Annotated in this window: 111 protein-coding genes and 3 pseudogenes (2 of these 114 running past the window's edge); 48 read left to right on the top strand and 66 right to left on the bottom strand. The window is 53.9% G+C overall.

The genetic code is table 11. The features are described from left to right. Nucleotides 1–932, bottom strand: the 5' portion of a protein-coding gene (gene amrB / locus AC0VXT_RS12875; protein WP_475545763.1) for an AmmeMemoRadiSam system protein B. The gene continues 550 nt to the left of window position 1, outside the view; the window shows 932 of its 1,482 coding nt (coding positions 1–932); its start codon is at nt 930–932; its stop codon lies beyond the left edge, outside the window. A gap of 171 nt (nt 933–1,103) precedes the next feature. On the opposite strand from amrB, the gene AC0VXT_RS12870 reads away from it, so the two are divergent. The 3 genes from AC0VXT_RS12870 (at nt 1,104) to AC0VXT_RS12860 (ending at nt 3,408) form a co-directional block, all read left to right on the top strand. Further along, nucleotides 1,104–1,745, top strand: a complete 642-nt coding sequence (locus AC0VXT_RS12870) for a hypothetical protein (RefSeq protein WP_475545762.1) — start codon at nt 1,104–1,106, stop codon at nt 1,743–1,745. A gap of 33 nt (nt 1,746–1,778) precedes the next feature. Next, entirely contained in the window at nt 1,779–2,864 is a 1,086-nt protein-coding gene (amrS, locus tag AC0VXT_RS12865; protein ID WP_475545761.1) for an AmmeMemoRadiSam system radical SAM enzyme, read from the top strand. Between the two features lie 70 nt (nt 2,865–2,934). Beyond that, complete coding sequence (locus AC0VXT_RS12860; RefSeq protein ID WP_475545760.1) at nt 2,935–3,408, top strand: GNAT family N-acetyltransferase; 474 nt, start codon at nt 2,935–2,937, stop codon at nt 3,406–3,408. 5 nt (nt 3,409–3,413) lie between these two features. Here AC0VXT_RS12860 and AC0VXT_RS12855 read toward each other — a convergent pair whose 3' ends face one another. After that, a complete protein-coding gene (locus tag AC0VXT_RS12855) occupies nt 3,414–4,646 on the bottom strand; it encodes an NnrS family protein (RefSeq protein WP_475545759.1) in 1,233 nt (410 codons plus the stop codon). A 251-nt stretch (nt 4,647–4,897) separates the two neighbouring features. Between AC0VXT_RS12855 and AC0VXT_RS12850 the strand changes: the two genes are divergently transcribed. The 5 genes and pseudogenes from AC0VXT_RS12850 to AC0VXT_RS12830 all read left to right on the top strand — a co-directional run bounded on the left by AC0VXT_RS12850 (nt 4,898) and on the right by AC0VXT_RS12830 (nt 9,568). After that, the gene (locus AC0VXT_RS12850; protein ID WP_412775863.1) at nt 4,898–6,367 is read left to right on the top strand and encodes a leucyl aminopeptidase; all 1,470 of its coding nucleotides are present in this window, start codon (nt 4,898–4,900) and stop codon (nt 6,365–6,367) included. Nucleotides 6,368–6,465: 98 nt separating this feature from the next. Next, nucleotides 6,466–6,921: a DNA polymerase III subunit chi gene (locus tag AC0VXT_RS12845; protein ID WP_475545758.1), complete on the top strand. Its 456-nt coding sequence runs from the start codon at nt 6,466–6,468 to the stop codon at nt 6,919–6,921. A gap of 276 nt (nt 6,922–7,197) precedes the next feature. After that, nucleotides 7,198–7,926, top strand: a pseudogene (locus tag AC0VXT_RS12840) (methionine ABC transporter ATP-binding protein); the annotation flags it as partial. A gap of 93 nt (nt 7,927–8,019) precedes the next feature. Then, nucleotides 8,020–8,679, top strand: coding sequence for a methionine ABC transporter permease (locus tag AC0VXT_RS12835; RefSeq protein ID WP_475545757.1), 660 nt, complete (start codon nt 8,020–8,022; stop codon nt 8,677–8,679). Between the two features lie 88 nt (nt 8,680–8,767). Beyond that, nucleotides 8,768–9,568, top strand: a complete 801-nt coding sequence (locus tag AC0VXT_RS12830; RefSeq protein ID WP_475545756.1) for a MetQ/NlpA family ABC transporter substrate-binding protein — start codon at nt 8,768–8,770, stop codon at nt 9,566–9,568. Between the two features lie 75 nt (nt 9,569–9,643). Here the strand turns inward: AC0VXT_RS12830 and AC0VXT_RS12825 are convergent, their stop codons facing one another. The 7 genes from AC0VXT_RS12825 to AC0VXT_RS12795 all read right to left on the bottom strand — a co-directional run bounded on the left by AC0VXT_RS12825 (nt 9,644) and on the right by AC0VXT_RS12795 (nt 14,360). Beyond that, entirely contained in the window at nt 9,644–10,372 is a 729-nt protein-coding gene (locus AC0VXT_RS12825) for a DUF899 domain-containing protein (protein ID WP_475545755.1), read from the bottom strand. Between the two features lie 200 nt (nt 10,373–10,572). Further along, nucleotides 10,573–12,234, bottom strand: coding sequence for an MFS transporter (locus AC0VXT_RS12820; protein ID WP_475545754.1), 1,662 nt, complete (start codon nt 12,232–12,234; stop codon nt 10,573–10,575). Between the two features lie 155 nt (nt 12,235–12,389). Then, entirely contained in the window at nt 12,390–12,842 is a 453-nt protein-coding gene (locus AC0VXT_RS12815) for an SRPBCC family protein (RefSeq protein WP_475545753.1), read from the bottom strand. Continuing rightward, a complete protein-coding gene (locus tag AC0VXT_RS12810) occupies nt 12,842–13,261 on the bottom strand; it encodes an ArsR/SmtB family transcription factor (RefSeq protein WP_475545752.1) in 420 nt (139 codons plus the stop codon). The genes AC0VXT_RS12815 and AC0VXT_RS12810 overlap by 1 nt, the downstream gene beginning before the upstream one ends. Before the next feature lie 204 nt (nt 13,262–13,465). Next, nucleotides 13,466–13,714, bottom strand: a complete 249-nt coding sequence (locus AC0VXT_RS12805; protein WP_475545751.1) for a HigA family addiction module antitoxin — start codon at nt 13,712–13,714, stop codon at nt 13,466–13,468. A 6-nt stretch (nt 13,715–13,720) separates the two neighbouring features. Beyond that, on the bottom strand, nt 13,721–13,810 hold the full coding sequence (locus tag AC0VXT_RS12800; protein ID WP_475548583.1) for a hypothetical protein: 90 nt from the start codon (nt 13,808–13,810) through the stop codon (nt 13,721–13,723). 136 nt (nt 13,811–13,946) lie between these two features. Next, entirely contained in the window at nt 13,947–14,360 is a 414-nt protein-coding gene (locus AC0VXT_RS12795) for a DUF1801 domain-containing protein (RefSeq protein WP_475545750.1), read from the bottom strand. Nucleotides 14,361–14,753: 393 nt separating this feature from the next. Between AC0VXT_RS12795 and AC0VXT_RS12790 the strand changes: the two genes are divergently transcribed. Then, nucleotides 14,754–16,688 (top strand): diguanylate cyclase domain-containing protein, encoded by a 1,935-nt coding sequence (locus AC0VXT_RS12790; RefSeq protein ID WP_475545749.1) that lies wholly within the window; start codon nt 14,754–14,756, stop codon nt 16,686–16,688. Nucleotides 16,689–16,816: 128 nt separating this feature from the next. Here the strand turns inward: AC0VXT_RS12790 and AC0VXT_RS12785 are convergent, their stop codons facing one another. Further along, complete coding sequence (locus tag AC0VXT_RS12785; RefSeq protein ID WP_475545748.1) at nt 16,817–18,733, bottom strand: ABC-F family ATP-binding cassette domain-containing protein; 1,917 nt, start codon at nt 18,731–18,733, stop codon at nt 16,817–16,819. 410 nt (nt 18,734–19,143) lie between these two features. Here AC0VXT_RS12785 and ndk point away from each other — a divergent pair, with 410 nt between their 5' ends. Further along, the gene (gene ndk / locus AC0VXT_RS12780; RefSeq protein ID WP_022734236.1) at nt 19,144–19,566 is read left to right on the top strand and encodes a nucleoside-diphosphate kinase; all 423 of its coding nucleotides are present in this window, start codon (nt 19,144–19,146) and stop codon (nt 19,564–19,566) included. An 89-nt stretch (nt 19,567–19,655) separates the two neighbouring features. On the opposite strand, the gene AC0VXT_RS12775 is transcribed toward ndk, so the two are convergent. Beyond that, nucleotides 19,656–19,793 (bottom strand): hypothetical protein, encoded by a 138-nt coding sequence (locus AC0VXT_RS12775; protein WP_475545747.1) that lies wholly within the window; start codon nt 19,791–19,793, stop codon nt 19,656–19,658. Nucleotides 19,794–20,208: 415 nt separating this feature from the next. On the opposite strand from AC0VXT_RS12775, the gene AC0VXT_RS12770 reads away from it, so the two are divergent. Continuing rightward, nucleotides 20,209–20,772, top strand: coding sequence for a P-loop nucleotide/nucleoside kinase family protein (locus AC0VXT_RS12770; protein WP_475545746.1), 564 nt, complete (start codon nt 20,209–20,211; stop codon nt 20,770–20,772). 66 nt (nt 20,773–20,838) lie between these two features. Here the strand turns inward: AC0VXT_RS12770 and AC0VXT_RS12765 are convergent, their stop codons facing one another. The 4 genes from AC0VXT_RS12765 to purM form a co-directional block, all read right to left on the bottom strand. Further along, on the bottom strand, nt 20,839–20,997 hold the full coding sequence (locus tag AC0VXT_RS12765) for an aa3-type cytochrome c oxidase subunit IV (RefSeq protein ID WP_022734239.1): 159 nt from the start codon (nt 20,995–20,997) through the stop codon (nt 20,839–20,841). 51 nt (nt 20,998–21,048) lie between these two features. Further along, on the bottom strand, nt 21,049–21,435 hold the full coding sequence (locus AC0VXT_RS12760; RefSeq protein ID WP_475545745.1) for a hypothetical protein: 387 nt from the start codon (nt 21,433–21,435) through the stop codon (nt 21,049–21,051). A 163-nt stretch (nt 21,436–21,598) separates the two neighbouring features. Then, the gene (purN, locus tag AC0VXT_RS12755; protein ID WP_475545744.1) at nt 21,599–22,282 is read right to left on the bottom strand and encodes a phosphoribosylglycinamide formyltransferase; all 684 of its coding nucleotides are present in this window, start codon (nt 22,280–22,282) and stop codon (nt 21,599–21,601) included. Continuing rightward, entirely contained in the window at nt 22,270–23,343 is a 1,074-nt protein-coding gene (gene purM, locus AC0VXT_RS12750; RefSeq protein WP_475545743.1) for a phosphoribosylformylglycinamidine cyclo-ligase, read from the bottom strand. The genes purN and purM overlap by 13 nt, the downstream gene beginning before the upstream one ends. A gap of 354 nt (nt 23,344–23,697) precedes the next feature. Here purM and AC0VXT_RS12745 point away from each other — a divergent pair, with 354 nt between their 5' ends. From AC0VXT_RS12745 to rnd, 7 genes are all read left to right on the top strand, one after another. Beyond that, on the top strand, nt 23,698–24,822 hold the full coding sequence (locus tag AC0VXT_RS12745) for a DUF2066 domain-containing protein (RefSeq protein WP_475545742.1): 1,125 nt from the start codon (nt 23,698–23,700) through the stop codon (nt 24,820–24,822). 92 nt (nt 24,823–24,914) lie between these two features. Next, the gene (locus tag AC0VXT_RS12740; RefSeq protein WP_475545741.1) at nt 24,915–26,012 is read left to right on the top strand and encodes an AI-2E family transporter; all 1,098 of its coding nucleotides are present in this window, start codon (nt 24,915–24,917) and stop codon (nt 26,010–26,012) included. 7 nt (nt 26,013–26,019) lie between these two features. Further along, entirely contained in the window at nt 26,020–26,772 is a 753-nt protein-coding gene (locus tag AC0VXT_RS12735) for an HdaA/DnaA family protein (protein ID WP_475545740.1), read from the top strand. A 148-nt stretch (nt 26,773–26,920) separates the two neighbouring features. After that, nucleotides 26,921–27,421, top strand: coding sequence for an ATP-dependent zinc protease family protein (locus AC0VXT_RS12730; protein WP_475545739.1), 501 nt, complete (start codon nt 26,921–26,923; stop codon nt 27,419–27,421). A gap of 135 nt (nt 27,422–27,556) precedes the next feature. Then, nucleotides 27,557–28,462: a 30S ribosomal protein S6--L-glutamate ligase gene (gene rimK / locus AC0VXT_RS12725; RefSeq protein ID WP_475545738.1), complete on the top strand. Its 906-nt coding sequence runs from the start codon at nt 27,557–27,559 to the stop codon at nt 28,460–28,462. 4 nt (nt 28,463–28,466) lie between these two features. Next, entirely contained in the window at nt 28,467–29,546 is a 1,080-nt protein-coding gene (locus tag AC0VXT_RS12720; RefSeq protein ID WP_475545737.1) for a succinylglutamate desuccinylase/aspartoacylase family protein, read from the top strand. Nucleotides 29,547–29,687: 141 nt separating this feature from the next. After that, nucleotides 29,688–30,854, top strand: a complete 1,167-nt coding sequence (gene rnd, locus AC0VXT_RS12715; protein WP_475545736.1) for a ribonuclease D — start codon at nt 29,688–29,690, stop codon at nt 30,852–30,854. 86 nt (nt 30,855–30,940) lie between these two features. Here rnd and AC0VXT_RS12710 read toward each other — a convergent pair whose 3' ends face one another. After that, nucleotides 30,941–31,519, bottom strand: coding sequence for a TetR/AcrR family transcriptional regulator (locus tag AC0VXT_RS12710; RefSeq protein ID WP_475545735.1), 579 nt, complete (start codon nt 31,517–31,519; stop codon nt 30,941–30,943). Nucleotides 31,520–31,697: 178 nt separating this feature from the next. Here AC0VXT_RS12710 and AC0VXT_RS12705 point away from each other — a divergent pair, with 178 nt between their 5' ends. Together AC0VXT_RS12705 and AC0VXT_RS12700 are read left to right on the top strand one after the other, a co-directional pair. Next, nucleotides 31,698–32,246: a carboxymuconolactone decarboxylase family protein gene (locus AC0VXT_RS12705; protein ID WP_475545734.1), complete on the top strand. Its 549-nt coding sequence runs from the start codon at nt 31,698–31,700 to the stop codon at nt 32,244–32,246. 108 nt (nt 32,247–32,354) lie between these two features. Beyond that, nucleotides 32,355–32,819 (top strand): nuclear transport factor 2 family protein, encoded by a 465-nt coding sequence (locus AC0VXT_RS12700; protein WP_475545733.1) that lies wholly within the window; start codon nt 32,355–32,357, stop codon nt 32,817–32,819. A gap of 174 nt (nt 32,820–32,993) precedes the next feature. Here AC0VXT_RS12700 and AC0VXT_RS12695 read toward each other — a convergent pair whose 3' ends face one another. Next, on the bottom strand, nt 32,994–33,449 hold the full coding sequence (locus AC0VXT_RS12695) for a nuclear transport factor 2 family protein (protein WP_475545732.1): 456 nt from the start codon (nt 33,447–33,449) through the stop codon (nt 32,994–32,996). 84 nt (nt 33,450–33,533) lie between these two features. Then, complete coding sequence (locus AC0VXT_RS12690; RefSeq protein WP_475545731.1) at nt 33,534–34,310, bottom strand: NAD(P)H-binding protein; 777 nt, start codon at nt 34,308–34,310, stop codon at nt 33,534–33,536. Between the two features lie 105 nt (nt 34,311–34,415). Between AC0VXT_RS12690 and AC0VXT_RS12685 the strand changes: the two genes are divergently transcribed. Further along, entirely contained in the window at nt 34,416–35,330 is a 915-nt protein-coding gene (locus AC0VXT_RS12685; protein ID WP_475545730.1) for a LysR family transcriptional regulator, read from the top strand. Between the two features lie 668 nt (nt 35,331–35,998). Here AC0VXT_RS12685 and AC0VXT_RS12680 read toward each other — a convergent pair. From AC0VXT_RS12680 to AC0VXT_RS12670, 3 genes and pseudogenes are all read right to left on the bottom strand, one after another. Beyond that, nucleotides 35,999–36,346: pseudogene (locus tag AC0VXT_RS12680) on the bottom strand (DUF1835 domain-containing protein); the annotation flags it as partial. Between the two features lie 429 nt (nt 36,347–36,775). After that, nucleotides 36,776–38,254 (bottom strand): Ppx/GppA phosphatase family protein, encoded by a 1,479-nt coding sequence (locus tag AC0VXT_RS12675; protein WP_475545729.1) that lies wholly within the window; start codon nt 38,252–38,254, stop codon nt 36,776–36,778. A gap of 45 nt (nt 38,255–38,299) precedes the next feature. Next, nucleotides 38,300–40,448 (bottom strand): annotated as a pseudogene (locus tag AC0VXT_RS12670) (RNA degradosome polyphosphate kinase). A 189-nt stretch (nt 40,449–40,637) separates the two neighbouring features. Between AC0VXT_RS12670 and AC0VXT_RS12665 the strand changes: the two are divergent. The 4 genes from AC0VXT_RS12665 (at nt 40,638) to AC0VXT_RS12650 (ending at nt 45,175) form a co-directional block, all read left to right on the top strand. After that, complete coding sequence (locus tag AC0VXT_RS12665) at nt 40,638–41,174, top strand: SixA phosphatase family protein (protein WP_417823537.1); 537 nt, start codon at nt 40,638–40,640, stop codon at nt 41,172–41,174. Between the two features lie 226 nt (nt 41,175–41,400). Then, the gene (gene aspS / locus AC0VXT_RS12660) at nt 41,401–43,188 is read left to right on the top strand and encodes an aspartate--tRNA ligase (RefSeq protein ID WP_101303983.1); all 1,788 of its coding nucleotides are present in this window, start codon (nt 41,401–41,403) and stop codon (nt 43,186–43,188) included. A 173-nt stretch (nt 43,189–43,361) separates the two neighbouring features. Continuing rightward, entirely contained in the window at nt 43,362–44,324 is a 963-nt protein-coding gene (locus AC0VXT_RS12655) for an SPOR domain-containing protein (RefSeq protein ID WP_475545728.1), read from the top strand. Nucleotides 44,325–44,326: 2 nt separating this feature from the next. After that, complete coding sequence (locus AC0VXT_RS12650) at nt 44,327–45,175, top strand: EipB family protein (protein WP_475545727.1); 849 nt, start codon at nt 44,327–44,329, stop codon at nt 45,173–45,175. Nucleotides 45,176–45,286: 111 nt separating this feature from the next. Here the strand turns inward: AC0VXT_RS12650 and AC0VXT_RS12645 are convergent, their stop codons facing one another. Continuing rightward, nucleotides 45,287–45,601, bottom strand: coding sequence for an ArsR/SmtB family transcription factor (locus AC0VXT_RS12645; RefSeq protein ID WP_022733399.1), 315 nt, complete (start codon nt 45,599–45,601; stop codon nt 45,287–45,289). Nucleotides 45,602–46,367: 766 nt separating this feature from the next. Between AC0VXT_RS12645 and AC0VXT_RS12640 the strand changes: the two genes are divergently transcribed. The 5 genes from AC0VXT_RS12640 (at nt 46,368) to dxs (ending at nt 51,597) form a co-directional block, all read left to right on the top strand. Then, a complete protein-coding gene (locus AC0VXT_RS12640) occupies nt 46,368–47,297 on the top strand; it encodes a histone deacetylase family protein (protein ID WP_475545726.1) in 930 nt (309 codons plus the stop codon). Nucleotides 47,298–47,424: 127 nt separating this feature from the next. After that, on the top strand, nt 47,425–47,688 hold the full coding sequence (locus AC0VXT_RS12635; RefSeq protein ID WP_475545725.1) for an exodeoxyribonuclease VII small subunit: 264 nt from the start codon (nt 47,425–47,427) through the stop codon (nt 47,686–47,688). Nucleotides 47,689–47,699: 11 nt separating this feature from the next. After that, nucleotides 47,700–48,596 carry a polyprenyl synthetase family protein gene (locus AC0VXT_RS12630; protein WP_475545724.1) on the top strand — a complete coding sequence of 299 codons (897 nt, stop codon included), beginning with the start codon at nt 47,700–47,702 and terminating at the stop codon, nt 48,594–48,596. An 11-nt stretch (nt 48,597–48,607) separates the two neighbouring features. Beyond that, the gene (locus AC0VXT_RS12625; protein ID WP_475545723.1) at nt 48,608–49,576 is read left to right on the top strand and encodes an alpha/beta hydrolase family protein; all 969 of its coding nucleotides are present in this window, start codon (nt 48,608–48,610) and stop codon (nt 49,574–49,576) included. Nucleotides 49,577–49,677: 101 nt separating this feature from the next. Continuing rightward, nucleotides 49,678–51,597 carry a 1-deoxy-D-xylulose-5-phosphate synthase gene (gene dxs, locus AC0VXT_RS12620; RefSeq protein WP_475545722.1) on the top strand — a complete coding sequence of 640 codons (1,920 nt, stop codon included), beginning with the start codon at nt 49,678–49,680 and terminating at the stop codon, nt 51,595–51,597. Nucleotides 51,598–51,680: 83 nt separating this feature from the next. On the opposite strand, the gene AC0VXT_RS12615 is transcribed toward dxs, so the two are convergent. The 8 genes from AC0VXT_RS12615 to dctP form a co-directional block, all read right to left on the bottom strand. Beyond that, nucleotides 51,681–52,049: a TonB-dependent receptor domain-containing protein gene (locus tag AC0VXT_RS12615; protein WP_475545721.1), complete on the bottom strand. Its 369-nt coding sequence runs from the start codon at nt 52,047–52,049 to the stop codon at nt 51,681–51,683. Continuing rightward, nucleotides 51,952–53,919: a TonB-dependent receptor gene (locus tag AC0VXT_RS12610; RefSeq protein ID WP_475545720.1), complete on the bottom strand. Its 1,968-nt coding sequence runs from the start codon at nt 53,917–53,919 to the stop codon at nt 51,952–51,954. Before AC0VXT_RS12610 ends, AC0VXT_RS12615 begins: the two co-directional genes overlap by 98 nt. 170 nt (nt 53,920–54,089) lie before the next feature. Further along, nucleotides 54,090–54,872 carry a glucose 1-dehydrogenase gene (locus tag AC0VXT_RS12605; protein ID WP_475545719.1) on the bottom strand — a complete coding sequence of 261 codons (783 nt, stop codon included), beginning with the start codon at nt 54,870–54,872 and terminating at the stop codon, nt 54,090–54,092. A gap of 158 nt (nt 54,873–55,030) precedes the next feature. After that, the gene (locus AC0VXT_RS12600; RefSeq protein WP_475545718.1) at nt 55,031–56,557 is read right to left on the bottom strand and encodes a malonate--CoA ligase; all 1,527 of its coding nucleotides are present in this window, start codon (nt 56,555–56,557) and stop codon (nt 55,031–55,033) included. Nucleotides 56,558–56,568: 11 nt separating this feature from the next. Continuing rightward, nucleotides 56,569–57,885, bottom strand: coding sequence for a malonyl-CoA decarboxylase (locus tag AC0VXT_RS12595; protein ID WP_475545717.1), 1,317 nt, complete (start codon nt 57,883–57,885; stop codon nt 56,569–56,571). Next, entirely contained in the window at nt 57,885–59,201 is a 1,317-nt protein-coding gene (locus AC0VXT_RS12590; RefSeq protein WP_475545716.1) for a TRAP transporter large permease, read from the bottom strand. The genes AC0VXT_RS12595 and AC0VXT_RS12590 overlap by 1 nt, the downstream gene beginning before the upstream one ends. Before the next feature lie 12 nt (nt 59,202–59,213). Next, nucleotides 59,214–59,903, bottom strand: coding sequence for a TRAP transporter small permease (locus AC0VXT_RS12585; RefSeq protein WP_276653960.1), 690 nt, complete (start codon nt 59,901–59,903; stop codon nt 59,214–59,216). 111 nt (nt 59,904–60,014) lie between these two features. Next, the gene (dctP, locus tag AC0VXT_RS12580) at nt 60,015–61,022 is read right to left on the bottom strand and encodes a TRAP transporter substrate-binding protein DctP (RefSeq protein ID WP_101303564.1); all 1,008 of its coding nucleotides are present in this window, start codon (nt 61,020–61,022) and stop codon (nt 60,015–60,017) included. 318 nt (nt 61,023–61,340) lie between these two features. Between dctP and AC0VXT_RS12575 the strand changes: the two genes are divergently transcribed. Continuing rightward, nucleotides 61,341–62,018 (top strand): GntR family transcriptional regulator, encoded by a 678-nt coding sequence (locus AC0VXT_RS12575; protein ID WP_022733412.1) that lies wholly within the window; start codon nt 61,341–61,343, stop codon nt 62,016–62,018. Nucleotides 62,019–62,025: 7 nt separating this feature from the next. Here the strand turns inward: AC0VXT_RS12575 and AC0VXT_RS12570 are convergent, their stop codons facing one another. Genes AC0VXT_RS12570 through AC0VXT_RS12555 form a run of 4 tightly spaced genes read right to left on the bottom strand, consistent with a single transcriptional unit; the run spans nt 62,026 to nt 65,598 of the window. After that, on the bottom strand, nt 62,026–63,321 hold the full coding sequence (locus tag AC0VXT_RS12570; RefSeq protein ID WP_475545715.1) for a lipopolysaccharide biosynthesis protein: 1,296 nt from the start codon (nt 63,319–63,321) through the stop codon (nt 62,026–62,028). Next, nucleotides 63,302–64,558, bottom strand: coding sequence for a hypothetical protein (locus AC0VXT_RS12565; RefSeq protein ID WP_475545714.1), 1,257 nt, complete (start codon nt 64,556–64,558; stop codon nt 63,302–63,304). Before AC0VXT_RS12565 ends, AC0VXT_RS12570 begins: the two co-directional genes overlap by 20 nt. Then, the gene (locus AC0VXT_RS12560; RefSeq protein WP_475548582.1) at nt 64,558–64,959 is read right to left on the bottom strand and encodes a glycosyltransferase; all 402 of its coding nucleotides are present in this window, start codon (nt 64,957–64,959) and stop codon (nt 64,558–64,560) included. The genes AC0VXT_RS12565 and AC0VXT_RS12560 overlap by 1 nt, the downstream gene beginning before the upstream one ends. 21 nt (nt 64,960–64,980) lie before the next feature. Beyond that, entirely contained in the window at nt 64,981–65,598 is a 618-nt protein-coding gene (locus AC0VXT_RS12555) for a glycosyltransferase (RefSeq protein WP_475545713.1), read from the bottom strand. Nucleotides 65,599–65,793: 195 nt separating this feature from the next. Between AC0VXT_RS12555 and AC0VXT_RS12550 the strand changes: the two genes are divergently transcribed. Next, nucleotides 65,794–66,534 (top strand): TlyA family RNA methyltransferase, encoded by a 741-nt coding sequence (locus AC0VXT_RS12550; RefSeq protein ID WP_475545712.1) that lies wholly within the window; start codon nt 65,794–65,796, stop codon nt 66,532–66,534. Nucleotides 66,535–66,567: 33 nt separating this feature from the next. On the opposite strand, the gene AC0VXT_RS12545 is transcribed toward AC0VXT_RS12550, so the two are convergent. The 6 genes from AC0VXT_RS12545 to fabI all read right to left on the bottom strand — a co-directional run bounded on the left by AC0VXT_RS12545 (nt 66,568) and on the right by fabI (nt 71,716). Next, nucleotides 66,568–66,996 carry a GlcG/HbpS family heme-binding protein gene (locus tag AC0VXT_RS12545; RefSeq protein WP_475545711.1) on the bottom strand — a complete coding sequence of 143 codons (429 nt, stop codon included), beginning with the start codon at nt 66,994–66,996 and terminating at the stop codon, nt 66,568–66,570. A gap of 150 nt (nt 66,997–67,146) precedes the next feature. Then, nucleotides 67,147–67,614 carry a DUF2269 family protein gene (locus AC0VXT_RS12540; RefSeq protein WP_475545710.1) on the bottom strand — a complete coding sequence of 156 codons (468 nt, stop codon included), beginning with the start codon at nt 67,612–67,614 and terminating at the stop codon, nt 67,147–67,149. Nucleotides 67,615–67,686: 72 nt separating this feature from the next. Next, the gene (locus AC0VXT_RS12535; protein WP_475545709.1) at nt 67,687–68,292 is read right to left on the bottom strand and encodes a TetR/AcrR family transcriptional regulator; all 606 of its coding nucleotides are present in this window, start codon (nt 68,290–68,292) and stop codon (nt 67,687–67,689) included. A gap of 184 nt (nt 68,293–68,476) precedes the next feature. Beyond that, a complete protein-coding gene (locus tag AC0VXT_RS12530) occupies nt 68,477–69,616 on the bottom strand; it encodes a hypothetical protein (protein ID WP_475545708.1) in 1,140 nt (379 codons plus the stop codon). A 68-nt stretch (nt 69,617–69,684) separates the two neighbouring features. Then, a complete protein-coding gene (gene aroC / locus AC0VXT_RS12525) occupies nt 69,685–70,788 on the bottom strand; it encodes a chorismate synthase (RefSeq protein ID WP_475545707.1) in 1,104 nt (367 codons plus the stop codon). Nucleotides 70,789–70,885: 97 nt separating this feature from the next. Next, the gene (fabI, locus tag AC0VXT_RS12520; protein WP_022733419.1) at nt 70,886–71,716 is read right to left on the bottom strand and encodes an enoyl-ACP reductase FabI; all 831 of its coding nucleotides are present in this window, start codon (nt 71,714–71,716) and stop codon (nt 70,886–70,888) included. A 221-nt stretch (nt 71,717–71,937) separates the two neighbouring features. Here fabI and AC0VXT_RS12515 point away from each other — a divergent pair, with 221 nt between their 5' ends. Next, a complete protein-coding gene (locus AC0VXT_RS12515) occupies nt 71,938–73,278 on the top strand; it encodes a YihY family inner membrane protein (RefSeq protein WP_475545706.1) in 1,341 nt (446 codons plus the stop codon). A gap of 51 nt (nt 73,279–73,329) precedes the next feature. Here the strand turns inward: AC0VXT_RS12515 and AC0VXT_RS12510 are convergent, their stop codons facing one another. From AC0VXT_RS12510 to AC0VXT_RS12500, 3 genes are all read right to left on the bottom strand, one after another. Beyond that, nucleotides 73,330–74,676, bottom strand: coding sequence for a mechanosensitive ion channel family protein (locus AC0VXT_RS12510; protein WP_475545705.1), 1,347 nt, complete (start codon nt 74,674–74,676; stop codon nt 73,330–73,332). 204 nt (nt 74,677–74,880) lie between these two features. Beyond that, nucleotides 74,881–75,822, bottom strand: a complete 942-nt coding sequence (locus AC0VXT_RS12505; RefSeq protein ID WP_475545704.1) for a DnaJ C-terminal domain-containing protein — start codon at nt 75,820–75,822, stop codon at nt 74,881–74,883. A gap of 361 nt (nt 75,823–76,183) precedes the next feature. Beyond that, nucleotides 76,184–76,675 carry an RT0821/Lpp0805 family surface protein gene (locus AC0VXT_RS12500; protein ID WP_475545703.1) on the bottom strand — a complete coding sequence of 164 codons (492 nt, stop codon included), beginning with the start codon at nt 76,673–76,675 and terminating at the stop codon, nt 76,184–76,186. Nucleotides 76,676–76,804: 129 nt separating this feature from the next. Between AC0VXT_RS12500 and pdxH the strand changes: the two genes are divergently transcribed. After that, complete coding sequence (pdxH, locus tag AC0VXT_RS12495) at nt 76,805–77,425, top strand: pyridoxamine 5'-phosphate oxidase (RefSeq protein ID WP_475545702.1); 621 nt, start codon at nt 76,805–76,807, stop codon at nt 77,423–77,425. A gap of 99 nt (nt 77,426–77,524) precedes the next feature. Here pdxH and AC0VXT_RS12490 read toward each other — a convergent pair whose 3' ends face one another. Further along, complete coding sequence (locus AC0VXT_RS12490) at nt 77,525–77,833, bottom strand: ArsR/SmtB family transcription factor (protein ID WP_101303594.1); 309 nt, start codon at nt 77,831–77,833, stop codon at nt 77,525–77,527. A 343-nt stretch (nt 77,834–78,176) separates the two neighbouring features. Here AC0VXT_RS12490 and AC0VXT_RS12485 point away from each other — a divergent pair, with 343 nt between their 5' ends. Together AC0VXT_RS12485 and AC0VXT_RS12480 are read left to right on the top strand one after the other, a co-directional pair. Continuing rightward, nucleotides 78,177–79,034: a universal stress protein gene (locus AC0VXT_RS12485; RefSeq protein WP_475545701.1), complete on the top strand. Its 858-nt coding sequence runs from the start codon at nt 78,177–78,179 to the stop codon at nt 79,032–79,034. 214 nt (nt 79,035–79,248) lie between these two features. Beyond that, nucleotides 79,249–79,461, top strand: coding sequence for a hypothetical protein (locus tag AC0VXT_RS12480; protein WP_475545700.1), 213 nt, complete (start codon nt 79,249–79,251; stop codon nt 79,459–79,461). A gap of 74 nt (nt 79,462–79,535) precedes the next feature. On the opposite strand, the gene AC0VXT_RS12475 is transcribed toward AC0VXT_RS12480, so the two are convergent. After that, nucleotides 79,536–80,231, bottom strand: a complete 696-nt coding sequence (locus AC0VXT_RS12475) for an SOS response-associated peptidase (RefSeq protein WP_475545699.1) — start codon at nt 80,229–80,231, stop codon at nt 79,536–79,538. A 214-nt stretch (nt 80,232–80,445) separates the two neighbouring features. Here AC0VXT_RS12475 and AC0VXT_RS12470 point away from each other — a divergent pair, with 214 nt between their 5' ends. Then, the gene (locus AC0VXT_RS12470) at nt 80,446–81,189 is read left to right on the top strand and encodes an SDR family NAD(P)-dependent oxidoreductase (protein ID WP_101303600.1); all 744 of its coding nucleotides are present in this window, start codon (nt 80,446–80,448) and stop codon (nt 81,187–81,189) included. Nucleotides 81,190–81,297: 108 nt separating this feature from the next. Here the strand turns inward: AC0VXT_RS12470 and AC0VXT_RS12465 are convergent, their stop codons facing one another. The 7 genes from AC0VXT_RS12465 to AC0VXT_RS12435 form a co-directional block, all read right to left on the bottom strand. Then, nucleotides 81,298–81,807, bottom strand: coding sequence for a GNAT family N-acetyltransferase (locus tag AC0VXT_RS12465; RefSeq protein ID WP_475545698.1), 510 nt, complete (start codon nt 81,805–81,807; stop codon nt 81,298–81,300). An 87-nt stretch (nt 81,808–81,894) separates the two neighbouring features. After that, entirely contained in the window at nt 81,895–82,434 is a 540-nt protein-coding gene (locus AC0VXT_RS12460) for a hypothetical protein (protein WP_101303603.1), read from the bottom strand. A gap of 241 nt (nt 82,435–82,675) precedes the next feature. Next, nucleotides 82,676–83,893: a 5-aminolevulinate synthase gene (gene hemA / locus AC0VXT_RS12455; protein ID WP_475545697.1), complete on the bottom strand. Its 1,218-nt coding sequence runs from the start codon at nt 83,891–83,893 to the stop codon at nt 82,676–82,678. 529 nt (nt 83,894–84,422) lie between these two features. Next, nucleotides 84,423–85,826 (bottom strand): aspartate aminotransferase family protein, encoded by a 1,404-nt coding sequence (locus tag AC0VXT_RS12450; RefSeq protein WP_417823515.1) that lies wholly within the window; start codon nt 85,824–85,826, stop codon nt 84,423–84,425. A gap of 199 nt (nt 85,827–86,025) precedes the next feature. Continuing rightward, nucleotides 86,026–86,868: a universal stress protein gene (locus AC0VXT_RS12445; RefSeq protein ID WP_475545696.1), complete on the bottom strand. Its 843-nt coding sequence runs from the start codon at nt 86,866–86,868 to the stop codon at nt 86,026–86,028. Nucleotides 86,869–87,028: 160 nt separating this feature from the next. Beyond that, a complete protein-coding gene (locus AC0VXT_RS12440; RefSeq protein WP_475545695.1) occupies nt 87,029–87,640 on the bottom strand; it encodes a hypothetical protein in 612 nt (203 codons plus the stop codon). 178 nt (nt 87,641–87,818) lie between these two features. Beyond that, on the bottom strand, nt 87,819–88,685 hold the full coding sequence (locus AC0VXT_RS12435; RefSeq protein WP_475545694.1) for a LysR family transcriptional regulator: 867 nt from the start codon (nt 88,683–88,685) through the stop codon (nt 87,819–87,821). 132 nt (nt 88,686–88,817) lie between these two features. On the opposite strand from AC0VXT_RS12435, the gene AC0VXT_RS12430 reads away from it, so the two are divergent. Together AC0VXT_RS12430 and AC0VXT_RS12425 are read left to right on the top strand one after the other, a co-directional pair. Next, nucleotides 88,818–89,189, top strand: coding sequence for a VOC family protein (locus AC0VXT_RS12430; RefSeq protein ID WP_101303613.1), 372 nt, complete (start codon nt 88,818–88,820; stop codon nt 89,187–89,189). 72 nt (nt 89,190–89,261) lie between these two features. Then, nucleotides 89,262–89,972 carry a glutathione S-transferase family protein gene (locus AC0VXT_RS12425; RefSeq protein WP_475545693.1) on the top strand — a complete coding sequence of 237 codons (711 nt, stop codon included), beginning with the start codon at nt 89,262–89,264 and terminating at the stop codon, nt 89,970–89,972. A 19-nt stretch (nt 89,973–89,991) separates the two neighbouring features. On the opposite strand, the gene AC0VXT_RS12420 is transcribed toward AC0VXT_RS12425, so the two are convergent. Further along, on the bottom strand, nt 89,992–90,615 hold the full coding sequence (locus AC0VXT_RS12420) for a TetR/AcrR family transcriptional regulator (RefSeq protein WP_475545692.1): 624 nt from the start codon (nt 90,613–90,615) through the stop codon (nt 89,992–89,994). A 93-nt stretch (nt 90,616–90,708) separates the two neighbouring features. On the opposite strand from AC0VXT_RS12420, the gene AC0VXT_RS12415 reads away from it, so the two are divergent. Further along, entirely contained in the window at nt 90,709–91,329 is a 621-nt protein-coding gene (locus AC0VXT_RS12415) for an NAD(P)H-dependent oxidoreductase (protein ID WP_475545691.1), read from the top strand. A gap of 93 nt (nt 91,330–91,422) precedes the next feature. Here the strand turns inward: AC0VXT_RS12415 and AC0VXT_RS12410 are convergent, their stop codons facing one another. Next, a complete protein-coding gene (locus AC0VXT_RS12410; RefSeq protein WP_475545690.1) occupies nt 91,423–92,112 on the bottom strand; it encodes an orotate phosphoribosyltransferase in 690 nt (229 codons plus the stop codon). Nucleotides 92,113–92,370: 258 nt separating this feature from the next. On the opposite strand from AC0VXT_RS12410, the gene AC0VXT_RS12405 reads away from it, so the two are divergent. The 3 genes from AC0VXT_RS12405 to AC0VXT_RS12395 all read left to right on the top strand — a co-directional run bounded on the left by AC0VXT_RS12405 (nt 92,371) and on the right by AC0VXT_RS12395 (nt 95,394). Next, nucleotides 92,371–92,661: a helix-turn-helix domain-containing protein gene (locus tag AC0VXT_RS12405; protein WP_101303621.1), complete on the top strand. Its 291-nt coding sequence runs from the start codon at nt 92,371–92,373 to the stop codon at nt 92,659–92,661. 78 nt (nt 92,662–92,739) lie between these two features. Continuing rightward, a complete protein-coding gene (locus AC0VXT_RS12400) occupies nt 92,740–94,446 on the top strand; it encodes a SulP family inorganic anion transporter (protein WP_475545689.1) in 1,707 nt (568 codons plus the stop codon). Nucleotides 94,447–94,608: 162 nt separating this feature from the next. Continuing rightward, entirely contained in the window at nt 94,609–95,394 is a 786-nt protein-coding gene (locus AC0VXT_RS12395) for an enoyl-CoA hydratase/isomerase family protein (protein WP_475545688.1), read from the top strand. Nucleotides 95,395–95,403: 9 nt separating this feature from the next. On the opposite strand, the gene AC0VXT_RS12390 is transcribed toward AC0VXT_RS12395, so the two are convergent. From AC0VXT_RS12390 to AC0VXT_RS12360, 7 genes are all read right to left on the bottom strand, one after another. After that, on the bottom strand, nt 95,404–95,913 hold the full coding sequence (locus tag AC0VXT_RS12390) for a DinB family protein (protein WP_475545687.1): 510 nt from the start codon (nt 95,911–95,913) through the stop codon (nt 95,404–95,406). 25 nt (nt 95,914–95,938) lie between these two features. Next, nucleotides 95,939–97,225, bottom strand: coding sequence for a multidrug effflux MFS transporter (locus AC0VXT_RS12385; protein WP_475545686.1), 1,287 nt, complete (start codon nt 97,223–97,225; stop codon nt 95,939–95,941). A gap of 350 nt (nt 97,226–97,575) precedes the next feature. Further along, nucleotides 97,576–98,985, bottom strand: coding sequence for a TRAP transporter large permease (locus AC0VXT_RS12380; RefSeq protein ID WP_102782520.1), 1,410 nt, complete (start codon nt 98,983–98,985; stop codon nt 97,576–97,578). 21 nt (nt 98,986–99,006) lie between these two features. Then, nucleotides 99,007–99,537: a TRAP transporter small permease gene (locus tag AC0VXT_RS12375; RefSeq protein ID WP_475545685.1), complete on the bottom strand. Its 531-nt coding sequence runs from the start codon at nt 99,535–99,537 to the stop codon at nt 99,007–99,009. A gap of 77 nt (nt 99,538–99,614) precedes the next feature. Then, the gene (locus AC0VXT_RS12370) at nt 99,615–100,607 is read right to left on the bottom strand and encodes a TRAP transporter substrate-binding protein (RefSeq protein WP_475545684.1); all 993 of its coding nucleotides are present in this window, start codon (nt 100,605–100,607) and stop codon (nt 99,615–99,617) included. 316 nt (nt 100,608–100,923) lie between these two features. Continuing rightward, entirely contained in the window at nt 100,924–102,300 is a 1,377-nt protein-coding gene (locus AC0VXT_RS12365; RefSeq protein WP_475548581.1) for a sigma-54-dependent transcriptional regulator, read from the bottom strand. Nucleotides 102,301–102,361: 61 nt separating this feature from the next. Further along, nucleotides 102,362–104,356, bottom strand: a complete 1,995-nt coding sequence (locus tag AC0VXT_RS12360; protein WP_475545683.1) for a sensor histidine kinase — start codon at nt 104,354–104,356, stop codon at nt 102,362–102,364. 241 nt (nt 104,357–104,597) lie between these two features. On the opposite strand from AC0VXT_RS12360, the gene AC0VXT_RS12355 reads away from it, so the two are divergent. After that, complete coding sequence (locus AC0VXT_RS12355) at nt 104,598–105,593, top strand: mitochondrial fission ELM1 family protein (RefSeq protein WP_475545682.1); 996 nt, start codon at nt 104,598–104,600, stop codon at nt 105,591–105,593. Between the two features lie 4 nt (nt 105,594–105,597). On the opposite strand, the gene AC0VXT_RS12350 is transcribed toward AC0VXT_RS12355, so the two are convergent. After that, nucleotides 105,598–106,524 carry a LysR substrate-binding domain-containing protein gene (locus AC0VXT_RS12350; protein WP_475545681.1) on the bottom strand — a complete coding sequence of 309 codons (927 nt, stop codon included), beginning with the start codon at nt 106,522–106,524 and terminating at the stop codon, nt 105,598–105,600. 159 nt (nt 106,525–106,683) lie between these two features. Here AC0VXT_RS12350 and AC0VXT_RS12345 point away from each other — a divergent pair, with 159 nt between their 5' ends. Continuing rightward, nucleotides 106,684–107,865 (top strand): MFS transporter, encoded by a 1,182-nt coding sequence (locus AC0VXT_RS12345; RefSeq protein ID WP_475545680.1) that lies wholly within the window; start codon nt 106,684–106,686, stop codon nt 107,863–107,865. 117 nt (nt 107,866–107,982) lie between these two features. Further along, nucleotides 107,983–108,915 carry an EamA family transporter gene (locus AC0VXT_RS12340; protein ID WP_101303999.1) on the top strand — a complete coding sequence of 311 codons (933 nt, stop codon included), beginning with the start codon at nt 107,983–107,985 and terminating at the stop codon, nt 108,913–108,915. 71 nt (nt 108,916–108,986) lie between these two features. Here AC0VXT_RS12340 and hemN read toward each other — a convergent pair whose 3' ends face one another. The 4 genes from hemN to AC0VXT_RS12320 form a co-directional block, all read right to left on the bottom strand. Continuing rightward, nucleotides 108,987–110,342 carry an oxygen-independent coproporphyrinogen III oxidase gene (hemN, locus tag AC0VXT_RS12335; RefSeq protein ID WP_475545679.1) on the bottom strand — a complete coding sequence of 452 codons (1,356 nt, stop codon included), beginning with the start codon at nt 110,340–110,342 and terminating at the stop codon, nt 108,987–108,989. 70 nt (nt 110,343–110,412) lie between these two features. Continuing rightward, complete coding sequence (locus AC0VXT_RS12330) at nt 110,413–110,769, bottom strand: DUF3088 domain-containing protein (RefSeq protein ID WP_475545678.1); 357 nt, start codon at nt 110,767–110,769, stop codon at nt 110,413–110,415. 61 nt (nt 110,770–110,830) lie between these two features. Next, nucleotides 110,831–111,259: an HIT domain-containing protein gene (locus AC0VXT_RS12325; RefSeq protein ID WP_475545677.1), complete on the bottom strand. Its 429-nt coding sequence runs from the start codon at nt 111,257–111,259 to the stop codon at nt 110,831–110,833. 109 nt (nt 111,260–111,368) lie between these two features. Continuing rightward, entirely contained in the window at nt 111,369–112,412 is a 1,044-nt protein-coding gene (locus AC0VXT_RS12320; RefSeq protein WP_475545676.1) for an NAD-dependent epimerase/dehydratase family protein, read from the bottom strand. 95 nt (nt 112,413–112,507) lie between these two features. Between AC0VXT_RS12320 and AC0VXT_RS12315 the strand changes: the two genes are divergently transcribed. Then, nucleotides 112,508–113,458 carry a LysR family transcriptional regulator gene (locus AC0VXT_RS12315; RefSeq protein ID WP_475545675.1) on the top strand — a complete coding sequence of 317 codons (951 nt, stop codon included), beginning with the start codon at nt 112,508–112,510 and terminating at the stop codon, nt 113,456–113,458. Nucleotides 113,459–113,621: 163 nt separating this feature from the next. Next, nucleotides 113,622–114,031, top strand: partial view of an NAD(P)/FAD-dependent oxidoreductase gene (locus AC0VXT_RS12310; RefSeq protein WP_475545674.1) — the beginning only. The gene runs 868 nt beyond the window's last position; only the first 410 of its 1,278 coding nucleotides appear in the window; the start codon lies at nt 113,622–113,624; its stop codon lies beyond the right edge, outside the window.

Below are 114,031 nucleotides of genomic sequence, written 5' to 3'. Positions count from 1 at the left end.
GATTGCCGTGCTAGATCAATCATCTCTGGCCCATGTTGGGCCAAAAGTTGTTCGGTCGTACCGGTAAATCCGTCCGATGGTTCGGTGCTCGTATCGCGCTCACGCATCTTTTCCGATCCGGTGTAAATCGCCCATGCGCCATAGCCGACAACGCGCGATTTATCGCCGGTCACATCGCCGGAATTGCGCATGCCAAGGGTCTTGATCCGCATGCCGCGCTTGCGGGCCGACATCAACATCCCCGCGACCGGCAACGCCCCGCAGGCATCATTGCTATCAATCCCCTCGGCATCAAACCGCTCAATCATGTCACGCGTGCGGTTGTCCATGTGGCGCGCGGTTTCATAATCATGGAAATGCGACAGATCCGATGAAATCACAATCAAGGTTTCCGGCCCGCCCCAAAGCGCTTCAATCAACTCATGCACCTGTCGCGCGCCACAGCGACTGACCAGCAATGGCACAATCCCGATATCGCTGTCCTCGCCAAACAGCCGCTGTATAAACGGCAACTCAATCTCAAGCCCGTGTTCTTGGCGGTGCGCATCATCCAAAATCTGAACCTGCGGCCACGAAAGGGCGGTCTGAAGCCCCGCCAGATCACACTTAACCGTGCCAAGCGGTGTGGCAAACCCATCGGCCTTGGCAAGGGCCACCCCCTGAAACGCCATGCGGTGTGCGGGGCCCACAATCACAATGCGTTTGATCTGGCCTTTAAGGGCGCGCACCGTTGCAAAGCCAAGCGCCGCCAGACTGCCCGAAAACATCAAACCCGCATGCGGCACAATGATCGCCTTGGGCGTCGCCGTCTGTTGCTGCGCAGCGTCCGATTTAACGGCCGCATCTAGCAACCCGTCAATCTCGCTTCGCAAGATATCGGCATCATTCGGATAAAACGTCCCGGCAACAGCAGGTGGGCGGATAATGGTCATAGTCTGCTCGATCAAGAGAGGTTCTCACGTGTTGAGCTCTGATAAGTTGTCATTTATCTGTTGTTTAATATAAATGAGTTCAATTAATGTTTACATATATTCTTGCTCGGATTTGATTTTGCGATCTGAGAATTGGGGTTGTGCAATTTTTGAATTTAGAAGAAGTAAATTATGGAAAAGCCAAAAAGAGTCCTTCCATCTATAAAGAAAATATTTATGGAAGAATGGAAATCTCAACCATTTTCATCTATTGCGTCCTTGATTACCATATTAGTGGCTTTGTGGAATTTTTACATATCTCTGCCAACTTTGTTTGAAGTTCGTGAAGCCCCTCCTGAAATGGATTTTAGTTTTGTTTTAAGGTTGATATTCTTCGTTTTGCTTGAGGGTAGCCTTGCTTATGCGTTTGGTGCGATCTTGGTTAGATTGACTGAGGCTGGCAGAGGAATGCCCTTTATGCTGATGATTATTACATCAATCATTTCAGCGTGGGTGTCTGGGTACAACGCTTTTTGGATGTTTGTAACCGCTACCACGTCCTTTAATGGTGGGGTGGGAGCGTTTATAGTTGGAGAATTGGCCGCTTTCCTTATTGCGTGCTATTTTATTTATCATCATTACGACGCAAAAAAGAAACTGGTGCTGAGAATTAATAAGGAGGAAGTGCATGGAACAAGCGAATACCGGATCGAAAAAGTATACTCAGTCGGGTTTTGGATAGCGTTTGGAACGCAATTAGCAGCATTTTTTGTAATTGCGATAAACTTTGGCCTCAAAATTAACCCTTACATCCGCTCGCTTGGCGCAGGCTGATGTGCTGGTTCTGGGATGAGTTTGGAGTGGGGTATGGCACAGCTCGATGTCCCCGGACGCTACTGGCACCATCTTGAGGATGGCCGGATTCAGTGCGATGTCTGCCCGCGCTTTTGCAAGCTGAATGACGGGCAGCGGGGCCTTTGCTTTGTCCGTGCGCGCCAAGGCGATCAGATGGTTTTGACCACCTGGGGCCGATCCTCGGGCTTTTGCATTGATCCGATTGAAAAGAAACCGCTCAACCATTTTTTGCCCGGCACCCCGATCCTGTCGTTTGGCACGGCGGGTTGTAACCTGACCTGTAAGTTCTGCCAGAATCACGAGATTTCCAAGGCGCGTCAGATGGATAAGCTATCCTCGCTGGCGACACCGGAAATGATCGCGCAAACCGCCAAGGATCATGGCTGTTCGGCGGTGGCCTTTACCTATAACGACCCGGTGATTTTCCTTGAATATGCGATTGATGTCGCCCAAGCCTGCCGCGACCTAGGCGTGCGCACCGTGGCGGTCACTGCGGGTTATATCGGCGATAAGGCGCGCGAGGAATTCTTTCGCCATATGGACGCGGCCAATGTCGATCTTAAGGGCTTTACCGAAGATTTCTATCACAAACTCTGCTCGGCCCACCTGAGTGATGTTCTTGAAACGCTGAAATACCTCAAACAGGAAACCGGGGTGTGGTTTGAACTGACCAACCTTGTCATCCCCGGCGAGAATGACGGGGACGGCGAGTTTGATGCCATGACCAACTGGGTGCGGGATGAACTTGGCCCCGATGTGCCAATGCATTTCACCGCCTTTCACCCCGACTGGAAAATGATGGATCATCCGCGCACCCCGGCCCAAACCCTGATCCGGGCGCGCGACATCGCGATCAAAAACGGCATCCGTTATGCGTATGTTGGCAATGTGCATGACAAGTCGGCATCAAGCACCTATTGCCATGGCTGTGGCGATCTTCTGATTGGCCGGGACTGGTATCAATTATCGGACTGGAACCTTGATCCGAACGGCGCATGTCAAAGCTGCGGGACCCACTGCGGGGGCGTGTTTGCACCCAAACCGGGTACATGGGGGCCAAAACGATTGCCGGTACGGCTTAAATCGCCCGCGCAATGACGTTTTTTCTGGTGCATTGCGCCTGCTTGGCTAAAGTGCCGCCGGTTAAGGACGTATTGGGATAAAACACATGGCCGGACTGAAAATTCGCAAAGCACGGACCGGCGATGTCGGGGCAATTTTCGCCATCCGAAGCCGCGTGCACGAAAACCACCTGTCGGCCAGCCAGCTTGCCGAACGCGGCATCACCAAAACGGCCTTTGGCAAATGGTTGACGGACGGCTACGGCATTTGGATTGCTGATCTTGATGGCTCGGCGGCGGGTTTTGCCATCGCCATCCCGGCTGAGTTGACATTATGGGCACTGTTTGTTGATCCCGATTTTGAAGGGCGCGGGGTGGGGGCTGCATTGTTGCGCATGGCCGAGGACTGGCTGTTTGAACAGGGCTGCGACGACATATCGCTGACTACCGGGGCCGACCCCAAAAACCGTGCACATGGTTTTTACGAAATGCACGGCTGGATCAGCACCGGGGATGAAGATGGTGGCGAAGTTGAATACATCAAATCCAACCCGTCGATGTCGCTGTTTGATTTCACCTAACGCGTTTAGCGTACCGGAATGCCGCGTGTTTTCTTCTGCGATGGCCCGATCAGAACCGGCCCATAGCCAATCAAAAACGCCAGCCAGCCGCCAATCCACATCAAGGTGGCAATCGCCAGCAGGGTGATGTAATGGCCATCACTTTGACCCGCGACAACCCGAAACACGGTTGAAACCCAGATCAGGGCAAAGGCAGCATTCAGCAAAACACCTGCGCGCACCTCCCGTCCGGTATGGCCAAGGGCCGCACGGCCAGCAATGGCAATGATCATGCAGGCAATCGCCCCGCCGGTCAGCCCGTGCAGGGCATCGCGGCTTGTGATGGCATCAGGCCAGAGGATGGACGCGCCCAGAAGGGCAAGCCCTACCGGGACCCAGAAATAGCCCAGATGCAGCATGGCGACAATTGGCTCACGCCAGCTATGAATGCCGCGCCAGCGGATCAATCGCACGCCATGAAGGACTGCCGCAAGCAGCAGGGCAGAACCAAATGCCATGCCCGCCGGATCAATAATCCCGGCGATGATGCTGATGGCGACACTGGCAAGGCAGAGCATATCAAACCGGTTAAACATTTTGGGCATCAGTGCGTCGATATTATCGCGGGCCATCCAGTTGCGGGTAAAGGCCGGGATCACCCGCCCGCCAATCAGCGATATCAACAAAATGATCGTCAGAATGGCGGTTTGATAGAGCATCACCGCATCAAGGGCGAGGACATCAAGGCAGGCCGCGGTGAACAATCCATCAAACAGCGCAATCACACCAATGACGGCCAAAACCCGCAGGTTTTTGAAATTACGCGCGGCCATAAGTTCCCGTAGGCCAAGGGCGATCAGAAAGACAAAATAGGCAATGGCGCCAAGGATCACCAACGCAGCAGGCAGGCTTTCGCCAAAGCCAATCACGACCCGCCCCAAAACCCACGAAAATGTAAGGCCCATTAACATCGGTCCGGAAATTGCCGGGCGACCGGTCCAGTTGGCAATCGCGGTTAACAGGAACCCGCCAATTGCCGCCCCGCCAAAGCCAAAAATCATCTCATGGGCGTGCCAGAAGGATGCGGTGCCAAGGATCGGTGTCGGGACGCCATGGACAAACCCGGCAACCCACCAGACAACGGCAACAATGGCAAGAACGCCCGCGCACAGGAAAAGCGGGCGAAACGCACCGCTCCAGAATGGATGGGGTTGCGCGGCGGGTTCACGGATTGAAACGGGGGCAGTTTTGGCATTCATGATGCAGGCTCCAAAAAGCTGGAATGCGTCATAATAGCGCCTTTGTAAGGGGCGTCCTTGATGTTGCGCAATCGGCATCGGTAATGTTTTTATCGATCAAACCATTGCTATTGCGTGAAATCACGCAGCTTTTTCAACGATAAACCTTTTCATCGCCGTTTAACGCGCTAGATTAAGGGCAGTATTTCAACAACACAGCTGCTTTTGAAAAGGGCTGTGTGCCCCGAAACATGACAGGAGTCCTGTTCACCATGAAGATCACGTTTTCCGATCTTGCCCTTCCGACCAGCGGTGCGGTCATCGCTTTTGCCACCGAAGGTGCCGACTTGATGCCAAGTGCGGTTGCCCTTGATGAAGCCATGGGCGGTACAATCACCAAGGCGATCAAATCTTCGACCTTTAAGGGCAAGTCCGGCCAAAGCCTGCAGATTCTGGCCCCGGCCAATGTTGATCTGTCGCGCGTGATTGTTTTCGGGATTGGCAAGGAAGCCGAGTTTGACGTGATCGCCGCCCAGAAACTTGGTGGCACGGTGACCACCCGTGCGATTTCGACCGGGGAGAAAGACCTGTCGGTTCTGTTTGATATGGATGGTCTGGCCTGTGATTTCGCAACCGGTGCCATGCTGCGCGACTATCGGTTTGATAAATACCGCACCACCGAAACCAAGGACGACAAGCCGGTTCTTAAGAGCCTGTCGATTGCGGCGCGCGATCACAAGGACGCCAAAAAACAGTTCGATAGCGCCAAAAAGGTTGTCGAAGGCGTGTTCTTCACCCGCGATCTGGTGTCCGAACCGGCCAATGTGCTGTATCCGGAAAGCTTCATGAAAGAAGTCAGCGCGCTGGAAAAGCTCGGTGTCGAGATTGACGTGCTCGACGAAAAGGAAATGAAGAAGCTTGGCATGGGCGCGCTTTTGGGCGTTGCCATGGGCTCGGCCCAAAAGCCTTATATGGTTGTCATGCGCTGGAACGGTGGCAAGAAAAAAGACGCCCCCGTCGCCTTTGTTGGCAAGGGTGTGACCTTTGATACCGGCGGGATTTCGATCAAACCGGCGGCTGGCATGGAGGACATGAAGTTTGACATGGGCGGGGCCGGTGTTGTGTCCGGCCTGATGAAGGCACTGGCCGGGCGTAAGGCGAAATGCAACGTGGTCGGGGTTATCGGCCTTGTTGAAAATATGCCATCCTCAACCGCACAGCGTCCGGGCGATGTTGTGACTTCAATGTCGGGTCAGACCATTGAAGTCATCAATACCGACGCCGAAGGCCGCTTGGTTCTGTGTGATGCCCTGACATACGTTCAGGAAAAACACGATCCGCGTTTGATCGTCGATCTGGCGACCCTGACGGGGGCTGTGATCATTGCCCTTGGTCATGAAAATGCCGGTCTGTTTTCCAACAATGATGACCTGTCGCAGCAAATCACCACGGCGGGGCTGTCGGTTGATGAAACCGTTTGGCGTTTGCCACTGGGGGCTGGCTATGACAAGCAGATTAAATCTGACATTGCCGATATGAAAAACGTTGGCGGCCGTGCGGCGGGTTCGATCACCGCGGCCCAGTTCCTCAAACGCTTTATCACCAAGGATCGCCCGTGGGCGCATCTTGATATTGCCGCAACCGCGTGGTCGACATCCGACAAGGAAGTCACACCAAAAGGGGCGACTGGCTTTGGCGTGCGTCTGCTTGATCGCTTTGTTGCTGATAACTACGAAGCTTAAACGGCGCGCCTGATGGTTCAGGCTAAAGCACAGAATAATCGACGGGGCAGGGTGATGATCACCTTGCCCCGTTTTCGTCTTCGGGATAGAAACGCCTTATGGCTGATATCTGGTTCTATCATCTCACCAGCATGCCGCTGGAACGCGCACTCCCGACCCTGCTGTCCAAAACGCTGGAGCGGGAAAAACGTGCTGTGGTGATGACCGGGATTGAGCAACGGGTTGATGCCATCAACACCCTGCTTTGGACCTATGATGCGGCAAGCTGGTTGCCCCATGGGGCGAAATCGGATGGCGATCCGGAAATGCAACCCGTCTGGCTAACGTCTGAGGATGAAAACCCCAATGGTGCCCAGTTCCTGTTTCTGACCGACCGGGCGGTCAGTGAAAAAATCGCTGATTATGAACGGGTCATCATGCTGTTTGATGACCGCGATCATGACGCAGTGGCAGAAGCCCGCACGCGCTGGAAAGACTGGAAAGACGCAGGCCACAAGCTGTCTTATTGGCAGCAAACCCCGCAAGGTGCGTGGGAAAAAAAGGCCGAAAGCTAAAATCAGCTATCCTCTGTTTTGGTCGGGAATTCAACACGTAAATTTGTGTTGTATATTTCGATATCATAAAAGACATGCGTGAAATGCATGCTGATAACTGTTGATGAACCCGGTTTAGTCAATTATACCAGTCGTATCGAACGCGCCGATTTGCTCCTCAGCTTGCGGGCGCGATAAAAATGCGGCTAAAGCGAGAGGGCGTATATGCTCCGTATGTACGACCGCCTCGGTTTCGCCGCGGCGGTTTTTTTGTATGTACGGAAAAGGTTGAGACCGATGATCAGGCTCTCGAACGTTCAGAAAACATATCCTGCCCGACGCGGCAACGATGCGCATGCGGCATTGCGCGGCATTGATCTTGATATTGCGGCGGGCGAGATTGTCGGCGTGATTGGCAGATCAGGTGCCGGGAAATCAACTCTGATCCGCTGCATCAACCTTCTCGAACGGCCGACTTCTGGCTCCGTGATTGTCGATGGTGCAGAAGTCACCACACTTTCCAAGCGTGACTTGCCGTTGTTCCGCCGCCAGCTTGGCATGGTGTTTCAGCACTTTAACCTTCTGTCGTCGCGCACGGTCTATGGCAACATCGCATTGCCGCTTGAACTGGCCAGTGCCAGCAAGGCTGAAATTGCCGCCGCCGTTGATCCACTGTTGCCCCTTGTTGGGCTTGATGACAAACGTGATCGCTATCCCGCCGAATTATCCGGTGGGCAGAAACAGCGTGTCGGTATTGCACGCGCTTTGTCATCCAACCCCAAGGTTTTGCTGTGTGACGAAGTCACATCCGCGCTTGATCCGGAAACCACCCGTCAAATCCTGACGCTGCTGAAAGACATCAACAAACGCCTTGGCCTGACCATGGTGGTGATCACCCATGAAATGGCGGTGGTTAAGGCGCTGTGTGACCGGGTGGCGGTGATGGATCGCGGCGTGATTGTCGAAGAAGGCACTGTGAGTAGCATCTTTGCCAATCCGGTGCATGCGACAACCCAGTCGCTTTTGGCCGATGAGTTTATGGAATTTCGGGCCGGTACCGATGCTGCTACGGATGCAGACGCATCCGCCACGATATCTGACGGGCAGGAGGGCTAAGCCATGCTAACAACACTCGCACCAATCCTGCTTCAGGCGACTTGGGAAACCCTTTATATGGTCGGCGTGTCGCTGTTTCTGGCGACCGCCCTTGGCTTGCCGCTTGGCGTATTGCTGGCGACCTCTGGGCGCGGTGAGCTGCTTGAAGCACCGCTGTTTCAAAAGCTTATCGGCCCGATTGTCAATGCGACCCGCTCGGTTCCATTCATCATTCTGGCGGTTGCGATCATTCCGTTTACCCGGCTGATTGTCGGCACATCGATCGGAACGTCTGCGGCCATCGTACCCCTGACCGTGGCGGCAATTCCGTTTATTGCCCGCATCATCGAAGGGGCCATCCGCGAAGTGGATGGCGGACTGACGGAGGCGGCCCAAGCCATGGGCGCACGCCCGTTACAGGTGGTGGCCAAGGTGCTGCTGCCCGAAGCATTGCCGGGGATTATTCATGGTCTGACCCTGACGGCGGTGACCCTGATTGGCTATTCGGCCATGGTCGGTGCGGTGGGTGCTGGCGGGCTTGGTGATCTTGGCATTCGCTATGGTTATCAACGGTTCCGTCCCGATGTGATGGCGCTGGTGGTGGTGACCCTGATTGTCGTGGTTCAGGCGGTGCAGATGTTTGGCGACCGTTTGGCGCGCAAGGCCGATAAACGCAACATCTGATCGCAAAATACAGAATTGATGCCCCACATTCGATTTTTCGAATTCCCGCAAAACACCAAAGAAAACAAAGCAACCAAGGAGCTTTATCATGCGGTTTCTACTTAAACTGACGGCTGCCGCCGTTCTGACTGCCGCCCTGACCGGGCAGGCAATCGCCAATGAAAAAATCAAGGTCGCAGTGACCCCGGGTGCCCATGAAGAAGTCATGGAACAAGTCGCCAAAGTCGCAGCCACCAAGGGTTTGGACATCGAAATCATCAGCTTCTCGGATTATGTTATTCCGAACCAGGCACTTGATGATGGCGATCTGGATGCCAACAGTTTCCAGCACAAACCGTATCTGGATAACCAGATCAAGGACCGTGGCTATGACCTTGCGGTGGTCGGCTATAACATCCTGACCCCGATGGGCATTTATTCAGACAAAATCAAAAGCCTTGATGAGCTTAAAGACGGTGCGGAAATCGGTATTCCGAACGATCCGACCAATGGTGGCCGTGCGCTTCTGGTGCTGCAGTCCCAAGGCCTGATCAAGGTTGATCCGGATGCAGGCTTGGTTGTCAGCCCGCTTGATGTCATTGAAAACCCCAAGAATATCAAGTTCATAGAGCTGGACGCTGCGCAGCTTCCGCGGTCGTTGACCGATCTGGATGCCTCGGCGATCAACACCAACTATGCGCTGGAAGCCGGTTTGAATCCGGTCAAGGATTCGATCGTGATCGAAGGCAATGACAGCCCGTATGCCAACGTGATTGTCACCCGCACGCAGGATAAAGACAAACCTTGGGTCAAGACCCTGGTTGAGTTGTATCACGATGACAGCATCCGCGAATTCATCGAAACCAAATACGAAGGTTCGGTGCTTCCGGTATTCAAAATTTCTGAATAATCCAAGCTATTATTCAAAAAAAGTGAATCGCCCGCCGCCTAAATCAGGCGCGCGGGCGATTTGCATTTGTCGGGTTTAGTGACAGCAGGAATCAGCTGATTTGTAATCCTCATACAAATCATGCAGCTTCACCCAACTCATCACCCCGTCCTCGTTGCGACCAAACGGGGTCATGTCGAGGAATGTGTGCGCACCGATCAGGGCATCCCCGGCACGGGCGTAGCTGGAATAGGTGTGGAAAATCTCGCCGGTGTCGGGATCGCGGACAAAGACGCTTTCGCCGTGCAGGTCTTCCATCTTGCCGGTATAGGGCCGGAAGTTATAGGTCGCCGTACCCGCCTTGACGTCATCGGGGCGGAAGGATGCATCGAAATCGTAATTGAAGTCCGATCCGGCCGATGAAACCCACGGGAAACCCCAGTTCATGCGTTTTTGGAACGGCTGAAATTCGGCGAGCGGGGCGCGCGAGACAACAACCAGCGACACATCATGATGTTTGAGATGCAGGTTGGCGCCGTCAAAATGATCGGCAAGGAAGGAACAACCAACGCAGCCTTCTTTCCAGCCCGGCCCGAACATGAAGTGATAGACAATGAGCTGGCGGCGCCCGTCAAACAGATCGGCCAGCGATTTTTGGCCATCGGGCGTGTCAAAAACATAGTCCTTGTTGACCTTGACCCACGGCAAAGCCCGGCGTTCTTCGCACAGGCGGTCGTAGGCGCGCATGTGTTCCTTTTCGCGGGCGAGTAACGTTTTGCGGGCGTTAAGCCATTGCGCGCGGGAGACGATTTCTGGACGTTTCATTGTATCCTCCAAATTGGTCTGGAAAACTGGTCTGGTCGGGCGGCGGCGTTGATCCAAGGGGCGGTAAAGCCATGTCGTTTGGGCTGTTCCAAGTGTTCGTTTTGGCCGTCGGGGCGGCGGGTGCCGCGCCCCGGTTGAGGCGCGAACGGCAGGGAAGAAACGCCTTTCATCCGCTTGGATGTCGGGCGCGCTTATCGGGGTTACTTCACGGATCCCGTGGCCGAGACAGCCTGTTTTAAGGCCGGATCGATCACGGCATCGCCGTTTGTGCCGTCATCGTCATTGCGGTCACCGGTGTCATTGGCATCATTGGTCTCACAGCGGGCATCGCGCAGGGCAATCAGGGTGCCAATGGCCGATAAAACCATCAGAATGGTGCAGATGATTGAAATCACCTGAAGCCCGTCGGTAAAGGCGGCACGGGCGATGGGCAAGATATCGGATGACAGGGCCAGTGGTAGATTGGTCAGCGCATTGACCGCCCCGCCCAGTGTGCTGCGAATGGCCTCCGCCGCCGTGGGATCAATGCCCGATGGCACGGCGTTGACCATGACATCGCGATAGATCGCGGTGCCGACACTGCCCAGAACGGCAATGCCAAGCGCGCCGCCAAGCTCGGCACTGGTTTCAGACATGGCCGCCGCCGATCCGGCCCGGTCCGCCGGGGCAGAGGCCACCACCATATCGGTACAGATCATCGCAACCGGGGTAATGCCGAGCGAAAAGATCGTCGCACCGGCAATCAGGACGTAAAGACTGACGACACTGCCGGGCCACGACAACATGCCAAAGCCAATCCCGGTCAGGATCAGGGCGGCGGTCATCACCTGTCCGGGTTTATAGCGGCCCATCAGAACCGGGGCCCCCATCGAGCCGACAATCCCTGCGAGGGTGGCGGGCAACATTGAAAGCCCGGCCTGAATGGGTGTCAGGCCGATGACAAGTTGCAGAGCCTGGGACAGGAACATGAAATAGGCCATCCCGGCAAAGATCACCGCAGTCTGAATGACAATCGGCAACGCGATGGTTTTTTGTTTGAGCAGATCAAGATCAAGCAACGGATCGGCAAGTTTGCGTTGACGGCGAAAGAACACCCACGCGCCAAACAGACCGAGCAAAAGGGCGGCAAGCGCATCAATGCCAAAGCCATAAGCGGCAAAAACCTTAACCCCGTAAATGATCGCAAGAACCGAGCACAGCGACAGGGCGGCACTGAACAGGTCAAGCCGGCCAAAGCGTTCGGCTTTATGTTCGGGCAGCAGGATCGGGGCGACCAGCAACAACAGCGCCATCACCGGCACGTTGAGCAAAAACACCGCCCCCCACCAGAAGTAGCTCAGCACCACACCGCCCAGAAGCGGCCCGGCCGCCGTGCCGACCATGAATGTGGTCATCCATGCGGCAATGGCAAAGGAGCGTTCCTTGTCATTGTGAAACATGTTGCGGATCAGCGACAGGGTAGAAGGCATCAGCGTCGCCCCGGCAACGCCAAGCACACCCCGGGCGAAAATCAGCATTTCCGGCGTATCGGAAAAGGCGGCAAGTACGGAGGCCGCGCCAAAGCAGCCACCGCCAATCATCAGGAGTTTGCGCCGTCCGATCCGGTCGCCAAGGGTGCCCATGGTGATCAGCGATCCGGCGATGAAAAAGCCATAGATATCGACAATCCACAGCAACTGGTCGCTGGTCGGGTTGAGGCTTGCGGTCAGATGGGGCACGGCAAGATGCAGAACCGTCATGTCCATGGCAATCAGAAGGCAGGGCAGGGTCAGCACCAGAAGGCCGATCCATTCCTTGCTGGTGGCCTTGGCTCCGGGTTGGCCGGGGGTGGTTTGGTTGGTGTTGGTTTGGGGGGCGCTCATGTCTTGTGGTTCCTAAAGTTTCTTGTGGTGGCGTTGTGGCGCGATGGATTGGGGCCAATCGCGCAAGTTCATGGGGCGGCATCGGTGTCCAGTACGCTATGCGGTCTTAATTCGCGGTGATGCTCAGGCCTTAACCGTGGTTGAGGTCAAGGGGGTTATTGCTCCTTGGCGCAAAAGGTTTCGAGTTTGTCCAATGTGCTGTTCCAGCCGTTTTGGTGGCCGTCGCGGGCGGCCTGATCGGCGAACTGTTCATGATGCAGGACAAGGATGGTTGCGGTGCCGTTTGCATCGGGTGACAGGGTCAGTGTGACGTACGATGTGCGTTCGGGCGTGGTGATCCAGTGCCAGCTAAAGGATAGTTTTTGATCGGTTTCGACGATGTCATAGGTGCCGCTGACATCGTGAATTTCGCCGTCCTGTCCGGGTTCCTTGAACCGGATGCGAAAACCGCCGCCGACCCGGACATCAAGATGGGCATCCATCATTTCGCAGTCATGGGGCGACCACCATTGCGCAAGTTTTTGCCCATCGGTCCATGCGGCAAAAACTGTTGCGGGTGGGGCGGCAATGCGACGCCGGATCGTCAGGCTTGGTTTTTGTCGTTCCATTACGGGGCCTTTGATGCGTTTGGATGGGGCGACTTGGCCGACTTGGCCGAAGGCGCCGATTTAGCCGGTTCAGACGTGGTCTCGGCATCCGAGGCGGCTTCGACAAAGGCGGCAAGCCGGTCGAGGCGTTCTGTCCAGAAATGTTCATAGCGCGACAGCCATTGCATGGCGTGGGCCATCGGTTCGGCCTGAAGGCGGATGCTGACCGTGCGCCCGGTTTTTTCACGCGTGATCAACCCGGCATCGGACAGAACATTCAAATGTTTCATCACCGCAGGCAGCGACACCTCAAACGGCTGGGCCAGCGCGCTGATGGACAGGGCGTCTTCGCCTTCGAGCCGGGCCAGAAGTGCCCGGCGCGTCGGATCGGCGAGGGCTGAGAATATGTCGTTTAATTCGGCGTCTTGATACTTAACCATTGGGTTAAGTATTGAATGAAAAAATCCTGTGAGTTAATCATGGGTTGTTGGTTTGTGATGGATAAACCAACGCTCCTGACAGGATTGTGTCAGGAGCAGTACTTAAATCCCGGATTTTCAGGCAGGCAGGAAGGGGGTGTTATGCGGCGACCGGAGAGATGACCGGGCGGGCGCGCTCAATCCGTTCGCGGCGATCAGGGATGTTCAGGCGTCCCGCAGTTCATTGCGGGTTTGGAGGTTGATCCAGAACTCAGCGCTGTTGCCAAAGATGCGGGCGAGAATCAGGGCGGTATCGGCGGTAATCCGGCGACGGTTGTTGCACAGTTCATTCACATGTTTGCGCGGGACGCCCATGGTGTTGGCCAATGCGGTCTGGGTCAGTGCCATCGGTTCCATGAACTCGGCGGTAAGCATTTCACCGACGCTGACGGGTTTTCTTGCTGTCATGGTCATGGGGGCTCACCGGTCGCTGTGATTGTCGAGGTAAAGGTTGGTGGCTTCGCCTTTGGCACCATTCCAGCAAAAGATCAGCCGCCATTGGCGATTTATTCGGATGGAATGATCGCCAACTTTTTGTCCCGAAAACTTTCGATCATCCAGCTTTCTCTATCAGGTGCGGGTTTTTGTATGCTCTGCGGTCCAGTTATCAATGATGATGACGTCGTATCCGCGCGGTTTTTCCGACTTACAGCTTTACACCGGGCAGCCCGATGGCCTGTTTGATCCAGTCGGTGAGTTGGGATTCGTCAAGGGCATCATCCTCGTGGATGTTGAGATAGCGGGTGCCTTGGGTTTTTGAACTTACCGGGGGAACAGGGGTCAGGGATGTGCCCTGCATGAAGGTGATCTGGACGTATTTCTTGTAGCAATACATTGCCAGAAACCAGCCGTCATCCTTGCCATAAAGTGGCGTGTTCCATTTGACGGCCTTGCGTACATCGGGAAATACCTGTTCGACGATATCGTCGATGCGGCGTCCGATGTCTGCTTTCCATTCCGGCATGGCGCTAATATAGGCTTGGACAGGTTCGTTGCCGTCGCCCTTGGGGATTTGCGGATTTCCACTTGAAAGCAGCTTGGGTTTATCTGGTGTGCTCATGCCCGGAGACTATCAAACTTCATTTCGAATAAAAACCACAAGTTGCATTGGTGAAGTATTGTACCCCGGCACTTATTTTAAGGAGAAAAGCGGTTTGCAGGAGGCGGGCGGTATCTGAATGGCATTATGCCGTCAGCAGATGTCGTAATCTGCATGGAAATTACCTATATCTAGGTCCTTACCTTCAAATCATTCCAGAAACATAAGGATACGCCTAGCTGTTGAAATTGAAGTGTTTTTAAGTTCTTTTTTGTTTGGCGGGTCGTGTTGTGTGTTGTGTCTTTGGGATTTTGGGTATGATATAGCCAAACTATTCTTGCGCATTAGGGGCTTGCCCGACTGTGCAGGATGTCTGTTTGGCAGACTGTCCCATAACCATCGACAGGATGAGCGATGATCAATCTTGGACATATCAAGTCGTTTCTGGTGTGTTTTGCGCCGTTAAGCGCGGTGTTTCTTCTTCTTGTCGGCTTGTTGGCGTGGGATGGCACGTCTGTGCGTGAAAAGTCGATTGCCGATGACCAGCGGTTCGCGCTCGATAAGTCGATATCAAGCTTGCAGGAACGGATTGATATCGTTGTTTCCGATCTGTTGATCCTGTCGGAAAGCACGCATCTTGCGGCGGTTCTTGAAGGGCGGGCGAGTTTTGAGCAGCTTGCCGACGAGTATAAGCTGTTTACGCTGCGCCGGGGCATCTATGACCAGATCCGTTATCTGGACAATGATGGCGATGAAACGGTGCGGGTCAATTACGGCAGTGGCATTCCCTATGCCGTTCCCGGCCGGGATCTTCAGAACAAGGCAAGCCGTCCGTATTTCAATCTTGCGCAGAACGCACCGCGCGGCACGGTTTATATTTCCGGCATTGACCTGAACGAGGAATTTGGCGAGATCGAAAAGCCGATCAAGCCGGTGATCCGGTTGTCGGCCCCGGTGTTTGATCATTTTGGTGACCGTCAGGGGGTGGTTGTCCTGAATTTGCGTGCCGCCCCGATCCTGGATGAGGTGATCGCGCCGCTGGCACTTGAGGGGGCGAAACCGTTTGTTCTGGATCGCGACGGAAACTGGATCCTTGGCGGGCAGAATGGTGAAAACTGGGCTAAGGACCTGACGGGGACGGCGCGGGTTTTTGCCGACCGGTTCCCCAATGCATGGGAAAACATGCGTGTTGGCCTGCAAAGTTTTGAAACCGACACCGGATTTTATTCGGTGCAGCTTCTTGATGCGTCTGATCTGTTTCTGGCGCGCAATGCATCCCGCGCGTTGTCGATCATCTTTGGCGGGGAGGGCGAAACCGACAGTCGGTTGAACCTGTATGTCGGCACCTATTTGCCAAGTGATACGCTCAGTGCACTGTTGTGGCCCGAACGCGGGACGCTGATCATTGTGACCGTGGCCTTTATGTTGTTGATTGCGCTTGGCAGTGCGGCATATGCCTGGACGCGGCAGCGTCAACTGGTCGCGAGCTTTGATGCGCGCCTGTCCGAACAGGTGTTGCGCGCATCGAAAAACAGCGTGGTGGTTGCCGATCAGGACGGGATCATTGCCAAGGTCAATCCGGGCTTTACCGCGATGACCGGATATCTGCCCAATGAGGCGATTGGCAAACCGTTGTCGTTCCTACGGGCCGAGCGCGAAGACACCGAGCAGCTTGACGAAATCCTGATGGCGGCACGGGCCAACGGCATTTGGGAAGGGGAAGTGCGCAACCGCCGCAAAAGCGGTGATTTCTTCTATTCCAATGTCGTGATCAGCGCGATCACCGATCCGGGCGACAGCGAAGTCAATTTCGTTGAGATGGGGCTTGATATTTCACGCCATATGGAAAACGCGCAGGAGCTTTGGCGTCAGGCCAACCATGATGCGCTGACTGGCTTGCCGAACCGGTTGCTGTTTGAAGATCGGCTTGAAGTTGCCTGTGGCCATTCCGAAACCGAAGGTCATTCGATTGCGCTTTTGTATATTGATCTGGACGGGTTCAAACCGATCAACGACCGATATGGTCATGAGGTCGGCGATCAGGTGCTGCGCAAGGTTGGCGAGCGGATTAAAAATACCGTGCGCCACGGGGATACCATCGCCCGACTTGGCGGGGATGAATTTGCCGTCATTGCCGATGACGTCAAAAACAAGGAAGAGGCCGAGTGGGTCGCGCAGAAAATCTCGGCATCAGTACAGCGCCCGATGGAGATGGGGGCGTTGAGCATTTCGGTCGGGGCGAGTATCGGTGTTGCGATGTTCCCGGAAGATTCAACCGAAACCGTTGCGTTGCTTGGGCTGGCCGATGACAAAATGTACAAGCAAAAGCGCATCCGTAAATCGGGCTAGGGTCTGAACCCATGCGACTTGCCGGGTAGGGGGCTTTGCCTGACCGGGGAACAGAATAAAAAACACAGGCTGGAAATCTCCAGCCTGTGTTTTTTATGTGGGGTCAATGCAGGGATGAAGATGCCGGGTCAGGCGACCATGGCGTCATATTCTTCCTGCTTGGCCATCCATTTGGTTTCGATTTGAGCCAGATCGCTTTCGAGCTTGGCCAGTTCCTGACGGATTTTGGCAAGCTTGTCGGCATTGGCGTCTTCGTAAAGCGTCTGATCGGCCATATCGAGTTCGATCTTTGCCTTGCGTGCGGTCAGCTTTTCCATATCGGATTCGAGCTTTTGCACTTCGCGTTTGACCGGGGCAGCGATTTTGCGTTTTTCCGCCGCCTTTTGGCGTTCGGCCTTACGGTCGCGTTTGGCGTCCTTGCCGCCATTCCCATTGCCGTTGGCATCATCGCCGCCGTTTTTATTGGCACGGCGTTCCATGCGGGCACGGTCCAGCAGATACTGACGATATTCGGCAACGTCGCCGTCAAAGCTCGTGACCGTGCCATCGGCGACCAGAACAAGACGATCAGCACAGGCTTCGATCAAATAGGGATCGTGGCTGATGATGATGACCGCACCTTCGTAGGCGTTGAGCGCGTGGTTCAGCGCATCGCGGCTGTCGATATCAAGGTGGTTGGTCGGCTCATCGAGGATCAGCATATGCGGGGCATCAAGGGTCATCAGCGCAAACAGCAAACGTGCCTTTTCGCCACCCGAAAGGTCCTTGACCTTGGTGTCGCCTTTCTGGCCTTCAAATGCAAAGCGGCCGAGCTGGGCGCGGACTTTGTGTTCGATCACGTCAGGCATCAGGGATGCCATGTGCTGATACGGGGTTTCATCGCCGCGCAGCTCATCGGTTTGGTGCTGTGCAAAATACCCGATGCGCAGTTTGTTCGATGAAGCCTTTTCACCCGACATCAGTTCAAGACGGTCAGCCAGAAGCTTTGCCAGTGTCGATTTACCATTCCCGTTCGCACCCAGAAGCGCGATGCGGTCATCCATATCGATGCGCAGGCTGATGTTGCGCAAGACCGGTTTGCCTTCGGAGTAGCCAACATCGCCCTCGTGAATGTTGATCAGGGGTGGTGGCAGTTCCTTGGGGCTTGGGAAGTCAAACGAAATGCCGCGGTCTTCGACCACCGGGATCGCCGGGCCCATTTTTTCAAGCATTTTCACGCGGCTTTGTGCCTGTTTGGCTTTACTGGCCTTGGCACGGAAGCGGTCGATGAACGATTGCAGGTGCTTTTGCTGGGCGATTTGTTTGTCGTAATGCTTGGATGCGAGTTCAAGCTGTTCACGCCGGGTCTTGGCAAACTTGTCGTAGTTGCCGCCATAAAGGGTCACGGTGCCGTCATGCAGATGGGCGATGGTTTTGACCACCCGGTTCAGAAGGTCGCGGTCGTGACTGATCAGGATGATGGTGCCGGGATAATTGATCAGATAGTTTTCAAGCCAGATGGTGGCTTCAAGATCAAGGTGGTTGGTCGGCTCATCAAGCAGCAAAAGGTCAGGGCCAAGGAACAGGGTCGCGGCCAGAGCCACACGCATCCGCCAGCCGCCCGAGAAATCATCGCAGGCGCGTTTCTGGGCATCGCCATCAAAACCAAGACCCGAAAGGATCGATGCGGCGCGTGCTTCGGCGGTGTGCGCATCAATATCGGCAAGGCGGGTGTGAACCTCGGCAATGCGGTTGGGATCGGTGGTGGTTTCGGCTTCTTCGAGAAGGGATGCCCGTTCGGTGTCCGCAGCCAGAACAGTTTCAAGCAGGGAACGGCTGCCGGCGGGGGCTTCTTGCGAGACAACACCCATGCGGGCCCGCTTGGACAGGCGGACATCGCCGCCATCGGTCGCCAGCTCGCCGGAAATCAGTTTCAGCAGGGTGGATTTGCCCGCACCGTTGCGTCCAATCAGGCCGACCTTATGTCCGTCAGCAATGGTCATGGAAACCTGGTCAAGAATGACACGGCCGCCGATGCGATAGGTCAGGTCGGTAATTTGGAGCATTTTATCGGTCGTTCTCTTGAGTATTTTGAGTTGGGTTTGGTGCGGTTTTCATGCGATTTCGGAGAATCGCAAGGAATTCTGTGCCCTCAATAGGGCAGGAAGCGCTTGGACGCAAGGATTCTTGAAAATGTAACCCTATGCGTTCCAGGGGGAATGGGCGCAGCATAACCCGATGGAAAATCGCAGTTTTACGGGTTTTTGGGCGTTTTTGCGCCGCCACATGGGTGAATGCACCAACCGCAGGTCTGGATTGCGTGGGTAGAACTATGTGTTGCGTTGCGATCCAACCCCGTTTATATAGCGCCAACCTTTGGGTCTGCAGATGATAAGGGAATTCTTATGTATGGTTCCTTTATCTTCTGCAGGCCTGATTTGGGTCCCATTTTTTATTAAGTAGCTAGGTGAAACCAATGGCTGTCGAACGCACTCTGTCGATCATCAAGCCGGACGCAACGCGCCGCAATCTGACTGGCAAAATCAATGCCGTCATCGAAGAAGCTGGCCTGCGCATTGTTGCGCAGAAGCGTGTCGCTTTGACCCGCGCTCAGGCTGAAGGTTTCTACGCAGTTCACAAAGAACGTTCGTTCTTTGGCGAGCTGGTAGACTTCATGATCTCTGGCCCGGTTGTGGTTCAGGCGCTTGAAGGCGAAAACGCTGTTGCCACGTATCGTGAAGTAATGGGCGCAACCAACCCGGCAAATGCCGAGGAAGGCACCATTCGCAAACAGTTTGCAGAATCCATCGAAGCGAACTCGGTCCACGGTTCAGATTCGCTTGAAAATGCTGCAATCGAAATTGCCTATTTCTTCGCGCAGACCGAAATCGTCGGCTAAGCGTCGAAAGACGAAATTCCGGTTACCCGGAACGAAAAACGCCCCGCAGATTTGCGGGGCGTTTTTTTATGCCGGTTTGGCTGGTTCGATCAATCGATCAGAAATGCGGCCATCAAAAGCAGCAGAACTGCGATGGAGAGCACGCTCCAGAGCATGAATTTGGTCCAGTTTTCCCAGCCGTGCTGATGGCCTTCGACCAGTTTGGTGTCGTAGTCGCTTCCTTGCATTGGTTCCTCCCAGTCGTTGTTTGGGGCCGCCAGTTGGTTGTGCCCAATTGTTTGATGCTTTGTGCGGCGGACTTTATGCCCGTGCGCCACGGTGATCGCGCACGGCACCTGTGAAACTCTAGCGTGATTTAACTCTGGGGTGAATATCTTTTGTTTGAGTGTTCTTTTTGTGCGCTGCACTGTTATCTTTCACCCGTCACCATTTACCCATCACCTTGGGCCCCGCTGGACATGACAGAAGGGGTGTGCCATGATTTTGCGATGGAAAACGTTGTGACCCCTACCGATGCACGAATTTTTACCGCCAACCATAGGATGGCGGGGTAGAGACGTTTTGACCAAATGAGATCCACCCGCCGGAGAGGCGGGTTTTTTTATGGCTGTCTCCCGGCCTGTCCAACATGGGAGATGACCAATGCGACATTCCGTTTCAGAACCACACCGACGAACCGTAAACGGGCGGCGCCCCTTAAACGGGGCTGATCAAGCGCCCGCTGTTTTGCATATGCTGTGCGGGAAAATTGCGGCGGGGAAATCAACACTGGCGGCTGAACTGGCGCGAAAGCCGGGCACCATCCTGATCGCGGAAGACGAATGGCTTTCGACACTTTTTGGCGATCAGATGCACTCGGTTGCCGATTATGTCGCGGTATCGGAAAAACTGCGCCGCGTAATGGGGCCGCACATCAGTATGCTGTTGATGTCAGGGCTTTCGGTGGTGCTGGATTTTCCGGCCAATACCGTCAAGCTCCGCTGCTGGATGCGCGATGTTTTTGATGATGTTGGAGCCGATCACAGGCTGCATTATCTTAATCTGCCAGAAGACATTTGCATGCAGCGCCTGCGGGCGCGCAATCAGGCAGGCGCGCATCAGTTTGCCGCCAGTGATGCGCAGTTTCATCAGATTTCAGCATGGTTTGAACCGCCATCTGATGCGGAAGGGTTTAATATCGTCCCCTATCAGAACGACATCATGTGAGACACAAAAAAAGCTGCCGGAAAACGGCAGCTTTTGAACATCTGGATTTCTGCCGGTGGTGGCAGATTACAGCAGGAAGATGGCCATCAGGATCAGAACGCCGATCACTGAAAGGGTGCCCCACTTCATAAAGACGGTGAAACCGTTATAGATATCAACGTGGGTTTCGGTCAGTTCGTAATCTTTACCCTGCAAACTTGCCTCCTGCGTTTTGGGATTTTTCAAATGTATATCCATCAAGTTGATGCAGTGCAAGATGTCAATTAACTCAAGATATCATTGCGTTGGTTGATCGGTTTGCAGGCCGCCTTCGCAGACAAACGGCAGGAACGATCCGGTCGCGCCAGCATTCATCATTTTGATCGACATCAGGTTGGCGTACGCAAGTTCAGCCTTGCTGTGCGGGCAGACGTAAATGCGTTCTGTGCAGCCCGATGCGATGAAGGCGTCTTCCTGCTGGTTGAACGCATTACTGGTTGCGTTTGCGGGCATGTGCGCACGGGTTTCATCGCGGTTGTCTTGATACAGCGCGCACTTGGTTTCGCGCCAAGTGGCACTGTGGGCATCCGTGGTGGTCAAGAGGGTGGTTAACAGGGCTGTTGCGGTCAAGATGAGTGACACGAGCATAATGCCAAGGGAGGCGGGTTGAGCGGATTTCATCATGGCTGGGGCCTTTGATATTGCGGCACCTCGGAAGGTGCGGGGGCATGGCGATGGCCTGCATAATCTGGCCAGAAATCGTTTTGGCGCAAGAGAGTGCCATAAAAAAGGGGCAGACTTTCGTCCGCCCCTAAAACCATTTGCGGATCGCCCGCCACAGGTTCTGTCATCCGGGCTCAAGCACCGGATTGATATCGGCCATTTCAAGTGTTTTGGCGTTGGCAACGGTTACAATGCCCTTGGCATCGACAGAAACGCGCCCGTCAGCGATCCAGCGGATGACCTGTGGGTAAATCTTGTGTTCCTGTTTGAGGATACGCTGGGCCAGTTTACCGGCATCATCGGTGGGCAGAACCGGCACAACGGCCTGTGCAATGATCGGGCCGCTATCGACTTCGGGCACGACATAATGCACGGTGCATCCGGCAAATTTCACCCCGGCATCAAGGGCGGCCTGATGAACGCCAAGGCCCTTAAAGCTTGGCAGAAGGGATGGATGGATATTGATCAGGCGGTCTTTCCAGCGGGTAACGAAGCTGTCACTGACCAAGCGCAGGTAGCCCGCCAAGACAACAAGGTCGGCACCGGATTCTTCGATCAGGTCAGTGACCGCCGCATCATATGCTTCGCGGCCGCCTGCGTATCCCTTGTGCGAGATGGCCTCGGCCCGGATGCCCGCACGGCGGCCCCGGTCAAGCCCACCGGCATCAAGCTGGTTTGAAAACACCAGAACGACTTCGGCGGGGTAATCGGGCGCATTGCAGGCATCAAGGATGGCTTGCAGGTTCGACCCGCCGCCTGAAATCAGGACAGCGAGTTTCAGCTTTTTGCCGTTGGTTACTTGTCCCATGACCGGGCCATGTTTTTGATCACGACTTGCGGACCGTCCCCGGCGCGCGGGCCAATGAAACCGATCTGGCTGACGGTTTCGCCGTGTTCACGCAGCAATGCTTCGGCTTTGTCGGCTTTGTCGGCAGGGACCACAACGCACATGCCAATGCCGCAGTTAAAGGTACGCGCCATTTCCATGGCGGGAATGCCGCCCTGTTCGCCGAGCCATTTAAAGATCGGCAGGTATTCCCACGTGCTGGCGTCAAAGACAGCCGTCAGATTTTCGGGCAGAACACGCGGCACGTTTTCGGTCAGGCCGCCGCCGGTGATGTGGGCAAGGGCCTTGATCAGACCGGCCTTATGCGCGGCAAGGCAGCTTTTGACATAGATTTTGGTCGGTTCCAGAAGGGCCTCGCCAACGGTTTTGCCCGGTGCGAAGGGGGCATCGTCGGCGTAACCAAGACCAGCCTTCTCAACAACCTTGCGCACCAGTGAATAGCCGTTGGAATGAACGCCACTTGAGGCCAGACCAAGGATGACGTCGCCTTCGGCAACGGTGCTGCCATCGAGAAGTTCACCACGTTCAGCCGCCCCGACAGCAAACCCGGCAAGATCATATTCGCCGTCAGCATACATGCCCGGCATTTCAGCGGTTTCACCACCGATCAATGCGCAGCCCGCCTGTTTGCAGCCCTCGGCAATGCCCGCAACCACATCAGCAGCATTATCGACCGACAGTTTGCCGGTGGCGAAGTAATCAAGGAACAAAAGCGGTTCGGCACCCTGAACGACAAGGTCATTCACACTCATGGCGACAAGGTCGATGCCCACCGTGTCGTGTTTGTCGGCCAGAAAGGCGACTTTGAGTTTGGTGCCAACACCATCGGTGCAAGATACCAGGACCGGATCGTTATAGCCCGCAGCCTTAAGGTCAAACAGTGCGCCAAATCCACCAAGGCCACCGGACACACCCGCACGCGAGGTTGCCTTTGCCAGCGGTTTGATACGATCGACAAGGGCATTCCCGGCATCAATATCGACACCGGAGTCCTTATAGGTAAGGCCATTGGAGGAGGTCATTTCAGGGGTCCTTGGCAGCAAACATGCATGATAAATGGGCGGGAAAACCCCGCGTTTTTCATCAGTACGTCCTGATATCCAAGTGTCACTTGCGGTCCGGGTCGCAGTTTGCAAGGCTGCTGTTTGACCAATCCGCCATACTGACGCCTTTAATCAGATGCAAGAAACAAGCTGTGTCCTACTGATAAAAAACGCGGGCTTGATAATTTCCGCTGGGCCGAAAATACTCAAACGCGGACAATATGCAATGATCACCTGCGCATGACAGAGTTTTCTTTGCAGAATGCGTTCAACATGCCACAAAGAGCAGCAATAAAGAATCACATACGACGAGATTAGGGCAAAGAGGCATAAGTGCTTACTTCATTGAAAAACATCAAGATGTTGGCTGGCGCTGCGACGGTTTCCGTGATCCTGGCGTTTCCGGCAATGGCACAGGACATATTCACCGTCAGCGGCGTTCATGTCGATGAAAGTGCAGATACAGCCGCCGCCGCCCGTGAACAGGCGCTTGAAATCGGTCAGCGTCGTGCGTTCGAAGAAGTTGTGGCGCGCCTGACACTGCCCGAAGATCGTCAGGCCCTTTCGACACCCAATACGTCGGAGATCACCAATATGGTGCGTGATTTTGGCGTGTCGAACGAGAAAACATCCTCTGTGCGCTACATCGCCGACATGACGGTACGGTTCAAGGACAATGAACTGCGCAATTATTTGCGTTTTCGCGATATTTCCTTTGCTGAACTGCAATCCAAACCCGTGATCATGGTGCCGGTCTATCGCACGCAAGGGGCTGTTACCCTGTGGGATGATCCGAACCCGTGGCGCGATGTCTGGTCGCGCAATGTTGCCGCGTCCGGTTTGGTGCCGATCAAGGCACCGATTGGTGATTTGAGCGACATCGGAACTATTTCGGCCGAACAGGCGGAAAGTGGTGCTATGGAGCGTCTTTCGGAACTTGCCAAACGGTATGGGGCCAATGTTGCCGTTGTTGCCAGTGCCGATGTCAGTGGCCCAAGCGGCGGGGAAACGGTTGATGTGACCGTGACGCGCTATGACCCGAACGGCGCGCCGCAGGTTTTTGGGGTGCGTGAAGCCACCCAGAGCGGTGAGACGCTGGATCAAACTTTGGTACGTGCGGCCAAGTCGGTTGCCGATCAGCTTTCAGACAGCTGGAAACGCGCCAATCTGATTAATTTCAGTACCGGTGGCAGCCTGATGGTGTTTATCCCGATTACCGGTCTTCAGGACTGGGCGAAGATTGAAGATAAGATGGTTGGCCTGCCGGTCGTGCGCAGTGCGCGGGTTGTGGCAATGTCGCGCCGTGAAGTTCAGCTTTCGCTTGAGTTCGTCGGATCGACCGATCAGTTGCAAACCGCCCTTAATCAGCAAAATCTTAGCCTGACCCGTATGGGCGAATTGTGGTTCATTCAGCCGGTTGGGACAGACCGGCTGGAAGGCCTGTCACTTGGCGGCTAATATCGGGGGAGTGGCAAGCCGTGGTTTGCCAGCGACCCGATACATCGCGGTATCTTGGTGATTACCGGTTTTGGGCGTAGGGGAAACCAGACATGACATTTCGGCAGCAAGCACGTTTCTGGCTGGTTTTCACCATCGGGTTCTTTTTCCTGGTGTGGTTGTTTTCAAGCATCCTGTTGCCGTTTGTTGCCGGGATGGCGATTGCCTATTTCCTTGATCCGCTGGCCGATAAGCTTGAGGCGCGCGGCATTAGCCGCACCGTGGCAACCAGCATTATTACGGCCCTTTTCTTCCTGGTTTTCCTGTTTGTCTTACTGTTGATTGTGCCGATGATCGGCAGCCAGTTGGCCGGGTTCCTTGAACGGCTGCCGGGCTATGTCGACACGTTGCAGACCAATGTCGGACCTTATCTTCAGCATATTCTCGACCGGGTGGCACCCGAAACGCTGCAAAGTGTTTCCGATGCGATCAAGGGGCAAACGGCCAACGCGCTTAAATGGGTTGGCAATGTTCTGACCAATGTTTTGTCGGGCGGGTTGGCGTTTTTGAACTTCCTCAGCCTGTTGTTCATTACCCCGGTTGTGTCGTTCTATCTTTTGCGCGACTGGGACAAGATCGTTGCCAAGATCGACAGTTATCTGCCGCGCCGTTCGGCCAGTGATATTCGCCAGTGCGCACGCGAAATTGACGATACCCTTGCCGGGTTTGTCCGCGGGCAGTCAACGGTGTGCATGTTGCTGGGGCTGTTTTACGGGCTTGGCCTGACACTGGCGGGTTTGGAATTTGGCTTTGTCATCGGGCTTATGACCGGGCTTGTCTCGTTCGTGCCGTATTTCGGGATGATTGTCGGATTTGCCGTTGGTTTCGGGGTGGCCTTGGCACAATTCGGGGTCGGGCTTGACCTTGGGATTGTGGTCATTGTCTTTTTGGTCGGGCAGTTGCTTGAGGGTAATTTCCTGACGCCGAAACTGGTGGGGGACAAGGTCGGGCTGCATGCGGTCTGGGTGATGTTTGCCCTGCTTGCCGGTGGGGCTGTGTTTGGATTGCTTGGCGTGATGCTGGCCGTGCCGGTGGCCGCCGTGATCGGGGTGCTTGTGCGCTACGGGTTAAGACAGTATCTCGACAGTCGTTTATATGATCATGGTTCCCATCCCCAAGAGGGTGATGGGGTCGAGAGTACCGAGAATTGAGATCACAGTGACGCGGGTCAACACGCCACCAGAAAAGGATATCAAGAACCAGAAGGCCAATCTGCCGGGCCAAACCGATGCCATTTCGGCCGAGGTTGCCCCGCAGCAATTGCCCTTGGCCCTTGAAATGCGTCCGGCGTTGGGGCGCGATGACTTCATGGTGGCCCAAAGCAACAGCGAAGCGGTGGCCTGGATTGACCAGTGGCCAAACTGGCCTGTACCGGCGTTGTGCCTTTATGGGCCAAAGGGATGTGGCAAAAGCCATCTTGCCGAAGTGTGGCGGGCGAGGTCGGCTGCTTTGCGTGTCATGGCGCGTGATCTGGACGGGGTTCATCCCGATGATCTTTTGGGCGATGCCAAGGGATTGGTGATTGAGGATGCCGATAGCGGCCTTGACGAGACCGTCTGCTTTCACATTTACAATATGCTTAAAGAGCGCGGTGGGCATTTGCTGTTGACCGCGACCCAGCCACCGGCCCGCTGGAAAGTGGCGTTGCCGGATTTGAAATCGCGGTTGGGGGCGGCACTTGTGTGTGAAATTTCCCCGCCCGATGATGATTTGATGGTGGGGTTGTTGTTAAAGCTGTTTGCTGATCGGCAAATTCAGGCAGGCCCACAGACCATCAGTTATATCCTGCCCCGGATCGAGCGATCCTTTGTGGCGTTAAGCGAATTGGTGGCTGCAGTCGATCGGCGGGCACTGGCGGAAAAGCGTGCGGTGACCTTGCCGCTTGTGCGTAGTGTTATGGAAGAGCTTTAGATTACAACGGCTGTTAGTGGCGGGGGCGATCCCCATATCAATCCAGATTGATGATGCCAGACGGGCTTGTAAATTTACGCGAAATTCATAGGTATCTTTTACGGTTGCAGGCTATATTCGCAGCAATATCAATTACCGGATAGCACGTGTGAGCCCACAGCAGACCAAAGCCAAACCGTCGTTGAAAATTCAAACCAATGCGCTGATTGACGGCGGTCACGTATTGGGGTGGCGCGAATGGATCGGACTTCCTGATCTGGGGGTGCCGTGGATCAAGGCCAAGGTCGATACCGGGGCAAGGACATCGTCGCTCCATGCGCTGTATCCGAAACTTATCACGCAAGACGGCAAGGATTTTGTCCGTTTTGTCCTGCCGCACTATCGTGGTGACGGGCATGGACGGATTGAATGTACCGCACCACTGGTTGAGCTTCGCGAGATTCGCAGTTCGAACGGAAATGCCGAAGAACGGTTTATTATTGCAAGCCATATTGTGGTCGGGCACCATCGGCTTAAGGTTGAGGTTTCTTTGGCAAACCGCTCAATCATGGGCTTTCCCATGCTTTTGGGCCGCACAGCCATGAAGGCAGGAAGATTTTTGATTCTACCATCAAAATCTTATCTTGCAGGGAAGCCAGATCAGAGTTAGACGCGGAGCAGAACGATCATGCGCCGGAACAATAAACGGGCAGGATCGTTTTTTCTTTCAGACAGTTTTATCGTTCCCGTAAACGAGATTTGATCGTTTGCGAGCCTTTTCATTCCGACCCCGGGAGCTCATTGCATGAAAATCGCGATGCTTGCGCGTAATCCAAATCTTTACTCCCACAAACGGTTGGTTGAGGCCGCCGAATCGCGGGGACATGAGATTGATATCATCAGCACGCTGCGTGTCACGATGAACATCACGTCGATGAAACCGGAAATCTATTACGGTGGTCTCAAGCTGGTCGGCTATGACGCGGTTATTCCGCGTATTGGTGTGTCGGTTACGTCATTTGGTCTGGCGGTGTTGCGCCAGTTCGAAATGATGGGGGTTTATCCGCTTAATGAATCGGTGGCGATTGGCCGTTCGCGCGACAAGCTGCGGTGTTTGCAGATTTTGGCGCGGCGCGGTATCGGCCTGCCGGTGACGGCCTTTGCCCATGATCCAAAGAAAACCGATGAGGTTCTTTCGATTGTTGGCGGTGCACCGGTGGTGATCAAGTTGCTTGAGGGTACGCAGGGCATTGGTGTGGTTCTGGGCGAAACCGAAAAATCGGCGAAATCCGTGATCGAGGCCTTCCGCGGGGCCAGTGTCGATATCATGGTGCAGGAATTCATCAAGGAAGCCGGCAACAGCGATATCCGCTGTTTCGTCGTCGGTGGAAAGGTTGTTGCCAGCATGGAACGTACCGGGGCGGCAGGTGATTTCCGGTCCAACATGCATCGCGGCGGTTCGGCCCGTTCGATCCGCATTACCCCGCAGGAACGCTCAACAGCAGTTGAAGCGGCCAAGGCAATGGGGCTAAATGTTTGTGGTGTCGATATTCTTCGGTCCAACCACGGACCTGTGGTGATGGAAGTCAACTCGTCACCGGGGCTTGAGGGCATCGAAGGGGCAACGGGCAAAGACATTGCCGGTATGATCATCGATTTTATGGAAAAAGATTTCCGTCCGGGCAAGGTGCGGACCAAAGGCAAAGGATAAAAGCATGCATGAAACCGAAACAGCCGAGGGAAAACGCAAGTCTTCCAAAACCCCTGATTTTGAAATTGGCGGGAAAAAGGTTGCTCCGGGGACACGCAAGATCGTTGATATTCCGATCTCGCTTTTATCCAATCACACGCCGGTTAATCTGACGGTCAATGTTGTCCATGGCAATCGACCGGGGCCGGTGCTGTTTGTCAGCGGGGCGGTGCATGGCGATGAGATTGTCGGGGTGGAGGTCATCCGGCGGGTTTTAAAATCGCCTGCGTTGCGCGGCATGCGTGGCACGCTTTTGGCCGTGCCCGTGGTCAATGCGTTCGGGTTTTTAAACCATACACGTTATTTGCCTGACCGGCGCGACCTTAACCGCTGTTTTCCGGGGCATGCGCGGGGATCGCTTGCGGCCCAGCTCGCGCATCTTTTCCTCAGTGAAATTGTTGAACGATCCGATTTTGGCATTGATCTTCATTCGGCGGCGGTTAACCGCGTTAACTTGCCGCAAATCCGGGTCAATGAAGACGACCCCGCCATCATGGAATATGCCGAGGCGTTTGGCGCGCCGATTATTCTGACCAGTCCGCTGCGTGAAGGGTCGCTGCGTCAGGCCGGGCGCGAATCGAATGTGCCGATCCTTCTTTTTGAGGCGGGCGAGGGGCTTCGGTTTGATGAAATGTCGATCCGGGCCGGTGTATCGGGTGTTTTGCGTGTGATGCGCAAACTTGGCATGACGTCACAACGTGCGGTGCGTGAACCACGTGCGCCAGCGTTTAAATCATCGAACAGCCATTGGCTGCGCGCCCCCGTTGGCGGGCTTTTGCGTACATTCAAACTGGCCGGTGAGTTTGTTCATGCGGGCGATGTGGTCGCCGCCGTTGCCGACCCATTTGGCCAGACCGATGAAGAAGTCACATCGCGCGAAGACGGGCTTATTATCGGACGGACCAACTTGCCGATTGTTAATCAGGGCGATGCGCTTTTCCATATTGCATCGATCAAGCGCCCGTCAGAATTGCAGGAACGCATGGACGCCATTGAAACCCACCTGCAGTCCGATCCGCTTTTGGATGAGGACGAGATTATCTAATCACTTATTCTGATCACTTATTCTGATCTCTGGCGGTGTTTTTCGCCATTTTGCTGGTTGTGCGTGCCGTAGATCAGACCTGCGTTGCGGCACCGCATTGTCCACTGGCGATTTGTGGCGTGCAATGCTATAGAAAATCTTATGGAACCAATTACAACTACAGAAGAACTTCGCGTACTTTGCGAAAAGCTGCGGACGTTCGAATATGTCACGGTCGATACCGAATTTATGCGCGATTCGACCTATTGGCCGCAACTGTGTCTTGTGCAGCTTGCCAGTCCCGAACCGGGCGATAACGGTGCGGCGGTTGATCCGCTGGCCGAGGGTATTGACCTTACCCCGATGTTTGAGCTGATGCAGGATGAAAGCGTGATCAAGGTGTTTCACGCCGCCCGCCAAGACATCGAAATTTTTGTCCATCTGTCGGGTAAAGTCCCCCATCCGGTATTTGATACCCAGGTGGCAGCGATGGTGCTGGGCTATGGCGATCAGGTTGGCTATGAAACGCTGGTCAATAAGGTCACGCGCAAAAGTGTCGATAAATCCATGCGGTTTACCGACTGGTCGCGTCGGCCGTTGTCGACAAAACAAATCAGCTACGCGCTTTCGGATGTCACCCATTTGCGGGTGATTTTCGAAGAATTCCATGAACGGCTTGAGGCCAATGGCCGGGCGATCTGGCTGCGTGAGGAAATGGACCGTCTGACCGATCCATCGATCTATTCGATTGATCCGGCGGATGCGTGGAAGCGGCTTAAAACCCGATCCAACAGCCCCAAATTCCTTGCCGTCGCCCGCGCGCTTGGCGAATGGCGCGAAACCGAAGCCCAGCGCAAAAATCAGCCACGTAATCGCATTTTGCGTGATGATACGTTGCTTGATATTGCGGCACGTCAACCCATGACCGAAGCCGATCTTGATAAGACGCGCGGTGTCGGGCGCAACTTTGGCAGTTCCAAACCCGGTCAGGCGATTATTGATGCCATCAAGGCCGCCCTTGATAGCCCGCAAGATCAGTGGCCCACCCCAAAGCAGCGGACCGAACTGCCTGCCGGTATTGGCCCGACGGTTGAGCTTTTGAAAGTCTTGCTGAAACTCTGTGCCGAGGAAAAGGGCGTTGCCCAGCGCCTTGTCGCATCAAGTGATGATTTGCAAAATATTGCCGCCGATGATGAGGCCGATGTTCCGGCCATGCGGGGTTGGCGTCGTGACTTGTATGGTCAATATGCCCTGCGGCTTAAACACGGGCAACTTGGCCTTAAGCTTGAAAACGGTGAAGTGACGCTGGTTGAGCTTGGCGATAGCTAAGGCCAAGAACCGACATTCTGACGGAACGCAAAAACGGGGCCCCTTTGACCCCGTTTTGTGATTCTGGTTGTCGTTCTGTTGTTACTTTAAGCGGGGAGGGCGGCGTCAAGCAGTCCGGTGGCGATTGTTTTCGCCACTCTGGCCGCTTCGGGCATCCCGCGGACATGTGCCGTGACGATGGCACCTTCCTTAAGCAGGGCGAGTTGTTCGGCCAAGGTTTCAGGATCAGTAGCCCCCGCCTTGGTGCAAAGCTTGGCAAGATGGTCGACGATCTCTTGCTTGTGCTGTTTGGCGATACGATGGGCGGGGTGGTCGGGATCGGTAAACTCACCAGAAGCATTGATAAATGCGCAGCCAGCAAATCCCAAATCCTTGAATGCCTGCCCCCGAAACCATTTTTCCAGAGCGTCAAACAGCGACAGGAGCTGTGCGCGGGGATCGGGTGATGCTGTTTCCATTGCATTTGTCAGCCAGTCGCGAAATTGTTCATCACGCCGGGTAAGGGCGGCCAAAATCAATTCGTCTTTCGAGCCGAAATGCTTATAGAGCGTCATTTTGGCGACGCCGGATTCGGACAGGATTTTGTCGATTCCAGTCGCGTTAAAGCCCTGTTTGTAGAACAAACGCAGGGCTGTATCGACAAGTTCGTCGCGGCGCGATTTCAATTTTATATCTCCAGTAGTCAGACCGTTCTGTATATATATGTGCTATAGAGCTTAGAAAATCAACGATTTTCCAGTGGTGGAATGAACGTTCAAAAATTAATTTGACAAATAGACAGATCGGTCTGTATATGTACTTCCATAGTCGAGAGCTTCTCTCCACACACAAAGGAAAATGACCATGACCCGTATTTCACTTCCTGCTTCTATCGATGCCGCACCGACAGGTGCCCAACCGCTTCTTGAAGCTGTAAAAAAGCAGCTTGGATCGGTTCCGAACCTGTTTCGTCTGACCGCAAACAGCCCGGCCGCCCTTGAAGGCTATCTTGGTTTGAGTGGTGCGCTGGCAAAGGGGGCGCTTGATGCCCAGACGCGTGAGCGTATTGCCCTTGCGGTTGCCCAGATCAATGGCTGTGACTATTGCCTGTCGGCGCATACCTATATTGGTAAAAACCTTGCCAAGCTTGATGATGCCGAGATCGCGGCAAACCGGAATGGTCGTTCGACCGACGAGAAGGCCGATGCAGCGGTGCGTTTTGCCGTTGCGCTTGTACAGAACCGCGGACAGGTCAGCGAAGACGATGTTGAGGCGGTTAAGGCGGCGGGCTACGGCGATGCTGAGCTTGTCGAGATTGTTGCCCATGTCGCCTTGAGCACCCTGACCAACTACCTCAACGAAGCCTTTGATACGCCGATTGACTTCCCGGCGGTGCATGCCGCTGCTGCGTAGGGGGGCCCTGCGTTCGGGAATGCCCCGGTCGATGGTTCCCCCAACCGCATTATTGCCCACAATCGACCGGGGTATCTTTTTTCGCTTCAGCATCAAGGAAACCAGACAATGTCACGACCACCGTTGCCTCCATTCACCGAAGAAACGGCCATGCAGAAGGTTCGCATGGCCGAAGATGGCTGGAACAGCCGCGATCCTGAAAAGGTTTCTTTGGCCTATACGCCCGACAGCAAGTGGCGCAACCGCGCAGAGATTTTTGAAGGGCGTGAGAATATTGTCTCCTTCCTGACCCGCAAGTGGCAGAAAGAAATCGAGTATCGCCTGATCAAGGAGCTTTGGGCATTTCATGAAAACCGCATCGCGGTGCGATTTGCCTATGAATACAGCGACGATAGCGGCAACTGGTTCCGGGCCTATGGCAATGAGAACTGGGAATTTGATGAGGACGGTCTGATGCGCCATCGCATCGCATCGATCAATGACAAGCCGATCACCAACGCGGAACGCTTGTTCCATTGGCCGCTTGGCCGTCGCCCCGATGATCATTCGGGATTGTCGGACCTCGGTCTTTAGGCGGTGTCATAATCACTTTTCGGAGGCTGATTGTTCGGGGATGTCAGAACATCAGATGGTTGTTCCTTGAGATAAGAATGGCATTCTAAACAGCCAGTTCGACTTGTACCAAAACAGCCGCCCTTTTTAAGGGGCGGCTGTTTTGGTGTGGGATGTTCGCTATGGGTACTGGTCCTAAAACATAGTGTTGTCGTGGGCCTGCTGGTCTGGCACAGGCTGGGAAACATCCCAGTGTTCGACAATCTTGCCGTTATCATCGAGACGGAAGATATCCATCACGGCACTTTCACCCTCTGACGATGTCGATTTGACATGCACGACGACCAGATCGTTTTCAGCCACGGTGCGGACGACTTCGGCTTGGATTGAGGGATCCGAACTTAACCACCCTGTGATGGCTGTACGGAAACCGTCGATACCGTCAGGGGCAAAGGGATTATGCTGGATATACTCATCACCGATATATTTTGTGATCGCGCCTTCGACGTCATGTTGATTAAAGACCGCGTCATAAAATGCAACGACATTGGCGGTGTTGCGATCCTCGACCTCGCCAGCATGAAGCGGCTGGCTTACGGCAAGGCTTGCGGCGACGAGCAGCGATGCAAGAATGGCTTTTGACTTGATCATTTCAGCGCCCCTGTCAGGAAATCTTCGGTGCTTTGTGGTGGGCGGCCCACCAGATTGGCGAAATCGTTGCTAACAGTTTCGTAGTCACCCTTTTTCGCGCCGACATAGAGACCGGCCAGGGCTTCGACCAGATGACCGGGCAGGCCGAGGCTTGTGAGAATTCCACTGTGGATTTCTGCGGGCAGGTTGAACATGACTGACCGGTTTGCCGGTTGCCGCGGCGATGTAGCTTGCGATTTCGGCGTGGGTGACGGCCTTGCCACCGGTCAGGTCATAGGTCGCATTGATGTGATTTTCCGGGGTGGCAAGCACGACTGCGGCGGCTTCTGCCAGATCATTGCGCGGGATGTAGGTGATTTTTGCATCGCCCGCCGGGGCGCCAAAATCACCGGTTTCAAGCGCATGCGGCACACCGGCCATCAACAGATCGGCATAGAAGCTGTTGCGTAAGATGGTGTAACGCAGCCCGCTTTGCTTGATGTAATTTTCGGTATCAAGGTGAATGGCCGAATAGGTGAAATCGGCATCGGCTTTGGGGTCGATGATGCTGGTATAGACCAGATGTTTGACTCCGGCGGCCTTGGCGGCATCAACCGCTGTGCGGTGTTGGGCAATGCGCGTGGCATTGTCGGCTTCACCCGAAATGATCAGGGCGGTGTCGATATCCTTGAAGGCCGCGGTCATCAAAGCAAGGTCATCAAAGTCGCCATGGCGGACGTCAATGCCCTTGGCCGCCAGATCATCGGCCTTGGATGGTGTGCGGACACTGACCGCGATGTTGCTTGCGGGGATGCGGTTGAGCAGGTGCGCGACAACGAGGCTGCCGAGCTGGCCGGTGGCGCCGGTAATCAATGTTTTCATTTTGTATTCTCCGATGTGTGGTGGTCAGGCTATCGCCTGTTCATGGGAGAAATCTGGACCGAATAACGCATATGATCAATTCGATGGGTATGATAATATATATGCATGAACATCGATGAATTGGACCTTGATTACCGGTTGCTGCGTTTGTTTCTGACGATCTATGACGAAGGATCGGTGACAGGGGCGGCAAACCGTCTTGGTGTTGGGCAACCCACGGTCAGCCACGGGCTCGACCGGCTGCGCCAGATTATTGGTGATCCGTTGTTTGTGCGGTCGGGGCGGAGCATTTCACCAACCGCCCATGCCGATGAAATGGCGGTGCGGGTCCGCGCCTTATTGCAAGACATGCGTAATCTGACGCGAGTGGGGGCGTTTGATCCACAAAACCCGGATCATGGCGCACGGTTTGTTTTGGGCACCAATGATTACGAGGTGGCGGTTATCTTACCGCCCTTAATAAAGCGCATTCGATCCTGTGCGGCGGACATAAGGCTTAAGGTCGTGCCGGTGACAGGGGGCGAGCAGGTTGTTGAGCTGTTGCGCGAGGGCAAGCTTGATCATGCGATTTGCCTTCAGCTTACGGGCAAGTTTGGTGATATCGCCCAGCAAGTCCTGCTGGGTGAGCATATGAGCTGTTTTTATGATGCCGCGTTTCATCCAGTACCACCTGATACGGCCGACCGGTTTTGTGCCGCGGCCCATGCGCGCGTGATGCTGGGAAACAATGATACATCGGCGGTCGATGACCTGTTGCACGCCCAAGGTCGGTCACGCCGCACGGTGTTGCAGGTGTCAAACTTTGCCAGTGTCGCCAGTCTGATGCGCGGCACGGATGTGATTGCGACCTTGCCGTCGCGTCTGGCGGGGGGCGTTATGCAGGGATTTGGCCAGTGCGATTTTCCGTTTGATTTCGCGGCCTATAAATTCAGCCAGATATGGCATGTGCGCAATGCCGAAAATGCCGCGCATAAATGGTTGCGCGGCGAGATTTTCAGGATTGCAAAACGGTTGTCTTAATCCGGTTTTCTGCCCGTGATCACCACCCCGCCGACCCAGCGTGTGCCGGTGAAGTTATCGAGGTGGTTGCGCTGTCCGGCCAATGTTTGGTGCCCGGTGTCGGTCAGGGTGACGGTGCGTTCGGCCCAGTTCGCATCCCTGTCATCGGATGTGATGGTGAAAAGAGGATCGACACACGCCATCATCCGTTGCACATCGGCCCAGAACATCAAATCACCGAGATAGGGCAAAGGGTCATATGTGCGCATCAGGTGGCCGAAGGTCTTGCCTATGGTCAGCGGGCCATGGTCTGCAATGATTTGCAGGGTCAGTTTCTGTGTCAGGCCAAGTCCGGTTTTGGGATCGGGTAGTTCGGCATGGTGGCGTTGGAGTGCCGTGATCATATGGGGCAGGGGGCCGGTACCCGATGTTATGAAGTCGGTCAAAAGATCGGGGCTTGGGGATCGCACCGCCTGCCAGGCTTTGCTGCCGCAGGTCAGCATGGCATCGGTCACGGGGGCCCGATGATTTTCCCAGCACCAGATCAGAAGTTCGGGGGAGAGTTGCCCTAAACCGATGAAGCGTTCAACGCCGGGGACAGCACCGACGGATATCACCTCAAGCTGTGTCTCCTGCCGGGTGGTTTTGATGAAATCCATCAGGAAGGCCAAGATTAACTGGTCGTAACTGTCATGTTCGAACCATAGGACCACATGGTCATACTCGCCGAGCGTTGCCAGTGCGCCATATTCGCGTTTGGCCCGTGCCAGCGCATCTTTGGGGACGATATCGTAAGCCGTGGCGATAAAATCCGCGCGGGTTTGAACGAACTGGTCAAGGGGAAGGTCCGGGACCGGTCCCTGACAGAACGGATCGGCAAATTCGAGGAAGGCCCCTTTGAACCCTGCAATCTGAAGACCGTGGCGGATGTCTGATCCGCAGCGCAAATGCAGGGTTTTATCTGTATCAAGTGATGCCAAGGTGCCATTTTTGATCTGGCGGTTGCGTTCGGCAATCTGATCGATATGGGCCTTCATCTTTGGCCAGCTGGCAAAGCCGTTTTCGCGCGCGATGACCCATTGGGCATCGGCCAGTTTGATGTCAGTAATTGTCTGGGGCGTCGGGGTGAAACCGGCCTTTTCAAACCGTGCGACGGCATCGCCGGTTTTGGTGCCAAGCGCGCGCAAAAGGTCCTTGGCGCGTTTGCGTTGCTGTTCAAGATTAAGGCGGCCATCAAAGACCGGGCTTTTGGCAGGTTTGGTATTTTTGGATTTCGATGTGCGTGACGCAGACATACGATTCCCCTGATCATAACGCCTGTGTCCGCCAGACAGGCAAGGAAACCGTGTGTTTCGTAATGTCGAACCGGGCGCAGCCCTTTCCGCGGACGAGGTGCTTGGAAAGCCCGGTTAATTTATCTGTTTTACAAACGATTGCAAGCATCAAGCGGTGCGTTTACGCCGAAATCAGGACAGCCGTACTTCACTATCAAGGTTCATCAGTTTGGCCAGTTTTGACAGGCGTTGTTCAACCACTTCGCCGTACAGGGTCGAAATAGACTTGTCGAATTCAAGGATCATTTTGCCGTCTTCGACTTTAAGCGCGGTTTTCGACAGGATGCCTTCAGCACCACCCGAAAGCGTGTGGCCCAGACGAATGACATGACCAAAAATGCGGCCTGTGACGCGGGTTTCTTCGTCAAGAATGCGGTCGCTTGACGCATCGCCCTTGAAATTGCCGGTATAGCGCGACCCGATGGCATAGGCGAGAAACACCCGATCATGATGGTTCAGATCAAGATAGGGGTGACGCAAGATGCGGTTATAGCTTTGGATGGCGCGGTAATCAGGGTGTTCGTTCCAGCCGATGTCGCCGATGATGCAGGCCGCAAGACGCAGACGTTCAAGGTTTTGCGGCAGGTCGGAGAAGATCGGCGCGCACCAGCGAAACAGTTCTTCGCCATGTTGATGGAACCGTTCGCCGTCCTCGGCAAAGCTCAGGCAGGCATCGAGCAGCGGGTCGCGTTGACGCAAGTCTTCGGGCAGGACCTCATACATCCAGCCTTCGCGTAGCCCATGACCGGAAAAGACCACTTCGCGCGGCTTCATGCGCGCCAACAGCATATTCATGACAAGCGATGCATGGGGCAGGCTGTCGATGCGGCGTTTGGAAACACCGCCGACTTTTTCCAGCGAGATGCGGCTTTGCTGGGAAATGATGTGGGTGAGTTCTTCGGTTTCGCCGCGCGGCATTGCCAGATTATGGACGACAGAAATCGGGTAGTCTTCCTGTGCGATGAACAGCTTGGCAATCGACCGCCATGCCCCGCCAACAGCAAAAAGCTGCTCGCCGGCGGCTTCTTTCAGCCAGTCGATGGTATCAAGGTGGCGATTGATTTCAGCGGTCAGGCGCGCACGGTCGGATGCAAAGACGGCATGAAGCCGCATGGCCCCCAAGGGGACGCTAACGCGTTTTTTGATTTCCCCCTGATCAAGCAAGACAAGTTCGAGCGACCCGCCACCAATATCACCCATAATCCCGCTGGCGCGCGGATCACCGGAAATAATCCCAAGGGCGGACAGGCGGGCTTCTTCAAGCCCGTCGATCACCTTGACCGTAAGGCCGGTTTCGCGATGGATACGGTCACAGAATTCCTGACCATCGGAAGCGGCACGGACCGCAGCGGTGGCCAGTACGTCGATGTGCGACACCTTCATGGCCTGAAGCAGGGTGGCAAAGCGCTGCATGGCGACAACGGCAAGTTCAACCCCCTCGGGGTTGAGTTTGCCGGTATCTTCGGGGTCGCGCCCCAGCCCGCACATGACTTTTTCGTTGAAAATCGGGGCGGGGGCACGGGTCATGCCATCGAAAATGACAAGGCGTACCGAGTTGGAGCCAACATCAATGATCGCGATGCGGTTGGATGCTCTTTGGTCAGTCAGCATGTCTTTGAGGGCACCTGTTGGTCGTCGGTCTTCAATTTGGCCACATTAGTCATCGAGCTGCAGCACGGGGACATTCGGATCCGCCTCGTTAAGCGCGCTTCCGCGGCCTGACAGGGACGGGTTGGTCATGAAGTATTTGTGTGACGAAAACGCTTTTTCACCGCCTTCGCAGCGTTCATATGAACCATCGGGCTGCAAATACCAAGCCTGCGCTGTATCTTTGAGGTTTGCAATCATGATCTGTTCGATGATCTGGCGCTGACAGGTCGGGTTCTCAACCGGGACCAGCGTTTCAACCCGGCGGTTCAAATTGCGTGGCATCCAGTCGGCCGACGAGATGAACGCCTTGGCCTTGCGCGAGGGCAGCTTTGCCCCATTGGCAAAGACAACAATGCGCGAATGTTCAAGGAACCGTCCGACAATCGATTTGACCCGGATGTTTTCCGAAAGCCCCGGTACACCCGGACGCAGACAGCAAATGCCGCGAATAATCAGTTCAATGTGAACCCCGGCTTCGCTGGCGCGATAAAGCGCATCAATCACCACAGGATCGACCAGGCTGTTCATCTTGGCCCAGATGCCAGATGGCTTGCCAGCCTTGCTGTTTTCGATTTCCTGATCGATGTGGGCCAGAAGGGTCGGGCGCATGGTGTGGGGCGCAATGGCGATTTTTTCAAGCGAGCGTGGTGTTGCGTAGCCGGTCATGAAATTAAAGATGCTGGCGGCATCACGCCCAAGGGCCGGATCACACGAGAAGAACGAAATATCGGTATAGAATTTCGCGGTGATCGGATGGTAGTTGCCCGTCCCAAAGTGAACGAACGTGCGAAGCCCATGGGTTTCACGGCGGACAACAAGCGATACCTTGGCATGGGTTTTCCAATCCAGGAAGCCATAGACCACCTGACAACCGGCACGTTCAAGATCAGCCGCCCAGCGCAGGTTGGCTTCTTCGTCAAAGCGGGCTTTAAGTTCAACCATGGCGGTGACGGATTTTCCGGCCTCGGCCGCCGCAATCAGGGCTTTGACGATCGGGCTGTTTTCCGATGTGCGATAAAGTGTTTGTTTGATGGTGACCACATCCGGGTCACGTGCGGCTTGCAGCAGGAACTGCACGACAACGTCGAAATCCTCGAACGGGTGATGAACCACCAGATCTTTTTTACTGATCGCGGCAAAACAATCGCCGCCAAAGTCACGCACGCGTTCAGGGTAACGCGGCGAGTAGGGGGCGAACAGCAGATCATGATGCAGATCAGAATCGATCAGTTGTTTGACGTCAACAACGCCAAGAAGGCCATCGACCTTCACAACTTCTTCGAGTGCGACATCCAATTCGTCGATGACAAAATCAAGCAGGTCTTCGGGGATATGGGCGTTGACCTTAAGGCGGATGATGCTGCCGCGACGGCGGCGCTTAAGGGCGGTTTTAAAGACGCGGACCAGATCTTCGGCTTCTTCTTCGATCTCGACATCCGAAATCGCGGATGACGCGGAAGAACCCGTGTTCGATCATGTCAAAACCCGGGAACAGTTTGTTGAGATACAGCAAGATGGCCTGTTCGACCGGCAGATAGCGTTCATTACGGCCCGGAAGGCGCAAGAAACGGCCAATTTTTTGCGGAACCGGGATCAGACCACGCATGTTGTGCCCATCCGCCGGGTCAAACAGCTGCATGACGATGGTAAAGCCAAGGTTCGGGATGAACGGGAACGGGTGGGATGGATCAATCGCAAGCGGGGTTAAGGTCGGGAAGATTTCGCGCATGAAATAGCCATCAAGCCATTTGCGGTCGGTCTGGGTCAGATCGGATTGATCAATCACCGAAATGCCCTGCTGTTCCATTTCCCGGCTAAGCTGACGCCAGATGCGTTGCTGATCCTGCATCAACTGGTTGGCATCAAAGGTGATGGCGCGCAGCTGTTCAGACGGGCTCATGCCATCCTGACTGACCTTGGTCATGCCAGCACGCAACTGTCCGACGAGCCCGGCGACGCGGACCATATAGAATTCATCCAGATTGCTGGCTGAAATCGACAGGAAACGCAGCCTTTCAAGCAGCGGATGACCACTGTTCTGGGCTTCTTCAAGCACGCGATTGTTAAAAGCCAGCCAAGAAAGTTCGCGGTTGATGAAGCGGCTTTCCGAATCAATGGTGATCGCGCTTGATTGAACTGCAGCGGCGTGTGACACGCTATGCCTCCTGCGGATTGAGGGAATGTCTTTGAATTTATGCGACATGACCCGGTTGTAAATGGAGTATAGGATAACTGCTTACGCCCGTGCAATTTTCTTAAAGTTATGTGTCAGTTTTTCTGATGGCATCCAAGGCTGCGATATGGCATGGAAGAACACCGTCTTAAACCCTAGCGAAACGAAGATATGAAGACGTTATTGCTTCTAAGGCATGCCAAATCGAGCTGGTCTGATCCGAGCCGGGTTGATCATGACCGCGAACTGAACCGTCGCGGGGAAAAGGCAGCCCCCTTTATGGGGCGCTTTTTGCGTGAGCATGATCTGGTTCCAGACCTTATCTGGTGTTCGACAGCGGCACGTGCGGTGCAGACACTGGGCCTGCTGGGGCGTGATTTTGCCGGGCATGCGGATGTGATCTATAGCGAAGATCTTTATATGGCCAGCGAACGCACGTTGCTTGAATGTCTTCATCACACCCATGACGAAGCAAAACGGGTGATGATCATTGGTCATAATTCCGGCATCGAGAATTTTGCCAAAGAACTGTACCGCGATGGGGATGAGGATGCGCGCGCGATGATGGAGCGCAAATATCCAACCTGTGCCTTGGCGCATTTCGAATTTGATGTGGAAAACTGGGCCGATACCCAATTTGAGACCGGGCGGATGATGGGCTTTACCAAGGTCAAGGAACTGCAAGCAGCCAAGATTGGTGCGGATTGATTGCGCCCAACGGCGAGACCGCACTTGACGCGGTGCCCCCAGAAGCGTTTTATACCGCTGAAATTTTGATGCCGTGCATGATCGGCTTTGAACACACCCTACACAAACGCCCCGGATTTACTGTGGCGCAGGTGTTGCGGTGCGTTTTTTGTTTGACAGCGCGGGACTGGCATGCACCTTTGCGGCCAAATTTGCGGCCCAAAATATAAAGCAACCTGGAATGACAATGCATCCTTTTCGCTCACACAATTGTAATGCGCTGCGCGCGACCGACGCCGACGCGGAAATTCGCCTGTCTGGCTGGATCCACCGTAAACGTGATCACGGCAACCTGCTGTTTGTTGATCTGCGCGACCATTACGGCATCACCCAGGTCGTCATCGACATTTCAAGCCCGCTGTTTGAAGTGCTTGATAAGGCGCGCGCCGAAAGCGTGATCACGGTGGATGGCAAGGTCGTTAAACGTACGGCTGAGACCATCAACCCGAACCTGCCGACCGGCGAGATCGAAGTTTACGCATCGAACATCGAAGTTCAGTCGTCTGCCGACGTTCTGCCGATGCCGGTATTTGGCGATGTTGAATACGGCGAAGAAGTTCGCCTGCGTCACCGGTATCTTGATCTGCGTCGTGAAAGCGTTCATTCAAATATCGTTCTGCGTTCGAACGTGATTTCGGCGATGCGTCAGAAAATGACCGCGCAGGGCTTTTTGGAAATCCAGACCCCGATCCTGACGGCAAGCTCGCCAGAAGGTGCGCGTGACTTCCTGGTGCCATCGCGTATGCATCCGGGTAAATTCTATGCCCTGCCGCAGGCCCCCCAGCAGTTCAAGCAGCTTCTGATGGTGTCGGGTTTTGATAAATACTTCCAGATCGCACCATGCTTCCGCGATGAAGATGCGCGTGCCGACCGGTCACCGGGCGAATTTTATCAGCTTGATTTCGAGATGGCCTTTGCCACTCAGGAAGATGTGTTTGCCGCGATTGAGCCGGTTTTGCATGACATCTTTGTCGAGTTTGGCGGTGATCGTGATGTGACGCCATTCCCGTTCCCGCGTATTCCGTTTGATGAAAGCATGGCGAAATACGGGTCGGATAAACCTGACCTGCGCAACCCGCTTCTGATCAGCGACGTTACCGAGCCGTTCCGTGGGTCGAGCTTTGGCATCTTTGCATCGAACATCGAAAAAGGCTCGGTCGTGCGTGCCATTCAGGCAACCGGTGCGGCCGCCCGCCCGCGTAGCTTCTTTGACAAGCTCAATAACTGGGCGCGCGACGAAGGGGCTGCTGGTCTTGGCTATATCGTCTTTGCCGAAGGCGGCGAAGCAAAAGGCCCGATTGCCAAAAATCTTGATGCCGAGCGCATCGCGCAGATTAAGGAAATCACTGGTGTTGCCGATGGCGACGCGGTGTTCTTTGTGTGTGACAAGGCACTGGCCGCGGCCAAATTCGCCGGTAAAGTTCGTGACAAGGTGTGTGACGAACTTGAACTGCGCGAAGAAGGTATGTTCAAGTTCTGCTGGATCGTTGATTTCCCGATGTTTGAGGAAGACGACGACGGCAAGATCGAATTTAGCCACAACCCGTTCTCGATGCCGCAGGGCGGACTTGACGCACTTGAGAACATGAACCCGCTTGATATCAAGGCATGGCAGTATGACATCGTGTGTAACGGTATCGAATTGTCGTCGGGTGCCATTCGTAACCATCGCCCGGACATCATGTACCGTGCGTTCGAAATTGCCGGTTATGGCAAGGACGTGGTCGAAGAACAGTTTGGCGGTATGCTTAACGCATTTAAATTCGGCGCACCGCCGCACGGTGGTTCTGCCCCGGGTGTTGACCGTATTGTCATGTTGCTGGCCGATGAGCCGAACATTCGCGAAGTCATTGCCTTCCCGCTGAACCAGCAGGCACAGGATTTGATGATGAACGCGCCGTCCGGTGTCGAAGACAAGCAGCTTAAAGAGCTTCATCTGCGTGTGCAGATGCCAGCGAAAGTCAAAAAAGACTGATTTTGGGCGTCATCCCGATCAGACTGCATCAAACGGCCCGGTTTTTACCGGGCCGTTTTGTTTTGGCGGCGATTGTTTCCGCACATGTTTCACCGGGTCGCTTACCTAATATTAACTGCCCTTGATCCACAGTGCGGGTTGAAAATAAAATCGATCCGTCGGGGGATGGCCTTGTGAAGAAGATACTTGTTGTCGCGGCACCGTTGCTGCTTTCTGCGTGTGGCGGGCCGGTGGAATTGACCGTTGCCAAATTGGCCGGTGATTTAATCAGCTATGTCACCACGGGAAAAAGCACAACCGATCATGCCGTTTCGGTGGTCGCAGATCGTGATTGTGCCTTGCATCGTCCGCTGTTTTCCGACGATATCTGCAAGGATGATGACACAATTCTTGCCGAACAGGCATCCGCCCTTGCGGTGATGGGCGAGCCGGAAATCAAACAGGAAATCCGCACTGCACGTCCGGAAATCTATGCGGTGAACGCCCCGGCCGAAGACTGGTCACGTCCGGCATCGCCAAGCAGCGTGTCCAAGACCGTGATCAAAACAGATTTGCCCCCGCGTGCCCCGGAAGCCAAAGCCACAGGATCCAACGCCGCAGAGACGGTATCTGCGCCGGTGTCTGAGGTGAAAGTCGCTGCTGCATCCGACGAACTGCCGTCACGTACGATGGCGCAATATGCGCGCAGCAACGATCCGCTTAATGTTGAGGCAGAAGCCAACGCCGCGATTGCCGGATATGTTCCGGCCGAAACACCGGCCGATGTTGTCGGCGAAACGCAAACGGCCGCCTTGGTCGATACCACCATCGTGAGCGACACTGTCGAACGGGTGACAAAGCCGGTTGAAACCGATGCCAATGGCGATGCGATGGCAGGGGATGTGTTGACCGTGCCGTTGCCTGGTGAGTATGTGGTACTGGCAAGCTTTAGCAATCAGGCACGGGCGCATAACGCACTGGAACTTTATCATGAATATCAACCGCGCCTGATCAGTGCTAAGGTCAAGGGACGTGATTATCTGCGTGTTGCGGTTGGTCCGCTGTCGTCCGAGCATGCAAATGATTTGCGCCTTCTTGCTGCCAAAAAGGGGGTTAAAGATCCCTGGATTGTTGGAGTTGCTCCTACCGGAGAATAAGTTTGTCTGGGTTTCTTAAAAATATTGACCAACATCGGCGTTCCTTTGCGGGGACGCTGATCTTGTGTTTGGGTGTTTCGGGCTGTGCTGCACAGGCCGGAAACGTGACATCGGCGCAGTCTGCGTTGGTGTCCCATACGGCAGAATACAATTTCAAAATGTCCCGATCCGATCAGGGCAGTTCGATTGTCGATGCGACAGGTGCGCTTGGCTATCGGTTTGAAAAGGTCTGTGATGGCTGGATCACCGAGATGCAGCAAATCATGATCCTTCAGGGGGCCGAAGGCACGCCGATCAATTCGGCATTTTCGATGACCCAGTGGGAAAACTTTGACGGCACCCGTTATCGTTTTCGTATGCGTGATTATCTGAACGGGACGAAGGTTGATGAGGTTGTTGGTGACGCGGTCCGTGAAAGCGACGGCGTCAAGGTCACCTATGAACAGCCGGTTGAGGTGGTCGATGAGCTGCCGGTTGATACGATGTTCCCGACCCAACATTCGATCCAGTTGCTTGCGCGTGCGGAAGAGGGCGAAAAGTTTGCCAATGATCTGGTGTTTGATGGCAGCGGCGATGCCCCGACCAATCGGGTGGCGGTTGTTATTTCAGACGCCAAAACGGTAGATAGCAGTGCCAAGGACCAAAGCGGTCTGACCAAGGTGCCATTCCATCGCATGAACCTTGCGTATTACCCGCTTGGTGAGGTGGAAAATGGGCCGACAACCGAAATGGCGGTTGATCTGGCGCGCAATGGTGTGGCGCACGCATTACGATTTGACTATGGCGATTTTGCCGTTCTTGGGACGCTTGATAAAGTGACCGAGTTGCCGGCACCTGATTGCGGTAAATAAGGATTGTTGTTCGTTGACTGGGCCGTTCAGGTTCAGGGCGAACCGAAGCCACAAAAAAAGCCTGCCATTTCTGGCAGGCTTTTTTTGTGGGGAGATCCCGCTATTCTGTCTTCAGGCTGCGGCAGCATTGCTTGTTTCGCAATACAGCCCATACAGTGTTTTGATCACGCGCAGTGCGTCATCACCCTGAAGAGAATAATAGATGGTTTGTGCTTCGCGACGGGTTTTCACCAGTTTGTCGCGACGCAGGCGGGCCAGATGCTGTGATAGAGCGGACTGGCTCAGTCCGACAATCCGTTCCAGCTCGCCGACCGATTTCTCGCCTTCGTTAAGTTGGCAAAGAATAAGCAGTCTGCTCTGATTGCTCATTGCCTTAAGCAGGGTGCTTGCCTGCTCGGCATTGTGTTCCAGATGGTTTAATTCCATTTGGCTTCCTTATAAACATGGCCTCAACGGGCCATTGTCCCAATGAAAATACCATATAGTTACCATTTACGCTGACGGCAACTTTTAAGAAGTATTTCCATGCTTTCTACAACCAATTATCCGGGAAGGTTTGGACAATTCAACCCGATCAAATCAGTATGCACCTTATTCTCAAGTATATGACGTTTCTGTCAAGATAGTGTTTTCACAGACGCTTGCGGAAAACCGCATTGCTTTGGTCATAAACTTGTTTTTGTTGTCCGTCTGTCGAATGCCGAACATGTATCCCGGCTTTCGCCCGGAAATGGAATTCTACAGACTTTCTAACGTATTACACTACTTTAGAAAGTTTTTGCGCCTATTTTAGGGCAATCTGTTGGCCGATTGATGGTGGCGTGGTTTTGCGGTTTTGTTCATCATGATTATCGAATATCACACGTTTATTATGTAAGGCTGTGCGATCCGTCACACCCGATCATAAAACAATTCTAATTCTTAGACTCGGCGCAAGACGAAAAAGCCAGAGCCCCATCAGCGCCCTGTTAAAGAACTTGCGATAACCCGGTCTGATGTGCTGATTTAGGGTCTGAACCCATTTCAAGCATTCAATTGGGTTCAGACCCTAAAACAAAGTGGCGGTACATTTCTGCTGTTAAAACAAAACGCATCACAAGAGCGCGAAGCACCCCGGTGTCATCGTGCCATTATGGCCGTTCATATGCCGCTGGCCATACAGGGAAACCAAAACAGGAAGGCGATCCAGACCGTGGCGACATTGTTTGTGACCCATCACAATTGCATCGAACATGACACCGGGCCGGGACACCCCGAAAGCCCCGATCGGTTGCGCGTGATACAGCGTGTGCTTGAATCCGAGGAATTCATGTTCCTGCACCGCGAAGAAGCCCCGAAAGCAGACATCAATCTGATCAAGTCGGTGCATGATCCGGACTATGTCGATAGCGTCATGGCATCGATCCCGACCGAGGGTGTTATCGCCCTTGATGGCGATACCTATGTGTCGCCGGGGTCGGGGGATGCCGCCCTTCGTGCGGTGGGCGGGGCGTGTGTGGCGGTGGATGCGGTGATGGCGGGTCACGAACGCAATGCGTTTGTTGGCGTGCGCCCGCCCGGTCATCATGCGGAATATAATCGTGCGATGGGGTTCTGCCTGTTTAACAATGCCGCAGTCGCCGCCCGTCATGCGCGCGATACATACGGGATCAAGCGGGTGGCGGTGATGGATTTCGACGTGCATCACGGCAATGGCACGCAGGATTTGTTCTGGAACGATCCCGATCTGTTTTATTGTTCCACCCATCAATGGCCGCTTTATCCCGGCACGGGGGCGGAAACCGAACGCGGATGTGCCAATAATATCCTTAATGTCGGGTTGGAATCCGGATCGGGGACGGCAGAACTACAGCATGCCTTTACGCAAACGGTATTGCCCGGTATTGCGGCGTTCAAGCCGGAACTTCTGATCATTTCGGCCGGGTTTGATGCCCATAAGAACGATCCGCTGGCCGGACTGGCGTTTTCCGATGATGATTTTGTCTGGATGACACAGCAATTGATGGCACTTGCCGATGCGCAGTGTCAGGGGCGGGTGGTTTCGATCCTTGAGGGGGGCTATGACCTGCCGTCGCTGGCGAAATGTGTGTTGATGCATGTGCGGACACTTATGATGGGCTAACGGTCGGCTAAGGGGTTGTTATTGCGGTTCGCGCGAATGTTTCATGATGACGAAATTCCGTTCTGTCTGGTTGCCCTGAAACCGATCAGGGCGTAAACTCCGCGCCAATCAAATTAATGGAGCTTACATGTCCGAGGCTACTGCAACCCCCGCCATCCCCGAAGATATCGCCAAACTCAGCTTTGAAGAGGCACTGGGCCAGCTTGAAACCCTTGTCCGTCAGCTTGAGCAGGGTCAAGTCGGGCTTGATGACGCGATTGCATCCTACGAACGTGGTGCGGCGCTTAAACGCCATTGTGCGGACAAGCTGCGTACCGCCGAAGAGCGCATTGAGAAAATTACCCTGAATGCAGATGGCCGTCCGGCTGCTACCCCCACTGAAATTGAATAATCGGAGACCGCGTGGTGAGTTATGACCTGCTTGCCGGCCTGAGTGTTGCTGCTGCCGATCTTGGCGAGACGCTCGATGATATTTTGCCACGTCCCAATGGCCAGATTGAGCAACGCCTGTATCAGGCGATGCGCTATTCAACCTTGGGCGATGGCAAACGACTGCGCCCGTTTTTGGTGCTGAGCTCCGCATCACTGTTTAAGGTATCGCGCCGTTCTGCCCTTCGGGTCGCGGCTGCTGTTGAAATGGTGCACAGCTATTCGCTGATCCATGACGATTTACCCGCGATGGATGACGATGATCTGCGCCGTGGCAAGCCAAGCTGCCACAAGCAGTTTGACGAGGCGACGGCGATTTTGGCGGGCGACGCGCTTTTGACCCAAGCCTTTGAAGTGATCGCCGATGAGGATACCCATCCCGATCCGCGTGTTTGCACCGATCTTGTGCGCGCCTTGGCGCGTGCGGCCGGACCAAATGGCATGGTCGGCGGGCAGATGATTGATCTGGCGGGCGAGGGCCAGTCGTTTGATCAGGCCCAAGTGACCCATTTGCATCTTTTGAAAACCGGCCGGATGTTTGCCTTTGCCTGCGAAGCGGGCGCGATTCTGGGCAAGGCGCCCAAAAGCATTCGCATGGCATTGCGATCCTACGCCCATGACATGGGGCTGGCGTTCCAGATCAAGGATGACCTTCTTGATGTAGAGGCAAGTTCGGAAGAACTGGGCAAGACGGCAGGCAAGGATGTTGATCAGGACAAGTCAACCTTCGTCAAATTGCTTGGGCTTGATCAGGCCCGTGATCAGGCGCAAATGCTGTGTGATCAGGCCATCAATCATCTGGGCTGCTTTGACGCCGAAGCCGAGCCACTGCGCGCCGTCGCACGGTTTGTGGTTGAGCGCGGTCGATAAGAGCGCCTAATATGACGGATCAGCCGCAGTATTCAGCCGGTTTTCGCGACCGGCTGTTTGACAAAGACCCGTTCCCATTGGCGATCTGGTATCCGTCGGGCGTGGCGGAAAAGCCGGTTCGGCATATGGGCGTTGTGTCAACTGCGGCACGCGGTGCGGCGTTTGCATCCGATGGGCCGTTTCCGATGGTGGTGTTTTCGCATGGATCGGAAGGCCACCGGTTTAACCAGTTCTGGCTGGCGGAATATCTCGCCCGGCGGGGCTATATCGTTGCCGCCCCGCAGCATGCCGGGGACAATTACCTTGATCCATCCGATGCCCGCCAACTGACAATCATTGAACGCCGTCCGCGTGAAATGGAAATCGCCCTTGATCTGTTGCTGGATCACGGCGATATCACCCCGCATATCGACCAGGATAAAATCTATGCCCTTGGTCATTCGGCAGGTGGGGCGACGGTGCTTAAGATGGCCGGATGGAATTTTGATGCCAGGGCGTGGCAAAGCTATTGCGCGGTCAATGCGGACAAAGACCATGTGATTTGCCAATATGCGCCGCAAGATCATCACATTGAAGGGCTACAAGGTCGATATGGTGGGCCGGTGGTCTCGGTGCGCGATGACCGGATTTCTGCCGTGGTTGCGATTGCGCCAGCCTTTGGGGTGGCGGCAACCGATGATGGATTGGCCGATATCAATGTGCCGGTGTTGTTTGTTGAGGCGGATACAGATGAAATCCTGCTTGATCACGTCAATGCGGCGCATTTTCGCAAACTGTTGAAGGGCCGTGCAAAATTTGTTCGGATCAAGGGGGCAGGGCATTATTCATTTTTGCCCAAATGTACGCCCTATATTGCCGAAAATTTCGGCTTTTTATGTCGGGATTTCGGGCGGGATCGAGAGGCCATTCACCGCACCGTCGAGCAGGTTGTTTATGGCTTTTTGCAGCATGTGAAAACAGGTGAAATTCAGGGTCGCTAAATCAGGTGAACCCCGCTATTTTACGCTGCTTGCAACATCGGGCTTAACACGTCACCCTGTTGTAACAATCGTCTTATAAAAAATTGAAAATTGAGATCGGTATGAGCACGACCTCCAAGACCCCGCTCCTTGATACGGTGAACACTCCGGAAGACCTGCGCACGTTGCAGCCTGCCCAGATGAAGCAGATTGCCGATGAATTGCGTGCCGAGGTGATTGATGCCGTATCGGTCACTGGCGGCCATCTTGGCGCTGGCCTTGGTGTGGTTGAGCTGACGGTTGCCATTCATTACCTGTTTGATACGCCCTATGACCGGGTGATCTGGGATGTTGGGCATCAATGCTATCCGCATAAAATTCTGACCGGGCGGCGTGATCGGATGCGCACCATTCGTCAGGGCGGTGGTCTTTCGGGTTTCACCAAACGATCCGAGTCTGAATATGACCCGTTTGGGGCGGGGCATAGCTCCACCTCGATCTCGGCCGGTCTTGGGATGGCGGTTGCCAACCAGCTTTCCGAGGACAAACGCAAAAACGTCATTGCCGTGATTGGCGATGGGTCGATGAGTGCGGGCATGGCCTATGAGGCGATGAACAATGCCGCCGCCACCGATCAGCGTTTGATTGTGATCCTCAATGATAACGACATGTCGATTGCCCCGCCGGTGGGCTCCATGTCGGGGTATTTGTCGCGCCTGATTTCCGGTAAGGGGTATCAGGGGCTTCGCAATGCGGCCAAGGGCCTGACCAAGCATTTGCCGCGTCAGATTGAAGAAGCCGCACGCAAGCTTGAAGAATATACCCGTGGCATGGTCACGGGTGGCACCTTGTTTGAAGAAATGGGATTCTTCTATGTCGGGCCGATTGATGGTCACAACATGGATCATCTGTTGCCGGTTTTGAAAAACGTCCGCGATGCCAAGGTTGATGGCCCGATCCTGATCCATGCGGTGACGCAAAAGGGCAAGGGATATGGTCCGGCGGAAAATGCGGCGGATAAATATCACGGTGTTGCCAAGTTTGATGTTGTAACCGGCAAACAGGCAAAACCGACCCCGAATGCGCCAAGCTACACCAAGGTGTACGGCGAAACACTGGTCAAGCTGGCCGAAAAGGATGACAAGGTTACGGCGATTACCGCCGCCATGCCATCAGGCACCGGGGTGAACATCTTTGCCGATCATTTCCCGGATCGTGCGTTTGATGTCGGGATTGCCGAACAGCATGCAGTGACCTTTGCCGCCGGGATGGCGTGCGAAGGATATAAACCGTTCTGCACGCTCTATTCGACATTCTTGCAGCGTGCCTATGATCAGGTTGTGCATGATGTCGCAATTCAGAATTTGCCGGTGCGCTTTGCGATGGATCGGGCCGGATTGGTTGGCGCCGATGGGGCCACCCATGCCGGGGCCTATGATATTGCCTATTTGGGGTGCCTGCCGAACTTTGTTTTGATGGCGGCGGCCGATGAGGCCGAACTGGTGCATATGACCACGACCGCATGGGCGATTGATGATCGCCCCAGTGCATTCCGCTATCCGCGCGGCGAAGGGGTTGGCGTTGAAATGCCGACCGAGGGTCAGGTTCTTGAAATCGGTAAGGGCCGCATTCTGCGCGAAGGCGGCAAGATTGCCATCCTTTCATATGGCACGCGTCTGGCGGAGGCCTTGATTGCCGCCGAGGACCTTGCCGCACGCGGATTTCCCGCCACGGTGGCTGATGCGCGCTTTGCCAAGCCGCTGGACCATCAATTGATTGCCGATTTGGCGCGCAATCACGAAGTCCTGATCACCATTGAAGAAGGATCAATTGGCGGGTTTGGTGCGATGGTGTTGCAGCATATGGCGGGGCAGGGATTGCTCGATAACGGGCTTAAAATCCGCACCATGGCGTTGCCAGATGTGTTGATGGATCATGACAAGCCGGAAATCCAGTATGAGAAAGCGGGCCTTGATGCCAAGGCAATTGTCAAAACCGCCCTTGGTGTGCTGGGACTGAGCGAAAGCAAGGCGCGGGCCTGATCTAATCTGATCTGTTTTTAGCAACTGAAATTCAAAACGCCGCCCAAATATGGGCGGCGTTTTGGTATCTGTGTGATCGTGGTTTAGAAGTCGGCAGTCAGAGACAGCTTTGCCGTCAGAGGGGCACCCATCGTCAAGTATCCGCCATTGGCCGATGCCCAATAGTCATTGTCAGCGATGTTTTCGATATTGGCGCGAATGGTGACAGGGTAGTCATGTACTTCGGTCACGTAGCGTGCACCAAGGTCAACACGGGTCCATGACGGAATTTCGAGGGTATTGGCCTCGTTGACATATTGTGATGCCGTATGGATGACGCGGGCATTAACCGTTGCCCCCTTAAAGAACGGCAGATCATATTCCATATTCAGCTTTGCGACATATTCCGGAACCCCGGAAGGTGTGTTGCCGTCGTTGTTGCCGCCAGCGGTGCCGGTCAGTTCCAGAGTCATAGAATGTCATGCCGCCCAGAATCCGAATGCCCGAGACCGGTTCACCAAATGCGGTCAACTCGACGCCACGGTTTTGCTGTTCGCCGTCTGCTGCATAGATCAGCGTGTCCGAATTGGTATAGGCCGCTGGTTTTGATGTTTGGAACAGGGCAATGCCGCCGCCAATCACGCCGTAATCGGCCTTTGCGCCAATTTCGAATTGTTCGGCCTTATAGGGGGCCAACGTGTCGCCGCTATTGGCGGCGGTGTTTGGCGCGGTTTCACCTTTTTGCAGACCTTTGGCATAGTTGGCATAAACCGACAACTGATCAGAAAGGTTGCCAACAATGCCTGCCATGGGTGAATAGGCCGACTGATTGTAGTTTTCGGTCTCGTTTCCGCTGGCAAGATCAAATGTCGTTACATTGATCTTTTGATGGCGAACCCCGCCGGTCACGTGAATTGTATCGTCCCAGAATGTCAGAGTGTCGGCGAGGAAGTAACTTGTCATTTTGGTGGTGTCACGTAGTGGCATATCGTCAAAGTCACCGCGTGCCAGCGTTACAGTTGGGCTATGGTTGGCCGGATGGTCGCCATAAATGTTACCTGCACCAGAAAGGGTTGAGTAGAACTCATATGCCTGATGGTTCTTTTGCCACATGCCCGAGGCACCAAGGTTAACCTCATGCTGGATCGGGCCGGTTTCAAATTTTTGACGCACGCCGGCTAAAGTGCTGATATTTTCATCTTCACGTTTGATGACGCTGCCAGTGTAGTCGGCGGTGCCATCTGTGCTTGTCAGTCTGGGCGTTGAATAGCCACCTTCTTCTTCCATGTGACGACCACCAAGGGCGGCGTAGACCATCGTGTCGTCGGAAACATCATATTCGGCGCGAAGTTGAGCGAATGTGTCCTGCAGGTCACTGTAGGTCCATTCGCTATTGTAATTCAAATCCGACGAAGGTGCATCGGGGATTGACGTCAGCGCAGAGCCAATGTTGATCGGTGAGCGGCCACGATCAATGTTTTGTTCGTTGATCGCGGCATCAAACGTAATGCGCGTTTTGTCGCCCCTGTAATCAAGGGCGATGGAGCCAAGTTTCGTTGTGCGGTCTTCATCATCAATCGCAGTTTCGCCATCACGGTAGACAAAGTTGGTGCGCACACCAAACTGATCATCCTTGCCAAAGCGCCGTCCGACATCAAGATGCCCGCCGGCTTGTTCGGCATTGGCATAGCTTGTGGTGACACTGGTAATCGGATCATCGGTCGCACGTTTCGGTACGAGGTTGATCGAGCCGCCAATGCCGCTTGTTCCCGGTGGAACACCATTGAGGAAGGTCGAGGCGCCTTTTAAGATTTCGACGCGATCATACATCTCAATCGCGACGAGTTGGCGCGGTGCTGTGCCATACATGCCATCGAGCGATATATCATCGGAATCAAGGTTAAAGCCGCGAACAGTAAACCGGTTACCAAAGCCGCCGTAACTGTAAGAGTTGGTGATAGAAGGATCATTGTCGACGACGTCGGCGATGTCTTCTGCCTGCTGGTTCTGGATCAGGTCGCTTGTGTAGCTGGTGGTGGCGAAAGGCGTATCCTGAATATCTTGATTGCCAAGAACACCAACGCGGCCACCGGTCGCGACCTGTCCGCCTGCGTATGCTTCGGGCGTCGGATCGCCTGCTTTTTGGTTTATCGACGTTTCAACCCGTATTGGCTCAAGTTCGTCGGTTTCAGAGGTGTCTGTTTTGGAATTGTCTTCCACACCAGACTGGTCTTGCGACTGTTCCTGTGCGTGGAGATGCGGAATACCGACTGCAAAGGTGTTAACGGATGCCAGCAAGAGTGTACTGAGTGCATACCGTTTCGGAAATGGTGAGAAAGACATTTGTTGACCCCAAAATCAAAAGAATGCTGTGAGTGACAGCACAATGATGAGGGGTAGTTATCACAAGTAATAACTATTCTCAATGAGAATGATTATTATTTCCGGTAAGACATTTAAGGAAGGGATATTCAACTTATTGTTTCGGAATGCTTTTGATCGCGGGGTATGTGTTAGTCGAGATAAACCATTTTATGGGTCATGCCGCCATCAATCCGGATGGTTTCCCCGGTCATGAACCCCGACTTTTCAGGATCAAGAAGGAAGGAAACAGCCTGCGCGATGTCTTCTGGCGTGCCAACGCGCCCGACCGGGTGTTGCGATTTGTCGGTTTCGCTGTGGTCGGGCGACGACTTGTTGGATTGTTTTTGCCAATCGCTAACCTCAATCCAGCCCGGAGCAATGGCATTGACCCGCACATCCCCCGATAGGCTGACCGCCAAGGCATGGGTGAGGGCGACGATGCCGCCCTTGGAGGCGGCATAGGATTCTGTGTCGGGTTCGGACTGAAACGCGCGGGTCGAGGTGATGTTGACGATGGCCCCATTGGTTTTGCGCAGGTGCTGGGTCGCGTGCTTGGTCGTCAGAAACACACCGCCAAGATTAACATTGATCACCCGTTGCCAGTCATCCCAGTCAAGATGTTCGACCGCGCCGGAATGCGGGTTGGCAATGCCTGCATTGTTGACAAGGCCATCTATGCGGCCAAACCGGTCAATCGTGCGCTGCACGGCGATGGCGACATCCTTTTCGTTGGAAACATCGCCGGGGAAAAATAGGCACCGGGTCCGGGTTTCATCGTCGAGTGCGGCCATGACTTCATGCCCGGCTTCTTCATCACAATCAAACATCATGACTTTCCACCCGACATTTAAAAGGTGCTGGGCGATGCCAAGGCCAAGTCCCTGTGCGCCACCGGTGATAAACGCAACTTTGTGGTCGGGGTGATCAATCATGACGGGCCTTTGTCTGGGGTGCGGGGATATGCCGGAAGTGGACATGTCATAACTGGCTTACGATGGGCGCACGCGCAAGGCCCAAAAAAAATCCGGCCAGAACGTTTCTGACCGGAAGTTGGGTGCTGCGTGTCCGGCAGCGGGAGATAGCGAGTGGCTTATTTAGGTCCTGTGGCAAAGGTGTCTTCATAGGCCTTACGCAGTTGGGCTTTTTGAATTTTGCCCATGGTGTTGCGCGGCAATTCATCCAAAATCCAGATGCGTTTGGGGACCTTGAATTTTGCCAGTTTGTCCTGTGTGCGTTTGATGATGGCATCGGTGTCCGGCGTGCTGCCATTTGCGGGGACAATCACACCGGCAACGGCTTCGCCAAAGTCGGGGTGGGGCAAGCCAAAGATCGCGACTTCATCAACTTCGTCATAGTCGGCGATGATTTCTTCGACTTCTTTGGGGTAGACGTTAAAGCCACCCGAAATGATCAGATCCTTGTCCCGACCGACGATGGTGATGTAACCGTCTTCGCCGATGGTGGCGAGATCGCCGGTGATAAAGAACCCATCAGAGCGAAACTCCGACGCGGTTTTTTCGGGCATCTGCCAGTATCCCTTAAACACATTCGGGCCGCGGACTTCGAGAACGCCAATCTCACCAGCGCCAAGAACCTTGCCATCCTTGTCACAGACACGGGCCTCGGTACCCGGTAATGTCGGGCCAACCGCACCGGGGCGGCGTTCGCCGTCCAGCGGATTGGATGTGTTCATGCAGGTTTCGGTCATGCCATAGCGTTCAAGGATTTTATGGCCGGTCCGTTCAAAGAACGCATCATGGGTTTCGGCCAGAAGCGGGGCCGACCCCGAAACGAACAACCGCATGTTAGCGGTAACATCCTTGGTAAACTGCGGATGTGCGAGAAGGCGGGTATAGAAGGTCGGAACCCCCATCAGAACGGTTGATTGCGGCAAACGTTCAATCACATCATCAGCATCGAATTTTGGCAGTAGGATGACCTTGCCACCATTCATCAGCATGATGTTGATGGCGACAAACAGCCCGTGGGTGTGGAAAAGCGGCAGGGCATGCAGCAACGTATCGCCGGGTTTGAACCCCCATGCGGTATGCAGCGTTTTGGCGTTTGATCCCAGATTGTTGTGGGTCAACATCGCACCCTTGGACCGGCCGGTGGTGCCCGATGTGTACAGGATGGCAGCAACGTCATCCTTATTGGCATCAACCACATCAATAAGCGGGGTGACGGTTTTGGTCTGATCATTCAGGCTGCCATCCCCGGCACTGCCAAGCGACAGGACGGTGCCGACGTTGTTTTTGCCGCCAAGTTCCTGTGCGATATCGATGTTTGCCGGGCGGCAGACAAAGACACGCGGGGCCGCATCACCCAGGAAATAGGCGATCTCGTCACCGGTATAGGCGGTGTTGAGCGGCAGATGGATCGCCCCAAGTTGCAGGCAGGCCAGATACAGTGCGAGGACATCGGACGATTTATCGACCTGTGCGGCAACGCGGTCGCCCTTGATGACACCATGGGATGCCAAAACAGCGGCATAGCGCCCGGTCTGGCCAATCAGCCAGGTAAAGCTGCGTTCCGTGCCGTCGCGTTCGACCAAAAAGGTCTGTGATTTGTCTGCCGGGAAGCGGTCAAGGAGTGTTTGAAATAGATTATCTGACATGGTCTTGTTCCTTAGATACCGGCAAGCTGTGCAACGGATTTTGATGTGGCGATTTTTCCGTCATTCATCAGTGCTTCGTGATTTTTTTCTATATCGTTGAGATGATAGGCATAATTCACCATCATGCCGCCGGCCTGACGCAATCCTTTGTCCGACGTATCGCCGAGCCAGTTCAGCCGTTCAAGCTGTGCGCCATTGCCAAGATGGAACCGTGCTGTCGGATCAAGCGGCGATTTGCCGCGCTTACACGTCGCAAGATATGTCGCACACAAGGCAACCGTTGGTTTGCGAAGTTTTTCGGCCTGAACCGGATCATCCATCCAGTTATCCTGGCTTAAGCCATCAAGAACTTCACCCGCCAGATCAGCATCGGCGGCTTTGCTTTTTTGGCGGGTGCGCAGCCATCCGACAAAGCCCGGAATGGGCGACAGGGTGGCGAACTGTTTGAGTTTGGGGAATTCGCGTTTGAGTTCTTCGACAACCTGTTTGATCAGGAAGTTGCCAAACGAAATACCCTTAAGCCCGGCCTGACAGTTGCTGATCGAATAGAAAATCGCAGTGTTGGCCGTTTCGGGTGCGGTTTTGTCGATTTCGGGTGCCAGAAGCGCCTGCACACTATCGGCAAGACCATGGACAAGGGCGACCTCAACAAAGATCAGCGGATCATCGGGAATGGCCGGATGGAAAAAGGCAAAGCATTTGCGATCCGTTGCCAGACGGCGGCGCAGATCGTCCCATCCCTGAATTTCATGAACCGCCTCGTAGCGGATCAGTTTTTCAAGAATGGCGGCCGAGGTATCCCAATCAATATGGCGCAACTCAAGAAAGCCACGGTTAAACCAACTGGTCAGCAGATGCTGCATGTCGGCATTGAGCGGTTCAAGATCGCGGTTGGTCTTAAGCAACCCGATCAGGGTTTCACGCATGTCAACAATCGCACGCGTGCCGCCCGGGGCCATGTTGATTTTGCGCAACAGGTCCTGACGGACGGGTTCGGATGCGTGGGTCAGGACCGCAAGATTGGGTTCTGACGGATCCTTGGCAAATGCTTCGGCGGCCTTGGTGACTTTGGCGCGGTCGGCACTGAAGTCATTTTGCATCATCTGGAAAAAACGCAAATTGTCTTCGTCGGGCAGGTTTTCCCACATGCGGACCACTTCGCGGGCGATGGCCGTGCCACGGGCCTCACCCTTTTGCGAAACAAGGTCCTTGCACATGGCGGTAAGCTGCGCGAACTGGTCTTGCGGTGTGGACAGCGGCAGGTCAAGAAGTTCCCGCCCACGGTCCGCAATGCTGGAAATCCAGCTTCTGACAGAAATGCCTGACATTAGCGTCCTCCAATAACCGTTTCTGGAAGCCAGGTGGCGATTTCCGGGATGAAGCACAGAATGATAATCGCTGCAATCATGCACAGAACGTATGGGAACGCGCCCTTAAGGATGCTTTGCAAGCGAATGTCGGGGGCGATCCCGTTGATCACGTACAAATTCAAACCAACCGGCGGCGTGATCAGGCCGATTTCCATATTGATGGTCAGGATCACGGCAAACCAGTAGGGATCAAATCCGGCGTTGATGATGACGGGCAGCAAGATCGGTGCGCTCATCAGGATCACGGCAACCGGCGGCAAGAAGAAGCCACTGATCAGCAGGAACACGTTGATGAAACCCATCAGTACCCAGCGATTGACATCAAGCATCGAGATCCACTGTGCAATCGACTGGGTAATGAACAGCGATGACAGCATGTAACTAAACAGGCCAGCCGCACCAATGATCAGAAGGATCATGACCGATTCTTTGGTGGTGTCGCGCATAACGTGCCACAGCTGTCCCGGCTTCCACATGCGATAGACAACCATCGCTGTGATCAGGCAGAACAGCGCACCAACGCCGGCCGTCTCAGACGGGGTTGCAACGCCGCCATAAAGGGCGAACAAAACCGCACCAATGATGACCAGGAATGGCAACACACGCGGAAGGATTTCAAATTTTTCCTTCCAGCTATATTTCACAGCACTAAGCGCGCCTTGCGCATTGCCCTGACGCCATGTCGAATACAGTGACCAGGCCATAAACAGTGCCGTCAACATTAGCCCGGGCAACAGACCGGCAAGGAACAGACGTCCGATCGATGTTTCGGTTGAGATACCATAGACAATCATGGTGACACTTGGCGGGATCAGAATGCCCAGCGTGCCGCCAGCGGCAATCGAACCCGCCGCAACCGTATCGGGGAAGCCGCGTTCGCGCATCGCCGGGATGCCCATTTTACCAATGGCCGCACAGGTCGCAGGTGAGGAACCCGAAAGGGCAGAGAAAATTGCGCAGGCGCCAAGGTTGGAAATAACCAGACCACCCGGAACGCGGGTCAACCAGCGATCAAGCACGGAATAAAGATCACCACCCGCCCGGGAGGAGGCAACAACCGCCCCCATCAGGATAAACATCGGGATGGCGAGAACTTCAAAACTTTCAAGTTTACCAAACAGGATTTCTGGCAACAGCGGCAAGGAACCGGTGCCATCAAAGACGATGATAAAGCCAAGGCTTACCAGTAGAAGGCCGATGCCAACAGGTATGCCGGAAAATAGAACAACAGTGGTTGCGATGCCAACGATGGCCGCAAGAAGCAAGGGATCCATAGTGCGGCCTCCTTAGAATGCGTCGTCACGCAGATCGAACGGTGTCGACCGGCGGGTGATCAGGGACAGGAAATCGGCAAGGAACTGTAAAAACAGCAAGCCAAACCCGATGGGCAAAGCGGCATATGGTTTCCACAAAGGCACAGCCCAGATGGTTTCAGAAAGCCAACCACCTTCAAATGCCTCGACAACCAATTCCAAACCATAGACGGCAAACAGGGCGCTGATCCCCATGCCACACAGCAAGGTCACAACGGCAAGTGCCATGCGGGCCGTGCTTTTAAGATACAGCGGCAAAAGATCGACATTCACATGCCCGCGGATCAACTGGACATAGGGCAGGCCAACAAGTGTGGCGCCAATCATCATGAAAATAACGGCTTCGGTCTGCCAGACGGTGGAGGCATTCAGCACATAGCGCATGAAGACCAACTGACAAATGACCAGCATTGCCAAGGCAAACATGGCAGCAGCGGCAACACCGCAAACTCTTGAGGCAAAATGAATGACGGCAATGAACGTATCAAGCGGCCCTTGGGGCGGTCGTCTACGATCTTCTGCCTGTGCATCTTGCGGATCGATCGGCTCGACATCCGGTGGGGGCGGCATATCGGATTTAACGGAATGCGACGCACTTGGTGTCTGCGCGAAATCATCGGGCAGATCAATCGGAAGTGTGTGCGGGGACATGGCGTTCGACACGCGCGTACTCCTCTGACGGAACCGTATTGTTCTGTTTGTTTATATTCTTTGGGAAATGATGGGGTGGTGCCGGAACGTCCGGCACCACTATCAAATCACATCACGGACGGATCACTTGACGGCAAGTGCCATATCAAGAAGTTCCTGACCGTTCGGGGTTTCTTCGACGAACTTCTTATAAGAAGTTTCCATGGCAAGTTTCTGCCATTCGGCGAAGTCCTCGTCGCTCAATTCTGCGATTTCAACACCGTTTTCTTTAAAGACCGCGATGCTGTCAGAATCCTGTTTGCTGCCTTCTGCGGTGTAATAGGCTTCTGCCTTTTTCGCAGCTGCTGCCAACGCTTCTTTTTGTGCGTCGTTCAGCTTGTCGTAGCTCGCCTTCGACATCAGAACCGGCTGATACATGAACCAGAGCGCATTGCCTGCGGCCGGAGTATAGCATTTTACCTGTTCGTAGATGCGATAGGAAACAAAGCTTGATGAGCTTGTGTTGGTTGCATCAAGAACGCCGGTCTGCATCGCCGGATAGATTTCCGAACTTGGCATTGCGGCGATTGACGCACCGGCACCTTCAAGCATCTGCTCAAAGGATTTACCTGCCGCACGAATCTGAAGGCCTTTTACGTCTGCAGGTTTGCGGATGCAGCCTTTGGTCGATGCAAAGCCACCAGCGAGCCAGCCTTTGGCAACCGTGACAACACCGTCTTCGTTCAGGAGTTCTTCAATTTTCTCCATGAACGGAGATTCGTTGATGCGGTTGGCATGGTCGTGGTTTTTAACCAGGGCCGGCATCAGGGTCAGGTTGGTTGCTGGAACGCGACCACCGGCATATGCCAGCGGGTAAACAATCATATCAAGCTGGCCACGTGTCATCGGGGTCCACTGTTCCTTCGCTTTAAACAGCGAGCCTGATGGGAAAATCTGGATTTCCAGATCAACGTTGGCTGCTTTGACTTCGTCGGCAACGATCTGTGCAACCTTGTGACGGATGTCACTGGTGGACCACTGATGCGACAGCTTCAGGGTTTCAGCATCTGCTGATGCAGACATACCAAAAGCGGCAACAGACATGGTAATGGCGGCGACGGACGCCGAAAGGGTCTTCTTAAAAATCTTCATCTTTTCCTCCCGGATGAAGCATGCGTTCTAAATGCATTTGAATGGGCTTTTACGCGTCTTTTTATTGATGCGGTTTTCGCATTGAGAGAAAGCGTTACAGATTTCTGGCATCCTGTCCATGCAATTTTGTATACCAGAGATGCGTTTCGCAGTGCCACAAACTCGCGCTTGAGTGTTTGCGCTGGAATCCCGGAAAACCGGGAAATAACTTTTGCAGTGCAGCACAAAAACACATTGAGCAGACGTCCAAAAGGTTTTGATTAGTGCCAGATTATGTGTTCTGGTATACCAGTGAATGGTTGTTGAATGAGGGCGTTGATGGCGCAGAACGGAAAGCTTGCTACCGATTTGGTGCAGAAATTGGAGCGCGATATTGTCACCGGTGTTCTTAAACCGGGGGACAAACTTGATGAACGGTCGTTAAGCGAACGGTTCGGAGTTTCGCGCACGCCGGTACGTGAAGCGCTGCAAACGCTTGCCGGATCGGGGCTTGTCGCAACCATGCCAAGACGCGGCACCATTGTTGCCGCCATCACGGTCGGTGAGTTGATCGAAATGTTCGAAGTCATGGCAGAACTTGAAGCCATGTGTACCCGTCTTGCCGCACGGCGCATGCCGCGTGTCGATATTGAAAACCTGATCAAGCTGGCGGCGGCATGTGATGCGCTTCAGGAGCACGCCGACGCGGATGCCTATTACGAGGCCAATGTCAGTTTTCACGAAGCGATCTATGCCGGGTGCCGCAACAGCTTCCTTGAACGCCAGACCAAGAATGTCCGCAACCGTTTAGCACCGTACCGACGCTTGCAGCTCCATCGTCCGGGCCGTGTCAAAAAATCAAATGCCGAGCACGAAGATATTCTGACCGCTATCTCGACCGGCGATGCGCAGACCGCCGGAAAGCTCATGCATCAGCATGTTGCCGTTCAGGGTGAAGCGTTGAATGACCTTTTGGCGATTGTCCCGCGCGGGTATCTGGAGCCGTTGGCGAGCTAGACGCAGTTTAGGGAATTGTTTTAGCGCTGAGTTGCTTGAAAGAGACAAGATACCCTATTGCCCATAGAACTTGGATGATAGCAAAGGTCCACCCGGCACCCGCAGCGCCAAATAACGGCGTTAGACATGTCAGGGCAACGAGGTAAGTTGCAGCAAGGCCAATGTTGAGCCTTAGTGCAAAACTATAGCGTTTGAGGGCCAAGTTTGCGGGCGGGAAACAGAAAAGTCCAACCGCAATCCAGATGCCAATGGCATAGCCAAGGAAATATCCACTACCAAGTGGGGAGGGAAGTGGTGTGTAATCTTCCCAAAAGGCATAAATCAAAAGTGTAAGAACACTTAGTGCTACCGTTGAAATCGTTGCTCCCAGCAAAATCAGTTTTCGAAGAAGCTTGGTGATTTTTCCAAGCGGGTCTTTGCTTTCCTGAAAATTGATGAACCTAGGGAATGCGGCATTTGCGAGCGGATCAGATAAAATAAGAAGTGCGCGAAGAATCGACTTATAGACTTTTACAATGCCAGCTATTTCCGGGCTGGAGAAGGCAGATACAAATAAGACATCAAGTTCACGTGTCGCAACCTTTGACAGGTTGGTGCAATGGGACGTTGCGACAAGTTTCCAATCTTGATGCTGTAGCCTTTTCCACGTATTGCGCATCAAATCGCGAATTTCGACGCCTTTTTGCTTCAATATCGCGGTTGCCGCGGTAGTTAGTCCAATATGCCAAATACTCTCGATGATTGCTAAGCAGGTCAGAATGATTGTGGGACTATGCGTTTGCGGTAAGACAAGTGCTACTGCAAGAAGCCTGGTTACTCCGAGTGAACTGGCATGGATGGACTGCCATAAATACTTGTTCGAAAGACGCAGAATGGCACCCGCACTGCCCGAAAAGCGAAACAAGATCGATATGCTGTAAATGCTGCCGGCAAGATACCAGCTATCGGGCAAGTTCATCATAGCCATTGCCATTGGAAGTAATGCTAGTGCGAGCATAGTGGCCAATAAGTTGCTGGTAAGTTCGGTCGTGAAAAGGGCCCCAAAATGGGCGCTGAACCGTTTGGGGGTTGTATCTAGATGCGGGTAGGCATGTGATGAAACCAACTGCCAGTTCTTTGTCGAAAACAGTGTCTCCATAATCAGAGCATAGGAAATAATAACCGCAATGCCGCCCCAACTTGATGCAGGCAGAATGCTTGCCAATAAAAGTGTGGTGACAAGCTGGCATCCAGCATTGATGACGTTGCCACCAAGGAGCCAAAATGCGTCTTCTAGCAGCTGGTTACGGGGTGTCGCTTTCATGCAGACGGTTTCTTTCTGCCTGATATTCCAAGATTGAAATACTGATAAAGACGCAAATGACCGGCCAGACTGTCCGGGTCATCAAGGCAAGTTCCTTAACGTTCAGAATCAGATAGCTGCCCAAAATAACGAGGGCTAGAAGCCCATATTCTGATTTCGTTTTGAGCAGCTTAAACGATGCAAACCCGGCAATCACAATCGGCAAAAGCATCAAGAGTTGCCCAACTAACCCAATGCCATAGATTGTCAGGATGTAGCCGACATCTGAAGCGACGTAATGTCCTTCCTCTCGGCCAGTTAGTGAATTCCCCAAAAGCAACTGCCCCAAGTCGTTTGGCAAATGCCACATGGTCATAAACTGTTGACCAAATACGCTTTGAGAAGGCGAGGTTAGAAATACGAAAATCTCAAGTATTCTCTGGTAATGGGTCAGCAAAGGCCATGGTCCTAATACAACAATGACCGCAATTATTGCTATCATTGCGGTCCCCGTAATTGTTAAAGGGATTAATTGGCCCGTACGCATCTGGAGTACTTTTTTGTAGGAAAGCAGCATCAGAAGAGGGAGAAAAACTATGCCTGTTCTTGCGGTCCATATGCATGCAATTATGTTGATGGCAATGAGGACAGACGTCACTATTCTTTGTGGCAAAGAAGTAGTCTGGTGTGTGACAAAAATAGAAATTGCTACAAAGTACAGAAATGACGTGAGTGAAAGACTATAAGTTAGGCCGAGTGGTCTGCTATCCATCATCATTGTCATTTTATTTACATACTCTGCCGTGGACGTCAAAGAGTACAATGTCAACCGGAAGTCATCGGATATTTGAGATATACTTGCAATTAAAGCATGAGCGGATATTGAGATTGCTAGAGAAATCAATATATGGCGGATGTAGCGGAGATCTCTATTTTTGTAAAATTCATCAATGACAATAAATACAGCACCAAAGGTTATAGCACTTCTTATTGTGCGCAAAATCCATTGAGTAGATGCGGGCTCGTTACTCATAAATAGACCAGCATTATAAGCGATTAGAGTAATGATCGCTGCTGATATCCAGATTGACTTGGATATCAGTATTGGTATGTCGCGAGGTCTGAAGAGTGCATAGGCATAAACAGGTAGGCAAATTAGAACAGATAGATCCAAAACTGGCGTAATTTTCCAGCCAAAAATCATCACAAAAAATAAGCAGGATAGTACCAGCAAAAGAGACCGTGACTGAAGTGGCATTACAACAAAACCTGTTCTGCACGAGCGGACCACGTATGGCCTTTGCGCAATGTTTGGAGTGCTTGTGTGCCAAGGCGGGCACGAAGCCCTGCATCGTCGGCCAGTTGTTGAAGTTTGGTCAACCAGTCTTCTACCGAGTCGTGTACCGCCAACAGTCCGTTTTCCTGATCTGTAATGATTTCCTGAAGATTGGGAAGGTCAGAGGCAATAATCGGAAGGCTATAGGCCATATATTCGAATAGTTTCATCGGGCTGTTCCATGCACCAATATCTCGGTTTCCGACGGGCATTGTCGATTGGTTGGGCAGCAGCGCTATGTCGAATGTTGGATAGATGTGGTCGAGTTCGCGGTGAGGAAGGTGCCCGTAAAGATAGACGTTTGATGTAGCACTCTCGAGGATTTGCTTGCAATCGGGGGTCAGTCAACCAACTAGATGAAACTCGTGTTGTGGGTTTTCTTTTGCGAGATTGTAGACAATCTCAGCACCTTTGCCGGTGCTGAGAGTCCCGACATAGCCGACACGCAATTTATCTTTCTGCTCGTAATTTGGCGTAGGCGAAGCTGTTGGTATATTCGCGGCATCGTGGGCTACGGTTACGTCGTCGGCAGAAAGAAATGGGAAAATCTCAAGGTATTTTGATTTCAATTTTTCCGTAATCACGACCAGCTTTTTAAAGCTATGTGATTGGAAGATTTCCTTTTCGAACTTTGTATGTGTGTTCGAAGGCGGTACAGCGTGTGATTCATAAATGATGGGGGTGCCATTATTGCGAAGTGCCCAGAGACCCAACAAATTGCGTCCATAAAAAAGATCAAAATCGCTACGGTTGCCGTATCTGTATCGAATGCGCAGAGAGTCAATTAAGCGGCCACAAAGCGGCAGCGGGTTATTACGGATTTGTTCGAGATAAAAATTGTTCTTTGTTTTGTAATAAGCAAACGGATCATCACTTGAGCCGCGATAACAAAATAACGTGACGTTGTGGCCAAGCGACTTGAAGGCATCACACATATGCATGACGTGCACAGCATTTGCCATTTCCGACGGTACCGCGCTTGATGAAAGGTACAGAATTTTCAATGTTTGATCGTTTCGATTCTAGTCAAAATATGATGCACTTAAGGTGTGTATTCTCACGCATTAATGTTTGAAAGCAAGGCGTTTATTCACGTTTCATACGACCTTTTTCGTTTCCAGCGTGACCTTGTTTCCACTTTGCGCTAAAAACCGCTGATGGCAAAGAAACGTTTGGATCAGTTGCTTGTGGAACGTGGACTGGTGGAAAGCCGGTCCAAGGCGCAAGCGTTTATCATGGCAGGCAATGTCTTTAGCGGTGAGCAGCGGCTTGATAAGCCGGGCATGCAGTGCAAGGAAGACATTGCGGTGACCCTACGCGGACAGCCGCACCCATGGGTATCACGCGGTGGGCTCAAGCTTGAAAAGGGTTTGTCGCATTTTGAGCTTGATGTGACCGGTTTTATTGGCGTTGATGTTGGATCATCGACGGGTGGTTTTACCGATGTCTTGCTGCAAAATGGTGCGGCAAAGGTGTATTCCGTCGATGTCGGGCAAGGACAGCTTGACTGGAAGCTTCGCAATGACGACCGGGTGGTTGTCATGGAAAAAACCAACGCACGCCATTTGACCGAAGAACATATTCCCGACCCGATTGATATCGTTGTCTGTGATGCCAGCTTTATTGGCCTGCGCACCGTGCTTCCAGCCAGTTTGGACCGGGTCAAGCCGGGGGGCTATGTGATTGCACTGATCAAGCCGCAATTTGAAGTTGGCAAGGAACGTGTCGGCAAAAAGGGTGTCGTGCGCGAGCCTGAGCTGCATCAGGAAGTCTGTGATACGATTTCCGAGTGGCTGGGCAATTTGCCGGACTGGGAGGTTTTGGGGATTGCGACAAGCCCGATCACCGGGCCGGAAGGCAATGTTGAGTTTTTGATTGGGGGGCGGAAATCGGCCTGATTTCAGGCCGACCTGCACCTTGTTCCATTTCTGCTACTTGCCGATTTTTTTCAGGAAATGATCAATCCCGGCCTGTGCGCAATCCTGATCCTGTGGGGGGGTGCCCGAACTGACCCCGATACCACCAACGCAATCGCCGTCAACCATGACCGGCAGGCCACCGGCAACAATTGAAAGCCGTCCGCCGATTTCTGAATCAATGCCATAGGCCGGTTTGCCCGGCTGGGCGGCAGCGGCATATTCGTGGGTTGCCTTGCGGGCACCCGATGCGGTGAAGGATTTGTCCTGTGCAATCGTCGTGCTGGTGACCTTGCCGCCATCCATGCGTTCAAACGCGATCAAAACACCGGACTCATCGGTAATGGCGATGCACATCGGCACGCCGATTTCAGTGGCACGGGCACGTGCGCCTTCAATCAGGATGTAGGCGTCTTCGATCGACAGGCGTTTGATGATCAACATAACAGCGTCTCCGGTGGATTGAGGGTTCTTCAGTTGGCGGCATCTTATGGGCTGTGCTGAAGAGTGATCAATCACATAAAACGTCTTTCCGTATGGTGGAACTGCGCGGTGGCGGCTTTGATGCTGCCCGTCACCGCGTTACGAACCCCATCATCTAAAAATCATGAAATACAGCGCGCCAAGTGGTAGGGCGGTGGCGATGAAGCCAACAAGGCCCCAGAGCTTGCGACATTTATCGTAAGCCGCAGGCATGACATCCTGCCCTTTCGCAACGGTTTGGGCCGCAATTCTGGACATATACAGCTGAAGGGGCAGTAACCCGACCAACCACAAAACAGCCGCCATGCCAAACAGACTGATGCCAATCGTCAAATGCGGCGCATCGGAAATGGCAATGCCGGTGGCATGAAACAGGCCGATCCCGCCGACGATGATCAGGGCGGCACCAAATGCGGTAAAGGCCAGATCGGTCATATTTACCAGACGGCAGGCGAAGGCGATCACGACAGGATTTCCGGTCTTGTCAGCCTGAGTTTTCCAAAGGGCGGAAACGATTATGTTGCCCATAAACAGGATAACACCCAAAAGGTGCACGAGCTTAACAATGGAATATTCCATGGTGTGTCCCAAGGTCAAAAATGTGTGCTGTAACCAGCAACATGAGCATTACGAGAATTTTGCGTTGCACGATCAGGCGGCGTCTGTACGGTTTAAATCCTCGGCCAATAATCCCAACACAAAATCATCAAGTTCGATGTCGGCGGGGGGCGCAATCATGCCATCAATCACCAGCATGGCGATGCCGTGCGCGCGGCTCCAGGCGGCAAGGGCGCGGTTATAGGCCGTCGCGGCCTCGGTCAGGGTCATTTCGGCCTTGCGGTCCACCGATGTCACCGCGCGTTGCAGTACATCAAAGGCATTGTCGGCTGCATCACGCAGTTCGGGATATTGATCCAGTGGCGGGCGTTCGCGGCCAAAGATCAGACGAAAATGTTGGGGGTGTTCGATGGCAAAGCCGACATAGGCCGCACCGAGTGCCATGATGCGATCTTCATGCGTGTCAATGCGCGCGGCGACATCTTCAAGCTTTTGCGCAAAGCGTTCAAAAGCCGAAATCGCCACTGCCGCCAAAATGCCATCCTTACCGTCAAAATGGCGATAGGGTGCGGCTTCCGACACACCGGTCATGCGGGCCAGACGGCGCAGGGAAAGCCCGGTCGGGCCTTCGTCAACCAGGATGTTCTCGGCTTTTTGCAGCAGGACATTGCGGACGTCACCGTGGTGGTATTTCCCCATAAGTTTGCATCTCTATTTTCTTATGTTAACTATGTTTACATTATCTTGAAAAATATCCCGATGCAAGGGTGGATTTTATGTTTCTCACCCGGCTTTCAAACAAAAGCGCCGCCCAAATGGGCGGCGCAGTGCGTTTAGGGGGAGGAGGATTGTTGTTAAAGCTGACGTCTCTTTTCGGCTGACGTCAGCTGTTTTCGGGCTTTGGTTCGGGTTGAGTTTCGCTTGATGCCGGTGGTGTGACCGGAGCTGTCGGTTGGGGCGATGGGGTGTTGGACGTGTTTGCTTCTGTGCTCGTGGTATCTGTTTGCGGCGCAGGAGACGGGGGTGTCTCTGTTGCGTGTTCTGTCGTTGCTTGTGCTGGATCAGACGCAGGTGCGCCTTGAGGTGCGTTGGCCGCGTCGGCGGATGGTGTTGGTTGCGGTGTTGGTGCCGGTGCTGGCGTGGCAGGTGCCGCTGGTGGCGTTGGGGAAGCGGCGGTTGGTGTGGAAGCATCGGGTGTGGATGCTGTCACGGCGCTGTCGGCATTCTTGGCGTCGGTCGATGTGTCTGACGGCGGTTGTGCATCGGACACAGGCGGTGTGACAGGTGCGACGTCAGTAGGTGTTGTCGGTGTCGATGGGGTTATGTCGCTGTTTTGTGGCGCGGCATCTTTGGGCGCAGTTTTGTCTTTGTCGTCTGACGCAGCCTCGGGTGTGTTCGCAGCCAGGTTGGCAGAGGGCGGGGTTGCCGGTTTTTCGTCTTTTGCCCGGTCCGGGCGGATCAGGAATTGATCGCCGAGCGTATCCTGTCCGATCAAAAGTGGCTGTTCGAGGCCGGCCATTTCCAAAAGTCCGATTTCAACATCACGGTTAATGCCGCGCAATTGCATACGTGTGCGAATGACGGGTGCGCGAACACTGGCGCTATTGGCGCTGGTTCTAATGTCGCGATAGCCAGCAATCGGCATGGAAAGCTGCCACGTGATCTTGCGCGCGGTAAGCCCGCTTGTCTTATCCGGGGGGCTATCAAGAGCAAGCGAGAACGAGACGGTCTCACTGGCTTGGTCCGCATCGTCATGAGCGGACGTGCTGTCCGAGCCAGCCTCGTGATCCGTGCTGGCAGGGCCAACAGAAAGATCATTCACAAACAGGCACGTTTGCGGCGCAGCGCCCAAGATCATCGAGGGCAGGGCGGAAATACCCCAGCGCGGCAAATCGACCGGTTCATCGGGATAAAGAACGGTGCGATTGCGCAAATTCGCATCCATACCCCCCGCAGCACGAGGCGCGCCTGATGCGTTGGAGGATGCAAGTGACATCAATGTTTTGAGCAAAATTGGGTTCATGCCACCTAGACGTGGCAAAAACCCGTTTGTGATCGGAAATCAGAACAGGGAAGCGTTCGGTCCTGACCTTAGCTTGGGAAATGCTTGTTGGCGTTCCAGCCATCGCATTGGCCGCGATGACGCAAAAGGTGATCGGCCAGAACGATGGCGGCCATGGCTTCGCCCACAGGCACACCGCGAATGCCGACACACGGATCATGGCGGCCCTTGGTGACGATATCGACTTCCTTGCCGTAAATATCGATGCTTTTGCGCGGCGTCAGGATCGAGCTGGTCGGTTTGACGGCAAAGCGAATGACAACATCCTGGCCTGATGAAATCCCACCCAAAATGCCACCGGCATGGTTGGAACCAAATACCGGCTTACCATCTTCGCCAAGGCGCATTTCATCGGCATTTTCAATGCCGGTCAGCTCGGCGGCTTCAAAGCCATTACCGATTTCAACGCCCTTGACCGCATTGATGGTCATCATTGCCTTGGCCAGATCGGCATCAAGTTTGTCATAGACCGGATCGCCGAGCCCAACGGGAACACCCGAACAGACAACTTCGATCACGGCCCCAACCGATGAGCCATCCTTGCGCAAGCCATCAAGGTATTCTTCAAATACTGGGACGGCGTCGGGGTCCGGGCAGAAGAACGGGTTGTTATCAACCTCGTCCCAGTCCCAATTATCGCGGTTGATTTCCTTGGTGCCCATTTTGACCAAGGCGGCCCGGATTTTAATATCATCGCCCAGGATTTTACGCGCAATCGCACCGGCAGCAACCCGCATGGCGGTTTCACGTGCCGATGAGCGCCCGCCACCACGATAATCGCGCGTGCCGTATTTTTCCCAATAGGTGTAATCGGCATGGCCGGGGCGGAACTGGTTTTTAATTTCGCCGTAATCCTTGGACCGCTGATCAACGTTTTCAATCAGAAGGCCGATCGGGGTGCCGGTGGTTTTGCCTTCGAACACCCCCGACAGGATTTTGACCTGATCAGGTTCGCGGCGCTGGGTGGTAAAGCGCGACTGACCGGGTTTGCGTTTTTCAAGGAAGTCCTGAATGTCGGTCTCGGTCAGGTCAAGCAGCGGTGGGACGCCATCAACAACGCAGCCAATGGCCGGGCCGTGGCTTTCGCCAAAGGTGGTGAAGCGAAAAAGCGTTCCAAAACTGTTGCCAGCCATAAGCCAAAATCCAGAATTCAAAGGGTACGGAAAAACGTATTAAAGTGACAAACGGGCCACCCCGAAAGGCGGCCCGTAAAATCATATCATGTTCAGATCAGGATTTCTGAACATTGATGTCAGGTGCATCGGCCTGTTTCATGCCCACGGTATGATAACCGCAATCGACGTGGTGGGTTTCACCCGTCACACCGGTTGACAGATCCGACAGGAAATAAAGCCCCGAACCACCAACATCATCAAGCGTCACATTGCGACGCATCGGTGAGTTAAACTCGTTCCATTTCAGGATATAGCGGAAATCGCCAATACCCGAAGCAGCAAGGGTTTTCATCGGACCTGCTGAAATGGCATTCACCCGGATGCGATCCGGGCCAAGGTCATTGGCAAGATACTTAACGCTGGCTTCAAGGGCAGCCTTGGCAACGCCCATCACGTTGTAATGCGGCATGACTTTTTCTGCCCCGTAATAGGACAGGGTCAAAAGCGATCCGCCGTCGGTCATCAGCTTTTCCGCGCGCTGAGCAACAGCGGTAAAGGAATAGACCGAAATGTTCATCGACATCGTGAAGTTTTCAAGCGAGGTGTCAACATAGCGACCGCGCAGTTCGTTCTTGTCGGAAAAACCGATGGCATGAACGACAAAGTCGAGTTTTCCCCATTTTTCCTTGAGCGTGTCAAAAACGGAATCGATGCTGGCCGCATCGGTCACGTCACATGGCAAGACGATGTCGCTGCCAACTGAGCTTGCCAAAGGACGGACACGTTTTTCCAGTGCTTCACCCTGATAGGTAAAAGCAACTTCAGCGCCAGCAGCAGCGGCAGCGCGTGCAATGCCCCAAGCAATGGATTTGTCGTTCGCGACGCCCATAATCAGGCCACGCTTACCGGCCATCAGGCCCGAGATATTATCGGTGGACAGGCTCATTTTTCCTCTCGTTCCCACGATCTCTCTCTGTCAGGTGGAGGCCCTTTAAATAAAGCCACGACCGGTACAGGAGCTATTGGTCATTGGGCGCATCCTACACAAAGCAAGGCCAAGGTCAATCTGGCCTGTTATAACGTGTGCGGGCACGCTATCCTGTTGATCAATTACAGTATAACCGGAAAATGCGTAGGGATAAGCGTTTAATGGTGGAAATTCAGAAATTGATCCAAGATCGAACAGCATTCTGGCGCTATGCGCTGATGCGGTTTGTTCATGATAAGTCGGTGCAGCGCGCGGCTGGCCTGTCTTATACGACTCTTTTGGCGATGGTTCCGTTTCTGGCTGTCGCGCTGACGGTGCTTTCGGCTTTTCCGGTATTTGATCAATTCAAAGATCAAATCATGAGCGTTGTTTTAAATAACTTCCTGCCAGAAACCGGTGAGCAGGTAACCGACTACCTTGGAAACTTCTTGCAAAACACCGGCCAGATGACCGCCGTTGGCACCATGGTGCTTGGTTTGACGGCGGTGATGTTACTCGGCGCGATTGAAGGGGCGATGAATGATGTCTTTCGCGTTACAAGCCCGCGCAAGTTGCTGTCGCGTCTTGTGGTGTTCTGGACGCTTCTGACGGTTGGGCCGATGTTGTTGGGGTTGAGCCTGTCGTTGGCGTCCTATCTGTTTGCCATGCGCTATATGGTCGGCGGTGATTTGATCGGCGGGCAACTTGGTCAGCTTACCTTAATCGCGCCGTTCCTGTTATCGGCAATCGCTTTTTCGTTGCTGTTCATTGGTATGCCCAACCGTTCAGTTGAAATTATTGATGGGTTTCTGGGCGGCCTTGTCGCGGCGGGATTGTTTGAGGCGCTTAAAAAAGGGTTCGGATTTTATGTTACCAATTTCCCGACCTATCAGACGATTTACGGCGCGGCTGCAATTGTGCCGATTTTTCTGTTGTGGATGTATCTGACGTGGATTGTGATCCTGCTGGGCGCACAGGTGGCCGCCGCACGGTCTGAATGGCGTGCAGCCCGAGCTGCGGGCCTTATTCCCGATCCGCGTGGGGCGGTGCCGGGCCACATGGAACGCATTATCGCGGTTCTGCGGGTGCTGGAATATCTGCAAAACGGTTTCCATAAGGCATCCAAACCGCCGACCTATCGCCGCATGATGCGTGAGGTCAAGCTTGGCGGGCGTGACTTGAACTGGGCATTGGCCGCCCTTCGGCGGGAAAAGCTGATTGATCGGTCCGAAAGTCATCGCTGGTTGTTATCTGGTAATTTATCGCGTCTGACATTGAACGATTTGATGAGCCGTCTGGGATTGTTTCTTGATTATGATCGGCTGCTGGTGGTTCAGTCGGATGGTGGCTGGCCCGGTAAAATGCGTGAGCGGCTTGTCGAGCTTGAAAAAACCAGAGGTTCGGTTCTGGATGTTGAAGTCGGTGCCTTGCTTGATACACCAAAGCCCGAAGACAAAGTCCCTGAGCAAATCAAGCCAAACCCGGATCATCCGCGGCAGGAAGAAATCAGTCAAAATGATATGGCCCAATCGGTGGATTAAGCCATGGCGGGAAATCGAAAGCCCTGTGAAGAATAGAAAATTCGGACAACGTTATGTGTCCGGATTTTCTGGATGGCCAGTGGATTCCATTTGAACCCGTATCGGTGCATCGCCGCTGCGCAGATGCAGATCGCGTTGCGGGAACGGGATTTCGATATCGTTTTCCTTAAAGGTATCCCAGACGTTGAGCAGAACTTCGCTGATGATGTTGCCGCGCCCATTTTGCGGGTCGGTGATCCAGAAGCGGATTTCAAGATCGACGGAATTGTCGCCAAAGCCACGCAACAATGTATTGGGGCCGGGGTTGTCTTGTACGCGCGCGCATTTTCCTGCGGCTTCGTTGCACAGTTTGATCGCGAAATGCGGATCACAGTTATAGGAAATGCCAACCGGGATTTTCAGGCGCAGCTTGACGTCGGTGTGGCTCCAGTTTTCGACCTGTGTTGTGATGAGGTCTTCGTTGGGGATCAGGAATTCTGTGCCGTCCCGGGTGCGAACGGCGGTGTAGCGTGCACCAAGGGACTGTATCCAGCCGAATGTTTCGCCAATGGCAATGACATCGCCGGGTTTGATCGACCGATCCAAAAGCAGGATCACGCCGCTGATCAGGTTGGCAACAATGCGTTGCAGACCAAGGCCAATGCCGACACCAACCGCACCGCCAAACACCGCAAGGGCGGTTAAATCAACGCCAATCGTTGACAGGGCAAACAGAACGGCAACGGACAGTAAAACAAGCTTAAGGAGTTTTGACATCAGCACCTGAACCGAGGGAGTCAGGCGGTGGACTTTTTTGATGCGTTGTTCAAACAGTCGCGATGAAAAGGATGCAACCCAAAGCAAAACTGCCAACGACAGGACAGCTTTTATAACGCCATAGACCGAAACGCGGAACGATCCGACTTGCATGGCAAGACTGTCGAGCGCTGCGATGGTTGGATCAAGCCAGCCAACGATGTTAAGGGCGGCCAGTCCCCACGCCACAGCCGCAATGGTGCGTGACCAGACCGGATCATTCACCACGGCGGCGGCCAGACGAATGACGATCCAAGCGTTGAGGAGGCTTGCAACGAGGCGCAGGATGTTATGGCGATATCCGGTTTGAACAGCAATGGCCTCAAGGACCCAGACCAATACAACCAGCAGCAGGGGAAACGCCAGGTCAGGCAGGACAGAAAACAGTCGTCTGAAACCGGCATAGTGCAGAAGCGGTTTCCAGTTTTGCAGCCGGGCAAGCAGGGAGGTCAATGTCGGGCGCAGCAAAAAGGCCGGCAGCATCGCCAGCAGGCAGGCGGCAATTTGTATGAGGATTGGGCCAAGAAGAATATTGGCCTGTACCCAGTCTATGGCTTGGTCAATCCAGAGCAGATATTGATCCGGGTTGGTAAACTGTTCCATTGTTGCCCTGATGTCTTCCTGATTTTCTGTTTTGGTTCTTAACGGCAAAACGCTTTAAATCATATGGTAGCACGAGAACGGATTTTCAGGCAGGGCGTTGCATTTAAAAGAAAATTGGAACTGTAACCTGCCACGGTGAGTGCGGGTGTTTTAGCAACTTTGGCAATAAAAAAGCCGACGAGAAGCCGGCTTTTGAGCGGGATGCTATCGGGTGCTGTAGGGGTGTTTTTCCGACCAGTCACGGATAAACTCGATCAATTCGTCATCGCGTTCATCGGGAAGTTTTACCGTCAGATGGACATATTGATCGCCGTGTTTGGTGTTGCGATCATAGGGTGCCCCCTTACCGCGCAGGCGCAGTTTGGTGCCGCTGTTGGCATTTGCAGGCAGTTTCATATTGACCTTGCCATTGACAGTCGGGACTTCGATGGACCCGCCAAGGACCGCCTCGGCCAGTGTGATCGCCAATTCACAATGCAGGTCATTGCCTTCGCGACGGAATGTTTTGTCGGGATGAACATGCAGCTTGATCAAGGCATCGCCTGCCTCACCACCATTCATGCCCGCCATGCCCTGACCTTTCAGGCGCAGGGTTTGTTCGTCTTCACTTCCCGGTGGGATGCGGACTTCAAGGCTTTTGCCGCTGGCAAGGTTGATCCGCTTGGTCGTGCCAATGATGGCCTCGGAAAAATCAAGGCTCAGCTCATAGGAGATGTTCGGGCCTTTGACCTTTTGCGGTTTGCGTTCGCCGCTAAAACCACCAAATCCGCCGCCACCGCGACCACCCCGACCGCCTTTGCCGAAAATTTCGTCAAAGATATCTTCGGGGTTCGAGCCGGAAAAGCCGAATGGGTCGTTCTGACCAAATCCACCGCCCGAACGCGAGTGACCACCCCCGCCACCGCGACCAAAAGGCCCGGTTTCGCGGCCGTCGGCATCAATCAAGCCGTTGTCGAATTTCTTGCGACGTTCAGGATCGCCAAGCAGGTGATAGGCGCTTGAAACTTTTTTAAAGCGTTCTTCAATCTTGGTATCGCCGGGATTGACGTCGGGATGGAGTTCGCGCGCCAGTTTGCGATAGACTTTTTTGATTTCGTCCTGAGTGGCGTTTTTTGCAACGCCGAGTATTTTGTAGGGATCCTGCATGAATTAACCGGTTGGATGAACAAAATGGGCGGTGGCACAATTTAAGTGCATGATGCGCGCAATCAGAACCATTTCGTCACGATTTCGTCGGGCACGTTTTATATCAAGCAAGGACAAGTCCAGTGAATGTAGCGGGGCCACGATCAAGGGCTTCGTCATATTGCTCTGCCGCGCTGTCTTTTGCCAAACGGCATGCCAAAACAAACAAAATGGCGCTGATTGCGCGCTCCGTACTCTAGCCCGTCTTGGCGAAAACAAGAAAGGCTATTTATTGCTGTGTCCGGATATAAAAAAAGCGGTGCAGATCGCAAGGATCACACCGCCTTTTTTGAAAATCTGGTTTCAGATCAGACGGGTCTGATCAATTCACGACCTGCCAGCTGCCATCAGGTTTGCGGCACGCTGTGCCATAGGCGGTTTCTTCCTGCCCACCAATCATGACGGTCTGCTGGTATTCGCGGCAATACTCCTGCGTTTCTGGTTTCTGATAGGTCCGTGTTGGTGTCACGGTGCCCTGAACGCCGGTATCTGGGTTCTGCCAACTTGATGTTTTGCCTGTTGGCGCGCTTTCAAGGGTTTTCTGCGTGCTTTGGGCCATGATTGCGCGGTCTGCGTTATCAAGTGAACGCCCGACTTCGCTGCCAAGAAACGCGCCAGCCATGGTGCCAAGTGCAACCCCGACCAACTGGCCGCTGCCTTTGCCAAACTGTGCGCCAGCAACCGCGCCGCCAACCGCACCCAGCAAGGTGCCAGCGGTTTGTTTCTGGCCCTGATCCTGAGCACAGCCTGCGATGAAGGCGGTCATGATCAATGGTATGACGATATGACGGAATTTCATGTTGTTTCTGCCCATCTTGTTTTTCCTGTCCCAACCGATATGCTCTGAATATACGAACGATGATCCTGTGTTGCCACCCCGTGTTCGTCATCGGCTGTCACTTAAGCCAGCCGATTTTGGATAATCAGAGGAACTTTGACCCCAATGGACGAAAAAAATACGCCAAAAATGGGGCATGAACCCCATGTCGCCCCGTTTGAGATGTTTGACGACTGGTTCAAAGACGCCAAAAGCACCGAAGATGCCTATCCTGACGCGATGACATTGGCCACCGCGGACAAGGATGGCCGTCCATCAGCGCGGATCGTTCTGCTTAAGGGGTTTGATGATCGCGGCTTTGTCTTTTACACCAACTATGAAAGCCGCAAGGGCAGCCAGCTTGCGCAAAACAGCTATGCGGCATTGTGCTTTCATTGGAAAACAGTTGAAAAATGCGTGCGAATCGAAGGTAAGGTCGCCAAGGTCGATGGCGCTGAATCCGATGAGTATTTCGCATCGCGCCCACGTGGCAGCCAGCTTGGCGCCTGGGCTTCGATACAGTCACGCCCCATGACCGGTCGGTTTGATCTGGAAAAACGGGTGGCGGAATTTACCGCCAAGTTTGGTTTGGGCAAGGTCGCACGCCCGGATCACTGGGGTGGTTTCCGCCTTGTGCCTGACCGGATTGAATTCTGGGCCGAGGGAAAATTCCGTCTGCATGATCGCAAATTGTTTACCCGTGATGCCGATGATGCGGGCTGGAACACCCAAAAGCTGTTCCCGTAAGGATTTGGCTTTATGCCCTGAACGATAGAACGCGCAAAAGAGTTGATCTTTTGCGCGTTTTTGATTGGGCGGCCTGTTTTCCCGGTCCGGTTCGTCTGACTATTTGGTCTGTTCGGGCGGGCAGAATGTTTCCTGCAAGACGGCAATGATTTTCATGATGTTCTGATCTGCCAGCGAATAATAAATCGTCTGGGCTTCGCGCCGGGTTTTAACCAACCTGTCGCGCCGCAATCGTGCGAGATGCTGTGACAGGGCGGATTGTTTAATGCCCAGTTCATTCTCAAGCGTGCCAACCGATTTTTCGGCATCGCCAAGGGAACAAAGAATCATCAGCCGCCATTCATTGCCCAGCGTTTTGAGAAATTCTGCTGCTTCGCGTGCATTTTGATGAAGCGCTTCGTAATCCATCCGCCAGCAAACCCATTTCCAAATTACATACCAATCTACATCTACGGTCTGACCTTGGTTGGTATCGGTCGGGGTCAGCGTATTTTCGGTCTTGTCGTCAAACAGCCATCGTAATCGGAGCCATAAATGATACAATACACCTTGTAAGCTATTCTATCGGGCAGGTTTACGAAAAGCTGATCTTGTTTCTATACAGCGTTGAAAGAACAATTACAGCCGCAATATTTTTGATCTTGAACAAGGAATAGAGTGATCAAAAGTAGCAACATAATGGCGATCCTGCGTGATGATGATCGATCAGACGCGGGCACTGTTCACAAGATGACAGGCGGGAGTGAGTGCAATGGCAATAAGAACAATTCTGGCGCCAGTAGCCGGTTCGGAAATTGATCGCCGTGTGATGGATATGGCGTTCCGTACTGCAAAGCGGTTCGACGCGCATCTTGAGGCGCTTTTTGTCGCCGCCGAACCACAGGATGCCATTCCGATTGTTGGCGAAGGCATGTCGGGCCTGATCATTGAAGAAATGATCCGGGCGGCGGAAACCGAAACAGGAAAACGCGAAGCCAACGGCAAGGCTGCGTTTGAGGCCGCTGTCGCCACGGCAGGCATCGAGATAGCAGAGGCGCCGACGACCCAGTCCAAAGCAACCTGTGCGTGGCGCAAGGACAATGGCCGTGAAGATGAAACCGTTGCGCGCCGGGGCCGCCTGTTTGATCTGGTTGTGGTGGGGCGTGATCCCAAAGAAGCTTCTGCGTCGCTGACCTTTGATGCCGCATTGATGGAAACCGGGCGTCCGATCCTTGTCGCCCCGCTGGATCCACCTGCGACGATTGGTGAAAAGGTTATGATCGCGTGGAACGGCGGGGTCGAAGCCGCGCGTGCCGTGACGTCGGCCATGCCGCTTTTGCGCACGGCAAAGACCGTCACAATCGTCAGTGTCGGGGATGTTCCGTATGGCCGGGCCAGTGCCAGAGAATTGGCGGAACAATTCCGCTGGCACGGAGTCGAGGCGGGCGTTGTTGAACATACCGAAGGCGGAAATGTCGCTAATACCTTGATTTTGGAAGCAGAAAAATGCGCCGCTGATTGCATCGTGCTTGGTGCCTATAGCCATTCACGATTTAAGGAAATGATCCTTGGCGGTGTGACGCAAGATATGCTGGCAAAATGTACGTTGCCACTTTGGATCATGCACTGAGTGTTCCGCTGACCGGGCGTCATCATAACCATATGATTTCGCGAAATTAAATTACCTATTCTTTTGAATGGGTCAGAAAGGCGCATTTTGGTGCGCCTTTTTTTGTTGCATCCGCGAAGAAATAGAGGGAGGGTTACGGAAATCTTACAAAGACGGAACCCCGAAAAACGAGGCGTTCCGCATTGAGGAAGAAACGTCTGCTAGGGGAATTGCGATGTTATCACTTCGCGACATCATTGATTTTGCAGCCATGTCCGACGATTTGGCTGACGAATTAAACAGTCTTAAAATTGGTTTGCCCGATCTTGGTGCTGCGGTCGTTGGCCAAGGTGGTGGTGGCGACAATTCCGTTCGCAGCTGCGAAGCAGCACCCTGTGCGGCCAACAAATGTGACGGCAAGTATGCAGGCGACGCGGGTGCGCGGTGATAGTGATATATGCCCCAACCTGATGCTTCTTCTGGTGCCGACAGCTTTCCTGTGCTGACAGCAGGTCCATTTTCCTATTTTGAGAACAGACTGATTTGATCTTCATCGCGTTTGGTTTTTTGCGCGGTGGGTGGTTCTTCGTGCCATGACAAGACATGGTCAGGAAGCGGGGCCAGCATATGGGCAACCTGTGTGAAGTTTTCTGTCGGATCAAGCCACGCATCGAGGTGGTTTGGTCCGATCACCACGGGCATGCGATCATGGATATGGGCAATCACATCCGATGGTGCGCAGGTGATGATGGTTGCTTCTGATCCGTTTTCCAGTCCGGCAAATAGGAACGGTTGATGATCGGGAAGCGTGATCTGATTTTTACGCTTGGCCGTGCCGTCTTTGCGCCATTCATACCAACTTGTGGCCGGGATCAGACACCGCCGGGCAAGCAGGGGGCGAAATGTGGGTTTCTGGTCGAGCGTTTCGGCCCGCGCATTGATCAGTGGCGTGTTCAGGCCCGGAACCGTTAGCCCCCAGTGGCGGATTGCGGCTTTGCGTTCGGGCAGGATGACGGCAATCGGATCGGTCGGGCGGCGTGTGCCGGTCAGGCCTTCAAACGCGGCATCAAGATCGTTCTGGTTTTCGGCGGTTTGATGGGCAAGCTGCGCGTCGTCAAACCCGTTGTGCAAAATGTTGCGCCGGATGTCTTCCATCTCCAGTCCCAGTTGTGCCTGAAGGGCGTGGACGTTGCTGCTAAGATCAAATCGGCTGCACATGTATTTGCCTACACTGGTTCGGTCATCAGGATAATAGCTGCCGGGGGCTTTGCCAAATCCTGCGATGCGTACTACCTAAAACGAGGCCATGATCCAAGGCCGACAGAAATTTTACCGAAAACAGGGCATTTCCTTCAATGGTTTGACGGGGGATGTTATAACAATGCGATCACATGCAGTCACGCATGCGCACGCCACATAAAGAGCCCGAATAATGAATAACCCAGCCCCGAAAACAGTCGTTCTGACAGGTGCCAGTCGTGGGATCGGTCACGTGACGGTTGGTTATTTTGCCCGGCGTGGTTGGCGGGTGATTTGCTGTTCACGTGAAGCACCGCCACCCAGTTGTCCGCGTGACCCGTCACTTGGCATTCATATCCGTGCTGATCTTTCCAAACCCGAAGACGTGGAGTCTTTCATCGCACAGGCCAATGAGGTGCTGGGCGATGATCCGCTGCATGCCTTGGTCAATAATGCCGGGGTCTCGCCCAAGACGCCCTATAAGGAACGGCTTGGCTGTTTGAACGGCGATATTGATGCGTGGCGCGATGTGTTTGAACTTAATTTCTTCACCCCACTGACGCTCGCACGCGGGTTTGCATCGGCCTTGCATCGTGGCAAGGGGGCGATTTGCAACATCACATCGATTGCCGGGCACTATGTGCATCCGTTTGCCGGATCGGCCTATTCCACATCAAAGGCAGCCCTTTCCGGGCTGACGCGTGAAATGGCGGTGGAGTTTGCCGAACTGGGCGTGCGGGTCAATGCTGTTGCCCCCGGCGAGATCAAAACCGACATGATTTCCCCGGAGTATGAAGCACTGGTGCCACGTATCCCGATGAACCGAATGGGCACCCCTGAAGACGTGGCGGCCGCGGTGCATTATCTGGTCGGGGAAGACAGCAGTTATGTTACCGGCACGGAAATCTTTGTCACCGGCGGGCAGCATCTTTATTAATTGCTGATCGCTGCGTTCGGAGCGATTGTTGGTGATGAGGCCGTGTTTCTGAGGCGATATGCTTGAAAGACCAAAGGTAGCCAAGCTTGGCTGCCTTATGCGTTCTGGCTAAAGCATGTTGCATTTAATGTGAAAGGCCGGGTCGTAATCAACTTTTCCAGCCGGGATTTCATCGATCAGCGGGCGGGCCATGAAGTATTCATCAGGCACACCTTCAAGCTTGAGATCGGGCAGGGGCGCAAAGCCAAACCGGCTGTAATAGTTTGGCTCCCCCAGAACAACACACCCGGCGGCATCATCGGCACGCAAATGACGGATGCCGCTTTGGATCAGTTCGGACCCAACGCCAAACCCTTGACGGTCGGGCAGAACGGCAACCGGGCCAAGCCCGTACCATCCACATTCCAGGTTATTGATTTTAATCGGGGAAAAGGCAATGCAGCCAATGAGCTCGTCATCTTGTTGAGCAATCAGTGAAAGGGTGAGTTTCCCTTTTTCACGCAGGGCATCAACAATAAGGTGTTCTGTCTGCTGGCTATGGGGTGCTGTTTCAAATGCACCTGCCAGAAGCGCGTGAATCGCCGCGATGTCATGTTCGGTTTCTTCACGAATAAGCATTTTCGTCCCTGCCTGTGACGTAGGGTCTGCTTCCTGCGGACCGTCACCCACGACTATAACGGGAAAACGCGGTAGGGCAAGGCTGTGTTAAACCAGCAAACTCTTCAGCCAGTCGTTTTTTTGTTCAAGGCGTTTGACTTCCATTTCAAGCCAGCCGGTGAAGTTTGATGCTTCGTTGGCGTGCTCTTCGCGCAGGGCCAAAACACGTTCAAGATCAAGCTCGCACACATCCTGAAGGATTTCGAGCTGCTCACGTCGGATGTCATCATCAAGCAAATGCAGATAGCGCATCTTAAGCGCCATAATCAAACGCGATAGTTCACCCGATGTATCACGCAGGTTGCCTTGCATCAGTTCGACGAATTTATCGTGGCCCTGTTGGGTCAGGATAAGCTGCCCGTCGGAAAATGCGGTGCTTCCACTGTCTTCCTTGACCAGTCCTTCAAGCTTCAAAAGCTGTAATGAACTTCCCATCATATCAAGCGACGGCCCCATCATATGGGACATGAAATGACGCACGGAATTGGCCAGATCAGCATAGCTGATTGGTTTATCCGAAAGGGCAAGTGTGCCGAGTGCGCACAGGCGCAGACATTCTTTGGGGAGCAAGGTTCTATCCGAATACATGGGCGGCCCCTGTTTGATGACAGGACCGACGTTAACGCGAACGGTTATTAATTGCAATATTTGATCTTAAGGGCACTTTAAATGCCCGCGATCATCTTCAGCATGAATATAGGCTGCCCAATGGCGAAAGCAAACATTCGGGGCTGATTTGAAGATGTTAGATCAGAACAGTTTCGTTGACGGATCAAAAAAGGCCAGGGCATTTGCCACTGGCCTTCGTTTTCTGATCCCTGACGCACGATCAGGCGGCCTTGGAAATGCCCAACTGGCTCCAGACGGCAAGTAGCGAGTTGATCAGGTGATCCATTAATTCGTCATTATGCAACGGACCGGGGGTGAAGCGCAGGCGTTCGGTGCCGCGCGGCACGGTTGGATAGTTGATCGGCTGCACGTAGATATCATGTTCAAACAGCAGGCGGTCGCTGGCTTCCTTACACATCGCGGCATTGCCAACCATCAGTGGGACAATGTGGCTTGGCGCGTCCATTACCGGAAGACCGACTTCACGCATACGTTCGCGAAGGGTTTCAGCACGTTCTTTTTGTGCAATGCGTTCCGCGTTGCTTTCTTTTAGATGGCGGACAGCTGCCAATGCGCCTGCTGCAATGCTTGGCGGGTGGGAGCTGGTAAAGATGAACCCGTTGCCAAAGCTGCGCACGAAATCGACGATTTCCGGTTTGGCGGCGATGTAACCGCCAATGACGCCAAATGCCTTGGCCAGTGTGCCCTGAACGATATCAACGCGGTTCATAACGCCATCGCGTTCGGCAACACCGCCGCCGCGCGGGCCGTACATGCCCACCGCATGGACTTCATCAAGGTATGAAATCGCGTTGTATTTTTCGCAAAGATCAAGAATCTGGCCAATCGGGGCAATGTCGCCATCCATCGAATAAACCGACTCGAACGCGACGATTTTGGCGCGCTCCGGGCCGAGGTCCTTTAAGATGGCTTCAAGATGTTCGACGTCGTTGTGGTTCCAGATGCGGCGTTCGGCCTTGGAATGGCGCATGCCTTCGATCATCGAATTATGGTTCTGGGAGTTGGAAATGATCACGCAATCGGGCAATTTGGAGCCAAGGGTTGACAGCGTGGTCCAGTTGGCGACATAGCCAGACGTCATCAGAAGCGCGGCTTCCTTGCCATGCAAATCGGCGAGCTCTTGCTCAAGCGCGACGTGCAGATGGTTGGAACCGGAGATGTTGCGTGTGCCACCCGCACCGCCGCCTTGGCCGGAAACGGCTTTGTCCATGGCTTCAAGAACCTTGGGGTGCTGACCCATGCCAAGATAATCGTTGGAACACCAGACAGTGATTTCGCGCGGCGCTTCCCCATTTTCCGGATGATAGAGGGACTTGGGAAATTTGCCGACAATGCGTTCAAGATTGGCGAACACGCGATATCGGCCCTCAGCCTTAAGGCCAGAGATCGCGTCTTTGAAGAAGTTGTTATAATTCATCTTTGTTACTTTCGCCTGTCTCTTTGCGACGGAACAGTTTCGCACATCACAAAGCTCTGGTCTTGTCCTGATCAGCGATCTGATCGGGACACGTCGTCCGGCTTGACCGGGTCTTGATGTTTCCCTTATCGGACATGGCGTCCGACACGGCATTGACCCTTGTCAAAAATTAAAGCGATTCCAGTTTGTTTTGAACCGCACGGTCAGAGAAGGCGTTCCATCTTTCGTTTGTCGATCTCGCCGCAGGGTTGGTCCTGTTTCACGGACTTGGCGTACCCCGTCTCAATTCAGTTGTCAATTTGGGGCCATTGGCGGCATTTGGCAAGGATTTGAACGCATTTCACCCCACAATTATATCAATTCAGACCATAGTTTTAATCAATCGATTTGGTGTGATTTGGTATTTAAGGCTATTGGTCGCGATTTTAGGCGGTGTTTTGCGGGATCAGACGTGTGGTTTTAGAAAAAAAAGCCCGGCGCAAAACGGATTTGAGCCGGGCCTTTTGATGTTTTTGATTTGTGGCGCGACTTAAAGGCTGCTGTGCCACTCGGTCAGGGCAGCCTCGACCGCGTCAAACATCGTATGAATTTGATCTTCGGTGATGATCAGCGGCGGGCAGAAGGCAACCGTATCACCAAGCGCACGCAGGATCACACCATGTTCAAGACATTTGGCCGCAACGGCTTTGCCCGCAGCACCATAGGGATCAAACGGTGTTTTCGCACACTTATCAGAAACCAGTTCAAACGCCCCGATCAGGCCGTGGCCCCGAGTTTCGCCGACATGATCGAACTTGTTAAGGTCTTTGAGGCGTTTCTGGAACGGCGACATGACACTGCGGACATGCTCAATAATCCCGTCATCCTCATAGATTTTAAGGGTTTCAAGTGCGACGGCTGCTGCCACCGGGTGCCCGGAATAGGTAAAGCCATGGCCGAATGTCCCGACCTCGTCTGATCCCTTTTTGACGGCCTGATAAATCGCCTCGTTGATAAACAGGGCGGAAATCGGCAGGTAAGCCGATGACAGCTGTTTGGCGACCGTGATCATATCGGGTTTAAGGCGGAAGGTTTCGCTGGCAAACATCCGACCGGTCCGGCCAAAGCCGCAAATCACTTCATCGGCAATAAACAGGATGTCATAGCGTTTGAGCACTTCCTGAATTTTTTCAAAATAGGTGCGTGGCGGGACAATCACGCCACCAGCCCCCATGATCGGTTCGGCGATAAACGCGCCGACGGTTTCGGGGCCTTCGGCCTGGATCAGGTCTTCGAGCTGTTCGGCCAGACGGGTGGCGAAATCTTCTTCTTCCTCACCTGGCAGGGCATCGCGCCAGTAATGCGGTGTTTCGGTATGAAGAATACGATCAATCGGCAGATCAAACAGTTTGTGATTGCCCGGAAGGCCAGTCATCGAGGCCGCCGCCACGGTGACCCCGTGATAGCCTTTCTTGCGTGAGATGATCTTCTTCTTTTCCGGCTGGCCAATAGCATTATGATAATACCAAACCATTTTGACTGCGGAATCAGTGGCTTCTGAGCCACTGTTGGCGAAGAAGACCTTCGACATCGGCACGGGCGCGATTTCCAACAGCTTTTCGGCCAGATCAATCGCCGGGTTTGTGCTTTTGGATGCAAAGGTATGATAATAGGGCAGTATGTTGAGCTGCTTGGTGGCGGCATCCACCAGTCGTTTTTCGCTAAAGCCAAGCGACGTACACCAAAGACCTGCCATGCCTTCGATCAGTTTGTGACCCGCATCATCGGTGACATAGATGCCGTCACCGCCGGTAATGATGTGCGGGCCGGTTTGTTCGTGGGTGGCATGATTGGTATAGGGATGCAGGTAGCTCGCGACATCGCGGCTGGCATCTGAATTGCCCGGAACGGTTGGGGCGACGGCTGGATTGACGTTGGTGGCGTCGATGGTCATGGCGAACCTCGTTTTGATGTGGGGCCCTGAAACCCGTAAATGCTTTTAAGGCACTTTAATCCCACTTTGATCGGGCGCAACCCATTCCTTTGCACTGCGATAACTTTGCAATGGATTAACCCTTGATGACGAAAAACCGGCCGGAATGATCCGACCGGTTTTGATATGGAGTTTTAATGCGGGTGCGTGCGATATCGGCTTAGTGTGACATCAGGACCGGAACGGTCATGTGGCGCAAAAGATGCTGTGTCACACCGCCCATCATCAATTCGCGCAGGCGCGGGCGGCCATAGGCTCCGCAGACAATCAGATCAGAACTTTCATCCGCTGCCCGCGACAACAGCAAGTCACCAACACTGATGCCCGATGCATTCATCGTTTCCTTGGTCGCACTAATGCCGTGGCGTTTGAGACGGTCCGCGATGTCGATGCCCGGCACGGGCAGGGTATCACGTGCGCCCTTGTTCGGATCGGCACACAGAACCACGGCTTTCTTGGCGGTTTCAAGGAACGGCATGCTGTCGTTTACTGCGCGAACGGCTTCGCGGTAAGGTTTCCAGGCAATCAGAACCCGTTCGCCGACGGTGGCAAACTTTCCGACATAGGGCACGATCAGAACAGGTGTGCCAGACGTCAGAACAACCTTATCTGGCATTTCAGAGACAGAGCACGGATCACCGCTTTCCGGGTCGTGCTGTCCTAAAATCGTCAGGTCATGGTGGCGGGCATACATTGCTGCCGTATCGGCAAGTTCGGTGGCGGCACAGGTTGTTTGCTGCCAGCTAAACTCAATACCGGCATCTTTGCAGGCGGTTTCAAATACGCCTTGCGCCACTTTGCCCTGATCGGCCATTGCCTGACGTTGCTGAGCGATGATTTCTTGTGGAATTTGGACTTCCATAAAGCGCGGAATATCAGTCACAGGCAGCAGGAACAGACCTGTCAGATGGGCCTTCTGCGCCTTGGCAACCTTCAGCGCGACGGCAAGGCGTTCTGTGCAGGCAGGCGAATTGTCGATGTGAACAAGAATATCCCGATACATGAGACTGTCTCCATTGTACGGCCCGTCATCTTCACCAGAAGGGTGAGGATCACACGCGGGTCCTTTCGATATGGAACAAGCATAATCTCGGGTGCTTTGGGCGTCTTTGCTCTATCTCAAATTGAAGAATTTAAAACGACTTTATGGGGCGTATGTGCCGCTAGCCATCTGTGCCCGGCTGGGTCATTGGGATGACTTTTTCCATTTCCGGGGTGTCTGTGCCAGTTGACGGCACCATCCCTTGTGGTGCTGGCGGTGTTTGGGGTGCCATTTGGCCGCCCATGTTGCTGCCGGGCATATTGCTCATGGTTGGGTCGGACATCGGGATGTTCATTGCATCGCCCGACAACATCGACAGACTTTTATGCAGTTGCTGGGACAGTGGCGCCCAGTTTTTCTGCAACGTGGCACAGGACGCGGCATCGCCTTGCTGAACGCAGCGTTGCGCCATGCGATCCAGAATGCCGAGCGCAATGCGGGCCTCGTCAATTTGCTGTTTCTGCATTTGATCGAGCATTTTTTGATTTTGGTCTTCCATCATCACCAGGTTGTCAGGCTGTGTTGCGACCGATCCGGCGGTTGTCCCGGTTGGGCGTGCCATGGTTTGGGGCGCGCTATTGGCTCGTGCGTTGGACGGCGGGCCCCATGGGGTGACGATGGTTTGACTGTCATTGGCGACGGTGACGGGGTCTTCGACCGGTGCCATGCAGGCAGATACAGCACATGTCAGTGCAATCATGGTCAGAGTCTTGGCTGTTGTATGCATCGACATGTCGTGCTCCTTGGACCTGTGGCGTTTTACCGTGGTCACGCGATCGCGTTGTCCCTAAAACCGGCCGTATTGGATGCTACGACTTTGCTTTTGTTATGGAACATATTGGACTGACTTATCGCGCCTGTCCAGATATGGGCAGATGAAAGCTTTTTGACCGACCGGCGATCTCCGGGCATTACGCTGTGTGTATTCCGGGCGTTGATAATTTCGGTTCGTTTTTTAAGGTGCTGGTGATCCAGCGCATTGTAAGTTTTATCCGTTCGATGTGCCTGAGGTCAGGATGGGTCAAGACCCACAATCTGTTTGGCGCGATATCCTTTAGCACGGTGATCCGTTTCAAACCGGGGATGGCAAGATCGGTCGGCAAGCAGGCAAAGCCGCATCCCGAAAGTGCAAGTTGCGCCATTGCGATCAGGTCATCGGACTGCTGATGAATTTTACCCCGGTGAGATTTTTCCAACCATGTGAAAACGGGGTGACTGCGAAGCGTTCCGCACGCGCCGATAAAGTTCTGCTGTAATAGAAAATCCAGATCGTCAGTCGCAACATCATCAGAGGTGCCGTAAATGGCCCAACTGATTTTTCGGACCTCGCGGCCGACCAGATGTTCGGGCGGATGGCTGGCGACCCGAATTGCGATGTCGGCATAGCGTTGTGTCATGTTGAATTCCTGATTGCTCGTCAGCAGTTCAAGCTGAATGTCAGGATGTTCTGTATGAAATCGCGCAAAGCAATCGGGCAAAAGGAAATATGAAAAGCTTGTCGGGGCGGTAATGCGGACCAACCCGGACGGCGATACATCACGCCCGGAAATGTTCAGGTTGATCGCATCGAAGCTGTTCATGATCTGTCGGGCAGGGTGCAGCATATCTGCCCCGGCCTCGGTCAATTGATAATCGCCCCGAACCCGGTCAAACAGCCTCGCACCAGTTTCTTTTTCCAGAGCGTGAATATGACGAAACACGGTCGTGCTGCTGACGCGTAGTTTCTGTGATGCCTGTTCGAGCGATCCTGTCTCTGCGATGGCGAGAAAGGACTTCATGTAATTCCAGTCCATCGGCATAAATTCCAAATTTGCAATCATTGATTTCAAAATCGCGTATGTATTGCAAATTTGCAATTCTCTATTTCTGTTCCTGCGAAATGTTGAACGCACATAACAAAGGGAACTGTGATGATTGGCTACACATCCGTTGGAACGAATGACCTGACGCGCTCTGGCGCATTTTATGACGCATTGTTTGAGTGTTTTGGGGCAGGCCGCGTCATGGTTGTTTCCGATTTTATTGTCTGGGGACAGAGTACCGATAGCCCATGTTTTTCTGTCCATGTTCCGTTTGATGGCAAACCGGCAACCGTCGGAAATGGCACAATGATCGCCTTGGCCGCACAATCGCGCCAGCAGGTTGACGAGGTCTATCAAAAGGCGCTGGCGTTGGGCGGTACATCAGAAGGCACACCCGGTCCGCGCACCGACGACGGATTTTATGCCGCATATTTCCGTGATCTGGATGGCAATAAACTGAACGTGCATTTCATGGGATAGTGCGGCGTCATGATTTCCGTCAGCTGTTCGTCAGAATGGTTTTTAGAGTTTTCCAAACTTCGGGGATGTGTGATGTACCCTCATTTTCGTCTGGTGGGACATCGATTATGTCCCTATGTGCAGCGTGTTTCCATGGTCATGGCCGCACGTTCAATTGATCACGAACGGGTTGATATTTCACTTGATGATAAGCCGGACTGGCTTTTTGACATCAGCCCGACGGGCAAAGTGCCGGTCTTGGTTGTTGATCACGGGCGGGTCCTGTTCGAGGCCGCTGCGATCTGTGAGTATCTTGATGATTTAACCAGCAAGACGTTGTTGCCTCGCGATCCTTATGAACGTGGCCTGCACCGTGGGCTGATTGCACTTGGCGAACAGATATTGTCGTTGACGGCAATGCTGATTTATCAGGCGCCAACGGAGGATACGGTCGATGCAACGGTGGCACAGATAACCCAACGGCTTGAAATACTTGCCTGCCATGTTGAGACAAAACCTTTGCAGGCGCTGGGACGCATTGGTCTGCTTGATTTTGTTTTCGCAACGGTTTTTCGACCGTTTCCATTGCTTTCGGTTGGATTGAACCGGAATCTTTATGCCGGAATGGATTGTCTGAAAGACTGGTCGATCAAGCTTTCGGGGCACGACATCATCCAAAATGCCGTGCCCCGGAGCTACCTTGCGGAAATGCAGAAATTCATTGCGACGAAGGAAGGGTATCTAGCCCGCCGGTTGGCGGTACTGCCGCCTGTGCATTTGGCTTATAGACAAGACGCTGGTTAGAGACCTGTGTCTGTTTATGTCAGTCGGATACGTGTCGTGCCACCATGGCGACAATGGTGTCAAAAAGTTCGTTCTTCGCCTGTTCCTGTGTGATTTCGCCGGTTGCCGCCGCGTAGGACAGGGCCTCTGCCGCGCCAAGGAACCCCCATAGGCTGACCGTTGATACGGTGCCGTTGGCACAAAAAGGGGCAAGAATGTCGCGGCATTTTTCAAGAAACAGGAGGTTGTAGTCGCGTTTTACCTGCTCAAGCTCTGGCGACCCGGCAAGTGCGGAAATGACACCTGATATTTCACGCCCCTGTGACAACACGCAATCAACATAAGATGATGCAATCACCCACGCCTTGTCGTTCAGGGTGGGCGCACTTGCCTGAAGGGCGGCGTCAAGCACGGCGGACTGGCGCATATCGTAATCCTGATACAAGGCGATCAGTAATCCCGACCGGGTGCCAAAATGATCATAGACAACCGGCTTGGTCACACCGGCCTGCTCGGCAAGGGACCCAAGGCTAAGTGCCTCGGTTCCTTGCCCACGCACCATTTGCCACGCGACATCAACAAGTTGACAATATCGATCCTCCCGCGAGAGCCGTTTGCGCGGTTTGTGGCGGGTTGGAGAATTATTTGCGCTGGTGCTTGACATCGCTATATACCAAACGTAACTTACGGAAAGTAACTTACTAAAAGTATATAGTGATTGCCGTCCTGAGGCAATCGGTTAAGAAGGAGATCAGTCATGCACGCACTTGTGGTTGTTGCACATCCAAATACCGGTTCGTTTACCCATGCTGTTGCCAGTCATATCGGCAAGGGCATTGAAGATGCCGGATCGGACCACAGTTTCGAACTTGCCGACCTTACGGCAGAGGGATTTGATCCGCGGTTCAGTTTGGGCGATGTCGCGGGGGTTGACCTTGTCACGCCGTACCCCGATGACGTCATCGCCGAACAACAGAGGATCGACCGTGCCGATACGCTGGTTCTGGTTTTTCCGATCTATTGGTGGTCGATGCCCGCCATCATGAAAGGGTGGATTGACCGTGTGTTCACCAATGGCTGGGCCTATGAGGACATAGACGGCGAAAAGGTGATTAAAAAGCTGACTCATTTGAAGGTTCATCTTGTCGCCATTGGCGGTGCCGGTTTGGGCACATTTGCCCGGCATGGGTATTTCGGCGCAATGAAGCTGCAAATCCATCAGGGTATTTTTGATTATTGCGGCGTTGAGGTCGCGTCATCCGAATTGATGTTGCTGGCCGATGGCAATGATCCGGCCGCACACCTGAAAACCGCGCATGACCTTGGGGCGGCGATCCCGGCCAAGGTGGCGCAACCTGATCTGGATATGGCGGGATAAATCCCGGTTCTTCTATCCCGGCCGTCACAAGGTGAAAAACAAAACGTCCGCCAAAATCTGGCGGGCGTTTGAATGTGTGCTGTTTGGCTTCGCTTAGTCGTGCTTGCCGCCATGTGCCTTGGACCAGCTAATCGGATCAGCAAGGAACGAGCGCACCCCTTCGATGGCGTCTTGGCTGAAATATTCGCCTTCTTCGGCAACGGCCAGAACGTCCGCCCAGGTGGCAAGGTAATGCATTTCGATGTCGTCTTTGCGCAGTTCTTCAAGCGCACCTTCGAAGATGTCATAGAAGAACACGACAAAGGCGTGTTTGCATTCCCCACCGGCGTCCCGGATGGCATTGACGAAATTGACTTTCGAGGCACCATCGGTGGCCAGATCTTCGACCAGAAGAACGCGCTGACCTTCGTGGATGTCGCCTTCGATGCGGGCCTTGCGACCGAACCCTTTGGGTTTTTTGCGAACATACTGCATCGGCAGGTCCATCACATCGGCCAGCCACGCGGAATAAGGGATACCCGCCGTTTCACCACCGGCGACGGCATCAAATGCCTCGTAACCTGCTTTGTCAGAAACCTGACGGGCGGCAAGCTCAATCACCTTGCGGCGTGCGCGCGGGAATGAAATCAATTTGCGGCAGTCGATATAGACCGGGCTGGCCCAGCCAGACGTCAGGATATAGGCTTCTTCCGGGCGGAAATTAACCGCACCGATGTCCAGCAAAATCTTGGCAACGGTTTTGGCAGCATAGGAACAATGCGCGGTCGGTGATGGGGTGGTCATGGCAGCTTTACCCTCTTTGGCTCGAAGATTTGCCGACCTCATAACGCTTTTGACCAAAAAGCGCAAAGAAAAGCCGCTGACCGGGTGGTCAGGATTGGGGCTGTCGCACGGTCAAAAAGAGAATTGGCAAAGAATGAGCGCGGCGTGAATTGTGAAATGAAGGTATAAGGTATCATAAATGATATCTCAAATATCATAATTGAAGTTTTAAATGCGTTTTGTTAGGCTTTGGTTCGGTTCCAATAGAGGGTTTGCTTTATGATTACCGCAGGACAAATGCGCGCGGCGCGGGCCCTGTTGGGCATTGATCAAAAAACACTGGCTGAAATGGCCGGGGTTTCGGTGCCGACCATTCAGCGAATGGAGGCCAGCAAGGGCAATGTGCGCGGTGTGGTCGATACGCTGGCTAAGGTTGTCGAGGCGCTTGATCGTGCCGGGATCGAGCTGATCGGGGATAACGTGCAAAGTATTTCAACGGGCCGAGGTGTGCGCCTGAAGGATCCTGCAATACGTCCCGCCGAAAACACGACCAAACAGGACGAAGAATAAACCGCAACATCACTTGCGACGGAGACCGCCGACACTTGCCGACGATCCCGCCGCCTTTTCACAAGGCCGCCGGACAAAATGAAAACTGAAACGACCAGAACCAAGACGATTTCCGACCCCGGATATGTTGATCTTTTTACCCCGAAGCTTGTTACCGTCCTGCGCGAGGGATATGGGCTTGCGCAATTGCGGGCAGATGCGATTGCCGGACTGACGGTGGCAATTGTTGCCCTGCCGTTGTCTATGGCGATTGCGATTGCATCGGGGGTATCCCCGGCACAGGGGCTTTATACTGCCGTCGTTGGTGGAATTCTGGTGTCGCTGCTTGGTGGAAGCCGGTTTCAGATTGGTGGACCGGCAGGGGCCTTTATCGTTTTGGTGGCTGGCACTGTTCAGGTGCATGGCATCGACGGGCTGATTATCGCGACGATCATGTCGGGCTTCATCCTGATGGGAGTCGGCGGATTGAAGCTCGGCACCTATATCAAGTTCATTCCCTATCCGGTGACGGTTGGCTTTACCGCTGGCATTGCTGTGATCATTTTCTCCAGCCAGATCAAGGATTTGCTGGGCTTGACCCTGTTTGGGCCAGAGCCGGGGCCGTTGCTTGAAAAACTGCCGGTAATCTGGGCTGCATTGCCGAGCATTGATCCGATCACGGTGATGCTGTCAGGCGGAACGATTGTTGTGATTGTTGGACTAAAACGGTTGCGGCCGCATTGGCCGGGCATGCTGATTGCGGTGGCTGGCACAGCCATTGTGACCATCGCGTTTGACTTTCAGGTCTCGACGATTGGCAGCATGTTTGGTGGTATTCCAAGTGAATTTCCACTTCCGTCTTTGCCGGCATTTTCAATCGATAAGGTCCAGGCGGTGATCCCCAATGCGATTGCTTTTGCGTTGCTTGGCGCGATTGAATCGCTGCTGTCGGCCGTTGTGGCCGATGGCATGACCGGACGGCGACATCGTTCCAACTGCGAATTGGTGGCCCAAGGGGGTGCCAATATTGCGTCAGGCCTGTTTGGCGGGATTTGCGTGACCGGCACGATTGCGCGCACGGCAACCAATATTCGCGCAGGCGCCCATGGACCGATTGCCGGAATACTTCATGCGCTGTTTTTGTTGATGTTCATTTTGATTGCCGCACCGCTGGCAAGTTTCATCCCGCTGGCCTGTTTGGCCGGGGTGCTGGCGGTTGTGGCGTGGAACATGATCGAAAGACATGCCTTTGCCACGCTTTTGCGGGCCTCGCGCGGGGATGCGGCGGTCCTGATGGCGACATTCCTTTTGACGATCTTCCGCGATCTGATGGAGGCCATCGTGGTTGGTTTTGCCTTAGGCGCGGTGCTGTTTATCCAGCGCATGTCAAAAACCACCGCCATTGCAAGCCACACGCCGTTTGTTTCTGAAGATCAGGCTGATCGAAAGGCGGGGGCTCCGATATCATCGGATGTCGCACCCGCAACTGATCCCAGTATTATTGTTTACCGGATTTCGGGCGTGTTCTTTTTTGGGGCGGCGGCTTCGATCGGTTCGGTGCTTGACCAGATTGGCGATATTCATCGGGCCTTGATCATTGATTTCGCCGCCGTGCCGTTTCTGGACTCTACAGCGGCCAATACGCTGGCCAGTCTGGCCAGCAAGGCCGATGGGCGCGGTGTGCAAGTAATATTGACCGGAACATCCCACGACGTGCGACGGGAACTGTTTGCCCATGGCATCAAGCCGCCATTGGTGCAGTACGAACACACGATTGAAAAGGCTGTGGGCAGCGTACGGGGGTAAAGGTGGGCGCCTCACATTCAATATGACCGCATAGCCGACACAAGCAAGATCAGCCAGATTTGTCGCGTTTGCTGGGGGCTTTATGCCTAAAGTATTGGCAAATAGGGGTTTGGGCGTTATTTGGTATATGAATACCGATTTGTTGATTTGAAAGGCAGGACGATGGCGCAGGAAACCGGACTTGTTGTGGATACCAATGGCGGTGTTGCGACCATCACCATTTGCCAACCGGAACGCAAAAATGCCCTGACCAAACCGATGTGGGGCACGCTGGCGCGCATTGCACAGGAATTGTCTGATGATATGGATTTGCGCTGTGTGGTCATTCGCGGTGGCGACGGGGTTGGGTTTGGCGCCGGGGCAGACATTCATGAGTTTGTGCGCGAACGGGCCGGATTTGAAAAGGCGCGCGATTACGGAATGCTGCATGCCGAAGCCCTGCAAGCCATTCAGTCCTGCACGCATCCAGTGATTGCCGCGATTGACGGGCCGTGCATGGGGGCATCGTTTGTTTTGGCCGCCGTGTGTGATTTGCGCATTGCCGCCGATAACGCCAAATTTGCTGTGCCGCCGATGAAACTGGGCGCAACACTTGGGTATCCGGAATTGCAAATCATGCTGGATTTACTGGGCGAGGCAGCCCTGTTTGAAATCCTGCTTGAAGGACAGATGTTTGGTGCCGAACGCGCACGTGAAATCGGCTTTGTTGCCCGCCATGTGTCGATTGCTGATTTTGACGGCGAAGTGGCGACAACCGCAAACCGTATTGTTGGCGGTGCGCCGATCACCCAACGTCTGCACAAGAAAATGATCAACCGACTGCGCCAAGGCGGGGCGATTGATGCGCGTGAATTTGACGATGGATACCGCGCCTTTGACAGTGCGGATTTCAAGGAAGGCTACACCGCGTTCCTTGAAAAGCGCAAAGCGGTGTTTGTTGGAAAGTAAGCGTTAAGCTTATAGCGGAAGGTCCGGCGTCAGCGGCACATCGGTGATGCCGTAATCAAGGCCCATCTTATGCAGTTCGCTGGTGATCTGGGATCTGTGGTGGGTTTGGTGATTGAAAAACTGGATCAGAAACAGTGGGCGGGGCAAATTGCGGGTAATGCCGTCAACCCCGGTGAATTCGCGAAACCCGTCCTGCCAGTCGTGATCATCGGATGTGACAAATGCCTCGATCTCTGCATCAAGGTCACGGCGCGCTTGGCGCAGGGTATCGAAATCATCGGCAACCGCGCCATGCGCATCATACACCGGGGCCTCACCGGTTTTCATGATGCCCAGAATGCGGATGTCGATATGGACCAGGTGGTTCAGAGTTGCATGGATTGATTTGAAAAACATGCCACGGTCGCGACGGCGTTCGTCATCCCCGATCTGATCACAGAGGTTAAACAGAACGTCGTTCTGCCATCTGTTGTAGCGGGCCATCACACGGCCGTAGTCATCGAACGTCAATTTCGCCATGTGTATGGGGCTCCTTTGGGACGGGTTATTCTGCGGATACCGGTTTGGCTTCGGTTTCTGGGGTGTTTGGCGCGTTAAAGTCATAGGCAACTTCGGGCAGCTTTGCCTCGGCCACGAAATGAACCATCAGATTGGCAAAAATCGCAAAGCAGAGCATTGAAATGGTGACAGGCAAGAGCGTGCCGTCATGAAAATGCCCAATCATCATCCCGGCGACCGCACCGGTGGCAAACTGGATGGTGCCCATCAGGGCCGTGGCCGTACCACCAATGTGAGGGAAATACTGCATGAAGGATGCGGTGGCATTGGGAGCCGTCAACCCGATCATGCCGACTGACAGCATCACCAATGGTACGACACTATAAAGGGTCGGCTCAAACACGTTGATTGCAAAGAATAATCCAATGACGCTGGCAAGCTGGATGCCAGCACCAATCATCAGAATTTGATGACATTCAAGACGGCGCAGCAATGGATTGTTCAGCCGGTTGCAGATCACGATCACAACAACATTGCAGCCAAACAGATAGGGGAAGACCGCCGGGGATACGCCGAAAAAGTCGATATACATGAATGGGCTGTCGGTCAGGAAGCTAAACATCACCGCACTCGCACCTGTGTGGGTCAGCATAAAACCAACCGCCTTGCGCGTGCGCAAAACCCCAAGATATGTCCACCAGATACGGCGCGCCGGTCCGGCATAACGGGGCCGGTATTTGGTGGTTTCGGGCATTTTGAACCAGACGACAAACAGCATCACGCTGCCATAGATCACCAATAAAACAAAGATCGCCTGCCAGTTAAACCAGACCAGAAGCACCGATCCGACAGTCGGGGCGACAAGCGGGGCAATCATCATGATTACGGCAATCAGCGCGAACATGCGCGCGGCTTCCTTGCCATCATAAAGATCACGCACCGAGGCGCCGACTACCACAAGGGCAAAGCCGCCACCAATCGCCTGAATAAACCGCATGACATTCAGGGCGGTGGAACTCTCAACGCTGGTGATGATGGCACTGGTGATGATGTAAATGATAAGGCCGGTCAGTGCGATGGGACGACGGCCAATACGGTCCGATATCGGACCGCCAATCAACTGGCCCAAGGCAAACCCGATGAGAAACGTACTGATGGAGACCTCAACCGCGTGGGTTGTCGCGCCAAAATCATCCGCCATGGCGGGGATGGCTGGCAGATAGGTATCAATTGCGAACGGGGCCGTCGCAATCAACGCTGCCAGCAACAATGCCAGACGTTTTGGGTTTAACTCGGTGTTTGGCGCGTTGCTGGCCATATCATTCCATTCCATTCCGTTTCATGAGGTGGCAGGTGGGGAGCAGGTTTCCCGATGTCCAGATCAGAGCATTATTTCAACTTGCCAACGGAGGACGTTGCGAATGCCGTCAGCCTGAGGCAAGCAGGATGAAGGTGGCTGTGGTGTGGGGCTCTGGAAATTATCGGGTAACAGCAACCTGAAACGATTCAAGCTGTTCATTATCCACAAAAAATCCGTTCTTTCCAGAGATGGTAGATATGAACAGCAGTATGGCAGCCATGCAGGCCATTGATCGTAAACGCACAAAGGGCGGCATCCGTTGGAATGCCGCCCTTTGCGTTACAATGTATTTGGCAATTTGAATTGCAGATCAGCTCACCCGATCAATGGGTCATGATCCGTTCAGGGCCCATCAATGTATTTGGCAACCAGGTCGAGATGACCGGAACATAGGTGATCAGGATCAGGAAGCCCAAAAGGATCATCAACCACGGCAATGCCGCCTTAACGACCTTGAGCAACGGCATGCCCGTGATCCCGGATGTCACAAACAGGTTCAACCCAACCGGCGGGGTGATCATGCCGATTTCCATATTGACCACCATGATGATGCCCAGATGGATTGGATCGATGCCAAGCTGCATGGCAATCGGGAACAGGATCGGTGCCATGATCAAAAGGATCGCCGAGGGTTCCATAAAGTTGCCAGCAATCAGCAGCACGATATTGACAACAATCAGGAAGCCCCATGCCGGAAGTCCCCAGTCGATAATGGTTCCAGCAATGGTATGAGGAATGCGTTCCGAGGTCAGTACATGGGCAAACAGCATCGCATTGGCGATGATGAACATCAGCATGATCGTGACTTTTCCAGCCTCAAGCAGGACCTGACGGATGTCCTTGTCAAACGGGATCAGTGCGAGTGCTTTGCCCATTTTCGGCAGGTTATAGGCAAGCAGGCTGCCAAAACCGGTGTTGCCGTTTTCAGGCACCCATGACTGTTCCTTGATCGGGCCCATGTCACGGTAAAATACCACGGCAACAATCATGGCATAGAAGGCTGCAACGGCGGCGGCCTCGGTCGGGGTGAAAACACCACCGTAAATACCGCCCATGATCAGCACCACAAGGAAAAGTCCACCAGATGCCGACAGCAATGCACGGCCCCATTCGCCAAGGGTCGGGCGTGGCTGGCTTGGCAGTTTCTTGACGCGTGCGACGATGTAAATCGCAATCATCAACATCAGGCCGACCATGATTCCCGGGATCACCCCGGCAAGGAACATGCGGCCAACCGAAACCTCGGTCGCGGCGGCATAGACCACCATAACGATGGAGGGCGGGATCAGAATGCCAAGTGTTCCGGCATTACAAATCACACCGGCGGCAAAGCTTTGTGGATAGCCTGCGCGCACCATCCCGGCGATCACGATGGAGCCGATGGCAACAACGGTGGCCGGGCTGGAGCCGGAAACGGCGGCAAACAGCATACAGGCCAGAACCGATGCCATGGCAAGACCACCGGGGAACCAGCCAACCGTATCAATGGCAAAGCGGATCAGACGGCGCGCGACGCCCCCAGTTGATAAAAATGCCGATGCCAGAATGAAATAAGGGATGGCAAGAAGGGTGTAATGTTCCATCCCGCCAAACAGCTTTTCCGCCAGCGTGGCGAGGCTGTCATCGCCAAACAGCATAATGGTCGCAAGCGACGACACGCCAAGTGAAATGGCAATCGGTGCGCCCAATGCCATTAAGCCGAACAGCAGGATAAACAGGAATGCAATTGTCATGATTTTGTGTCCCTGCCTGACTTATGATTTAGACTTGGCAGAAGCATTTTGATCATCGTCACTGCCATTGGGGGCAATCTGATCAATCGCTTCGCGGGCTTCGTCAGCCAGATTGAAACCAACCTGCTTGCCGGTAATGATCCGCCAGCCAACCTGTGCCAGACGGAACGCCAAAAGGGCGGCACCAACCGGCATGATCAGATAGACGAACCACAGCATGACCGGGCTGTCTTCGGCCTCCATTTCAAGCATGTGGTTGAAACTGACGAGTTCCCACCCGCCAATGATCAGCCAGCTTGAATAAAGGAGGCCTGCGCCAACAACGATAAGTCCAATGACGCGCTGGACCTTATCGGGGAACAGGCGCACAAGCGCATCCACCCCGATATGCGATCCAACCTTCACCCCATAGGACATGCCAAACAGGATCAGCCAGGCAAACAGGAACTCGGTGATTTCCAGAGCCCATGTCAGGCCGGAATTAAACACGTAGCGCATGACGACATTTACAAAGGTAAGTGACGTCATGGCGGCGAGCAGGAGGGCAATCAAGCCCTCCTCCAGCCGGGTAACGACCGCTGAAATCATCAGAAACGGCCCTTTTCCAAATGTAGGGAAAGAAGAACGGATCAGTTACACGCCGCAGCTGCGTCGATGATGTCCTGACCGATGTCGTCGGAGAATTCCGCCCAAACCGGTTTGACAGCATTCTGCCATGCGGAGAAATCGTCACCGGACAGTTGCTGAACTTCGGTTTCACCTGAATCAATGACGGCCTGACGCTGTTCGGCGGTCAGTTCAGCCGACAGGCTGTTGGCATAGTCGGATGCTTCGTTCATGGCCTGAGTCAGGCCGTCACGGATTTCCGGGTCCAGACCGTCCCACCATTTGGTCGAGGTGACGACCATGTAGTCCAGAAGACCATGGTTGGATTCGGTGATGTAATCCTGAACTTCGAAGAATTTCTTCGAATAGATGTTCGACCAAGTGTTTTCCTGACCATCAACAACACCCGTTTGCAGGGCGGAATAGGTTTCCGAGAATGCCATTTTCTGTGGCACCGCATCGACGGCTTCGAACTGTGCCGCGATTACGTCAGACGACTGAATACGGAATTTCAGGCCTTCGGCATCGGCAGGATTGTTGAGCGGCTTGTTGGCCGAAAGCTGTTTGAGGCCGTTGTGCCAATAGCCAACACCGGTCAAACCCTTGTCGGACATGGCGCCCAGAAGTTCCTGACCTTTTTCACCGTTCTGGAAGCAGGAAACTGCATCCATGTCTTTAAACAGGAACGGAAGGTCATAGACCTGAAGCTTTTTGGTCCATTTGCCAAATTTCGCCAGAGACGGTGCGCCGAACTGAACATCGCCACGCAGGATGGCGGCAAGAACCTTGCTGTCATCAAACAGCTGCGAGTTCGGGTAAATTTCAATTTTAACTTTGTCGCCAAGAATTTCTTCGGCGCGTTTTTTAAAGAATTCCGCACCCTTGCCTTTGGGGGTGTTCGGCGCGACCACATGGGCAAACTTGATGACTTCCTGTGCGGATGCCATGCCGTTCATGCCAAGGATTGCGGCCGTTGCAACACTGGCTGCGAGGATTTTCTTGCTGATAAGACGCATCAAAATGTCTCCCTATAAGTTTTGTGCGTTTTCCCGGTAGCGCGCCTTTTGTCGGCGTCGTTTTGAAACGCCGTGCGGCGCTGGCCTCTTATCAGCAAGGCGCGGGCCAGTTTTTACGGTTGCCTATAAACTACATGAAAACAACCGGTTAGGGGCATTGATGTAAGTGTGCGATGCAGCATAAGTGACTGTTTTTGTTGGGGATTTCGCACATCAAATTTCACGAATGTGTGAAAATCCACACACGCAAGTGGGGAGATAATGTGTACGTATTTCTGCGATGATGTGGATGGACTGGGATAAACAAAAACCCGCCTTATCGGGCGGGTTCTGCATCGGTGGAACTGCGGGGTTTTCTGAAATCAGCGGGGGTAATGCCGTATTTGGTCAATTTGTCATAGAATGTCTTGCGCGGCAGGCCAAGGGTCATGACCGTTGCAGTGACATTGCCGCCATGTTCACGCAGGGCTTCGCAAATCACACCTTTTTCAAAGGCATCGACCTGTTGGGGCAGGGATGCAATTTCCGTGTTGCTGTCGTCCTTGCCATTGGCCAGTGGATCAAGCCCCAGTACCCGGCGTTCAGCGGCATTGCGCAATTCGCGCACATTGCCCGGCCAGTCATGGGCGTTAAATGTTGCCTGCTCGGCCGGGGTGATCGGTTTTGTCGGGCGGTCAAACCGGTGGGCGGCATCGCGGGCAAAATGTTCAAACAACAATGGAATGTCGTCCTTACGATCGCGAAGCGGCGGGATATGAAGTTGCACGACATTCAGGCGGTAATAGAGGTCTTCGCGAAATTCGCCGCGTGATGCGGCGTCGCGCAAATCAATTTTGGTCGCCGCAACCACGCGCAGATCAATCGGCTGGACGCGGTTTGATCCCAACCGTTCAAGGGCGCGTTCCTGTAAAACCCGCAAAAGCTTGATCTGAAGGGCGAGCGGCATGCTTTCGATTTCATCAAGAAACATGGTGCCCTTATCGGCAAATTCGAATTTTCCGATGCGTTTATGATCCGCCCCGGTAAAAGCCCCGGCCTCGTGACCAAACAGTTCGGACTCAATGAGTTGTTCGGGCATTGCGCCGCAATTCACGGCAACGAACGGACCGCTGCGCCCCGACATTTCATGCAGGTTGCGTGCGATGACTTCCTTGCCAGACCCGGTTTCACCATTGATCAGCACATGTGCATTGGTCGATGCGACATTACCAATCAGGGTGCGCAGTTTTTCCATCGCCGGGTTTTGACCGATAAAGCCCGATACATTTTTGCTGTGGCGGGCCAGTTCGACCTTAAGGGTCCTGTTTTCCAGAACCAGTTTCCGGTGGCTGATGGCGCGTTTTGTGATGTCGATAAAAAGGTCGGGATCAAATGGTTTTTCAATGAAATCAAACGCCCCGTCATGCATGGCGCGGACAGCGGTTGCGATGTCACCATGTCCGGTAATCATGACGATGGGCATTTCGCCGTCAATTTTGCGGGCTTCGGTCAAAAATTCCAGACCATCCATTTTGGGCATGCGGATGTCAGAAACGACAACGCCCGACCAGCCTTTGCGCAGGCGGGCAAGGGCGGATAGCGCATCGGCAAAGACCTCAACCCGGATATCTGCCAGTTCGAGTGTCTGCTGTGCGGCTTCTCGCACATCGGCATCATCATCAACAAACAGAACGCAATGGGCGGTGGTTTGCACGGGCATTCCTTCGATCCGTTTCAAAGATCACGTGGCCAAGGCATATCCAATGCGTGATCTGTTATGAACTCTCCGATTGATGCGGAGTTTCGATCTGTTTATCAGTCGAAGCGTTTTGCGTCGAGTGCCAGTTGTCGCCACTGTCGGCGGTGACCACATCGTAACGAAGTTCGATGATAAACGATGCGCCGCCATTTGGGCGGTTTTTCGCACGGATGGTGCCGCCAAAGCTTCGGATGATGCCATAGCAGATTGACAGTCCCAGCCCCAATCCGTCGCCGAATGGCTTGGTGGTGAAGAACGGGTCAAACAGTTTGGGCAGGTTGTCGGGCAGGATGCCGTGCCCATTGTCCTTGATGCTGACCAGCAGGCGGTCGTCGCCCTTGGTGATGTGGACTTCGATTTTTGCGTCTTCATCACTCGGGCAGGCATCGGCGGCATTATTGAGGATGTTGGTAAAGACCTGAATAAGCTGGTTGGGTTCGGCAATGACGGGTTTTAAGTCCGGGGCGTAGCTGAGCACGATGTTTGATGCGCCGGTGCGACCGGTCTCAAGTATCAGGTCAATGGCCTTTTGCATTTGTTCATGAACATCAACCGGCTGATTGTCCTGTTCGGGACGGCGGGCAAAGGTTTTAAGGTTGCTTGTGATCCGGCCCATTCGGTCTGTCAGTTCGGAAATGCGTTGCAGGTTTCGGTTGGCCGTATCGCTGTTGCCGCGTGATATGAATTTCAACGCATTTTCGGCATAACTGCGAATGGCAGTCAGCGGTTGATTGATTTCATGGGCAATGCCCGCCGACATCTGGCCAAGGGCGGCCAGTTTGCTTGTCTGGACCAATTCGGTTTGGGCGGATCGCAGGGCATCTTCGGTACGTGACCGTTCATTGATTTCCTGTGCCAGACGCAAGTTGGTGCTCATAAGGTCGGCGGTGCGAAGGCGGACCTGACGTTCAAGTTCGCGTTGTGACCAGTCACGGATTTCAAGTTGTTCAAGCATCGTGCGACGGCGTTGCAGGATGATGAAAACCAGCCCGGCAAAGATGACGTGGGCGGCCCCGGCCATTAGTCCGGCACTAAGGGTTGAGCGATCCAGAACCGACTTGTCGGTCAAAAGAAACATCCGCCACCCTTGCTTGGGAAGGGAGCTGCTGGTTGCGAGATATGTCGTCTTGCCTAGGTTGGTCTTTGTTGACGATGGTTCTGCTTTTTCCGCCCGCTCCGTCGGGGGCAGGTCAGACAGGTCTTTGGGAATGGTCGACAACGTCAGAGCAGAAAGCTCATCACCCTTGGGCCATTGCCCGTCGGTCAGAGGCATCAGTTCAAGTGGAGAATCGCCATATTTACGCGATGCAATGATGCGCGGGCGATTTTTGGCGGGCAGGTCTTCGATGGTGCGAAAGCGCCATTCCGGACGGGCGGATATGATGACGACGCCGTTTTCATCCGTGACAAGCACGCTTTCTCCGCCCTTGGTCCAGCGCTGCAGCAATGTATCAAGATGGGTTTTAACAACCATCGCCCCGTCAAACGTCACGCCATCGGAGCGCACCGGATGGGAAATATAGTAGCCCGGAACGTTCGATGTGATGCCAAAGGCAAAGTAATGGCCCGTTTCGCCGCGGCGTGCCTGCTGAAAATAGGGCCGAAAAGAGAAATTCCGCCCGATAAAGGAGGCGTCACTGTTCCAGTTGCTGGCCGCAATGGTCGTGCCGTCACGGTTCATGAAATAAATGTCGGATGCGCCACTGTCGGCAGCAAGTTTTTCCAAATAGACATTTACCTGTGCGGCATTGGCGGGGTCGGCAAAGGTGGCAAGGTTGAGGATGCGGTTATCAGAAGCCAGCGTGATCGGCAGATATTCGTGTTCCTTGATCGCGCCTTGAAGGTTGGAGCGATACAGTTCCAGTTTGTTGCGGCCATCCTGCGCGATATCGACAAGGCGGGTTTCGCGCCAGAACTCGGTCACGGTCCAAACCGTTACAGGCAACAACAGCAGCAATATGCAAAGAACAGCACGCGATGTGCGTTTGACCGAGACTGATGTTCTTAGCATTTCCACCCATTCATTTTTACGATCATCCACCACTTAAGGATAGGTGGTTCCGGGGGATTAAATTACAAATTCATTTCAATTCCCAGATGAAATTTCACAAGTTCGGCCTGACGCTTGATAATCGCTTGATCAGATTGTACCTATCAAGGACGCGACTATGCCAGTCGGCACGGTTTGAAAGCAGGTTTGGCATCCGCCAAGATCAAAAAGCCGTTTATCGTATCAAGAAAGTTCCCCTTGAATGAGCGAACAAGACACACACCTGATTTGGGTTTTGGCCGATGATCGGGCCGGCAACATCAATCAGGCGATTGGCGTTGCCGAAGCGCTGGCACAGCCATTCAAGCGGGTTGATATCGAATATACAAAGCTGGCCCGGCTGCCCAACATCCTGCGTGGCGCGAGTTTGCTTGGTGTGGATGACGGAACGCGTGCGCGTTTGACCGCACCCTGGCCTGATCTTGTCATTGCGGCCGGGCGCCGAACCGCCCCTGTTGCCCGCTGGATCAAAAAGCAAAGCCGTGGTCACACCCGAATTTGTCAGATCATGCGTCCTGATAGTGGTGAAAAGGATTTTGATCTGATTGCCGTTCCGGCCCATGACCAGATGCCTGCGCGTGAAAACGTTTTGGAAATTCCCGGAGCGCCGCATCGGATCACGGAAACGCGTCTTTTGATCGAAGCCGATAACTGGCGCAGCCATTTCAAAGGTTTGCCCGGTCCCCGGTTTGCCGTGATTGTTGGCGGCAGTTCAAAGAAAACGACGTTTACCGCAGACATGGCCGATGATCTGATTTCACACGCTATTGATGCGGCGAAGGCTGTTGATGGTAGTCTTCTGGTGACGACAAGCCGTCGCACCGGGCGTGAAAACGAAGAATTGATTGCAGACCGATTGGCGCAGTCGGGGATTTCGTATCATTTGCACGACTGGACATCGGATGCCGAAAATCCGTATTTCGGATATCTCGCACTGGCCGATGTATTGATCGTAACGGGTGATTCGGTTTCGATGTGTTGCGAAGCTGCCGCTGCACCGGGGGGCGTTTATATCTATGCGCCGCAAGGACTAGCGGGGACGCGGCATCAACGACTGCACCAGGCGTTATATGACGGGCAATATGCCCGACCGTTGCTTGACAGTACCGAACTCGTCCCATTCAAGCATCCATCGTTGCAGCCCGCCCGCGCGGTTGCCCAGCGGTGTCTTGAATTGCTAAGTGCGCCGGTATCCTGATCCGTTAATCGGGGTGGCGGAGGCCGTTTCCCATCGGGTCGATATGATCGACCAGAAAATCGATAAAGGCACGGATGCGCGTGGCAAGATGTTCGTGGCCGGCAAACATCGCATGAATGAGTTGTTCGTCCTGTGGCGTCCAGTCTGACAGGACTTCGATCAAATTTCCGGCCTTGATGTCAGCCTGAATGTGGAAACGCCCCAGTCGGGCCAAGCCAAGCCCGGAAAGGCACATGCGCCGCATTGTCGGGCCGTTATCGCACATGAAATTCCCCGATATGGTACGCTTGAGCCTGTCGCCTGTTTCGGGGCTGCGAAATGCCCATTCATTTAAGGGCAGGGGAAAGTTAAACCGCAGACAATTATGGTTCACAAGATCGTCGGGATGATGCGGCAAACCGTGCTTGGCAATATAGTCGGGGGATGCCACGACCATGCGGTGGCTTTCAATCAGTTTGCGGGCCTTAAGCGATGAGTCGGGCAGTGCCCCCGACCGGATCGCGATATCGGCCCGTTCTTCGAGCAAATCAATAATCCCGTCGGTCAGTGAAAAATCCAGTTCGACGTTTGGATAGCGTTCCAGAAACGCCGGGATCAGCGGCTGCACATACATCAACCCGAATGCAATCGATGCATTGACGCGCAAACGGCCACTTGGTGCGGCCTTGCCGCCACTGGCAACCGCACGCTCAGCATCGTCAATTTCATCAAGAACACGGCGCGCCCGGACCAGATACATGTCGCCTTCGGGGGTGAGTTGCAGGCCACGGGTGGACCGCACGATCAAGCGGGTCGACAATCGGTCTTCGATGCGGGTGACAAGTTTACTGACGGCGGATGGCGACAGATGGAGTTTGCGCCCGGCTTCGGAAAAGCTTTTGAGTTCAGCCACCCGGATGAAGGCTTCCATTTCCCCTGCGCGATTATCCAACTGATCCTCCATCTTTGAATTCAATTCAAAGGAATTTGTCGCGCATTCCCGATTATCGCGCAACCATTCCATCGTCATATTGGGCGGCAATGGACGGGGCCGAATGCCCCATCACTTTTTAAAGCCCGCAGCGTAGTGCGCGCGGGCCGGAGAATGAAAATGCCGCTTGCTTTATTTGCGTTGACGATTGCGGCCTATGCAATCGGGACAACGGAGTTTGTCGTTGTTGGCTTATTGCCGACCGTGGCAAATGATCTTTCGATTACACTGCCCATGGCCGGGTTGATCGTCAGTGTTTATGCCCTTGGCGTGACGTTTGGTGCGCCTGTTTTGACCGCCCTTACCGGACGGCTGCCGCGCAAGACCTTGATGCTCGGCCTGATGGGGGTGTTTGTGGTTGGCAATGGTGCCGCCGCACTCAGCCCGACTTATGAAATGCTGCTGGTGGCCCGGGTTGTTTCGGCCTTTGCCCATGGTGTGTTTTTCTCAATCGGGGCAACGATTGCCGCCGATCTGGTGCCGGAAAACCGCCGTGCATCGGCAATTGCCATGATGTTCATGGGGTTGACGGTTGCGATTGTCACCGGCGTGCCATTGGGTACGTTCATCGGCCAGATGTTTGGCTGGCGCGCGACATTCTGGGGTGTTGCATCACTTGGCGTGATTGCCTTTGCCGCAATTGCCGTTTTGTTGCCATCCAACCTGACACGTGCGGAACCCGCACGTTTGCTTGATCAGGTCCGCGTGCTGGGCAGTGGTCGTTTGTTGCTGGTGTTTGGCATGACGGCGTTTGGCTATGGCGGGACGTTTGTGACCTTTACCTATTTATCTGCGGTTTTGCAGGACATTACCGGATTTAGCGAGGCATCGGTCAGCCTGATACTGGTATTTTACGGATTGGCGATTGCGGTGGGGAACCTTGCCGGGGGCCGTATTGCAGATCGCAATCCGGTGCGCGCCTTAAGCGTGCTGTTTGCTTTACAGGTGGCAACATTGGTTGTCTTTACCTTTACCGCCGTCTCGCCGGTTCTGGCTTTGGTGACTTTGGCGGCCCTTGGTTTCTTGCAATTTGCCAGTGTGCCGGGGCTTCAGCTTTATGTTGTGCAACTAGCGAAATTGCATCGCCCGGGTGGGGTTGATGTGGCATCGGCGCTAAACATTGCGGCGTTCAATCTTGGCATTGCCATTGGGGCATGGGTTGGCGGGCTGGTGGTTTCATCGTCGCTTGGCCTGTCGGCAACGCCGTGGGTGGCGGCCATTCTTGTTACCTTTGCTGTCGGGTTGACTCGGATTAGTGGTGCGCTGGATCGTCGGGCCAGTTCGGTTCTTTCGGCCTCATAACCGTTTTTGATCCCATCCCATCTGGTGCATCAGGTGGGGTGGGTGTCAGAAAGGCTTGTTTTAATTGCCGTTTTGGCGTTGTTTGATCATGTGCCCCACAAAACAGGTTTTGTCCCTATGTCTGCGACCAATGGTGCGATGACTGCACCTGATCTTTTCCCACGCAAAACGGCGATCCTGCTGTTGGCGACTGTGGCGTGCTGTTTTGCCGCCAACCACGTTGCTGCGCGTCTTGCCTTTGAAAATGGGACGGGGTTGCTGTTGGCAATCTTGTGCCGGTCCGGGGTGGCATTATTGATCCTGATCGCGATTGTTGTCGGACAACGCCATTCCATTCGTCTGCCGAAAAGTTCGGTGCGCTGGCAGATTCTTTTGGGCTTGATGATCACGATCCAAAGCCTGTGCCTGTATTCGGCGGTTGCGCGCATTCCTGTTGCACTGGCGTTGCTTACGGCCAACAGTTTTCCGATCATCTTGGCCCTCCTGACGTGGGGTTTAGGGGGCGCGCGTCCAACACTGAAATCAACTGCGCTGATGCTGTTTATTCTGTCGGGGCTGGTCTTGGCACTTGATGTGCCCGGTAAACTGGATGGTGACGTTTCGGTCGGTGAAACCTGGTGGCAGGGGATTGCCTTTGCACTGACGGCGGCGACCGCCTTGTCCGTGGCGTTTTGGGTGACCGATCATAAACTTGCGGCCTTGAACGGGTCTGTTCGGTCAATGTTCACCATGGTCGTGGTTTTCATTTCCATGATCATTGCTGGTCTTGGCGATGTTTTACCCGGTGGCATGGCCTTGCCTGATGCAACCCCGGGCTGGTTCGGATTGGCGGCCTTGGTGTTGCTCTATGGTGGGGCGTTTTCGGTTCTGTTCATCTCCGTGCCGCGTCTAGACATGGCGCGCAACGCGCCGGTGATGAATATGGAACCGATTGCGACATTACTGTTTGCGTGGGTGGTGCTTGGCCAAATGATCAGCCCGATCCAGATGGCGGGTGGCCTTGTCGTGATCAGCGGGATCGTGATCCTGAGTTTGCGCAAATCAGCCTGATTGTCGGGCATAGGTCAAAATGCAGAAAAGAGGCCAGATGGCCCCTTTTGTAATGCTTATGAGTGGAAAACTCAGACCGCTTGTGAATGCCTGCCATGGGCATGATTGAGATAGGTATCAAACACGGCACAGACCGCACGGACCAGCGGGCGCCCCGTATCGGTCAGTTTAATGTGCGTGCTGTTAACCTCCACGATATCATCATTGGTCATTGCACGAATGCGATTGAGTTCTGGTGCAAATCTGTCGGCGGATGTGCCGTGTGTGGCACAGATTTTTGCAACATCCACCGACAGATTGCACATCAGCTCGTTGATGATGTCACGGCGCAGGCGGTCTTCGTTTGAAACGGCAACGCCTTTTTCAACCGCACAGTCGCCGCCCTCCACCGCGCGCTGCCAACGGGCCAGTGCCGGATCATTCTGAGCATAGCCTTGCGGCAGGGACGAAATGGCCGATGGACCAAACCCGATCAGGGCCTCGGCGCGGTCGGTGGTATATCCCTGGAAATTACGGTGTAGTTTGCCGTTGTAAAGTGCGGTTGCCATCGGGTCAGCCTGATGAGCGAAATGGTCCAGACCGATGGCGACATAGCGGTGATAGGCCAGCCTGTTCTGGATTTCTTCATACTGTGCCCAGCGTTCCTGCGTATTTGGCAGGGTTTCGGTCGGGATCAGGTTTTGGTGCTTTTTCATCCATGGTACGTGGGCATAGCCAAATACCGACAGACGATCCGGGCAGAGTGTGGCGGTCTGATCGACGGTCTGGCGGATGGATTGAACGGTTTGATTGGGCAGGCCATACATCAGATCGACGTTGATGCCGCGAAGGCCGTGATGGCGCAATCGGGAAATGACGTCACGGACCAGATCATAACTTTGGACGCGGTTAACCGCGCGCTGGACATCGGCGTTGAAATCCTGAATGCCAATGCTTGCGCGGTTAAAACCGCATTCGATCATGGCATCCATCAGATCATCATTTGCCGTGCGCGGGTCCATTTCAATGGCGACTTCGGCCGTGGGCAGGATATCAACCTTTTTGCGGATAGCACCCATGATGGTCCGAAGATCATCGGCCTTAAGGATGGTCGGGCTGCCGCCGCCAAAATGAATGTGCGAGACCGTGAACCTGTGTGTCGGATCAAGCTTGCCCAACGTGTTTTTGATCTCGGTCAGAAGGGCCGCGACGTAGGTGCCAACGGGTTTGTAATGCTTGGTGATTTTGGTGTTGCAGCCGCAGAACCAGCACATTTCCTCGCAATAGGGGACATGCAGATATAGCGACAGCGGTTGAAGCGGGTTTAACTCGCCAAGCCAGTTTGCAAACACTTTGCCGTTTATGGCGTCATGAAAATGCGGTGCCGTTGGATAGCTGGTGTAGCGCGGCAGGCGCAGGTCGTATTTTTCATAAAGGGCAAGCTGCATGACGGACATCCCGATTGGTGCGTTCTTTCCGTCTTTTGCATCATTCCAATGACGCGCGCCTTGATGTGCGTCAAGGATGGGGAACGGGAAAACCGTGCCGTTCGCTCAGGGCCTGCAGGATGGTGTCTTTGTCATCAATAAAAGCATGGCCATTTGCAACGCCGGCTTGAACATCAGACGTATCACCCGATTTCAGGATCATCACCGGAAGAGATTGGTGGTCTTCCCCCAGAAGGTCAACAATTTCCGCGCGCGGACGCGACCACGCAATGCGATGAACATCAAGGTCGCCGCACAGATCGGGAAAAGACGCCAGAACACCCTCGATCAGCGCGCAGTGCCAGCAATAAAATCGCTGTCCGGGCCATGCCGGATCTTCAAAATCGGGTTTTAGGACAAAAATCGTATCACGCTCGATAACAGGCATGGGCAGCGCCTTTTTATGGGGGCGAGAAGGTGTTTCGCCGCGTGGATATCGCAGCACTTTATCAGAGATGCTTGAACGCCGAAATCAGGTCGGCTCTAAGAGTGGCCAATCGTTCGCGACCTTCGTCTTCTTCATAGGGTTTTGATTGTCCAACACCCCAGATCGGGCCGGGCCAAGCAGCATCGTCCTTAAAGCGGGCAACCACATGGCAATGGAGCTGTGGCACCATATTGCCCAGCATCGCGACATTGGTTTTATGGGCATCAAACCGGCGTTTTAGAACGGCTGAAACGGTGGCGGTTTCGTCGCCCAGCGTTTTGCGATCTTCCGGGCTGAGATCATCATAATCAACAAGATCAGGACGTTTAGGGACAAGAATGAGCCAAGGATAGCGCGCATCATTCATCAACAAAACATGTGATAGCGGGCCGTCTGTGACCAGGGTCGTATCAGCAGCAAGTTGGGGATGAAGCGAAAAGGCGTTGTTCATGTGGGGACCTCAATCTTAAGCCAAAAAGACGTGTTGTTATAACCTGCTCTGCCGGAAGTGTCTTCTCTTGCGTGGTGATATTTGGCAAGTGACCGGCATCACGTCACTTTCATCCGACCATTCGAAGATGGGGTGGTGTGGCGACCGGTTGATCGGGGCGCGTATTTTGTTTTTGATGGTATTGAGGCGCCAGACAGCCCAATGCATCAAGTGTCCGATGAACGGCGACATCAAGCGACGTATGGGGTTCTTTACCAAACAGTGCACGCAAACGATCATTGTGCATGCGGGCCGGGTTGCGCCAAAGGTAACGAATTTCCCAGGCTTCGCGGAAGAACGGAACAAATGGGCGTAGCAGGCCAATCATCGTCCATGGAAGGGATTTGACTGGAATATCGGGATTTCTAACCGCGCGTTTGATCGCAGCGATCATGTGTGTCCCGTCGTTGTCCCAATGTCCTTGCAGGTGAAATTGCGCGAAGGATCCTAAGACATCGGATTGATCAAGAAGCCGGACAATCGTTTCGGCGACGTCGGGCAAATAGGCCCATTGATGGCCCACGCCCGCCTTGCCCGGATAGGTGATTTCATGAACAGGTTGACCGGCCTTGACCAGACATTGGGAAAACCAGTTGTTGTTTGCGCCCGGTCCAAAAAAATCACCGGCGCGAACAATCAATCCTGTTGCACCTGAATGAACAGCTCGGCGCATCCGCCGTTCCATTTCGACCCGAATAGCGCCTTTGCGGGTGTTCGGGAGCTGCGGGCTGGTTTCGGTCAGATTGGAAAGTTGGTCTTCATTGAAATTGTAAACCGTTCCGGGCAGGACAATGCGTGCCTTGTTTACGATGGCGGCCGCAATCGTGTTGTCAAGCATGGGCAAAACCAACTTGGACCAATTGCGGTAGCCCGGCGGATTAACGGCATGAATGATGACATCAACACATCGGCTTGCATTTAACACGTCATGTCGGCACATGGCATCGCCGACGCGCCAGTCAATATCATCTGCATTGGATTGATCGGCCTTGGGTGGCTTTCGCACCAGTGCGCGAACCTGCCAGCCATGGTCATGAAGAGCGTTGGTAATGGCCGATCCGATGCCACCATTGGCACCAATGACAAGGGCGATACGGTTTGAATTTATGGTCATGATTTTGTCCTCCGTTAATTGGGATGGACAAAGGGTACTGGTCATGTCCGTAAAACGGTATTCTATAAAATAGCATTCATGATATACATAAATGTATGGCAATGCATGAACCCAACTGGGACCTTTATCGGACGTTTCTTGCTGTGTTAGAGCATGGGTCTCTTTCGGCGGCGGCACGCGCGCTCGGCTTAACGCAGCCGACGGTTGGACGACACATTGATGAATTGCAAGAGCAGTTGGGGATTGTGCTTTTCACCCGGTCGCAATCTGGGTTGGTGCCAACAGATACAGCCATTGGGTTGCGTCCACACGCAGAAGCACTGCGATCAACGGCAAAGGCACTTCAACGCGCTGCAAGTGCCGAGAGAGGTGCCGTTCAAGGTACTGTGCGCATCACCGCAGCTGAAGTGGTTGGCATAGAGGTCTTGCCGCCCATCCTGACGGGTATTCGCAATTCATTTCCTGATCTTGAATTTGAGCTTGTGTTGTCAAACCGGGTGGAAAATTTGCTGCGACGCGATGCCGATATTGCGGTGCGTATGGTTGCACCAAATCAGGATTCCCTCATCGCGCAGAAGACCGGGACCGTTGAGATCGGGTTTTATGCGACGACCCGATATCTTGCGCAATCTGGCTGGGCGGATCGCCATGATAAAATTGACTGGTCGGAGCTTGTCAAACTTGATCTGATCGGTTTTGACACCAAGACAGCTGACATTCGATCGATCATTGAAAGAAATCATCACCTTGGTAATGTGGAATTTGATATGCGTGTTGATAGCAATACCGCGCAGTTGGCGATGATGCGGGCGGGTTTCGGTGTTGCTCTTTGCCAGTCGCATCTGGCTGCACGAAGTGGCGATTGTGTGCGTCTGATACCAGAGTTTTCGGTCGGACTGGACACGTGGATAACCATGCACGAAGGCCTGCGCGATACATTGCGCTGCCGGATGGTGTTCGATGCCCTGGTTAGGGGAATGAAATCTTATGTGCGCGGTGGCTTAAAAGGTCTTTCAGTGCCGCCTGTTGGATCGTTCGGTGACTGACAGGTGACGCATATGGTTTCATACGAAGTTCAGGCGGCCTTATCCTTTTGCCGCAGTGGCTTGTGGTGCTGATCACACTGGTTTGCTTGCGATTTGATTGGTTTGCTCCTAGCTAACAACTGGGTTGGCTTTCATGCCTTACGCAGCAAAAGGAAACCTCAGTATGTCGGATCGAAAGCGCGTCGTTATCGTTGGGGCCGGATTTGGTGGCATGAGTGCGGCCAAAAAACTTGCTGGTAAAGATGTTGACGTCATTCTGATCGACAAACGCAATCATCACCTGTTTCAACCGTTGCTGTATCAGGTGGCAACGGCGGATTTGTCGCCGGCTGAAATTGCCTGGCCGATCCGCAGCATGTTCAGTAAATCGCCAAATGTTTCCGTTTTCATGGGTGAAGTTACCGGGATTGATTTGCCAAACCAGCGTGTTCTTTCCGGAGAACATGTTCTGGAATATGACTACCTTGTCTTGGCAACCGGGGCGGTGACGTCCTATTTCGGCAATGATGACTGGGCGTCGGTGGCACCGGGTTTGAAGAATATTACCGAGGCGACCAACATCCGCAAAAGCCT

The sequence above is a fragment of the Thalassospira sp. Z349TD_5 genome, assembly GCF_056173045.1.
Note: the sequence above shows the minus strand (reverse complement) of the source record. Positions and strands in the feature narration are given on the sequence as shown.

Coding starts and splice junctions, on each gene's coding strand:
- AC0VXT_RS12420 (WP_475545692.1), bottom strand. CDS start 90,615: ATGTCAAGCACCAGCGCAAATAATTCTCCAACCCGCCACAAACCGCGC.
- AC0VXT_RS12855 (WP_475545759.1), bottom strand. CDS start 4,646: ATGAATGCCAAAACTGCCCCCGTTTCAATCCGTGAACCCGCCGCGCAA.
- AC0VXT_RS12510 (WP_475545705.1), bottom strand. CDS start 74,676: ATGGAACAGTTTACCAACCCGGATCAATATCTGCTCTGGATTGACCAA.
- AC0VXT_RS12410 (WP_475545690.1), bottom strand. CDS start 92,112: ATGACCACCCCATCACCGACCGCGCATTGTTCCTATGCTGCCAAAACC.
- AC0VXT_RS12465 (WP_475545698.1), bottom strand. CDS start 81,807: ATGCTTATTCGTGAAGAAACCGAACATGACATCGCGGCGATTCACGCG.
- AC0VXT_RS12380 (WP_102782520.1), bottom strand. CDS start 98,985: ATGACAATTGCATTCCTGTTTATCCTGCTGTTCGGCTTAATGGCATTG.
- AC0VXT_RS12645 (WP_022733399.1), bottom strand. CDS start 45,601: ATGGAATTAAACCATCTGGAACACAATGCCGAGCAGGCAAGCACCCTG.
- purN (WP_475545744.1), bottom strand. CDS start 22,282: ATGGGACAAGTAACCAACGGCAAAAAGCTGAAACTCGCTGTCCTGATT.
- AC0VXT_RS12600 (WP_475545718.1), bottom strand. CDS start 56,557: ATGTCAGATAATCTATTTCAAACACTCCTTGACCGCTTCCCGGCAGAC.
- AC0VXT_RS12595 (WP_475545717.1), bottom strand. CDS start 57,885: ATGTCAGGCATTTCTGTCAGAAGCTGGATTTCCAGCATTGCGGACCGT.
- AC0VXT_RS12325 (WP_475545677.1), bottom strand. CDS start 111,259: ATGAACAACGCCTTTTCGCTTCATCCCCAACTTGCTGCTGATACGACC.
- AC0VXT_RS12760 (WP_475545745.1), bottom strand. CDS start 21,435: ATGATGAAATCCGCTCAACCCGCCTCCCTTGGCATTATGCTCGTGTCA.
- AC0VXT_RS12555 (WP_475545713.1), bottom strand. CDS start 65,598: ATGGCAAATGCTGTGCACGTCATGCATATGTGTGATGCCTTCAAGTCG.
- rnd (WP_475545736.1), top strand. CDS start 29,688: ATGGAACCAATTACAACTACAGAAGAACTTCGCGTACTTTGCGAAAAG.
- AC0VXT_RS12785 (WP_475545748.1), bottom strand. CDS start 18,733: ATGCTCCAAATTACCGACCTGACCTATCGCATCGGCGGCCGTGTCATT.
- fabI (WP_022733419.1), bottom strand. CDS start 71,716: ATGAGCCTGTCCACCGATAATATCTCGGGCCTGATGGCCGGTAAGCGT.
- AC0VXT_RS12400 (WP_475545689.1), top strand. CDS start 92,740: ATGAAAACTGAAACGACCAGAACCAAGACGATTTCCGACCCCGGATAT.
- AC0VXT_RS12490 (WP_101303594.1), bottom strand. CDS start 77,833: ATGGATTACGAAGCGCTTCATCAAAATGCACGCGAAGCAGCAGAATTT.
- AC0VXT_RS12810 (WP_475545752.1), bottom strand. CDS start 13,261: ATGGTTAAGTATCAAGACGCCGAATTAAACGACATATTCTCAGCCCTC.
- AC0VXT_RS12360 (WP_475545683.1), bottom strand. CDS start 104,356: ATGCTAAGAACATCAGTCTCGGTCAAACGCACATCGCGTGCTGTTCTT.
- AC0VXT_RS12500 (WP_475545703.1), bottom strand. CDS start 76,675: ATGGGCAGAAACAACATGAAATTCCGTCATATCGTCATACCATTGATC.
- AC0VXT_RS12315 (WP_475545675.1), top strand. CDS start 112,508: ATGGCAATGCATGAACCCAACTGGGACCTTTATCGGACGTTTCTTGCT.
- AC0VXT_RS12685 (WP_475545730.1), top strand. CDS start 34,416: ATGAACATCGATGAATTGGACCTTGATTACCGGTTGCTGCGTTTGTTT.
- AC0VXT_RS12390 (WP_475545687.1), bottom strand. CDS start 95,913: ATGGCGAAATTGACGTTCGATGACTACGGCCGTGTGATGGCCCGCTAC.
- AC0VXT_RS12610 (WP_475545720.1), bottom strand. CDS start 53,919: ATGTCTTTCTCACCATTTCCGAAACGGTATGCACTCAGTACACTCTTG.
- AC0VXT_RS12700 (WP_475545733.1), top strand. CDS start 32,355: ATGTCACGACCACCGTTGCCTCCATTCACCGAAGAAACGGCCATGCAG.
- aspS (WP_101303983.1), top strand. CDS start 41,401: ATGCATCCTTTTCGCTCACACAATTGTAATGCGCTGCGCGCGACCGAC.
- aroC (WP_475545707.1), bottom strand. CDS start 70,788: ATGGCTGGCAACAGTTTTGGAACGCTTTTTCGCTTCACCACCTTTGGC.
- AC0VXT_RS12615 (WP_475545721.1), bottom strand. CDS start 52,049: ATGACTCTGGAACTGACCGGCACCGCTGGCGGCAACAACGACGGCAAC.
- AC0VXT_RS12345 (WP_475545680.1), top strand. CDS start 106,684: ATGCCGCTTGCTTTATTTGCGTTGACGATTGCGGCCTATGCAATCGGG.
- dctP (WP_101303564.1), bottom strand. CDS start 61,022: ATGAAGATTTTTAAGAAGACCCTTTCGGCGTCCGTCGCCGCCATTACC.
- AC0VXT_RS12690 (WP_475545731.1), bottom strand. CDS start 34,310: ATGAAAACATTGATTACCGGCGCCACCGGCCAGCTCGGCAGCCTCGTT.
- AC0VXT_RS12355 (WP_475545682.1), top strand. CDS start 104,598: ATGAGCGAACAAGACACACACCTGATTTGGGTTTTGGCCGATGATCGG.
- AC0VXT_RS12720 (WP_475545737.1), top strand. CDS start 28,467: ATGCATGAAACCGAAACAGCCGAGGGAAAACGCAAGTCTTCCAAAACC.
- hemA (WP_475545697.1), bottom strand. CDS start 83,893: ATGAATTATAACAACTTCTTCAAAGACGCGATCTCTGGCCTTAAGGCT.
- AC0VXT_RS12820 (WP_475545754.1), bottom strand. CDS start 12,234: ATGAGCGCCCCCCAAACCAACACCAACCAAACCACCCCCGGCCAACCC.
- AC0VXT_RS12695 (WP_475545732.1), bottom strand. CDS start 33,449: ATGATCAAGTCAAAAGCCATTCTTGCATCGCTGCTCGTCGCCGCAAGC.
- rimK (WP_475545738.1), top strand. CDS start 27,557: ATGAAAATCGCGATGCTTGCGCGTAATCCAAATCTTTACTCCCACAAA.
- AC0VXT_RS12460 (WP_101303603.1), bottom strand. CDS start 82,434: ATGTATTCGGATAGAACCTTGCTCCCCAAAGAATGTCTGCGCCTGTGC.
- AC0VXT_RS12480 (WP_475545700.1), top strand. CDS start 79,249: ATGTTATCACTTCGCGACATCATTGATTTTGCAGCCATGTCCGACGAT.
- AC0VXT_RS12790 (WP_475545749.1), top strand. CDS start 14,754: ATGATCAATCTTGGACATATCAAGTCGTTTCTGGTGTGTTTTGCGCCG.
- AC0VXT_RS12565 (WP_475545714.1), bottom strand. CDS start 64,558: ATGCCACTTCAGTCACGGTCTCTTTTGCTGGTACTATCCTGCTTATTT.
- AC0VXT_RS12330 (WP_475545678.1), bottom strand. CDS start 110,769: ATGCCTGTTATCGAGCGTGATACGATTTTTGTCCTAAAACCCGATTTT.
- amrS (WP_475545761.1), top strand. CDS start 1,779: ATGGCACAGCTCGATGTCCCCGGACGCTACTGGCACCATCTTGAGGAT.
- dxs (WP_475545722.1), top strand. CDS start 49,678: ATGAGCACGACCTCCAAGACCCCGCTCCTTGATACGGTGAACACTCCG.
- AC0VXT_RS12740 (WP_475545741.1), top strand. CDS start 24,915: ATGACATTTCGGCAGCAAGCACGTTTCTGGCTGGTTTTCACCATCGGG.
- AC0VXT_RS12415 (WP_475545691.1), top strand. CDS start 90,709: ATGCACGCACTTGTGGTTGTTGCACATCCAAATACCGGTTCGTTTACC.
- AC0VXT_RS12705 (WP_475545734.1), top strand. CDS start 31,698: ATGACCCGTATTTCACTTCCTGCTTCTATCGATGCCGCACCGACAGGT.
- AC0VXT_RS12505 (WP_475545704.1), bottom strand. CDS start 75,822: ATGCAGGATCCCTACAAAATACTCGGCGTTGCAAAAAACGCCACTCAG.
- AC0VXT_RS12385 (WP_475545686.1), bottom strand. CDS start 97,225: ATGGAATGGAATGATATGGCCAGCAACGCGCCAAACACCGAGTTAAAC.
- AC0VXT_RS12665 (WP_417823537.1), top strand. CDS start 40,638: ATGAAGACGTTATTGCTTCTAAGGCATGCCAAATCGAGCTGGTCTGAT.
- AC0VXT_RS12425 (WP_475545693.1), top strand. CDS start 89,262: ATGTACCCTCATTTTCGTCTGGTGGGACATCGATTATGTCCCTATGTG.
- AC0VXT_RS12405 (WP_101303621.1), top strand. CDS start 92,371: ATGATTACCGCAGGACAAATGCGCGCGGCGCGGGCCCTGTTGGGCATT.
- AC0VXT_RS12805 (WP_475545751.1), bottom strand. CDS start 13,714: ATGACCATGACAGCAAGAAAACCCGTCAGCGTCGGTGAAATGCTTACC.
- AC0VXT_RS12860 (WP_475545760.1), top strand. CDS start 2,935: ATGGCCGGACTGAAAATTCGCAAAGCACGGACCGGCGATGTCGGGGCA.
- pdxH (WP_475545702.1), top strand. CDS start 76,805: ATGGACGAAAAAAATACGCCAAAAATGGGGCATGAACCCCATGTCGCC.
- AC0VXT_RS12635 (WP_475545725.1), top strand. CDS start 47,425: ATGTCCGAGGCTACTGCAACCCCCGCCATCCCCGAAGATATCGCCAAA.
- AC0VXT_RS12675 (WP_475545729.1), bottom strand. CDS start 38,254: ATGCTGACTGACCAAAGAGCATCCAACCGCATCGCGATCATTGATGTT.
- AC0VXT_RS12535 (WP_475545709.1), bottom strand. CDS start 68,292: ATGGGGAAATACCACCACGGTGACGTCCGCAATGTCCTGCTGCAAAAA.
- AC0VXT_RS12845 (WP_475545758.1), top strand. CDS start 6,466: ATGGCTGATATCTGGTTCTATCATCTCACCAGCATGCCGCTGGAACGC.
- hemN (WP_475545679.1), bottom strand. CDS start 110,342: ATGCAGCTTGCCCTTTATGAAAAATACGACCTGCGCCTGCCGCGCTAC.
- AC0VXT_RS12545 (WP_475545711.1), bottom strand. CDS start 66,996: ATGTTGATCATCAAACGCCTGTCGATCGAAGACGCCTACATCCTGATT.
- AC0VXT_RS12320 (WP_475545676.1), bottom strand. CDS start 112,412: ATGACCATAAATTCAAACCGTATCGCCCTTGTCATTGGTGCCAATGGT.
- AC0VXT_RS12590 (WP_475545716.1), bottom strand. CDS start 59,201: ATGGATCCCTTGCTTCTTGCGGCCATCGTTGGCATCGCAACCACTGTT.
- AC0VXT_RS12440 (WP_475545695.1), bottom strand. CDS start 87,640: ATGTCGATGCATACAACAGCCAAGACTCTGACCATGATTGCACTGACA.
- AC0VXT_RS12340 (WP_101303999.1), top strand. CDS start 107,983: ATGTCTGCGACCAATGGTGCGATGACTGCACCTGATCTTTTCCCACGC.
- AC0VXT_RS12870 (WP_475545762.1), top strand. CDS start 1,104: ATGGAAAAGCCAAAAAGAGTCCTTCCATCTATAAAGAAAATATTTATG.
- AC0VXT_RS12450 (WP_417823515.1), bottom strand. CDS start 85,826: ATGACCATCGACGCCACCAACGTCAATCCAGCCGTCGCCCCAACCGTT.
- AC0VXT_RS12445 (WP_475545696.1), bottom strand. CDS start 86,868: ATGTATCGGGATATTCTTGTTCACATCGACAATTCGCCTGCCTGCACA.
- AC0VXT_RS12850 (WP_412775863.1), top strand. CDS start 4,898: ATGAAGATCACGTTTTCCGATCTTGCCCTTCCGACCAGCGGTGCGGTC.
- AC0VXT_RS12435 (WP_475545694.1), bottom strand. CDS start 88,685: ATGAAGTCCTTTCTCGCCATCGCAGAGACAGGATCGCTCGAACAGGCA.
- AC0VXT_RS12540 (WP_475545710.1), bottom strand. CDS start 67,614: ATGGAATATTCCATTGTTAAGCTCGTGCACCTTTTGGGTGTTATCCTG.
- AC0VXT_RS12550 (WP_475545712.1), top strand. CDS start 65,794: ATGGCAAAGAAACGTTTGGATCAGTTGCTTGTGGAACGTGGACTGGTG.
- AC0VXT_RS12575 (WP_022733412.1), top strand. CDS start 61,341: ATGGCGCAGAACGGAAAGCTTGCTACCGATTTGGTGCAGAAATTGGAG.
- AC0VXT_RS12485 (WP_475545701.1), top strand. CDS start 78,177: ATGGCAATAAGAACAATTCTGGCGCCAGTAGCCGGTTCGGAAATTGAT.
- AC0VXT_RS12530 (WP_475545708.1), bottom strand. CDS start 69,616: ATGAACCCAATTTTGCTCAAAACATTGATGTCACTTGCATCCTCCAAC.
- AC0VXT_RS12825 (WP_475545755.1), bottom strand. CDS start 10,372: ATGAAACGTCCAGAAATCGTCTCCCGCGCGCAATGGCTTAACGCCCGC.
- AC0VXT_RS12570 (WP_475545715.1), bottom strand. CDS start 63,321: ATGAAAGCGACACCCCGTAACCAGCTGCTAGAAGACGCATTTTGGCTC.
- ndk (WP_022734236.1), top strand. CDS start 19,144: ATGGCTGTCGAACGCACTCTGTCGATCATCAAGCCGGACGCAACGCGC.
- AC0VXT_RS12770 (WP_475545746.1), top strand. CDS start 20,209: ATGCGACATTCCGTTTCAGAACCACACCGACGAACCGTAAACGGGCGG.
- AC0VXT_RS12370 (WP_475545684.1), bottom strand. CDS start 100,607: ATGCGTCTTATCAGCAAGAAAATCCTCGCAGCCAGTGTTGCAACGGCC.
- AC0VXT_RS12815 (WP_475545753.1), bottom strand. CDS start 12,842: ATGGAACGACAAAAACCAAGCCTGACGATCCGGCGTCGCATTGCCGCC.
- AC0VXT_RS12830 (WP_475545756.1), top strand. CDS start 8,768: ATGCGGTTTCTACTTAAACTGACGGCTGCCGCCGTTCTGACTGCCGCC.
- AC0VXT_RS12795 (WP_475545750.1), bottom strand. CDS start 14,360: ATGAGCACACCAGATAAACCCAAGCTGCTTTCAAGTGGAAATCCGCAA.
- AC0VXT_RS12625 (WP_475545723.1), top strand. CDS start 48,608: ATGACGGATCAGCCGCAGTATTCAGCCGGTTTTCGCGACCGGCTGTTT.
- AC0VXT_RS12775 (WP_475545747.1), bottom strand. CDS start 19,793: ATGCAAGGAAGCGACTACGACACCAAACTGGTCGAAGGCCATCAGCAC.
- AC0VXT_RS12470 (WP_101303600.1), top strand. CDS start 80,446: ATGAATAACCCAGCCCCGAAAACAGTCGTTCTGACAGGTGCCAGTCGT.
- AC0VXT_RS12475 (WP_475545699.1), bottom strand. CDS start 80,231: ATGTGCAGCCGATTTGATCTTAGCAGCAACGTCCACGCCCTTCAGGCA.
- AC0VXT_RS12430 (WP_101303613.1), top strand. CDS start 88,818: ATGATTGGCTACACATCCGTTGGAACGAATGACCTGACGCGCTCTGGC.
- AC0VXT_RS12605 (WP_475545719.1), bottom strand. CDS start 54,872: ATGATTGATCACCCCGACCACAAAGTTGCGTTTATCACCGGTGGCGCA.
- AC0VXT_RS12835 (WP_475545757.1), top strand. CDS start 8,020: ATGCTAACAACACTCGCACCAATCCTGCTTCAGGCGACTTGGGAAACC.
- purM (WP_475545743.1), bottom strand. CDS start 23,343: ATGACCTCCTCCAATGGCCTTACCTATAAGGACTCCGGTGTCGATATT.
- AC0VXT_RS12395 (WP_475545688.1), top strand. CDS start 94,609: ATGGCGCAGGAAACCGGACTTGTTGTGGATACCAATGGCGGTGTTGCG.